Origin of the sequence: Calothrix sp. NIES-2098 (assembly GCF_963875125.1) — a bacterium.
Taxonomy (GTDB): Bacteria; Cyanobacteriota; Cyanobacteriia; order Cyanobacteriales; family Nostocaceae; genus Aulosira.
The window spans coordinates 492672-608014 of record NZ_CAWNKJ010000001.1 but is presented as its reverse complement, the minus strand read 5'-3'; the positions used below and the strand labels follow the sequence as shown (position 1 = coordinate 608014).

General features: G+C 41.2%; 118 protein-coding genes, 1 tRNA gene and 2 pseudogenes (2 of these 121 cut by a window edge). 52 read left to right on the top strand and 69 right to left on the bottom strand.

Annotation, left to right across the window (positions count from 1 at the left end; translation table 11 throughout):
• The 5 genes from AACU33_RS02490 to AACU33_RS02470 form a co-directional block, all read right to left on the bottom strand.
• Positions 1-2091, bottom strand: the 5' portion of a protein-coding gene (locus tag AACU33_RS02490) for an ATP-binding cassette domain-containing protein (RefSeq protein ID WP_096586888.1). The gene continues 162 nt to the left of window position 1, outside the view; only the first 2091 of its 2253 coding nucleotides appear in the window; it begins with the start codon at positions 2089-2091; the stop codon falls past the left edge of the window.
• 168 nt (positions 2092-2259) lie between these two features.
• Entirely contained in the window at positions 2260-3423 is a 1164-nt protein-coding gene (locus AACU33_RS02485) for a glycosyltransferase family 4 protein (RefSeq protein WP_339375711.1), read from the bottom strand.
• Between the two features lie 15 nt (positions 3424-3438).
• Entirely contained in the window at positions 3439-4281 is an 843-nt protein-coding gene (locus AACU33_RS02480) for a hypothetical protein (RefSeq protein ID WP_096586886.1), read from the bottom strand.
• 27 nt (positions 4282-4308) lie between these two features.
• Positions 4309-5232: an alpha-1,2-fucosyltransferase gene (locus AACU33_RS02475; protein WP_096586885.1), complete on the bottom strand. Its 924-nt coding sequence runs from the start codon at positions 5230-5232 to the stop codon at positions 4309-4311.
• 141 nt (positions 5233-5373) lie between these two features.
• Positions 5374-5601, bottom strand: a complete 228-nt coding sequence (locus AACU33_RS02470) for a hypothetical protein (protein WP_096586884.1) — start codon at positions 5599-5601, stop codon at positions 5374-5376.
• Between the two features lie 408 nt (positions 5602-6009).
• Between AACU33_RS02470 and gloB the strand changes: the two genes are divergently transcribed.
• The 4 genes from gloB (at position 6010) to AACU33_RS02450 (ending at position 11529) form a co-directional block, all read left to right on the top strand.
• A complete protein-coding gene (gloB, locus tag AACU33_RS02465) occupies positions 6010-6783 on the top strand; it encodes a hydroxyacylglutathione hydrolase (RefSeq protein WP_096586883.1) in 774 nt (257 codons plus the stop codon).
• A 103-nt stretch (positions 6784-6886) separates the two neighbouring features.
• The gene (locus AACU33_RS02460; RefSeq protein WP_339375710.1) at positions 6887-8098 is read left to right on the top strand and encodes a M14 family metallopeptidase; all 1212 of its coding nucleotides are present in this window, start codon (positions 6887-6889) and stop codon (positions 8096-8098) included.
• A gap of 166 nt (positions 8099-8264) precedes the next feature.
• Positions 8265-8723, top strand: coding sequence for a 50S ribosomal protein L9 (gene rplI / locus AACU33_RS02455; protein ID WP_096586881.1), 459 nt, complete (start codon positions 8265-8267; stop codon positions 8721-8723).
• A 139-nt stretch (positions 8724-8862) separates the two neighbouring features.
• Positions 8863-11529: a replicative DNA helicase gene (locus AACU33_RS02450; protein WP_096586880.1), complete on the top strand. Its 2667-nt coding sequence runs from the start codon at positions 8863-8865 to the stop codon at positions 11527-11529.
• A gap of 741 nt (positions 11530-12270) precedes the next feature.
• On the opposite strand, the gene AACU33_RS02445 is transcribed toward AACU33_RS02450, so the two are convergent.
• Positions 12271-12669 carry a hypothetical protein gene (locus AACU33_RS02445; protein ID WP_096586878.1) on the bottom strand — a complete coding sequence of 133 codons (399 nt, stop codon included), beginning with the start codon at positions 12667-12669 and terminating at the stop codon, positions 12271-12273.
• Between the two features lie 106 nt (positions 12670-12775).
• Positions 12776-13642, bottom strand: coding sequence for a M48 family metalloprotease (locus AACU33_RS02440; protein ID WP_096595095.1), 867 nt, complete (start codon positions 13640-13642; stop codon positions 12776-12778).
• 285 nt (positions 13643-13927) lie between these two features.
• Between AACU33_RS02440 and crcB the strand changes: the two genes are divergently transcribed.
• The 5 genes from crcB (at position 13928) to AACU33_RS02415 (ending at position 16830) form a co-directional block, all read left to right on the top strand.
• The gene (gene crcB, locus AACU33_RS02435; RefSeq protein ID WP_096586877.1) at positions 13928-14326 is read left to right on the top strand and encodes a fluoride efflux transporter CrcB; all 399 of its coding nucleotides are present in this window, start codon (positions 13928-13930) and stop codon (positions 14324-14326) included.
• A 494-nt stretch (positions 14327-14820) separates the two neighbouring features.
• Positions 14821-15147, top strand: coding sequence for a hypothetical protein (locus tag AACU33_RS02430; protein ID WP_096586876.1), 327 nt, complete (start codon positions 14821-14823; stop codon positions 15145-15147).
• Positions 15148-15218: 71 nt separating this feature from the next.
• A complete protein-coding gene (locus AACU33_RS02425) occupies positions 15219-16121 on the top strand; it encodes an SDR family oxidoreductase (RefSeq protein WP_096586875.1) in 903 nt (300 codons plus the stop codon).
• Positions 16122-16170: 49 nt separating this feature from the next.
• Positions 16171-16626 (top strand): transcriptional regulator, encoded by a 456-nt coding sequence (locus AACU33_RS02420; RefSeq protein ID WP_096586874.1) that lies wholly within the window; start codon positions 16171-16173, stop codon positions 16624-16626.
• A 15-nt stretch (positions 16627-16641) separates the two neighbouring features.
• The gene (locus AACU33_RS02415) at positions 16642-16830 is read left to right on the top strand and encodes a hypothetical protein (RefSeq protein WP_096586873.1); all 189 of its coding nucleotides are present in this window, start codon (positions 16642-16644) and stop codon (positions 16828-16830) included.
• Between the two features lie 122 nt (positions 16831-16952).
• Here AACU33_RS02415 and AACU33_RS02410 read toward each other — a convergent pair whose 3' ends face one another.
• Positions 16953-17348 carry a hypothetical protein gene (locus AACU33_RS02410; RefSeq protein ID WP_096586872.1) on the bottom strand — a complete coding sequence of 132 codons (396 nt, stop codon included), beginning with the start codon at positions 17346-17348 and terminating at the stop codon, positions 16953-16955.
• A gap of 582 nt (positions 17349-17930) precedes the next feature.
• On the opposite strand from AACU33_RS02410, the gene AACU33_RS02405 reads away from it, so the two are divergent.
• The 4 genes from AACU33_RS02405 (at position 17931) to AACU33_RS02390 (ending at position 21339) form a co-directional block, all read left to right on the top strand.
• Entirely contained in the window at positions 17931-18899 is a 969-nt protein-coding gene (locus tag AACU33_RS02405; protein ID WP_339375709.1) for a metal ABC transporter solute-binding protein, Zn/Mn family, read from the top strand.
• 10 nt (positions 18900-18909) lie between these two features.
• Positions 18910-19695: a metal ABC transporter ATP-binding protein gene (locus AACU33_RS02400; RefSeq protein WP_096586870.1), complete on the top strand. Its 786-nt coding sequence runs from the start codon at positions 18910-18912 to the stop codon at positions 19693-19695.
• Positions 19692-20579, top strand: coding sequence for a metal ABC transporter permease (locus AACU33_RS02395; protein WP_096586869.1), 888 nt, complete (start codon positions 19692-19694; stop codon positions 20577-20579). Before AACU33_RS02400 ends, AACU33_RS02395 begins: the two co-directional genes overlap by 4 nt.
• Positions 20580-20787: 208 nt before the next feature.
• Positions 20788-21339: a glutathione S-transferase family protein gene (locus AACU33_RS02390; protein ID WP_096586868.1), complete on the top strand. Its 552-nt coding sequence runs from the start codon at positions 20788-20790 to the stop codon at positions 21337-21339.
• A gap of 102 nt (positions 21340-21441) precedes the next feature.
• On the opposite strand, the gene AACU33_RS02385 is transcribed toward AACU33_RS02390, so the two are convergent.
• The 6 genes from AACU33_RS02385 to AACU33_RS02360 form a co-directional block, all read right to left on the bottom strand.
• A complete protein-coding gene (locus AACU33_RS02385) occupies positions 21442-22830 on the bottom strand; it encodes an efflux RND transporter periplasmic adaptor subunit (protein WP_096586867.1) in 1389 nt (462 codons plus the stop codon).
• Positions 22831-22885: 55 nt separating this feature from the next.
• Entirely contained in the window at positions 22886-23356 is a 471-nt protein-coding gene (locus AACU33_RS02380; protein ID WP_096586866.1) for a GNAT family N-acetyltransferase, read from the bottom strand.
• Positions 23357-23417: 61 nt separating this feature from the next.
• Entirely contained in the window at positions 23418-23975 is a 558-nt protein-coding gene (locus tag AACU33_RS02375; RefSeq protein ID WP_096586865.1) for a hypothetical protein, read from the bottom strand.
• Positions 23976-24049: 74 nt separating this feature from the next.
• A complete protein-coding gene (locus tag AACU33_RS02370) occupies positions 24050-26416 on the bottom strand; it encodes an ABC transporter permease (RefSeq protein ID WP_096586864.1) in 2367 nt (788 codons plus the stop codon).
• Between the two features lie 277 nt (positions 26417-26693).
• On the bottom strand, positions 26694-27449 hold the full coding sequence (locus AACU33_RS02365) for an ABC transporter ATP-binding protein (protein ID WP_096586863.1): 756 nt from the start codon (positions 27447-27449) through the stop codon (positions 26694-26696).
• A gap of 18 nt (positions 27450-27467) precedes the next feature.
• Complete coding sequence (locus tag AACU33_RS02360) at positions 27468-28154, bottom strand: dienelactone hydrolase family protein (RefSeq protein ID WP_096586862.1); 687 nt, start codon at positions 28152-28154, stop codon at positions 27468-27470.
• Between the two features lie 437 nt (positions 28155-28591).
• Here AACU33_RS02360 and AACU33_RS02355 point away from each other — a divergent pair, with 437 nt between their 5' ends.
• Positions 28592-28828 (top strand): hypothetical protein, encoded by a 237-nt coding sequence (locus AACU33_RS02355; RefSeq protein WP_096586861.1) that lies wholly within the window; start codon positions 28592-28594, stop codon positions 28826-28828.
• Positions 28829-28953: 125 nt separating this feature from the next.
• Here the strand turns inward: AACU33_RS02355 and AACU33_RS02350 are convergent, their stop codons facing one another.
• Complete coding sequence (locus tag AACU33_RS02350) at positions 28954-30189, bottom strand: LL-diaminopimelate aminotransferase (RefSeq protein ID WP_096586860.1); 1236 nt, start codon at positions 30187-30189, stop codon at positions 28954-28956.
• Positions 30190-31196: 1007 nt separating this feature from the next.
• On the opposite strand from AACU33_RS02350, the gene AACU33_RS02345 reads away from it, so the two are divergent.
• Complete coding sequence (locus tag AACU33_RS02345; RefSeq protein ID WP_096586859.1) at positions 31197-35228, top strand: malectin domain-containing carbohydrate-binding protein; 4032 nt, start codon at positions 31197-31199, stop codon at positions 35226-35228.
• 166 nt (positions 35229-35394) lie between these two features.
• Here the strand turns inward: AACU33_RS02345 and AACU33_RS02340 are convergent, their stop codons facing one another.
• Entirely contained in the window at positions 35395-35715 is a 321-nt protein-coding gene (locus tag AACU33_RS02340; RefSeq protein ID WP_096586858.1) for a TIGR03792 family protein, read from the bottom strand.
• Between the two features lie 136 nt (positions 35716-35851).
• Here AACU33_RS02340 and AACU33_RS02335 point away from each other — a divergent pair, with 136 nt between their 5' ends.
• Both AACU33_RS02335 and AACU33_RS02330 read left to right on the top strand, forming a co-directional pair.
• Complete coding sequence (locus AACU33_RS02335; RefSeq protein WP_096586857.1) at positions 35852-36175, top strand: phasin family protein; 324 nt, start codon at positions 35852-35854, stop codon at positions 36173-36175.
• A 78-nt stretch (positions 36176-36253) separates the two neighbouring features.
• Entirely contained in the window at positions 36254-36775 is a 522-nt protein-coding gene (locus AACU33_RS02330; RefSeq protein ID WP_096586856.1) for an FKBP-type peptidyl-prolyl cis-trans isomerase, read from the top strand.
• Positions 36776-37133: 358 nt separating this feature from the next.
• On the opposite strand, the gene AACU33_RS02325 is transcribed toward AACU33_RS02330, so the two are convergent.
• Positions 37134-38156: an anti-sigma factor antagonist gene (locus AACU33_RS02325; protein ID WP_339375708.1), complete on the bottom strand. Its 1023-nt coding sequence runs from the start codon at positions 38154-38156 to the stop codon at positions 37134-37136.
• Between the two features lie 223 nt (positions 38157-38379).
• On the opposite strand from AACU33_RS02325, the gene AACU33_RS02320 reads away from it, so the two are divergent.
• Positions 38380-39177, top strand: a complete 798-nt coding sequence (locus AACU33_RS02320) for a 7-carboxy-7-deazaguanine synthase QueE (RefSeq protein WP_096586855.1) — start codon at positions 38380-38382, stop codon at positions 39175-39177.
• Between the two features lie 59 nt (positions 39178-39236).
• On the opposite strand, the gene AACU33_RS02315 is transcribed toward AACU33_RS02320, so the two are convergent.
• Together AACU33_RS02315 and AACU33_RS02310 are read right to left on the bottom strand one after the other, a co-directional pair.
• Positions 39237-39881 (bottom strand): DUF3318 domain-containing protein, encoded by a 645-nt coding sequence (locus AACU33_RS02315; protein WP_096586854.1) that lies wholly within the window; start codon positions 39879-39881, stop codon positions 39237-39239.
• 77 nt (positions 39882-39958) lie between these two features.
• Positions 39959-40516: a hypothetical protein gene (locus tag AACU33_RS02310; protein ID WP_096586853.1), complete on the bottom strand. Its 558-nt coding sequence runs from the start codon at positions 40514-40516 to the stop codon at positions 39959-39961.
• A gap of 690 nt (positions 40517-41206) precedes the next feature.
• Between AACU33_RS02310 and AACU33_RS02305 the strand changes: the two genes are divergently transcribed.
• The 16 genes from AACU33_RS02305 to AACU33_RS02230 all read left to right on the top strand — a co-directional run bounded on the left by AACU33_RS02305 (position 41207) and on the right by AACU33_RS02230 (position 59089).
• The gene (locus AACU33_RS02305) at positions 41207-42274 is read left to right on the top strand and encodes an amino acid ABC transporter substrate-binding protein (protein WP_096586852.1); all 1068 of its coding nucleotides are present in this window, start codon (positions 41207-41209) and stop codon (positions 42272-42274) included.
• 74 nt (positions 42275-42348) lie between these two features.
• Positions 42349-43272 carry an amino acid ABC transporter permease gene (locus tag AACU33_RS02300; RefSeq protein ID WP_096586851.1) on the top strand — a complete coding sequence of 308 codons (924 nt, stop codon included), beginning with the start codon at positions 42349-42351 and terminating at the stop codon, positions 43270-43272.
• An 83-nt stretch (positions 43273-43355) separates the two neighbouring features.
• Positions 43356-44507: an amino acid ABC transporter permease gene (locus AACU33_RS02295; RefSeq protein ID WP_096586850.1), complete on the top strand. Its 1152-nt coding sequence runs from the start codon at positions 43356-43358 to the stop codon at positions 44505-44507.
• Between the two features lie 34 nt (positions 44508-44541).
• Entirely contained in the window at positions 44542-45282 is a 741-nt protein-coding gene (locus AACU33_RS02290; protein WP_096586849.1) for an amino acid ABC transporter ATP-binding protein, read from the top strand.
• 159 nt (positions 45283-45441) lie between these two features.
• Positions 45442-46350, top strand: a complete 909-nt coding sequence (locus AACU33_RS02285) for a LysR family transcriptional regulator (RefSeq protein WP_096586848.1) — start codon at positions 45442-45444, stop codon at positions 46348-46350.
• Positions 46351-47077: 727 nt separating this feature from the next.
• Positions 47078-48349: a glycosyltransferase family 4 protein gene (locus tag AACU33_RS02280; RefSeq protein WP_096586847.1), complete on the top strand. Its 1272-nt coding sequence runs from the start codon at positions 47078-47080 to the stop codon at positions 48347-48349.
• 610 nt (positions 48350-48959) lie between these two features.
• Complete coding sequence (gene rsfS, locus AACU33_RS02275; RefSeq protein WP_096586846.1) at positions 48960-49421, top strand: ribosome silencing factor; 462 nt, start codon at positions 48960-48962, stop codon at positions 49419-49421.
• Positions 49418-49918, top strand: a complete 501-nt coding sequence (locus AACU33_RS02270; protein ID WP_096586845.1) for a CGLD27 family protein — start codon at positions 49418-49420, stop codon at positions 49916-49918. The genes rsfS and AACU33_RS02270 overlap by 4 nt, the downstream gene beginning before the upstream one ends.
• Before the next feature lie 86 nt (positions 49919-50004).
• A complete protein-coding gene (locus AACU33_RS02265) occupies positions 50005-50958 on the top strand; it encodes an asparaginase (protein ID WP_096586844.1) in 954 nt (317 codons plus the stop codon).
• Between the two features lie 50 nt (positions 50959-51008).
• Positions 51009-51085, top strand: a tRNA-Met gene (locus AACU33_RS02260).
• Positions 51086-51298: 213 nt separating this feature from the next.
• Positions 51299-52738 (top strand): YcjF family protein, encoded by a 1440-nt coding sequence (locus AACU33_RS02255; RefSeq protein WP_445291745.1) that lies wholly within the window; start codon positions 51299-51301, stop codon positions 52736-52738.
• 184 nt (positions 52739-52922) lie between these two features.
• The gene (locus AACU33_RS02250) at positions 52923-54053 is read left to right on the top strand and encodes a DNA cytosine methyltransferase (protein ID WP_096586843.1); all 1131 of its coding nucleotides are present in this window, start codon (positions 52923-52925) and stop codon (positions 54051-54053) included.
• Between the two features lie 205 nt (positions 54054-54258).
• Positions 54259-54939, top strand: a complete 681-nt coding sequence (gene deoC, locus AACU33_RS02245) for a deoxyribose-phosphate aldolase (protein ID WP_096586842.1) — start codon at positions 54259-54261, stop codon at positions 54937-54939.
• Between the two features lie 133 nt (positions 54940-55072).
• On the top strand, positions 55073-55987 hold the full coding sequence (gene recO, locus AACU33_RS02240) for a DNA repair protein RecO (RefSeq protein ID WP_096586841.1): 915 nt from the start codon (positions 55073-55075) through the stop codon (positions 55985-55987).
• Positions 55974-57599 (top strand): MFS transporter, encoded by a 1626-nt coding sequence (locus tag AACU33_RS02235; protein WP_096586840.1) that lies wholly within the window; start codon positions 55974-55976, stop codon positions 57597-57599. Before recO ends, AACU33_RS02235 begins: the two co-directional genes overlap by 14 nt.
• 341 nt (positions 57600-57940) lie before the next feature.
• The gene (locus AACU33_RS02230) at positions 57941-59089 is read left to right on the top strand and encodes a glycosyltransferase family 4 protein (protein ID WP_096586839.1); all 1149 of its coding nucleotides are present in this window, start codon (positions 57941-57943) and stop codon (positions 59087-59089) included.
• 88 nt (positions 59090-59177) lie between these two features.
• Here AACU33_RS02230 and AACU33_RS02225 read toward each other — a convergent pair whose 3' ends face one another.
• Both AACU33_RS02225 and AACU33_RS02220 read right to left on the bottom strand, forming a co-directional pair.
• Complete coding sequence (locus AACU33_RS02225; protein WP_096586838.1) at positions 59178-59621, bottom strand: PIN domain-containing protein; 444 nt, start codon at positions 59619-59621, stop codon at positions 59178-59180.
• Positions 59622-59623: 2 nt separating this feature from the next.
• Entirely contained in the window at positions 59624-59896 is a 273-nt protein-coding gene (locus AACU33_RS02220) for a DUF2281 domain-containing protein (RefSeq protein ID WP_096586837.1), read from the bottom strand.
• A gap of 68 nt (positions 59897-59964) precedes the next feature.
• Here AACU33_RS02220 and AACU33_RS02215 point away from each other — a divergent pair.
• Positions 59965-60177 (top strand): annotated as a pseudogene (locus AACU33_RS02215) (glycosyltransferase); the annotation flags it as partial.
• A 62-nt stretch (positions 60178-60239) separates the two neighbouring features.
• On the opposite strand, the gene AACU33_RS02210 reads toward AACU33_RS02215, so the two are convergent.
• Positions 60240-60677: a hypothetical protein gene (locus AACU33_RS02210; RefSeq protein ID WP_339375707.1), complete on the bottom strand. Its 438-nt coding sequence runs from the start codon at positions 60675-60677 to the stop codon at positions 60240-60242.
• Positions 60678-62271: 1594 nt separating this feature from the next.
• Between AACU33_RS02210 and AACU33_RS02205 the strand changes: the two genes are divergently transcribed.
• Positions 62272-63795 (top strand): NACHT domain-containing protein, encoded by a 1524-nt coding sequence (locus AACU33_RS02205; RefSeq protein WP_096586833.1) that lies wholly within the window; start codon positions 62272-62274, stop codon positions 63793-63795.
• Positions 63796-63816: 21 nt separating this feature from the next.
• On the opposite strand, the gene AACU33_RS02200 is transcribed toward AACU33_RS02205, so the two are convergent.
• The 38 genes and pseudogenes from AACU33_RS02200 to AACU33_RS02015 form a co-directional block, all read right to left on the bottom strand.
• The gene (locus AACU33_RS02200) at positions 63817-64623 is read right to left on the bottom strand and encodes a peptidase (protein ID WP_096586832.1); all 807 of its coding nucleotides are present in this window, start codon (positions 64621-64623) and stop codon (positions 63817-63819) included.
• Positions 64624-64640: 17 nt separating this feature from the next.
• The gene (gene secG / locus AACU33_RS02195; protein ID WP_086762869.1) at positions 64641-64874 is read right to left on the bottom strand and encodes a preprotein translocase subunit SecG; all 234 of its coding nucleotides are present in this window, start codon (positions 64872-64874) and stop codon (positions 64641-64643) included.
• 74 nt (positions 64875-64948) lie between these two features.
• Entirely contained in the window at positions 64949-66547 is a 1599-nt protein-coding gene (gpmI, locus tag AACU33_RS02190) for a 2,3-bisphosphoglycerate-independent phosphoglycerate mutase (RefSeq protein ID WP_096595092.1), read from the bottom strand.
• Positions 66548-66938: 391 nt separating this feature from the next.
• On the bottom strand, positions 66939-68633 hold the full coding sequence (abc-f, locus tag AACU33_RS02185) for a ribosomal protection-like ABC-F family protein (RefSeq protein ID WP_096586831.1): 1695 nt from the start codon (positions 68631-68633) through the stop codon (positions 66939-66941).
• Between the two features lie 213 nt (positions 68634-68846).
• A pseudogene (locus AACU33_RS02180) lies at positions 68847-69405 on the bottom strand (Rpn family recombination-promoting nuclease/putative transposase).
• Between the two features lie 15 nt (positions 69406-69420).
• Positions 69421-69906: a hypothetical protein gene (locus AACU33_RS02175; protein ID WP_096586830.1), complete on the bottom strand. Its 486-nt coding sequence runs from the start codon at positions 69904-69906 to the stop codon at positions 69421-69423.
• A gap of 366 nt (positions 69907-70272) precedes the next feature.
• Positions 70273-71373, bottom strand: coding sequence for a peptide chain release factor 1 (gene prfA / locus AACU33_RS02170; protein ID WP_096586829.1), 1101 nt, complete (start codon positions 71371-71373; stop codon positions 70273-70275).
• A gap of 101 nt (positions 71374-71474) precedes the next feature.
• The gene (gene rpmE, locus AACU33_RS02165; RefSeq protein ID WP_096586828.1) at positions 71475-71714 is read right to left on the bottom strand and encodes a 50S ribosomal protein L31; all 240 of its coding nucleotides are present in this window, start codon (positions 71712-71714) and stop codon (positions 71475-71477) included.
• Positions 71715-71834: 120 nt separating this feature from the next.
• Complete coding sequence (gene rpsI / locus AACU33_RS02160) at positions 71835-72254, bottom strand: 30S ribosomal protein S9 (RefSeq protein ID WP_096586827.1); 420 nt, start codon at positions 72252-72254, stop codon at positions 71835-71837.
• Positions 72254-72709 (bottom strand): 50S ribosomal protein L13, encoded by a 456-nt coding sequence (gene rplM, locus AACU33_RS02155; protein WP_096586826.1) that lies wholly within the window; start codon positions 72707-72709, stop codon positions 72254-72256. The genes rpsI and rplM overlap by 1 nt, the downstream gene beginning before the upstream one ends.
• A 145-nt stretch (positions 72710-72854) precedes the next feature.
• Entirely contained in the window at positions 72855-73715 is an 861-nt protein-coding gene (gene truA / locus AACU33_RS02150; RefSeq protein ID WP_096586825.1) for a tRNA pseudouridine(38-40) synthase TruA, read from the bottom strand.
• A gap of 67 nt (positions 73716-73782) precedes the next feature.
• Complete coding sequence (rplQ, locus tag AACU33_RS02145; RefSeq protein WP_096586824.1) at positions 73783-74133, bottom strand: 50S ribosomal protein L17; 351 nt, start codon at positions 74131-74133, stop codon at positions 73783-73785.
• 33 nt (positions 74134-74166) lie between these two features.
• Positions 74167-75114, bottom strand: coding sequence for a DNA-directed RNA polymerase subunit alpha (locus tag AACU33_RS02140; RefSeq protein WP_096586823.1), 948 nt, complete (start codon positions 75112-75114; stop codon positions 74167-74169).
• Between the two features lie 349 nt (positions 75115-75463).
• The gene (gene rpsK, locus AACU33_RS02135) at positions 75464-75859 is read right to left on the bottom strand and encodes a 30S ribosomal protein S11 (RefSeq protein WP_010998331.1); all 396 of its coding nucleotides are present in this window, start codon (positions 75857-75859) and stop codon (positions 75464-75466) included.
• Positions 75860-75913: 54 nt separating this feature from the next.
• Positions 75914-76294, bottom strand: coding sequence for a 30S ribosomal protein S13 (gene rpsM, locus AACU33_RS02130; protein WP_086688748.1), 381 nt, complete (start codon positions 76292-76294; stop codon positions 75914-75916).
• A gap of 113 nt (positions 76295-76407) precedes the next feature.
• Entirely contained in the window at positions 76408-76521 is a 114-nt protein-coding gene (rpmJ, locus tag AACU33_RS02125) for a 50S ribosomal protein L36 (RefSeq protein WP_015129703.1), read from the bottom strand.
• Between the two features lie 115 nt (positions 76522-76636).
• Positions 76637-76861 (bottom strand): translation initiation factor IF-1, encoded by a 225-nt coding sequence (gene infA / locus AACU33_RS02120; RefSeq protein ID WP_006276978.1) that lies wholly within the window; start codon positions 76859-76861, stop codon positions 76637-76639.
• Positions 76862-77086: 225 nt separating this feature from the next.
• Complete coding sequence (locus AACU33_RS02115; RefSeq protein ID WP_096586822.1) at positions 77087-77641, bottom strand: adenylate kinase; 555 nt, start codon at positions 77639-77641, stop codon at positions 77087-77089.
• Positions 77641-78954, bottom strand: coding sequence for a preprotein translocase subunit SecY (secY, locus tag AACU33_RS02110; RefSeq protein ID WP_096586821.1), 1314 nt, complete (start codon positions 78952-78954; stop codon positions 77641-77643). The genes AACU33_RS02115 and secY overlap by 1 nt, the downstream gene beginning before the upstream one ends.
• 70 nt (positions 78955-79024) lie before the next feature.
• Complete coding sequence (rplO, locus tag AACU33_RS02105; protein WP_096586820.1) at positions 79025-79471, bottom strand: 50S ribosomal protein L15; 447 nt, start codon at positions 79469-79471, stop codon at positions 79025-79027.
• Positions 79472-79520: 49 nt separating this feature from the next.
• Positions 79521-80048 (bottom strand): 30S ribosomal protein S5, encoded by a 528-nt coding sequence (rpsE, locus tag AACU33_RS02100; protein ID WP_096586819.1) that lies wholly within the window; start codon positions 80046-80048, stop codon positions 79521-79523.
• A 94-nt stretch (positions 80049-80142) separates the two neighbouring features.
• On the bottom strand, positions 80143-80505 hold the full coding sequence (rplR, locus tag AACU33_RS02095; protein ID WP_096586818.1) for a 50S ribosomal protein L18: 363 nt from the start codon (positions 80503-80505) through the stop codon (positions 80143-80145).
• A gap of 2 nt (positions 80506-80507) precedes the next feature.
• Entirely contained in the window at positions 80508-81056 is a 549-nt protein-coding gene (rplF, locus tag AACU33_RS02090) for a 50S ribosomal protein L6 (protein ID WP_096586817.1), read from the bottom strand.
• Positions 81057-81122: 66 nt separating this feature from the next.
• Entirely contained in the window at positions 81123-81524 is a 402-nt protein-coding gene (rpsH, locus tag AACU33_RS02085; protein ID WP_045870362.1) for a 30S ribosomal protein S8, read from the bottom strand.
• Positions 81525-81544: 20 nt separating this feature from the next.
• Entirely contained in the window at positions 81545-82093 is a 549-nt protein-coding gene (rplE, locus tag AACU33_RS02080; RefSeq protein WP_096586816.1) for a 50S ribosomal protein L5, read from the bottom strand.
• Positions 82094-82194: 101 nt separating this feature from the next.
• Positions 82195-82545 (bottom strand): 50S ribosomal protein L24, encoded by a 351-nt coding sequence (gene rplX, locus AACU33_RS02075; protein ID WP_096586815.1) that lies wholly within the window; start codon positions 82543-82545, stop codon positions 82195-82197.
• A complete protein-coding gene (gene rplN, locus AACU33_RS02070; protein ID WP_015129713.1) occupies positions 82545-82913 on the bottom strand; it encodes a 50S ribosomal protein L14 in 369 nt (122 codons plus the stop codon). Before rplN ends, rplX begins: the two co-directional genes overlap by 1 nt.
• A 41-nt stretch (positions 82914-82954) precedes the next feature.
• The gene (gene rpsQ / locus AACU33_RS02065) at positions 82955-83206 is read right to left on the bottom strand and encodes a 30S ribosomal protein S17 (RefSeq protein WP_045870365.1); all 252 of its coding nucleotides are present in this window, start codon (positions 83204-83206) and stop codon (positions 82955-82957) included.
• Between the two features lie 6 nt (positions 83207-83212).
• Positions 83213-83440 (bottom strand): 50S ribosomal protein L29, encoded by a 228-nt coding sequence (gene rpmC / locus AACU33_RS02060; RefSeq protein WP_096586814.1) that lies wholly within the window; start codon positions 83438-83440, stop codon positions 83213-83215.
• Positions 83441-83443: 3 nt separating this feature from the next.
• The gene (gene rplP / locus AACU33_RS02055; RefSeq protein ID WP_096586813.1) at positions 83444-83878 is read right to left on the bottom strand and encodes a 50S ribosomal protein L16; all 435 of its coding nucleotides are present in this window, start codon (positions 83876-83878) and stop codon (positions 83444-83446) included.
• Between the two features lie 167 nt (positions 83879-84045).
• Complete coding sequence (gene rpsC / locus AACU33_RS02050) at positions 84046-84810, bottom strand: 30S ribosomal protein S3 (protein ID WP_096586812.1); 765 nt, start codon at positions 84808-84810, stop codon at positions 84046-84048.
• 52 nt (positions 84811-84862) lie between these two features.
• A complete protein-coding gene (rplV, locus tag AACU33_RS02045) occupies positions 84863-85222 on the bottom strand; it encodes a 50S ribosomal protein L22 (protein ID WP_096586811.1) in 360 nt (119 codons plus the stop codon).
• Between the two features lie 80 nt (positions 85223-85302).
• Positions 85303-85581, bottom strand: a complete 279-nt coding sequence (gene rpsS / locus AACU33_RS02040) for a 30S ribosomal protein S19 (protein WP_096586810.1) — start codon at positions 85579-85581, stop codon at positions 85303-85305.
• Between the two features lie 128 nt (positions 85582-85709).
• Complete coding sequence (rplB, locus tag AACU33_RS02035) at positions 85710-86573, bottom strand: 50S ribosomal protein L2 (RefSeq protein ID WP_096586809.1); 864 nt, start codon at positions 86571-86573, stop codon at positions 85710-85712.
• A 5-nt stretch (positions 86574-86578) separates the two neighbouring features.
• Positions 86579-86893: a 50S ribosomal protein L23 gene (locus AACU33_RS02030; RefSeq protein WP_096586808.1), complete on the bottom strand. Its 315-nt coding sequence runs from the start codon at positions 86891-86893 to the stop codon at positions 86579-86581.
• Complete coding sequence (gene rplD / locus AACU33_RS02025; RefSeq protein WP_096586807.1) at positions 86886-87518, bottom strand: 50S ribosomal protein L4; 633 nt, start codon at positions 87516-87518, stop codon at positions 86886-86888. Before rplD ends, AACU33_RS02030 begins: the two co-directional genes overlap by 8 nt.
• 103 nt (positions 87519-87621) lie before the next feature.
• Positions 87622-88257, bottom strand: a complete 636-nt coding sequence (gene rplC, locus AACU33_RS02020; RefSeq protein ID WP_096586806.1) for a 50S ribosomal protein L3 — start codon at positions 88255-88257, stop codon at positions 87622-87624.
• A 163-nt stretch (positions 88258-88420) separates the two neighbouring features.
• Positions 88421-88669: a hypothetical protein gene (locus tag AACU33_RS02015; RefSeq protein WP_339375706.1), complete on the bottom strand. Its 249-nt coding sequence runs from the start codon at positions 88667-88669 to the stop codon at positions 88421-88423.
• A gap of 612 nt (positions 88670-89281) precedes the next feature.
• Between AACU33_RS02015 and AACU33_RS02010 the strand changes: the two genes are divergently transcribed.
• The gene (locus AACU33_RS02010) at positions 89282-89758 is read left to right on the top strand and encodes an NAD(P)H-quinone oxidoreductase subunit N (protein WP_096586804.1); all 477 of its coding nucleotides are present in this window, start codon (positions 89282-89284) and stop codon (positions 89756-89758) included.
• Between the two features lie 100 nt (positions 89759-89858).
• Here AACU33_RS02010 and AACU33_RS02005 read toward each other — a convergent pair whose 3' ends face one another.
• Positions 89859-90329, bottom strand: coding sequence for a GNAT family N-acetyltransferase (locus AACU33_RS02005; RefSeq protein ID WP_096586803.1), 471 nt, complete (start codon positions 90327-90329; stop codon positions 89859-89861).
• Position 90330: 1 nt separating this feature from the next.
• Positions 90331-91008 carry a tetratricopeptide repeat protein gene (locus tag AACU33_RS02000; protein WP_096586802.1) on the bottom strand — a complete coding sequence of 226 codons (678 nt, stop codon included), beginning with the start codon at positions 91006-91008 and terminating at the stop codon, positions 90331-90333.
• Positions 91009-91204: 196 nt separating this feature from the next.
• On the opposite strand from AACU33_RS02000, the gene AACU33_RS01995 reads away from it, so the two are divergent.
• From AACU33_RS01995 to AACU33_RS01985, 3 genes are all read left to right on the top strand, one after another.
• The gene (locus AACU33_RS01995) at positions 91205-92059 is read left to right on the top strand and encodes an RnfABCDGE type electron transport complex subunit D (protein ID WP_096586801.1); all 855 of its coding nucleotides are present in this window, start codon (positions 91205-91207) and stop codon (positions 92057-92059) included.
• A gap of 34 nt (positions 92060-92093) precedes the next feature.
• Positions 92094-93470: a DUF2330 domain-containing protein gene (locus tag AACU33_RS01990; protein WP_096586800.1), complete on the top strand. Its 1377-nt coding sequence runs from the start codon at positions 92094-92096 to the stop codon at positions 93468-93470.
• A gap of 225 nt (positions 93471-93695) precedes the next feature.
• Positions 93696-94346 carry a hypothetical protein gene (locus tag AACU33_RS01985; RefSeq protein ID WP_096586799.1) on the top strand — a complete coding sequence of 217 codons (651 nt, stop codon included), beginning with the start codon at positions 93696-93698 and terminating at the stop codon, positions 94344-94346.
• A gap of 208 nt (positions 94347-94554) precedes the next feature.
• Here AACU33_RS01985 and AACU33_RS01980 read toward each other — a convergent pair whose 3' ends face one another.
• On the bottom strand, positions 94555-95568 hold the full coding sequence (locus tag AACU33_RS01980; protein WP_096586464.1) for an IS701 family transposase: 1014 nt from the start codon (positions 95566-95568) through the stop codon (positions 94555-94557).
• A gap of 352 nt (positions 95569-95920) precedes the next feature.
• Entirely contained in the window at positions 95921-96412 is a 492-nt protein-coding gene (locus AACU33_RS01975; protein WP_096586798.1) for an orange carotenoid protein N-terminal domain-containing protein, read from the bottom strand.
• Between the two features lie 443 nt (positions 96413-96855).
• Between AACU33_RS01975 and AACU33_RS01970 the strand changes: the two genes are divergently transcribed.
• The 3 genes from AACU33_RS01970 (at position 96856) to AACU33_RS01960 (ending at position 100052) form a co-directional block, all read left to right on the top strand.
• Positions 96856-98400: an FAD-dependent oxidoreductase gene (locus AACU33_RS01970; RefSeq protein WP_096586797.1), complete on the top strand. Its 1545-nt coding sequence runs from the start codon at positions 96856-96858 to the stop codon at positions 98398-98400.
• Positions 98401-98522: 122 nt separating this feature from the next.
• Positions 98523-99227 (top strand): actin-binding WH2 domain-containing protein, encoded by a 705-nt coding sequence (locus AACU33_RS01965; protein ID WP_096586796.1) that lies wholly within the window; start codon positions 98523-98525, stop codon positions 99225-99227.
• 117 nt (positions 99228-99344) lie between these two features.
• Positions 99345-100052, top strand: coding sequence for an actin-binding WH2 domain-containing protein (locus AACU33_RS01960; RefSeq protein ID WP_096586795.1), 708 nt, complete (start codon positions 99345-99347; stop codon positions 100050-100052).
• A gap of 322 nt (positions 100053-100374) precedes the next feature.
• Here AACU33_RS01960 and AACU33_RS01955 read toward each other — a convergent pair whose 3' ends face one another.
• Positions 100375-101310, bottom strand: a complete 936-nt coding sequence (locus tag AACU33_RS01955) for a putative 2-dehydropantoate 2-reductase (RefSeq protein WP_096586794.1) — start codon at positions 101308-101310, stop codon at positions 100375-100377.
• 146 nt (positions 101311-101456) lie between these two features.
• Here AACU33_RS01955 and AACU33_RS01950 point away from each other — a divergent pair, with 146 nt between their 5' ends.
• From AACU33_RS01950 to AACU33_RS01935, 4 genes are all read left to right on the top strand, one after another.
• Positions 101457-101858: a fasciclin domain-containing protein gene (locus tag AACU33_RS01950; RefSeq protein WP_096586793.1), complete on the top strand. Its 402-nt coding sequence runs from the start codon at positions 101457-101459 to the stop codon at positions 101856-101858.
• 176 nt (positions 101859-102034) lie between these two features.
• Entirely contained in the window at positions 102035-102370 is a 336-nt protein-coding gene (locus AACU33_RS01945) for a hypothetical protein (protein WP_096586792.1), read from the top strand.
• Between the two features lie 132 nt (positions 102371-102502).
• Entirely contained in the window at positions 102503-103756 is a 1254-nt protein-coding gene (gene sbcD / locus AACU33_RS01940; RefSeq protein ID WP_096586791.1) for an exonuclease subunit SbcD, read from the top strand.
• Between the two features lie 239 nt (positions 103757-103995).
• On the top strand, positions 103996-105834 hold the full coding sequence (locus AACU33_RS01935; RefSeq protein WP_096595091.1) for an amino acid permease: 1839 nt from the start codon (positions 103996-103998) through the stop codon (positions 105832-105834).
• 220 nt (positions 105835-106054) lie between these two features.
• Here the strand turns inward: AACU33_RS01935 and AACU33_RS01930 are convergent, their stop codons facing one another.
• Positions 106055-109585 (bottom strand): GAF domain-containing sensor histidine kinase, encoded by a 3531-nt coding sequence (locus AACU33_RS01930; protein ID WP_096586790.1) that lies wholly within the window; start codon positions 109583-109585, stop codon positions 106055-106057.
• A gap of 328 nt (positions 109586-109913) precedes the next feature.
• Here AACU33_RS01930 and AACU33_RS01925 point away from each other — a divergent pair, with 328 nt between their 5' ends.
• Both AACU33_RS01925 and AACU33_RS01920 read left to right on the top strand, forming a co-directional pair.
• Positions 109914-110339 (top strand): hypothetical protein, encoded by a 426-nt coding sequence (locus AACU33_RS01925; protein ID WP_096586789.1) that lies wholly within the window; start codon positions 109914-109916, stop codon positions 110337-110339.
• Between the two features lie 86 nt (positions 110340-110425).
• Positions 110426-112567, top strand: coding sequence for a single-stranded-DNA-specific exonuclease RecJ (locus tag AACU33_RS01920; RefSeq protein WP_096586788.1), 2142 nt, complete (start codon positions 110426-110428; stop codon positions 112565-112567).
• Positions 112568-112688: 121 nt separating this feature from the next.
• On the opposite strand, the gene psb30 is transcribed toward AACU33_RS01920, so the two are convergent.
• Complete coding sequence (gene psb30 / locus AACU33_RS01915) at positions 112689-112811, bottom strand: photosystem II reaction center protein Ycf12/Psb30 (protein WP_096586787.1); 123 nt, start codon at positions 112809-112811, stop codon at positions 112689-112691.
• A 245-nt stretch (positions 112812-113056) separates the two neighbouring features.
• On the opposite strand from psb30, the gene AACU33_RS01910 reads away from it, so the two are divergent.
• The 3 genes from AACU33_RS01910 to AACU33_RS01900 all read left to right on the top strand — a co-directional run bounded on the left by AACU33_RS01910 (position 113057) and on the right by AACU33_RS01900 (position 114283).
• Positions 113057-113407, top strand: coding sequence for a YkgJ family cysteine cluster protein (locus tag AACU33_RS01910; protein WP_096586786.1), 351 nt, complete (start codon positions 113057-113059; stop codon positions 113405-113407).
• Positions 113408-113516: 109 nt separating this feature from the next.
• A complete protein-coding gene (locus AACU33_RS01905) occupies positions 113517-113948 on the top strand; it encodes a TMEM165/GDT1 family protein (protein WP_096586785.1) in 432 nt (143 codons plus the stop codon).
• A 47-nt stretch (positions 113949-113995) separates the two neighbouring features.
• Positions 113996-114283 carry a TMEM165/GDT1 family protein gene (locus tag AACU33_RS01900; RefSeq protein ID WP_096586784.1) on the top strand — a complete coding sequence of 96 codons (288 nt, stop codon included), beginning with the start codon at positions 113996-113998 and terminating at the stop codon, positions 114281-114283.
• 76 nt (positions 114284-114359) lie between these two features.
• On the opposite strand, the gene AACU33_RS01895 is transcribed toward AACU33_RS01900, so the two are convergent.
• Positions 114360-114851, bottom strand: coding sequence for a DUF4149 domain-containing protein (locus AACU33_RS01895; RefSeq protein ID WP_096586783.1), 492 nt, complete (start codon positions 114849-114851; stop codon positions 114360-114362).
• A gap of 257 nt (positions 114852-115108) precedes the next feature.
• Positions 115109-115343, bottom strand: partial view of a WcaF family extracellular polysaccharide biosynthesis acetyltransferase gene (locus AACU33_RS01890; RefSeq protein ID WP_096586782.1) — the final stretch only. Its footprint extends 392 nt past the window's final position; 235 of the gene's 627 nt are visible here — the last part of the coding sequence; its start codon lies beyond the right edge, outside the window; the stop codon is at positions 115109-115111.

Genomic DNA, 115343 nt, shown 5'->3' with positions numbered 1-115343 from the left:
CTCAACTGAGATATGATTTAACTTTGGAGCCTGAGTTTGGGTTGCTATATTACTATGGTTTGGTTCGGGAATAGAGATAAATTTTTCTTTGATTTGTAGGTTAACAATATCATCAAAAATATCCACAGTAGTGAGAAGTCTTCTGGCTGATTTGTAAGACTCTGCAATTAATTCTTGTCGCTCTTGAGAATTGTCTACTAAATCGTCAATTAATAAACGTAATAAGCCAATTGTTGAGTTTAGTTGGGTGCGAATTTCGTGAGAGATACGGAGCAAGCTTTGATTACTTTTAGTTGTAGTTTCAGGGCGATCTGTAAATTGCATGGAGTAGAGATGTGAGTAATAACCACCCTTTTGTAAAAGTTGTTCGTGGGTTCCCACTTCTACCACTCGTCCTTTATCCAAAACAGCAATTTGATCGGCTTTTTGGACTGTGGAGAGGCGGTGAGCAATTACTAAGGTTGTGCGATCGCGGCTGAGGTCATCCAGTGCGGTTTGCACTAAGCGTTCGGAAACCGTATCTAGGGCGCTGGTGGCTTCGTCCAAAATTAAAATTTCTGGGTTTTGTACGAGTGCGCGGGCGATCGCTAATCTTTGCCTTTGTCCGCCAGATAACATCACGCCGCGATCGCCAATTAAGGTATCAAATCCCTGCGGTAATTTACTAATAAACTCATAGGCGTTTGCTTGCTTGGCTGCGGTGATAATTTCGTCTTCGCTAGCTTCTGGCTTACCATAGGCGATGTTATATCGCACTGATTCATTAAACAAAAAAGTATCTTGGCTGACAATTCCCATGCGCTTTCGCCAGGATATAACATCAAATTCGCGCAAGTCTTTGCCATCAATCGTAATAGAGCCAGCTATAGGGTCATAAAATCTTGGTAACAAATCGGCTAATGTTGATTTACCAGCACCAGAACTACCTACCAATGCAAGAGTCTGACCGCGAGGTAAATCTAAGGTGACATCTTGGAGTACTAATTTTTCATGACCTGGATAAGCAAAAGTAAGTGAATTAAAACTTATTCCCTCTTGTAATTTTGTGTAGGTAAGCTGACCGTTACCCATGAATGGCCGATTTAGACTTAAAAAGTCATTCACCACATCCACGCTGGTAGCTGTACTCGCAAATCCACTGCGAATAGCATTTAATTGAGAAATTAAAGGTAGCACCCGCAATAACACCAATAAATATGTCAGGATGACGGTGGATAGGGAGACAATCTGATCGGCAAAAAAGGTTTTACTTAATAGCACAATCAGCATTAAAGCTATCACTCCCATTACCTCACTCAGAGGTGCGATCGCTTCTGAGTTGACCTGAGATTGAAAATCAGCTTTCTCTCGAGTGCGAATTAATTTGCTAATCTTGTGGAATTCTCTAGCTTCATTTCCTGTTGATTTAACTAACCGCATCCCATTTAAAGCTTCTAATACAGCAATTGAATATGCTTTAGACATATCACTTAGCTGCTTACCAAATATTTTGGAACGGGCAATAGCAGACTGATTGATTAAAGTTACTAAAGATAGCAAAACTGTTGCAGCAATTGTTAACTGCCAAGATATTGACAACAATAAACCGACAAAAACTAAAATCGTAATACCTAAGATAATTAACTTAACGGTACTTCCTACAGCACTAGCAGCGCGGCCAGTTTCCCCGCCGAGCCTGTTAATTAAATCCCCAACTCTTGTCTTGGCATAATAGTCTAGATCGATTTCTAATAATATTTTTAATCCGGCTTCTCGCATATCGGTTGTTAGCTTTCGTGTTAGAGAACTCGATGCTAAACTACTGCTATAAGTAGCAAGATTTTTTAAAAAAATTGTTAATATAATTGCTCCAGCCATGACCCCGATACGGTAATTTTCTGGAACTTTATCAAAGGGGGACATGATAGCAGTAAGAATTGGTGGGGCATTAGTTAAATTAACTTCTTGCCCAACAATTTTTAAAATAACTGGCACAATTAAAGTTACGCTGACACCATTAAATAATGCACCTGAAAATCCTAAAATTATAGTTAAAATAATCAAGCCTGGATAAGGCTTGGCAAATCTTAGTAGGAGTTTTTGAGTGGACATCAGTTACGCATATTATAATTTATTTATTATTAACACGAATTTTCTAATTGTTGCTATATTGCCTAGTTTTTCAATTAATTTAAATCTGTTAAGTGTAAATACAGATATTAGTTAAATAAAGATTATTGAAAAATTAGTTAATTAATTACAATTACCCATAAACAGTATTTACAACCGAGAAATTACTGATTTTAAACTAGCAGCCATCGCTTCTATACTATATTTTTCAACACATCTTGTTCTGGCATTTTTGCCACGCTCATTTGCTAAATCTAAATCTTGAAATATCAATTGAATTTGCTCGGTAATTTGTTCGGGGCTAGCAGGATCGACTAAATAACCTGTTTCACCTAAAATTTCTGGAATATCTCCAACCCGCGTTGATAATACAGGTTTAGCCATTGACATTCCATCTGTAAGTTTTAAGGGGAATTGCGCGCGAGTTTCCGGTGTATCTCTCTGGGGAACAACAACAATGTGAGCAGCAGCTACTACATCAGGCATTATTTCAGCTGGATAATTTGGCAATTTGATAATCCAGCGTCCCCACTTTTGTTGAAGTTGCTCATCATAATTATCATAAGGACTTCCACCTACGATCGCTAGTTTTAAGTCAGGCTGATTAATTTTATCTAACGCTATAAGAACATCTTCTACACCTTTATAAGGTCTTGGTGCGCCAGGAAACATTAAAATCTTATATTTAGATAAACCATAGCGAATTCTGCTTGCTTCAGAATTATATCTAGCAGGATCGAATAAAGTTATATCTTTGCCATTAGGAATATATGTACCTCCAAAACGTTTCTGTAAAAAGTCAGTATGCACGGTTACAGCATCAGCCCAGCTTACCAGCTTTTCCATCCATTTCACATATAAAGGATGATGAGGACTTCTAAGGGCACCATTTGATTTTAATAATTCTCTAGCTAGCTGTTTGGGTGTAGGATGATAGTTCCAGTCATCACCGCCATACCAGCTAAGTTCCCAGTCATCTATATCTAAAATTAGTGGCTTTTTGCTATATATTTTCTTTAGTAGAGCTACTCCAAAACTTGCGACTTGAGGCTTGATGGCATAAATTATTTCTCCCTGAATTTTGGGTAACATCTTGATGATTTCTTGCCCAAATTTAGGAAATTGACTACCAGGCAAATCATATACTGGAAATTGTGATGGTAAATGGCTATATAGATTTTCTCCAAATAAAAAGCCGACTATTTCAACTTCAATCTCTAAAATTTTAATTGCTTTAGCTAGCAAATAAGCACGCATGATAGCAGCGCTGGATAAGTCAGCAACTAGTAGCGATATTTTGGAAATTTTTCTCACTATATTTGTTAGTTATTATTTAGTACGCCAAGGATTTGTAATTTGATTGGGTAAAAATACTTGAGCTAATCTATCGAATATTCTTGTGTATAGGGAACGAGTGATATTTTTAGCGTATTGAGGTCTATAAGGATAAGTGCAGTGAAGTACTTTAATTTCTCCATCAATTTTGTAAGCTTCTTGCCATTTGCTGAGATAGTTATAGTTGGGTGGAAGTATTTTAATCTTGGGTTTTACAGATGCGATCGCAGCAGCAAAAGCACCTTGATCCTTTAAGAGCAATTTATCTTGGTTATTTTTAACAATTTCAAAAAAACGTCTAAATTCACCAAAAAATTTCTCAGTTGTTTCAGTCTTACGAAAAGCGATAAATCCCCCATTATACTGAATACTATCTTCCTGAAGTGGTAAACCTATAGATTGTAAAGTTGGTAAAACTTCTGAAATTATTTCTTCTTGCTTACCCCTCAATAAATTGGTGGCTTTTACAATCTTGGGTTGTACATCTTCAGTGAGTAAAAAATCATCTTCATCTAGATAATCGAACACATCATTGAGGTTTGTTAGCAAACAAATATCTGAATCTAAGTAAATTGTTTTATCAAATTCAGAAGATGCATATAAAGATAACTTCGCTTCGCGTGAAGCTAAAACAGTATTTTCATTTGGGGGTGCTGGTTTCAAAATTACATTTTTATAAACTTTGAGTAAGGGATAAAGGAACTTAGGAATACGGTCAATTAAGATAATTATTGGTTCCTGATGAAACTTTCTAACTGCTGCTAAAAAATGAATACAATCTTGGAATGAATAAATTCCTGTCAGAATAGTGATAAATCCTTTAGTTGCGGCTGCCATAAATTTAGTTAATGCTATGTTGTAAGGTTAATGTGTCCATTCCCAATAACTCTTGCTCCAATCTTCGCAAGCATGATAAATTCCGCGCCACTGATAAAAATGAACAAAATCTTGGATTGTTATTTTTTTATTAATATCTCTAATCATATATAGAGGTTTTTCTCCATAAAATGAAGCCCACATAGTATAACTACTAGGCGGGCCAATAATATAATCGCATTGAGCTAAAGAATACATATCTTCAATTAGATGATTATTACCATATATATAAGAAAATTCTTGAAAATAACTTTTATTTTGCTTTTCATTAGAACAAATTAAAAAAGTTATTTTTCTATCTATAAATAGCTCTTTGACTGCTTGCATCACTTTGATGTAATCTTCAACAGAGTAGAAATATAAACCATGTTGATGTTGTTGATAGTCTCCATGACGAATATGGACGCCAATAATAATCTCAGCTTCACTGCGAATATTAGATATGAGTTTGTCTACATTTAGCTGGTATTTACTTAAAGGTTGGAAGTAAGTACAAATTTCTTCTCTGTGTTTACGTAAAATTGGCAAATCATCGACAAACCATCCATCTCGGAATAGCCATCCTTGAAAAAAGTTTAGCGACCCAGTTTTTAAGTTATTGATGATATTAGAATTACTCCAACTAAATGTTTGATCTCGCTTAATTGTTAGCGTATTAAATTTACCAGTTTCAGCTAGATAACGATTAAAGATATAATAGTATTTGCGCAAAAATTTGTTACTACCTATGGATAAATGATTATTAGGGTAACGGCAGAGTAAATCCTTACTTGTTGTATTAAAAAATTCAGCATATTCTTCAAATGCTGGATTTAATACTGTGAAGTTATTTTCAATAGCAAAAGCTATAAAATTAGCAAATAGTAATAATCTGTTTCCTAATTGCCCAGATTTAGCAGATATTATCAACATATATATAATTTAAAAGATTAAACGTTATTTGATAGATAATGCTTGTTTTTATACAAGCATTATCTACTGGATGCTAAAACTAGTACTTATTTATTTGCAGTAACCTTTCTTGATTAAAAGAAGATAGTGTCACCCTTTCGATTACCAATCCATTAATTTAAGTTGTCCTGTCTGGACGCAATCAAAGATGCGGTTAATTTGGCGGCGGTTTTCATCATTAATATCGCCATTAGCCAAAACTGTGGTGGTAAGTAAAGTATGATCTTGACGACTCATCTTACCTGATGAGAGAATTCGATCTACAATAGGCTTCACTCCCAATTCTGCTTGGCTATTGACGGTTTTGTACATCAATGTTTGATAATTCATAAATCTCCTATAGATGCAATCAGACATGACAATATTTGCTCGCCTTTTAATAGCTAAAAAGGAGACATATAAAAATTTAAAGTTTATTAAATTTTTAATGAATAGAGCAAAGATTGCAGATTCCTGATGACGAAATTTCTTTATGTTTTGCCAACAAAAAGAATAAAATCAATCTAACTTTGTATTTACGCTTCTTTCCAGAGAAATTGTACTGATTAATCAAGTTGGCTCTTAGTACTTTTTAGGAGCATTTCAGGGGAAATACGGTTGCGTAATTTATAATTATATGTGTTTTGCAGCTATAATAAACAACATATAAATACTTCATCTAGCTGGTACATATAGCCCTGTTGTTTGCGGTAGTTAATGATGTTAATTAATACCAACCATCATCGCTAAAAGAAAATTATGCAGGTCATTCGTCTGAACGCACTTTCGGATAACTATATATTCTTGCTGTACGATCGCACGCAGAATACTGCGGCGGTTATCGATCCAGCAGAGGCAGAACCAGTATTAAAGCAATTGGCACAACTGAAAGCTGAGTTGGTAGCAATTTTTAACACGCACCATCATCACGACCATGTGGGTGGTAATCAGCAGCTAATACAACAATTTCCTGAAGTGACTGTGTATGGCGGAGCAGAGGATCGAGGAAGAATTCCCGGACAGCAGGTATTTCTAGAAGATGGCTCCCGCGTGCAGTTTGGCGGTCGAGTAGGGGAAGTTATTTTTGTTCCCGGACATACTCGCGCTCACATTGCTTACTACTTTCCCTCAGAAATAGCCGAAGAACCAGGCGAATTATTCTGTGGCGATACCCTATTTGCTGGAGGCTGCGGTCGTTTATTTGAAGGGACACCTACGCAAATGGTGAACTCTTTAACTAAGCTCCGTTCTTTACCCGATAATACACGCGTCTGGTGCGCTCATGAATATACCTTAAAAAATTTGCAATTTGCTCTCACCGTTGATGGTGAAAATGGCGATTTACAAAAACGCTTTGATGAAGTCAAGGCTTACCGTAGCCGAAATGAAGCTACCGTTCCTTCACTGCTGGGGGTGGAGAAACTTACCAATCCTTTTTTACGCTGGGAGCAGCCATCACTGCAATCTGCGGCTAAGAGTAACGATCCGGTGCAGACTTTTGCCAGAATTAGAGGAATGAAGGATAGATTTTAGTCATTGGGCATTGGGCATGGGGCATTGGTTATTTCTCCCCTTCGGGTGACGCTCCTTCGTCGCTAACGCTGCGCTAACGCCAGTCGCCTGCGGAGGAGGACAGTTGCGTGGGCGGGTTTCCCGACTTGAGCAAACTGTCCGTAGGAAACCCTCCCGCAGCGCTGGTCTCACCTTGTCCCCCTTCTCTCCCCACACTTCCCACACTCCCCACACTCCCTCATCCCCAGCCTCTGATATGTCCTATATCACTGCCTTTTCTCCCGACTATGCTACAGCCAGAAATCGCTTCAGTACCTCGGCTTTGGCTTTGGGATGTCGGTTAGAAGCACACTCCATTGAGCAAACTGGGCCAAATGGGGAAGATTTAACTATTGATGTGGCTATTTTGGGAAATCCAAACTCCCAAAAAATTGTGGTTGTCTCCAGTGGATTGCATGGCGTGGAGGGATTCTTTGGTTCTGCTGTGCAGTGTGCTTTGCTAGAGGAGCGTCTTGTGAGTTGGAACCCAAGTCAAGATACTGCTTTAGTACTATTACATGCTTTGAATCCTTACGGTTTTGCTTGGTGTAGGCGGTGGAATGAGGAAAATATCGATCTCAACCGTAATTTCCTGCTACCTGGTGAAGAATACAAGGGTAGTCCGGCAAAGTATGGCGATTTTAATGCTTTCTTCAACCCAACTTCACCGCCATCGCGGTTTGAGCCGTTTCTGTTGAAAGCGATCGCTTCTATTCTCCGCTATGGTATTAGTTCTTTTACAAGTACCCTACCTGTAGGACAATACGATTTTCCCCAAGGCTTATTTTTTGGCGGACATCGCCCTTCAAAAACTTATCAAATTCTCGACCAAAATCTTCCGCGGTGGATTGGGAATGCTAGCGATGTCATACATATTGACTTCCATACCGGACTGGGTAAAAAGGCTACTTACAAACTTTTCATTGACGATCCCCCAGACTCGCAATCAACCGAGTGGTTAAAGGAGAAGTTTGGAGCCGATGTTGTGGAAGCATATAAAGCCAGGAAGGTGACTTACATATTTCGTGGCGGGTTAGGAAGTTGGTGTAAAACCAAATTTTCCCAATGTAACTACAACTTCCTCACCGCAGAATTTGGCACTTATCCTGTAATTCAAGTAGTTGCAGCATTAAGAGCAGAGAATCGCACTCACTTTTTTTCGCCAGCAAATCACCCATCTAGAGATTGGACGCGCCAGCGATTGATGGAGATTTTTGCACCTGCGGATGAGAGTTGGCGGAATGCAGTAGTCTCTCAAGGACTGGATTTGGTAGAACGAGCGATCGCCGTATTATAAGCCAACAGAATTTTTTTGCAAAATAATAGTTGCGATCGCCCCCTGCGATTCGCTAGGATCTTTAAGCTTTGGGGTATAAGCCAAGCCGCTTGGGATACAGCTACACATCTGTGAGCTATCCGGCTGCAACCCAAGTTAATGAGATTCTACAGGAAAACGAAAAACAATGGTGAAACGCGTACAGTTAGTTTTAACTCAGGATGTTAGCAAGCTGGGAAAATTAGGCGACTTAGTGGATGTAGCTCCTGGCTATGCTCGTAACTATTTGATTCCGCAAAAATTGGCAACTCATGCTACTCCTGGTATTCTCAAGCAAGTAGAACGCCGTCGCGAACAAGAACGTCAACGGCAATTAGAGCTGAGACAACAAGCTTTAGAACAAAAAGCAGCTCTCGAAAAAGTTAGCAGCTTGCAAATTGCTAAACAGGTTGGGGAAAACGAAGCAATTTTCGGTACTGTCACCGCCCAAGACGTTGCAGATGCAATTAAAGCAGCTACAGGTCAAGAAGTCGATCGTCGCGGTATTACCTTACCCGATATTAACCACCTTGGCACTTACAAAGCTGACATTAAGCTCCATTCAGACGTAACTGCACAACTGAATATTGAAGTAGTTGCTAGCTAACGATTGCTTGATTTTGTACCACAGATACCCACAGATTCTTCATCAGTGTTAATCTGTGGTTCTCAATCTTTTTTTTAATTATCAGCGTATAAACTATAAGGGTAATAGCTAAACTTCGATCGCCAATTTTAAATCGCTTATGGCTGAAGAACTAAGTTTTAAAGGCGATGGTAGCGATGCCTACGGCAACCCCTCCGGGCAACGCCTCCCACCCCAAAATATTGAAGCGGAAGAAGCGATTTTGGGGGGAATTTTGCTAGATCCAGAAGCGATTGGTAGAGTGAGCGATCGCTTAGTTGCTGAGGCTTTTTATATTAGTGCCCATAAAGATATTTATCAAGCAGCGCTACGACTTCACGCGCAGAGTAAACCCACAGACTTGCTCTCAGTTACTAGTTGGCTAGCTGATAACGATCTGCTAAACCGCATTGGCGGGAGAAATAAATTAGCCACCCTTGTAGACCGCACAGTGTCAGCAGTTAATATCGACTCCTTAGCCGATTTGGTAATGGATAAATTCCTGCGGCGACAGTTAATTAAAGCTGGCAATGAAATTGTGCATCTTGGGTATGAAACTGAGAAAGAATTACCAATTGTTTTAGACCAAGCAGAACAAAAAGTTTTTGGTATAACGCAAGAACGTCCCCAAACAGGACTAGTTCATATTGCAGATACATTAATTAGTAATTTTCAGGATATTGAAGAGCGAAATCAAGGTATTGCTTTACCTGGAATTACGTGCAGTTTCTACGATTTAGATGCCATGACCAGTGGCTTTCAGCGTTCCGATCTAATTATTGTCGCTGCTAGGCCGGCAATGGGGAAGACAGCATTTTGCTTGAACCTTGCTTATAATATTGCAGCTTCTCATAGATTTCCCGTTGCTGTTTTCAGTTTAGAAATGTCTAAAGAACAGCTGGTGCAGCGTCTATTAGCTAGCGAAGCCGGAATTGAAAGCGGTTATCTACGGAGTGGCAGGCTAAGTCAAGCACAGTGGGAACCTTTAAGCCGTGCGATTGGTATGCTTTCTGAGATGCCAATTTTTATTGATGACACGCCGAATATTACCGTTACGCAAATGCGCAGTCAGGCGCGGCGATTGCAAGCAGAACAAGGCATGGAATTGGGATTAATTGTGATAGATTATTTGCAATTAATGGAAGGAGCAGGTGATAACCGCGTACAAGAATTATCTAAAATTACACGTTCTTTGAAAGGTTTGGCACGGGAATTATCGGTTCCAATTATTGCTTTATCGCAGTTAAGTCGAGGTGTAGAAGCACGTACTAATAAGCGTCCGATGTTATCAGATTTACGCGAATCTGGTTGCTTAACTGGTGATAGTTTAGTGACATTAGCAGATAGCGGTCGGCAAGTTCCTATTCGAGAATTAGTAGGTAAATCTGGTTTTGCGGTTTGGGCTTTAAATGAAACCACAATGCAGTTAGAGAAGGCAATTGTTAGCCATGCCTTTTCTACAGGTATCAAGCCTGTATTTACTCTAAAAACTCGATTGGGGCGAAAAATCCGAGCCACTGCTAATCATAAGTTTTTAACTATTAATGGTTGGTGCAGACTAGATGAATTAAGTCCTCAACAATATTTGTGTTTACCTAGATATTTACCCAACCCTGGTAAACAAACTATGACTTATGCGGAGGTGGCATTATTAGGACATTTAATCGGTGACGGTTGTACATTGCCACGTCATGCTATACAGTACACTACCAAAGAGATTGATTTAGCTGAAAATGTCGTTTTCCTAGCAAAAGAAGTTTTTGGAGACGCAATCATTCCTAGAATTTCACCTGAACGTGGCTGGTATCAAGTTTACTTGTCAGCAGCAGAAAGACTAACTCATAGTGTGAGAAACCCTATCGCCAAATGGCTAGATTTTCTTGGGGTTTTTGCCTTAAGGTCTCATGAAAAATTTGTACCTCAAGAATTGTTCTCACAACCACAAGAGTTAATAGCTTGCTTTCTCAGACATCTGTGGAGTACAGATGGTTCTGTGAAGTTGCTTGGAGGTAAAAAACCAAGACCTATTGCGTATTATGCAAGCAGTAGCGAAAGACTAGCTGCTGATGTACAGACGCTTTTATTAAGACTTGGTATTAATGCTACTCTCAGGTCAATTCCTCAAGTTGGTAAAGGTAGAGATCAGCATCATGTAACAATTACTGGTAAGCCTGACCTTGAATTATTTATTCAAAAGGTTGGAGGCATAGGAAAATACAAGCTAGCTTCTTTACAACAAATTTCTCAACATCTAGAAAACTGTATTCATAACACTAATAGAGATATAGTTCCCAAAGACGTTTGGAAAAAATACGTTGTACCTGCAATGCAAGCTGCGAGAATAACAACACGATTATTACATTTTGAACTCGGAATGTCCTATAGTGGTTCTACACTTTACAAGGCAAATTTGAGTCGTGAAAGATCTCTAAAAGTTGCCAAAATTGTTCAATCTAGTGAATTACTGACTCTTAGTAAGAGCGATGTTTATTGGGATGAAATAGTTTCAATTGAATGTAGTTATGAGGAAGAAGTATTTGACCTAACTGTTCCTGGGTTACACAATTTTGTTGCAAATAATATTATTGTTCATAATTCTATCGAACAAGATGCGGATTTAGTAATTATGTTGTACCGCGATGATTACTACAATAATGACAGTCCCGATCGCGGTATTGCCGAAGTAATTGTAGCTAAACACCGCAACGGGCCGACAGGTACAGTTAAGCTTTTATTCGATCCTCAATTTACGAAGTTTAAGAATTTAGCTCGACCCAATAATTATTAATTTTTCAGGAAACAGTTGAGGGAAACACTCATAGATAATTTAGCAGGGCTTTCCATTAAAGTTATAAAGTTTCAGCCTTCTTATATCATGTCCGTTTAAATACCCGTCATTGCGTTCGCCCTTGGCGTTCCCGTTCGCCGTCAGGGGTTCTCGTAGAGTAGGGTACGAAGTGAAGCAATCGCAGAGACCTTATGATTGCTACCCTACGGGAAGCCGCCTTCCAGGCGTCTACGTTGCGTTCGCAATGACATATTAAGGGTAATTTGCCGGACATCATATTACGAGGAAATATTTGGTGGAAACTAATACCAATTCAAATAATGTTTGTGACAGATAAATTCTTGGTAGGGAACGTCAGTAAGATAATTTGATATACCATAAAGATTGTGGGTGCGGTGCCCCTACTTATCTGTCTTTTTTCTCAGATTTTACTGTTGATTGATAATTTTTGCTTAAGCTTATTCGCGAAAAGATAAGCTGTCGTAACGACAGTAACCTCGGAAGTAACGTCAGTAACTTCGGAAGTAACGACAGTAACCTCGGAAGTAACGTCAGCAACCTCGGAAGTAACGACAACAACCTCGGAAGTAACGTCAGCAACCTCGGAAGTAACGACAACAACCTCGGAAGTAACGTCTGCTTTTGTGTTGCTAATACCAAAGGACACAGCACTGCTGTGTCCCTACGCTAAATCAGATTATAGATTTGGTGGAAAGCTAGGAGAACGGCTGCAACTAACTATTAACTTTCAGGACGGGGAGCATTGAAGGCTTCCCAGGCGGCTTTGGCAGCATTTTGTAAGCGATCGCCAAACTCGGAGATTTCCTTTAATAGCAGGTGCCAATTTTTCTCAGCTTCTTCCTGCACAACTGCGAAAGAACGTTCTAAGCGATCGCGTTCAATGAGTTTTTCGCCTTCTAAAGCTTCTCGTGCTTGGCGTACAGCATTCAAGTAGGTTTCGCGGGTGAGAGTACCTGCTGACTCAGCTTCAGCTTGGGCGCGTCTTTTGAGTGCTTCAATTAAAGCCTTAGTTTCGCGCTTAAGTTCATCAGTTTCGCCAGCCATTTCGCTTTCTACTAATTCCTCAGTTTGAGGGCTAATTTCGACTACTACTGTAGATTCAAATTGATTTTCCGTCATATTTAGAGACATCCTTTGGTTATGGAGGACAAGGAAAGGAGACAAGAACAATTCAAAATTCAAAATTATGTCCTGTTCTTTCTTTCCTATGACAAATAACTCTTGATTAATAACTGGTTGTCAGTTCTCGTTCTAATTTCAGCAATTGTTCTACACGCGCTTCTGTGGCGGGGTGGCTAGAGAACAAGTTACCTAAAAACTGTCCGGAAATTGGATTGATAATTAACAATGGTTCAAATGCTGGATTAGCATCCAAAGGTAACTGCTTGGCTGTAGCTTCTAAGCGTTGCAATGCTTTAGCTAAAGCGCGGGGATTACCTGTTAATCTCGCAGCACCAGCATCAGCGGAGAATTCTCTGGTGCGGGAAATTCCTAGCTGAATGATTGTGGCAGCCAAAGGCGCAAGTAATACTGTTAATAAAATACCCAAAGGATTACCGCCTCTGTCATCATCTCGCGAACCACCGCCAAACCATAAGCTGTAACTTACCATTTGTGCCAAGAATGAAATCGCACCAGCAATTGTGGCTGCAACTGCTTGAGTTAAGGTGTCACGATTAATAATGTGGGTAAGTTCGTGGGCGATTACACCTTCGAGTTCATCTTCTGGCAATATCTGCAAAATTCCTTCTGTAACAGCAACAGCTGCGTGTTCTGGATCGCGTCCTGTAGCAAAAGCATTGGCAGTTTGACCGGGAACAATATAAACTCCTGGCATAGGAATATTGGCGCGATCGCTCAATTTCTTCACCATGCGATACAATCCCGGTGCTTGTGCTTCACTCACAGGCTGGGCGCGATATACAGCCAGCGCAATTTTATCTGATTGATACCAAGAAAATAGATTTGTTACTGCTGCTAAACCAATACCTATAATTAACCCAGTACTGCCGCCAATTACCCAGTAACTGATTGCGATCAACAATCCACTGAGAGTAGCTAACAATACCAAAGTTTTGAATTGATTTCCCATATTTTGCTCTCCTGCTAATGCTGTAATTAATTTTTGAGACAACAGCATTACTTAAGTCGCACTTTGATTTTAGCCAGTTCAACTCAGATTTATTTTAGAGAAAACCTCCCATTTGAGTACGGTTTTCCCACTTAATTGGTTACAATGTCATCAAATTTAGATGAAATTATTTAGCTTTTTCAGAATTTCTGTGATAGAGAATGAAACTGCTAGTGTCACAGTAAACAGCATCTATCTATGGTATCTCTTTAACAAAGAGCAAATAAAAATCATCTCATCTGTGATATGTTACAAGACCCAAATATACGTAATCCGATCGCTATTAGTCTAGGAGCGATCGCAGGTGCTTTAAGTCGCTACTATCTCACATTATGGTTTGCCGATCGCTTTGGCACTAGTTTTCCCTACGGCACTTTTTTTATTAATCTTAGCGGTTGTTTAGCTATGGGATTTTTTACCACTTTAGCTATAGATAAAGTAGCGATTATTTCTCCAGAAGTGCGGTTATTGGTAGCAACAGGATTTTTAGGAGCATATACAACTTTCTCTACCTATGGCTTAGATACTATTAGTTTATTGCGGACTAATAATTTATTAACAGCAACTGTTTATTGGGGTGGTAGTGCCATATTAGGAATTATCTGCGTTCGGTTAGGTGTACTTCTCGCAAGATGGTATATGTAGAAGTTAGGATAGAAGTCTGAGTGAAGACTTTGAACGAACAAAACTATTTTTTAATAGATACTAATTATAGTAATCTAATTTGCTGAATATGGATGTTGGGTATTGCCTACCAAGACTTTGAAGCAGTGGGCATTGACTAGGCTGTTCACTTTGATTGAATTTTGGGATTTTTGGTTCATGCTATTTTTGTCTGGTGTCATTGCGAGCGAAGCGACGCAATCGCAAATATTCTGGGATTGCTTCGTCGTTCCTCCTCGCAATAACGGCACAGATTTTGCATAATTTTTTAACTGCTAAAAAGGTACAGAGTCAACACCCTAGGCAGTGCCCACCCTACCCTTATTGCCTAATAAATTAGTTGTCGTTATAAGAGTTATTAAAATAATAGTTCTATCAATTAAAGTTTTGATAATATAAAATCACAAGAAAGTTTGTTCGTGATATTCATCAACAAGCTAGATGAGCGCTAAGACATAACTTGGGAGGCTAAAGTTATGTTAAATAATATAACTAGAAATTCACGCCAAAAATTTAGCTCATCTGTAGAACCAATCATTCCCGATCCTTGGGAAACTCCAAGTTTGCCAGTTGAGACTAAATATGTTCCTGATTCTCGGCAAATACTAACAGAAACTCATGCTTTATTTCCTCCTCTAGGAATTACGGAAGCTAGAAGATTACCTCCAGCATCCAACCCTATCAAAGTATTGTTACAAGATGAATTAAGGCTAAAAGTTTTTGGCGGTAGGCTCAAAACCCAAATCGAGCAAGCCCTAGGTTTATTGTGCTGGATAGAAAGATTAACGACAGCAAATATCTAGCCTACGCTTAACCGAGAAAAACTGATAATGCGGGCATTCCTTCTACCTTTTTTTAATTAGGAGATGGAACGATGGATGAGCAACATCCAAAGGTAATGGTGGCTGGTGCTACTGGGTATATTGGTGGCGGTGTCTTACAAATTTTGCACCAAAAAGGCTTGTGGACTCGCGTTTTATGTCGCGACTCCAGCCGTCTTTTGAATCCAAATTGGTGCGATGACATTTTTGTAGGTTATGCAACTCAACCAGAGACTCTTAAAGGGTTATGTGATGGAATCGATGTCGTTTTTTCATCAATTGGAACTCGCTCTTTCAAAGCTACACCTAATTTGTGGGAAGTAGACTATCAAGCAAATTTGAATATTTTGGAAGCAGCTAAAAAGGCTGGAGTGAAGCACTTCATTTTTGTTTCGGTAGCTTGCGGTGCAGAAATGGCGCGTTTAAGCCCCATCGCCCTTGCTAGAGAAAAAGTTGCCCAGGCTGTGAAGGAATCGGGAATAGATTATACGATTTTTGCACCTACAGGCTTTTTCAATGATATGGCAGAGTTTTTTACAGCTGCCCAGCACAAAGGAGTGATTCGCCTGTTCGGTGATGGTTCTGGGAAAATTAATCCCCTAAGTGCATTAGATTTGGGAGAAGAGGTAGTCAAAGCAATTTTCGAGCCGGAATTGAAAAACGTAGTTAAGACTGTAGGCGGATGCGAGATATTTACGCACCGAGAAATTGCTGAATTAGCTTTTGAAAGTTTAGGGAAACAACCTCGGATCAAAAACATTTCTCCCTGGTTGGTTGGGTTAATCGCTGCTGTTTTTAAACCTTTCAATTACAACACTTATGCACTGCTGAAGTTCTTTGAATTTATTGGGCGATCGCCAGCAATAACCGGAGAAGCGATCGGTAGGCGACGCTTGCAAGATTTTTTCGCGCATCTTGCTCAAGGAATGTCTTTGGCTGAGGCGGAAAGGGCTTGATAATTTCATCCTTTCACTAGCGTTTTGTAGCACAAGGAGTCAAAGCATCATGAAGACAGAAGCAGCAAAACAGCTTCGCCAACGCTTTGAACGTTTTGCTGAACTTAGGGCGCAATACGGAACTGCCAAAGCTATAGAAATGATGAGGAGTGGACAAGCCGAAGTTCAGCAGAAATTAATGGGGCCGCTTATTAGTGGAGTTTCGCTGGCTGAGGGTTTTCGCCAATCAATTACCATCTTTGAGGAATTCGGGATGAATATGGAGGTAGTGGATATCTCTAATCAAGGTAAAGATGCAGTTTTGGAGATTCAAAGGGTTTGTCCGTATATGTCTTTAGCTCGCGAATTTGGACTGCAAACACCTTGTCAAATTACTTGCGATCTGGAAGTGGAAGCAGTTCAACAAGCATTTCCAAATATGAAAGGCAGGATTTTGAGCAAACAAGCTTGCGGTGACTGCGTGTGTGTATTTAAGTATGAGCGAGATCGCAATTCACAAAATTAGCTGATGAGTAAAAATATGGCATCAACAGTCAATGAAATCAAACAACTTGCTACACAATTATTAGCAGGTATGCTTGCTAATCCTCATATTTATCCAAAAATAAGTGATGAGGGAGCCAAAGGTCAGCAAGAGCAAGAATTAATTGTAATTGCTATTGAAATGGCGGAACAATTGATTGCTAAAGTTGATAAAAAACAAGATTGAAAAAGGTATGTGTTAGTGCTTTGGCAAGAGCGCTAACCGCGATGAAGAAAAGATTTATCTTTCCTACTTGGGAGTAAAACTTATTTATTGCCACCTACGTACCCCATTTTGACTATGAGGTGTTATTGCATCCATTGATATGCAAGGATATTCAGAAAAATACCGTTGATAAACACAATTACCATCAATGCGATTTGATACCACTCAATGGGTCTGACCGTTAAATCCATAGCAGCATGGATAAAATTCATCACTGTATACAATACCGTGATCCCAAAATGGATGACTCTGTATAGATAGAAATCGTAAAAAACTGTGGTGGTAATTGCAATCATGGGGATGACAAAAAATCCCAACATCAGCCAGGGATGAGATACTGGCATTTTACCTTTGTAGCTAGCCATAGTTACATCTTCGCCATATAAAATCGGCATGAAACCTAACTGGCTGTGAAAGACCATCCCAAAGAGAAACACTACCCAAAGGGCAATAATTTTAGTTTGAATACTTAAATCCATATATCTACCTCGTAAATTTCATTTGTAAGCAATTTCATCTCTGTTTACGAGTAGTGATGTGTTGAATTTTTCTTTGGCATTGCACACAAACACATCTTATATTTAATATTTTAGCAGAATTTCATCAGCCAATAGAATATCTGTGGACTTAAAAAACATCCATATATATAATAATTAGCCTAATCCTCTTTTTAGCTGCTTTTCTGTTCCCTGTTATCAGTTTCTATGAGTAAGGTCACAAATTAAATAAGAGGATTATAGTTAATCGGTGCGATTTAGCTCAATAATTCTTATTATTAAAAGAATTATACTTTTTGCTTGTCAGTAGAGTTAAGGTTTTTTATAAAAATACTTATTAGTATCTAATAATGAGTATCATTGTCTTACAGGCAATATTGGATTTTTGCTGCTTTCTCAACCTATACAATAGCTCCTTAATTTGGCGGACGAATATATATCAACTTCTGTCATGATATGTGTCTCGATCGCAGAACTGCTGTCTATTCGTTTACCGAGCTAACTGTATAACTTATTATGTTTGCCGCCTGTTAAACATCGCAATCAACAAGGAGGTGGCGGCGCTTGAACAATCGCTGGTATTTCGTCATTATGTTGCTTTTATTTGGGGTGATACCCGTGGTTGGGTGCAGCCAAAGTTCTACACCCACCTCTAACACCAATCAGAAGCTGCAAATTATGGTGAGCATCCCGCCACAGAAGTATTTTGTAGAACGAATCGGGAACGGGTATGTAACTGTAAACGTAATGGTTCCTCCGGGAGCCGAACCACACACGTTTGAACCAAAGCCAGAACAACTCAAATCTCTGAGCCGCGCTCAAGCATATATGCGTATCCGCATCGACTTTGAAGAAGCATGGATGAGCAAATTCAAAGGGATAAATCCTAAAATGCTGATTGTGGATACAACACAAGGTATTCAACGGCTACCAATGTCTTCAGGAGAAACAGCCCATACTGAGAAAAGTGAAAATCTCGATCCCCATATTTGGCTATCACCAAAGTTGGTGAAAATCCAAGCACAGACAATTTATCGTGCGTTAGTAAAATTGGATGCTCCACACCAGGCTATATATTTAACAAATTTAAATGGTTTTTTAGCAGATATTGATAGGCTGGATGCTGAGATTCGTAATTCTCTCCGAGCAGCAAAGTATCGCAAGTTGATTGTCTTCCATCCAGGGTGGGGATATTTTGCCCGCGATTATGGACTGGAGCAGATTCCGATAGAGATTGGCGGACAGGAACCTAGTGCAGCAGAACTTTCAGCATTAATTTCTAGGGCTAAACAAGAGAATATCAAAGTGGTGTTTGCTGAACCGCAATTTAACAAGCAAGCCGCAGAAACAATTGCTAAAGAGATTGGCGGACAAGTATTGTTAATCGACCCATTATCACCAGACTGGTTGAATAATTTGCGTCAAATCTCCAAGACCTTTGCGAAAGTTTTGGCTGTTGGGGAGAGGTTCTATATGTTGGCGATCGCAATTTTCACCAATCAACCCCAATCGATGATTGCCGATAGCCAGTAATGGAGGGAATATGCCGGACTTTGAAAAACAAGAGGTGATTTCAATTCAGGATCTCTGGGCTGGTTACGACCATCAGCCAGTGCTGGAGGATATCAATCTCTCTGTGAAGGAATTAGACTTCATCGGACTAATAGGCCCCAATGGTAGTGGGAAGACAACTCTCTTTAAAGTGTTGCTGGGACTACTTGTACCCATGCGCGGTGAGGTGCGAATCATGGGTATGAGCGTAAAAAAAGGGCGACGTTATCTTGGTTACGTACCTCAGGCAGTAGAATTCGATCGAGCTTTTCCTATTAGCGTCTGGGATGTGGTACTGCTGGGCAGGTTAGGAAAACGGCGATTGCTACAACGCTATACCGAGAAAGACAACGAATATGTAGCTAAAGCGCTCAGTAATGTAGAGATGTTGCACCTGCGCGATCGCGCTTTGGGCGAACTGTCTGGCGGGCAACGCAAGCGGGTTTATATCGCCCGTGCTTTAGCAGCAGAACCGCAAATTCTGCTCTTGGACGAACCGATGGCAGGGATTGACCCCCATGTCGAAACCCATATTTATGACCTCCTCAAACAACTAAATCAATACATGACAATTCTGATGATTTCTCATGATATTGGGGCGATCGCTTCTTGTGTTAAAACTGTGGGTTGTTTGAATCGAAGACTGTACTATCACGGTGAAAAACAGATTACATCAGAAATGCTACAGCTAGCGTATCAATGTCCTGTAGACTTGATTGCCCACGGCGTACCCCATCGGGTCTTCCCGCAGCATTTGATAGAGGAGATCGAGCGATGATTGAAGCGTTACAGTTCGACTTTATGCGTAACGCACTCATAGCCGGGGTGCTGGTTAGTGTTGCTTGTGGCATTATTGGGACATTTGTCGTCATCAACCGCATCGTTTTTATCAGTGGCGGTATTGCCCATGCTGCTTACGGCGGAATTGGACTAGGATATTTCTTTCGCTTCAACCCAGTCTTGGGGGCAGTAATTTTTAGCTTGATATCAGCTTTGGGAATGGGAATTGTGCAGCGCAAAACTCGACAACGCGCCGACACAATTATTGGTGTAATGTGGGCGATTGGTATGGCGATCGGGATTATGCTGATAGATTTAACCGAGGGCTACAAGGCAGATTTGATGAGCTATCTGTTTGGCAGTATTTTAGCCGTCTCTGCGAATGACTTAGTAATCATGTTGGTGCTGGACATCATCATTGTTGTGCTGGCAACATTATTCTACAAAGAGCTACTAGCAATTTCTTTTGACGAGACATTTGCCACCATCGCCAACGTGCCAGTGGATGCAATTTATTTGATCCTGATGTGCACGATCGCACTGACAATCGTCATGATGATGCGGGTAGTGGGACTGATTATGGTGATTGCTTTGCTAACTATTCCCGCAGCCATTAGCGGGCAATTCGCCAAAGAGATGAGAAAGATGATGGTTCTGGCAAGTATATTGGGGATGTTTTTCACTACTGTGGGACTGTGGCTGTCCTATGCTTTTAACCTCTCCTCTGGTGCAACAATTATTTTGGTTGCTGGTACAGTTTATCTGTTGAGTGGAGCAGTACGGTTTTTGATGCGACGTATTTATCCGCAAGAGATTAAGCCAAGCCAATCTGGGGAAATTGGGATGCTTGATGGGAAATTTTCCCGGCATAATAAACGGTAAATTCCTAGGTTTTTTCTAGATTACCTAAAATTATCATTAAGTAAAAATTATGTTCCCGGACGAGAGCAAATGCGATCGCCTAAAAGCTCTATTTCTACCCCCAGTTATAAAAACAATTAATTGAGAACTACAATAGTAGCTTGGTCAAGACGAAAGTTAACATTAAAAAGCATTCCCAAACTCACAAAGTTCTTGAATCTAAAGTATTATGCTGAAACTTTACGGTGGTACTCGTAGTCGTGCGTCAATCATCGAGTGGTATTTAGAAGAATTGGGAATTCCCTACGAATTTGTGCTCCTAGATATGCAATCAGGCGAACATCGTCAGCCTGAGTATTTGAAAATTAACCCAATGGGCAAAGTTCCAGCAATAGTAGATGGGGACTTCCAGATTTGGGAATCAGGGGCAATTTTGTTGTATCTTGCTGATAAATATGGCAAAACACCACTTTCACCAGAGGAGCGTGGTATTTTGTCGCAGTGGGTATTGTTTGCTAATGCTACTTTGGGCCCGGGAATTTTTGGGGAAGAGAATCGAGAACGGGAAATGCCTCGTTTGTTAACTCCCTTAAATAACATTTTCGAGCAGCAACCTTTTTTACTGGGTAATGAATTTAGTGTTGCTGATGTAGCTGTAGGATCTCTATTAAGTTATGCTTCGCTCCTGCTGAAGCTAGATTTTAGTTCTTATCCAGCCGTATCGGACTATATCAAACGCTTGTCTTTTCGTCCGGCATTTTCCCTTGGGAAACGAGCTTAACTAGATCTTCTCAATAATTTTACTGATCAACACTTTTGGGAGGTTGTGGCTTATGGCATTGCGATCGCTAGCCGATGCTTTTTGAAGTTTATCCTTGATTCTCTAATTAGCCTTAACGCGGCTACCTTCCTTAATTTGCTCGGAGGGATGGAGAATTACCACTTCATTTTGCTGAAGTCCTTGCTGGATTTCTCCTTCAAAGTCACTGCGATGACCGACTGTAACCAGATGACGAGATGCTTTGCCATCTTTGACTGTAAAGACACACCAAGATGTTTCACAGCGGAACAAAGCACTCAGTGGTACTTTTAAGATATTGTTACCTTCCCAGATAACGATTTTGACATCAACGCGGTAGGCATCACCGAAGGAATGGGGAGAGTCTACAAAATCAGCGATCGCATTGACTCGTTGTTCTTCTACCCCCAAAGCAGAAACTTTGGTAAAAGCTGAGGGTTCCAATAACCTAACTTTTGCTCGTAGTGGTTGAGTGTCGGTTCCGCGATCGATAAGGATGGGATTACCTGGCTTAATTTTGACTGCATCGCTGGAAAGCACATCAATTACTAGTTCCAAGCGAGAAACATCTCCCACCTCGATTAACGGAGTTCCAGATGTGACATACTGAGCGCTTTTTTGCAGTATCCGCAGAACTTGACCGCGATCGGGTGAGCGTATTACAGTACGCGCTGTTTCATCTTTGAGCTTGGATAGTTCCGCCTCAACATTAGCAATGCGCGCATCGTAGACTCGCAATAAATAATCTGGGTCGCTTTGTTGTGCTTGCAGTACAGCTAGGGCGGCTCGTGCTTGCTCAACCTCTGCGGCTGCGGCTTTTGCTGCTAATTCTGTTGCTTGAAATTCTTTTAACTGGGTGGTTGCGTTTAATTCTGCGGTTTCTCGTTCTTTGCGAGAGATGACGCCTGTAGATTGTAGTTGTTCGGCGCGCTGGCGATCGCGTTGTGCTTGGGTGAGTGCTGCTTGCGCTTGCGCTACCTTGGCGACGGCTTGCTCCTGTAATGCCTCAGCAGCCCGGATGCGCTTCTGTGCCTGTTCTAAGGTGGCTTGTTTGGGTCGCTGGGTGGCTACGCCAGCGCGCTGTGCTTGCCATTCAGCTAGTTGTGCTAAAGCTTGTTTGACTGAAGCATTCAGGGGTAGAGGGTCAATTCGAGCAACTATGGTTCCTGGTTTAACTGTATCGCCCTCATCTAATTCAATCCGCGCTAGACGACCATCAACAGGAGCCGAAACCACAAAGCGATCGCGTACTCTGGTTTTACCTTCTGCATTCACCGTTACCGCCAAATCTCCGCGACTTACACGCCCAGTATCTACCGCAATTGGAGCCGGACGGAAAGCCCAGATAATTAAGATGGTAGTTCCCAGTGCGATCGCTGAATAAATCAACAACTTTGGTGAGATTGTTGGGAGGTGTTTTCTTAACTCTTTAAGTTCTGGAGTTGGGTTGTCGCGTAGGGGTAATAGTTTCATAAGCCTGAAGACTTTTTTAACGCAGAGTCACGCGGAAGGTTTTTGAATGAATTTGTCATTTTGGAATTAAGAACTTTTCCATTAGATAATTAATAAAAGTTTCGCCTCTACGTTCTACCTGTTGTTCTTTGATGATGGAGAATCCCTTGCGCCAGAAAAATGGCTTGGCGGTAATACTTGCTTCAACGTATAAGCGATTAATTCCTAATTCATCAGCTTTAGCTTCAATAGCAGCATAAATCTGACTACCAATACCCATTCGTTGATAATTTTTATGACAGTAGAAGCAGTCTATGTGTCCGTTTGACTCTAATTCACCAAAACCTGCAATGACACCTCGATCGTCAGCAACGTAAGTAAATCTTTCCGAACAGATTTTTGCCCAGTTTCTAAAATATAGATTATCTGGTGCCCAGGCTGCGACTTGATTGCTTGAGTAGTCACGAATATTAACTTCACGTACTGTTTCGTGAAATAGTTGCGCTATTTGCTCTGCATCTTGTTGTTGAAACAATCGGATTTTCATAAAATTATCTACTAGCTCATTTCTAATTTAACTATGAGTATAAAAGAATAAAAATTTCTATTTAGAAACTGCGAATTTCGATTTTCATACAACTTAATTTCTCAAATACTTGTTGAGCGCGATGAATCGGCCACCAATCATAAAGAAATATTTCTAAAGGTCGCCACATTGCTACCCAACCAAGAATTAAAAGTCCTTCTGTCAGGATATTTGTAAACATCCCATCGCCTAACAACATAACTAGTTTGCTGACACTAATACAAACACCTAAAAATAACAGACCTATCATTAAAGAAAGCCGACCTTGGCGGAGAATCAGACGCAGTTCTCTGGCAGCATTATTTTTCTTATAATCAAAATAGTTATGAATAGCTTCTGGTAGAATTTGTATTGCTTCTTTGTGAAACTGTTTAGGTAGATAAAAAACTAGTTTCAGAGGAGTTTTAAGTTGGAATTCACTAACCGATTGGACAATATAAGATTCGGCATCTTCATCAAGGTCTTTTTCTAAAAATGGCGAAGGGTCGAATGAGTTAAATATTTGGCTAATATTACCTAGCCGAATTTCAATTAAATAGATATCATGTTCATTTTTGTAATAAAAATTTAAGTCTTTCACAGCAATTATTCCTAATAATTAATTAGCTGCGTTATTGCTTGGGAATCCCTCAAAAACCTTCTGCCTTCTGCAATTCATTCTCTAGTTTTCAAGACAGCAACTAAATTCAAATGAACAAGCTGACGACGGACAATTAACCCAGAAATTACAGCCGAAATCGCAACAAAAATAAACGCAAAGGCAAAGGTTGCTTTAGTGACATACAAAGGAAAACGATAAAGTTCTGAGTTATAAGCAAAAGACATCAAAGCACACAAGCCAAATCCGATCGCAAATCCTAAGGGAATAGCTGCAAGAGTCAATACAGCTTGTTCGTTGAGGAGGATAAATGCAATCTCAGCTTGCGTAAAACCAATTACCCGTAAAGTTGCTAATTCCCGACTGCGTTCTGATAAGGCAATGCGGGCAGCGTTGTAAATTACACCAAAAGCGATAATGCCAGCAAAAATTACCAATACAGTTGTAAAAATACTGAGACTACCAGCAATAGTTTCTTGAAAACGCGCGATCGCCATTTCTCGCACAGATACACCTGTAACTCCAGGCGTGCGTTTTAATAAAGAATACAAGCGATCGATTTGCAACGCATCGGCAGCGAGATAAGCGCCGGAGATAGTTCCGCCTTCACGCATCAACTGATTTAAAGCATGGATATCCATATATGCAGCCACACCAATCAGTTCATCTACTAAGCCAACTATGGCAACGGTGCGGGTTGGTCTTTCTCCTTCCAACACCTCTACCATCAGCATATCACCGGGTTTTACTTTGAGAATTTCTGCTAACTTCGTCGTTAATACCACGCCATTCGGGGGTAAATAGACAGTGTGTAATTGCCGATCTACCAAACGCCGCAATTCTCCCCCTGGTTCTAACCCAGTAATCGCTAGGCGATAGGTACGGTGTTCAAATCGCAATCGTGCAGCTACTACCCGAAAGACTTCAGCACGTAAAACACCAGGTAAATGAGCAACTTCATACCTCACACGCGATGGACGCGGCTGGTTGAAAACAATTGTCACATCTTCGCGCTGGACGTTGCGGAACTGCACATCAATCATGTGTTGCATCGCATCTGTAGAATAGCGACCAACAACTAAAATTGCCACAGCCAAGGCGATACCTACTGTAGATAAAATCGCCTGTACGGGTTTGCGTTCTAAATTGCGCAGTACGATCAAACCAGTAGGAGATAGGAGATACTTAAATCCCAGACGTTCGGCAATGGTGGGGCGAAAATGGGCGGGTGGTTCGGGACGCATGGCTTCTGCTGGAGGTAGAGAAACCGCCTTTTTTACTGCTATGAAAGCACCAATTACGGCTGCACCGCCACTAATGAGAATTGCCCCGATCGCAGCTGCCATTCCTACTTGATAGCGGAGAATGGGAAAGGAGAAAAAGCGGGCATAGTTATGAGTTAGCGCCGAACCAAACCACAGGCCGAAAGCAGTTCCGATGGTTGCACCTGTAAAGACAATTGCTAAGACAAACTTCAGGTAATGCCAACCAATGCTGAAATTGTTATAACCAAAAGCCTTGAGGACGGCGATTTGATCTCGTTGGGTAGCGATGAGGCGAGATAATAAAATGTGCAGTAGAAAGGCTGCGATCGCCAGAAAAATTGAAGGTACTATGGTTGCTGTGCCTTGCAGTTGGGTAATTTCTTCTGAAAGAAAACGATTAGAAAGCTGATCTTTGCGCGGGTAAGCACCAAATCCGCCATATCTTTCTAGCAATTTATCGAGGCGAAAAATTACATCTGCCTCAATTGCACCCCGCATCAGCGTTAAAGTGACATCATTAAACGCCCCATCCATATCAAAAGCCGTTCCCAGTGCTTTGCGTCCCATCCAAAAAACACCAAAACGCTGATTATCTGGGAAAATATCACCTGTACCTTGGATAGCGTAGACATACTCTGGTGAAAGTGCAATCCCGACAATCTGTAACTTTTGCCAGCGTCCGTTAATGACTGCGCCTAGCGTATCGCCTAAATCTAAATGATGGGCTTTCGCAAAGCTTTCACTAATTAATACTTCATTATCTCGCTCTGGCTGGATGTAACGCCCTCGCCGGATAAACAAGTCATTGAGTATTGGCGTTTGACGTTCAGGTATGGAAATTAACCTACCTACAGCTGGTTCGCTTCTTCCCGGAATATCCAGGCTAACATCTGCTATCACCCTAGTTTGTACCTGGGCGACTCCCGGAATTTCCTCAATTTTCGTTCTCAGGGATTCGGGGGCGCGTTTGAGTTGGGCGAAGACCTGCGCAAAACGGTATTCTTGGTAATAAGTAGTTTGGGACAGCTTCAGAGATTCGTAAGCACTCAGCATCGAGACAAAACCAGCAATTCCGCAAGCCACAACCAAAGCGATCGCAATCATTTGACCGCGAGAATGCCAGAGGTCGCGTAGCAGTTTGATATCAGTAGCTTTCATAAGAATTGCCAACCAATGCGTCTATGCACTAGCTAGTAGTAATTTCGCTAGGGAATTAACTTTTCAACTTCTTTTTTTCTTTCTCTTTCTTCGTGTACTTCGCGTACTTTGCGGTTCGTTCCTCAAATCCCTAATAATTAACGCGATGAACCATTAGTTATTTATTGAACCACAGAGACACAGAGGAGGGCAGTTGCGTGGGCGGGTTTCCCGACTTGAGCAAACTGCCTGTAAAACAGAGATAAGAGGTTTAAATTATCCTCTCCCTCTGCCTCTTCTACCACTCTAATTCCTCAGGAGCCAGCTTTTTCTGATTCTGCTGGATATGAGCAATTTGACCGCTACGCATTGTCACCACTCGATCTGCCATCGCTGCGATACCTGCATTGTGAGTAATTACTACAGTTGTTGTACCGAGTTCGTGATTAACTTGTTCTAGGGCTGCTAATACTAATTTACCTGTTTGAAAATCCAGCGCCCCTGTAGGTTCATCGCATAACAATACCTGCGGACGCTTGGCAATAGCGCGGGCGATCGCTACTCGTTGCTGTTCGCCGCCGGACATTTGCGCGGGAAAATGATCCAAGCGATCGCTTAATCCTACCAAAGCCAAAGCTTGCTCCGGACGCATCGGATGACGGGCAATATCAGTCACCAGCATGACATTTTCTCTAGCGGTGAGGCTGGGAATTAAATTGTAGAACTGAAAGACAAAACCCACACAGTCGCGCCGAAACCGGGTAAGTTCTGCCTCGCTAGCATTTGTCAGATCGCGATCGCGAAAGAAAACATGACCTTGAGATGGCACATCCAAACCACCCAAAATATTCAGCAGAGTTGACTTACCGCTACCTGAAGGCCCCAGTAGTACTACAAATTCTCCCTCATAAAGGTCAAGGTCAATCGACTGTAGCGCATGAACTTCCACCTCACCCATGCGGTAGATTTTAGCAACTCCCTGTACGTGAAAAACAACTCCTGGTGGTGCTGCTGGGTAAAGTTTGGCTGTGAGATCGCGCTGATTTCTGCCCATCTTAGACAATTTTGGATTTTAGTTTTGAGATGCGTCTTCTGCCAAGTAGCATTTAAACCATTCACTTGCTACTCGCGCCGCTTGTGCCAGCGTCCCTGGTTCGGGAAATAAATGGGTAGCATTGGGAATAATCTCCAGCTGTTTCGTTGTTTGCAACTGTTTGAGTGCATCTTCATGCATAGCGATCGCTGGCAAATCGTAGCCCCCTACAATCAGTAATGTTGGTGCTTGAACTTGAGGTAAGACTAAACCAGCTAAATCAAGGCGTCCGCTACGAGTCACAACAGCCTTAACTACCTCTGGACGTTCTGTAGCTGCAACTAGTGCCGCACCGCCTCCGGTACTAGCTCCAAAGTAACCTATCTTTAATTGGCTAGTATTTGAGTTTTGTAACAACCAATCTGTAGCACCAACTAACCGCGATGCTAACAACCGCATATCAAAACCCAAATGCCTTGTGCGTAGATCGAGTTCTTCCTCCTCCGGAGTTAGCAAATCAATCAGCAAAGTTGCTACTCCACATAATTCTAAAACTTCAGCAACATATCGATTGCGGGGACTATGACGACTGCTACCATTGCCATGAGCAAATAAAACGATGCTTGTAGCAGCATCTGGAACAACTAAATTGCCCTTTAACTTGACTTCACCTGCTGAGACTGAAACCACCTGTTGCTGGGTGTTTGGTGTTAACGTCCTAAGCATTGACTGAACCTCCACTTCCAAGTCATTTGCTATCAGCAATATCTCAAAATTCTCATTCTCTCTGTCTTGAAAAGTTCAGATCGCCGGAAGCCGGCGCTCCGACTTTTCGCTGCGTCTGGTGCGTGAGATAAATCATCCCGCCTTTATGCAACGCTTATTTTTTAACCTCATCTCCATCTTGAGGTTAGAAATAAATTGTGAGGAAAGCGTGAGGAAATCTCTATGAGTTTGGAGGCGATCGCACTCATGATGGTGGAATGTGGAATATTTTATTTACAGCGTTTTTAGGTAGGGGCACGGCACCAGTAAGATTATTATATGTACCGGAAGATTGTGGACGCCCTCAATACAACTTGGAAGTACCTTAACACGACTTGGAAGTACCTCAATACAACTTGGAAGTACCTTAACACGACTTTGCAGTACCTCAACACAACTTGGAAGTACCTCAATACAACTTGAAAGTACCTCAATACAACTTGAAAGTACCTCAACACAACTTGGAAGTACCTCAACACGACTTTGAGGTACCTCAACACGACTTGGAAGTACCTCAATACGACTTGGAAGTACCTCAATACAACTTGAAAGTACCTCAACACAGCTTGGAAGTACCTCAACACGACTTTGAGGTATCTGTTGCTTATACCAAATTCCTTGTGGTTATTATTTAACGCGATATTGAAAGCGATCGCTCGTACCAATTCACGAAAACCTTGATACAGATAAATTTTTCGTAGGGCACGGCATTGCCCATACCAACGTATTTGTATCATGATTAACGTGAAATGGTATTAGTCTATAAAGACAAGCGAGTTGTAATTCTCTGCATTGCCTCTTCTACATTCTCCCGGCTATTAAACGCGGAAATACGGAAGTAACCTTCACCCGCAGCACCGAAACCAGAACCAGGGGTTCCCACTACGTTGACAGTTTGCAGCAGCTTATCAAAGAATTCCCAACTCGATAACCCATTGGGAGTTTTCACCCAAACGTAAGGTGCGTTGACGCCACCATATACAGCTAACCCAGCAGCTGTTAGTTTTTCGCGAATAATTTTGGCGTTTTCTAAATAGAAACTCACCAATGCTTTAATTTGCGCTTGCCCTTCTGGAGAGTAAACTGCTTCTGCACCCCGTTGTACGATATAAGATACACCATTAAACTTGGTGGACTGACGACGATTCCACAACTTCCACAGTTCGACATCGGAACCATCTGCGGCTTTGGCTTTTAGTGTCTTGGGTACGACGGTTAAGGCACAGCGAGTTCCTGTAAAGCCTGCATTTTTGGAGAAAGAACGAAACTCGATCGCTACTTCTCTTGCACCTTCAATCTCATATATAGAATGAGGAATATCGGGATCGGTGATATAAGCTTCGTAAGCAGCGTCAAAGAAGATAATCGAGTTATTAGCTCTAGCATAGTCTACCCATGCTTTTAGATGTTCTTTGCTTGCAGTGGCACCAGTAGGGTTATTGGGGAAGCAAAGATAAATTAAATCGACTTTCTCTTGAGGAATCTCTGCGGTAAAGTAGTTTTCTGCGGTAATGGGTAAATAGACTAAGTCGGCAAACTCGCCTTTATCGTTAGCGTTGCCTGTGTTGCCTGCCATAACATTGGTGTCTACATAGACAGGATAAACCGGATCTGTCACCGCGATCGCATTATCGTGTCCAAAGATTTCCAGAATATTCCCGGTATCGCACTTGGAACCGTCGGAGATAAAGATTTCCGAAGCGTCGATATCAGCCCCCCTTGCTTGAAAATCTTGCGCTGCAATTTTCTCCCGTAACCAAGCATAACCTTGTTCTGGGCCATAGCCTTTGAAGGTAGCGCGATCGCCCATTTCTTCTACAGCTTTAATCATCGCTGTGCGGCAAGCTTCTGGTAAAGGTTCTGTAACATCGCCAATACCCAGGCGAATGATTTTAGCATCAGGATTGGCTTCAGCAAAGGCATTTACCCGCCGGGCAATCTCCGGAAACAGATAGCCTGCTTTTAGCTTGAGGTAGTTGTCGTTAATCGTTGCCATAGTAGATTGTGAAAAACGCCCTCAAACAGCTTACTGTAATTGACAGGCGCGATCGCATTCTGCACTCATACCATCTCGAAAAATTAGGGCTACACCCAGTATTATCGCCAAGCTAATCGCAGACATCGTTGTTGAAGGTTGTGTTAGCCTTCATTTCTGCTGACAACGATTTTTTGCGAAGTAAATCAGATTCTCTAGAATTTCTCCCCTGAGCATAGCAGCTCAATTGTATCCTCTCTGATGAGGAAACCGTTTGAGAATCAGGTATTGTCTTGAGATTTATTCAACTGAGAAATCAAATATTGTTGTTTGCTAGATGAATTCTGCTTAATTCTGGAAAAAATACCTATCTAACTTCTTTCCTTTTTTCCTTGTTCCTGTTCCTTGTCTTTATACAGAATTGCCGGAATCCAACAGGTTGCGATCGTTTTCCTTCAAAATTAACCAGAAAATCGCAACTTCATCATATACTTAAATATTTTTTATATAAAGTTCAAGCAATCCTAGCAAATTCCATATATTCCTTCATCAAAAATTTATTAATATTTAATTCATATAAAGTGAAAAATTCTTAATTTAATGTTTAAGGAAAAAATATCAAAAGTTTATAAAAACTCTTGTGTAAAGTTCATATTTTCAGTGAAATTGAGTAGGCTATTATTTGTACATATAAAAAAGCATGATTGCTAATAGCTCTTTTGTGATTAGCTCAGGGAGGATCGCCAAGACAAACAGCTATAATTCAGATTCTTTTAAAATTACTAATAATTCGGCTACAAGGCAGAAAATAACCAGGTTTATAATTGACAGCAATTTTAGTATGTTGAAAGACTTGGTTTGTCGAATCTCTGGAATAGTGGGGATGTTGTAGCGAAGAACTTTACAGTAAATAGTGAAGCTTTGCTTTCTACAAATTCCTTAAATCACAAGATATTGACTTTAATAGTCAATATTACTCGCATCATTAGCAGTACAAATAACAAGCACACAATCTTACTGTTACCTCTATGGCGGTGACAGTAATTCGCAATGAAACTACACCAACACTAACACCTATGGCAACACCAGGAATAATTCGCATTGATGCAGGTGCAGATAAGTCTTACACCGATGTTCTAGGTAATCTGTGGTTAGCAGATCAATATTTTATTGGTGGTAATCTCTACTCCACAACAGCCGCGATCGCCAACACCGACGATGACCCTCTTTATCAAACAGAACGATGGCTAAATAATCTTAAGTATGCGATCCCAGTCAGCAACGGCAACTACACAGTTAATCTGAAGTTTGCTGAAATCTATTGGGATGGCACAGGTCAGCGCCTATTTGATGTCAGCGCAGAAAATCAGCTACTGATCGATGACTTTGATATTTTTGCCCAAGCAGGCGGCAAAAACATCGCTTTGGACAAGTCCTTCAATGTCAAAGTCACTGATGGCACACTGAACTTAGATTTCTTAGCCAGCGCCGATAATGCCAAACTGGCGGCGATTGAAATCATTCCCGTCACCACAACTCCTACTGCACAAGTAAATGTGCAACAGACTGATGGTAATACAGCAGTCACAGAAGGCGGCAATACTGATACTTACTCGTTAGTTCTCAGTTCTGCACCTACAAGTAACGTCACCATTACCGTCTCTGCACCTGGTAATCAACTGAGTTTTGATAAAACCACCCTCACCTTCACCCCAACTAACTGGGATAAAGCCCAAACTGTAACTGTCACAGCCGTTGATGATACTGCTGTCGAAGACCTACAAACTGTCAATATTACTCACACTGTTAGCAGTAGCGATCCCAAATACGACAAACTCGCTGTTGCGGCTCTTCCAGTCACTATTACCGATAACGATGGTGGTTCTACTGCAAAAGCCATTCGGATTAATGTCGGTGGTGGCACTTATACTGATACCAAAGGTAATCTGTGGTTAGCAGATCAATATTTTTCAGGCGGTAATCTTTACTCTACAACAGCCGCGATCGCCAACACCAACGATGACCCTCTTTATCAAACAGAACGATGGCTAAATAATCTTAAGTATGCGATCCCAGTCAGCAACGGTGACTACACAGTTAATCTGAAGTTTGCCGAAATCTATTGGGATGCCGCAGGTCAGCGCCTGTTTGATTTGAGTGCAGAAAATCAGCTACTGATCGATGACTTTGATATTTTTGCCCAAGCAGGCGGCAAAAACATCGCTTTGGATAAGTCCTTCAATGTCAAAGTCACTGATGGCACACTGAACTTAGATTTCTTAGCCAGCGCCGATAATGCCAAACTGGCGGCAATTGAAATCATTCCCGGAACCACAACTCCTACTGCACAAGTAAATGTGCAACAGACTGATGGTAATACAGCAGTCACAGAAGGCGGCAATACTGATACTTACTCGTTAGTTCTCAGTTCTGCACCTACAAGTAACGTCACCATTACCGTCTCTGCACCTGGTAATCAACTGAGTTTTGATAAAACCACCCTTACCTTCACCCCAACTAACTGGAATACTGCCCAAACCGTAACTGTCACAGCCGTTGATGATACTGCTGTTGAAAGCACTCAAACCGTCAATATTACTCACACTGTTAGCAGTAGCGATCCCAAATACAATAACCTTGCTGTTGCGGCTCTTCCAGTCACTATTACTGATAACGATGGTGGTTCTACTACAAAAGCCATTCGCATCGATACAGGTGCAACTAAATCTTATACTGATACCAAAGGTCAGGTATGGAGCGCAGATAAGTATTTCGTAGGAACTAGCGATGTATATTCCACTACTGAACCGATTGGTAAAACCGACGACGACGCAGTATATCAAACTGAGCGTTATGGTAAAAACTTGTCTTACCAGATTCCGGTAGCGAACGGTAACTATGCTGTCAACCTACACTTTGCAGAAATTTACTGGACTAACTATAATCAAAGGCTTTTTGATGTCTCTTTAGAAGGTCAGAAAGTTTTTGATAATGTAGATATTTATGCCAAATCTAAAAATGCTTTCTACTCAGGCAATAATTCTGCCCTGATTCTATCTGCTCCTACCCAAATTGTGACGGATGGCATACTCAACATTGATTTAGTAGCCAGTGTTGATAACGCTTCAATTACAGGTATAGAAGTCATTCCAGTGACTGGGCCTCAAGTAATTTTGCAACAAACCCAGGGCAGAACTGAAGTCTTTGAAGGAGGCGCTGGTGATAGCTACTCGCTAGTTCTCAATACACAACCCACATCTGATGTGACAATTAATGTGGTGACAGGCAATCGGTTGAACGCAAATAAAACCAGCCTGACCTTTAATGCTAGTAACTGGAATGTTCCCCAAACAGTTACCATCAATGCGGTTGACGATAAAGTAGTACAGGGTGCTCAAACAGTTAATATTACTCACACCATCACGACTACAGATAACAACTACAAAAATCTCAGCGTTCCCAATCTCGCTGTTGACGTCGTTGATAATGATATCGTTGCCGTCAACTTCACCAAGAAAACAGTAGTAGACTCGATTAGTCAACCTACTGTAGGAGCTTGGGGACCAGATGGTAGGCTTTACGTGGGTACTTACAGTGGTGAAATCAAAGCATACACCTTCGATCAGAACTACAACGTTACTGACGTCCAAACGATCAACACGATCAAGAATTTAGAAAATAGCCAAATCCTAGGGATTGCTTTTAACCCTTATGATAAGTCTGGTTCACCAAGTATCTACGTTGCTCATAGTAAGCTATATGCTAATGGTGGACAAGGCTTTCCTAAAACTGAGCTTTCTCCTTATAGCGGTCAAGTTTCAATATTGGAAGGAACGAATTTTTCCACACTGAAACCTTTGGTAACAGGGCTACCAGTTTCTAACCACGATCATGGAATTAATGCTTTAACCTTTGATAACCAAGGCAAGCTATACATTAATGTTGGTGGTAATACTAATGCAGGTGTTACTAATGAAAATATAGGTGGTATTCCAGAGTCTCCTTTCTCAGCTGCTATCCTCGTTGCCGACATTACAAAACCCAACTTTAATGGCCAGATTAAATACGAGCTACCAAATCCTCTACCACCTGGTTATCAAATACCCAGTGGATTAACCTTTAATCCAGCAGACAGTCAGGCATTTGGAGATATTGCTAAGGTCAAGCCTGGTGTAGATGTATCTGTATACGCTAGTGGATTTCGTAATCCCTTTGATGCTGTCTTCACGACCAAAGGCTTATTTTATACAACAGACAATGGTGCTAACGCCAACTTTGGAGATATCTCTACCGGGCCTAACACTCAAAAACCCACACCGGAGTATTATTCTGCTCCCGATGAGCTAAATTTGGTGAAAGCAGGTGAATACTACGGTCATCCCAACCGCAATCGGGGAATTACTGACACTCGTCAAAATGTTTACTATGCACCAACTGACCCAAGTATTCCAGGGGTATATACTGCTCCGCTAACAACTTTCGAGTCTTCAACCAATGGGATTGATGAGTATCGTGCAACAACATTCCAAAACCAATTACGAGGTAATTTAATTACCCAAAAATGGGATGGTAAACTCTATAGCGTCACCTTATCGGCAGATGGCACAAAAGTACAAAAAACTACAGTCCTAAATGCTGATTTTCCCGTTGCAGATGGTTTGGATGTTCTCGCAGGCCCCGGAGGTGCGATAGTTGGTATCGATTTAACTAGCAACTCTATTACAGTCGCCATGCCTAACGATTCATCCGTCGGAACGAATCCTGCTGTGTGGGATATCTTCCCTTGGAGAGCGCCAGCAATCGGTGGTAATACATTTGTAATTGGTGGTAAGAACTTTGGGAATTTAGGAAATACTCAGGTCTCCATCGGCGGACAATTTGCATCGCTGACCTCAGTGACCAGCGAAAGAATCATTGGAACCTTACCTAACTTTGTCGACAAACCGCTAATTGACCCCAACGGTAACGGACTCTTAGATTTGGTTGTGAGCACTAGTGGTAAGGACTCAGTAATAGCAGATGCATTCTTACCATTATCTGGTTCTGCCATTTTCGTATAACCGTAGTGAGATTTCGATGAAGCAACACTTGTAATCTGTCAGTTTTTGCAATTATGCACAGTAGGGGTACAAGAATTTTGTACCCCTTTTTTTCATAACTTTGGCAGAATAGGATTTTGGTAAAGTTGCAGTCACCCTCTTCTTACTGGTTATGCGAATCTTAACCTCAAAGCTTGACAAAGGAGCTGAACTCAGTCTGTACTTGATACTCTGCTGACTCCACCAACTTATAAGTATCTCCCAAGGCTGCGGCAAAGTTTTGTTCAACAGCTTCTAATTCTGCAAAAGGTATGGCTTGCCAATGCTCTTTTGTTGCCCAACGAATCACAAAGATAATTTCTGTAGAGTCGTGAGGATTGAGCCAAACTTCTTTACCTAGAAACCCAGGATACTGAGCAAGGGCAGTTGTCCAAATTTCCGCATCCTTTTGTACATACGTTTTCTGCATTTCGGCAGAAATTTTAAATTTCAGCAATTCTATAACCACACCTTGCCATTCCTTGTATTTGCCAATTTGCCAAAATAGAGTTGTAGGCTAGAATAACTACGCTTTTAGCATAGCTTGATTGCATACACTCAAGAGCAAGGGTTGGCTGGTTTGAAATAAGTAAGAGGAAGGTAGTATGGATAATAACAATTGGATGCAGCAGTTATTGATGCTTGGTATTGGCACAACGTCTTTGGTAGCAGACAAACTACGCCAAGTCAGTGATGAATTGGTTAAGGATGGCAAGCTTAACCCTGAGCAAGCAAAAGCTGTGATGGATGATATTGTACAGCAGTTGCGATCGGAGCAGGGAACTTGGGAAGCTCAAATGCAACGGCAAATGCGCAATATGATGCAGGATTTAGGGGTAGCTCGTCAGTCAGAGGTAGACGAACTGCGGGGGAGAATTGACCGTTTAGAGCGTCAAGTGCGGGATTTAGAAAATAAGCTTTGGCGTTAGGGCATCCTTTGTGATTTAAACTAATTTGTGTCCTGTTGGTCATACTGTGCCAAACTACCTAAGTAGGGAGGATTAATTTTGAAAGCAATTTTACTCAGCGTTGGGTTAATGCTGGTATGTGTTGTGGTTTTGGTATTAGCGCAAGTTGGTAGTAAACAGGACTCTGCCATTGCTGCTAATTTCACTCAACCTACAGCAGTCCCCACTACTATTACTGAAAACAATACTTTGATTGCGAGCAATACTATGTCTGACGCCAATGCCGTAACTACCCCCTCTGGATTAAAATACGTTGAAATCAAAGAGGGGACTGGGGCGACTCCTCAAACCGGACAAAAGGTTGTGGTTCACTACACCGGTACTCTGGAAGATGGTACTAAGTTTGATAGTTCGCGCGATCGCAACCGTCCTTTTGACTTTACACTTGGCGTTGGACAAGTTATCAAAGGCTGGGACGAAGGACTTAGCACTATGAAAGTCGGCGGTCGTCGTCAGTTAATTATCCCACCTGAATTGGGTTATGGCGCTCGTGGTGCTGGTGGTGTAATTCCACCTAACGCTACCTTAATTTTTGATGTGGAATTGTTAGACGTTAAATAGAGTTTAGGGAAGGGGTTGAGGAGGAAAAGGGAGGGAAGACAAGAAAGACAAGAAAGACAAGGAAGAAATAATAACTCTTGCTTATTGCCTTCTTCACTGTGGACTTTTGAACGCCACTTGCTCCCCTTGGGGAGACCACGCCAGTTCCTACAACGGAGGGAACCTCCGCAACGGACTGGCTCCCCTGCGTCCCCGTCAGTGGCTCCTCTTGACTCTTGACCCTTAACCCCTAGTAATTTTCATAAGCTTTTTTCAGATTAAAAAAGATGTGCGCCCCAGAAAAATGTAACTGAGACGCACGCATTAATTAATTGTGGAATTTACAATTTAGTGACAAATTAAAAATGAAGTTAATCGGCTAAACTGCACCACTGTTCTTATGAAATAGAATGAGTATAGTTTTGAAAATTAGCTTGAAATCGTACAGTAAACTCCAATTTTTTTGATACTGCAAATCCAAACGAATTACATCTTCAAAACTTCTTACTTTTGACCTTCCATTTACTTGCCATTCGCCAGTCATCCCAGGTCTAACATCCAAACGCTGCCATTCTGGAACTTCATAGCGTTCTACTTCATCAGGCGTGGGTGGTCGAGTACCAACTAAACTCATATCCCCTTGGAGAACGTTCCAAAATTGTGGCAATTCGTCTAGACTAGTACGCCGTAAAAAGCGACCTACTCGCGTGACTCTGGGATCGCTCTCATTCTTGAAGAAAGCACCTTGGACTTGGTTTTGCACTTGAGATTTTTTAGCTTCTGCATCCACACACATAGAGCGAAATTTCCAAATCTCAAAACGTTTTCCCATCCAACCACAGCGGGTTTGGCTAAAGAAAATCGGGCCGGGATCGTCAATTTGAATCGCGATCGCAATCGGAATTAGTAAAATTCCTGTAATTACCAAACCCACCAATGCCCCAACAATATCGATCGAGCGTTTCATCCAAGACGCCACAGAAGGATGAGTAGTAGGTAGCGGCTCAACCTTACGCGCAAAAGATACTTGAGCAGCTGTGGGATCGTGTTGTTCTTTTTGCGGTAGAATTTCAGATGATTCAATCGGAAAAACGCGATCCAATCCAGTGAGGTTTAGGACTGCCATTACCGGAGGATTTACATTACGTAGGATAAATAATATTTGTTTTTCCTTGGCGGTTTTGAAATTACTGACCAGGGCACCTAAACCACTACTATCCATAAAGGTAGTTTGGTGAAAGTCAATAATTATTTGCTTAAGTTGTGCATTTGCCTGGATTAACCCTTGGCAAGTTTGCTTAAAGCTCACGGCCTCAAGCACGCTCAACCGAGCCGGAACCTCCACTATTGCTGTTTCATGTAAAGAAGTAACTGGAACGACCTCTTTTGGTTGGCTAGTCATGAAGCTCTGCACTTTAGTTGCCGTGTAAATGTAAGCTGCCAAACAACATTAATTTGTGATCATGTAATTACCTATCCTCATCTACAATTAGGAGGAATCAGGACTAATTGCTAGTGAATTGGGAGAGGTGGTAGATTGCCTGCGACGATTCACAATAGAACAAGAGCTAAAAAAACTTACTTGCTTTTGTGAAGACGCGGCGCGATCGCGTTGATATCATCCCATGACTGCTAAAACTACGGTTAAACCTACTGCACGCCTGATAGAGGTCTTTTCTGCCATTCAAGGGGAAGGACTGAATGTTGGGACACGTCAGATTTTTGTTCGCTTTGCTTTGTGTGACTTACGCTGCCACTTTTGCGATAGTGCCCATACTTGGAATGCACCCTCAACCTGTAAGATAGAGCGAACCCCTGGCTTACGAGATTTTGAAGTACACTCCAACCCTGTCCCACTGCCCATTTTATTAGAATGGGTGGAACGGCAAAATTTACCTTCCCTACACGATAGCATTAGCTTAACTGGTGGCGAACCCCTGCTTCACGCTCCATTTTTAGCACTATTTCTCCCGCAAGTGCGAGATATCACCAATTTACCCATATATCTAGAAACTGGAGGCCATCGCCCAGAACAGTTAGCAATAATTCTGCCTTACTTAGACTCTGTAGGTATGGATTTCAAGCTACCGAGCGTTAGCGGTGAAAGCTATTGGCAAGAACACGCCGAATGTTTGAAATTATGTCACGATTCACATTTAAATGTTTTTATCAAGATAATTGTTTCGCAAACAACAGACCCAACTGAGTTGGAACGTGCGGCTTTATTAGTAGCAGCCGTTAGTCCTGAGATTCCAGTGTTTTTACAACCTGTTACACCTTTGGCTGATTCCGAAAAATTGACGGCAAAATCTATACTTGCCCCTTCTCCAGACCAGGTTTTGAAGTGGCAAGCTTTGATGAAAAAGTTTGTGCCGCACGTCCGTGTTGTGCCTCAAACTCATAAAATGTTAAACCAGCTTTAAAAAGTAGCGAGTGCTGAGTGTAATTGACTCCGTACTCGTTACTTAAAACTCAGCAATGATTAAAATCCACCTTCATCTACAGTTTTAGATTTACCTTTTGCCTTATTAGCACTGCGTTTGAGAGCCGAGAGCCTAGCTTCATATCTAGAGCGCTGGCGCTTGCTAGGAGTGTTGTCGATTAAGGTTTTTAGGGCACTACCCAGACTCTTGTAGGCGTTAGGGAGACTATAACCAAAACGAGTAGCCAGAGCGATCGCTTTCTCGTCAGCATCTACTAATTCTTTGAGTTGCTTTTCGCCATTATTTTTTTGGTATAACCGCCAGCCGGAAACACCACAAAGTGCTAACGCTAAAACCAGTAACAATCCATCCTGTACCCACAACTCACCTACAGCACCACCTAAACCAATAGCCAGTGCTGCCATTTCCCAACCATCTTTGGGAATTGTGTCATTTTGAATGCGGGCGACTTCGTGCCAAAACAGCAGATTACGCTGATCCATTGCCAGAGTATCCCATTTCACCAAGTCAATTTGGATTTCTACCTGGTCTTTACCAATCTCTTCGCTACGGATCAGGGGTGGATTGACCTCAGTTGTGCCTTCAACCGTGACCCAGCTCTGCAATTCTGGCGGTAGTAAGCCTTTCAACCGCCGAAGTTCACTCATTTCCGCTTTGGCAGAGGAGGTTGCATAGGATGTCATAAAATCCAGCCCTAGAAAAATTCAGTATATAGTGAGGGTATCACTTTGGAGTATAGCTATTTAAGTGATAATCCGCCTCACTCGTTGGGAAAACTTCCTCGCTTCTTCCTCGCTTCCATTGCTTTTTCTAGAATTTCTAGCAATCCCGGAGCTTCTTCTTGAATACTCAGTAACAGTCTTTCCCCTAGTTCTATATTCCCTGGATCGTGACCTGTTTCCATTACCTCTTTGAGGCGTGGCATCGCTATGCTGTCTACAATCTGAATTAACCCGCTTAAACAACGGTTAAATTGTTTTTCCGTAAGAATCGAGTCTTCTAAGGGAAACTCAATAATGGCACGGATTTCACCATCAGATGGATCGTACTCCCATTGCAGCATCTTGGTTTCCCAAGAAATAGCCAGCATTGTCTGTAGGATAGCTCCCTTATGAGGATGCTCTTGAACTCCTGCCAGAACTTGAGGAGCAAACACGCGAAAAAATTTTCCCTCCTCATCCAATTGCACCACTATCAGGAAGTCTTCTAGGTGATCGGCTTCCACACCTGTAACTATCCGATCTTCTTCGTCATCAAAACGATATTCCCAACCAAGGTTGTCTAAGTACTTAGCAATTTGTTTCAGATTAGCTCCCATAAAAGCCTCATAAGGAACGGTGGAGCAGCTGTTACCAAAACTAGTTTAACCTGCTAGTGGCAGATGCTTAGGTTAATGCCGTACTTCTGTTTTCATAGAAGTATGTAATTCAGCTCTTGTTTATTAGCCAACCTAGTAAAGTTGTGTGGAATTCAAAATTCCCTACAGTGAGGGAAACTTGGTTGGGGTATCTATAAACAACCTATAGTATCAGCTTTTGATATCGTTTTAGCTCGTAGGTTAGGTTCCTTAGCTCTGGATAAATTGATTTTAGATTTAACTTGATTCCCTGATTTTAATTAAAAATTCGCAATATTTAAACTAGAAGTTTCGAGAAAACCCAATTTTTTAATGATGTATATGGTAAGAAATACTAATGCTTTAATTAAGTTGTTTATTGACAAATATAAATAGCGTTTTTGTATAAATTAGTATAAAAAATAGATTAAAAAAATAAAGCAATTAGACAGTAATAAATAATATTTCTTTGGCAGCTACGGGTTTTAGAAATACATCTTTAATAGATCTGAAGCAGTTTGAAAAACAAGTAAAACCTTTACATTTGATGTTTAGGCAAAGAACTTTAACACAGAGTCACAAAAAGTTTTATATTACAAACATCTACCTAATTTCACAGAGAAATTGTAGTAGTAAACACATTTTTGCCTGGTGAATGCCCATTTAATAATTATGCGTAAATCAGCGTTAATTTTAGCGATCGCACCCCTAATATTTGCCATTACTGCTTGTAGTGGCGAGTCAGGAAATACTGCTAATACATCTAGCACCTCAGCACCACAAGGAATTAAAAATCGCTGGGATACAGTAAAAAACCGTGGTCAGTTAATTTGTGGTGTGAGTGGCGAAGTACCAGGGTTTAGCTTTGTCGGAACTGACGGTAAATACAGCGGTATCGATGTAGATGTTTGTCGCGCTGTAGCAGCTGCTCTGTTTGACAATCCAGATGCAGTAGAATTTCGCAATCTCAACTCCAAAGAACGGTTTACAGCTTTGCAAACTGGGGAAGTAGATATTCTCAGCCGCAACACTACATGGACACTTAGCCGCACAACATCAGTCGGCTTGGAATTTGCACCTGTTGTTTTTTATGATGGTCAAGCCATCATGGTTCGTAAAAATAGTAACGTCAAAACTCTAGCAGATCTCAAAGACAAAGCCATTTGTGTTCAAACGGGTACTACTACCGAGCAAAACTTAGCAGACCAAATGCGCAAACGGGGTATTACTTACAAACCAGTTGTTTTTGAAGACGTAAACATTACCTTTGCTACTTATGCTGAAGGACGTTGCGATGGAATTACAGCTGACCGTTCAGCGTTAGTTTCTCGGCGTTCGATTTTACCCAAAGCTGAAGATAACGTGATTCTTGATGAAGTTATTTCTTCGGAACCACTAGCACCAGCAGTCGCCAAAGGAGATACTAAGTGGGCTGATACTGTAAATTGGGTAGTTTACTCTCTGGTAAAAGCTGAAGAATTAGGCATTAATTCCCAGAATTTGGCACAATTTGCCACCAGTAACGACCCAGACATTAAGCGATTTTTAGGAACAGAGGGCAACCTCGGTGAAGGACTCGGCTTAACAAACGACTTTGCAGCCAGAATAATTAAGCATGTTGGTAACTATAGTGAAGTTTACGATCGCAATCTTGGCCCAAAGACAAAACTCAATCTAGCACGCGGCCAAAATCAACTCTGGTCAAAAGGTGGATTGCTCTATTCTCCACCGTTTCGTTGATTAGGGATGATGGGGGAAGCAGGGAACAAGGAAGTGTGGAGAGTGTGGGAGAAATAACTAATGACCAATGACCAATGACAAATCTAAAATTGTTATGGCGCGATCGCCGATTTTGGCGTATTTCAGGACAATTTCTCGCTGTATTTTTAGCAGTAGTTGTAGTCATAATCCTCTGGAGCAACCTAAACCGCAATTTGCAGCAACTAGGTATTAAGTTTGGGTTTGATTTTCTTAAGCAACAAGCATCTTTTGATATTGGTGAAACGCCAATTAGCTACAAACCAACTGATACTTATAGCCGCGCCTTGTGGGTAGGATTAATTAACTCATTGCGAATAGCGATCGCTGGAATTTTCCTGACAACAATTGTTGGAGTTAGTGCAGGAATTGCTAGGCTCTCTGATAATTGGCTAGTGAGGAATATTGCTTTAGTTTATGTGGAAATTTTTCGGAATACTCCCTTACTGCTGCAATTGCTGTTTTGGTACTTTGCGGTTTTCCTTGGATTTCCCAAAACAGAAAATAAAATTTCCCTCTGGGGGTTGATCTACCTGAGTCAAAATGGTGCAGAATTTCCTTGGTTTACATTATCTCCAGAGTTTTCAGCATTATTATTAGGCTTGACTTTTTATACAGGTGCATTTATTGCCGAAATTGTCCGAGGAGGAATTCAATCAGTACCCAAGGGACAATGGGAAGCAGCGCGATCGCTTGGCTTAAAACCAGGTTTAGTGATGCGGTTAGTGGTGTTTCCTCAAGCTTTGCGGGTAATTATTCCTCCACTGACAAGCCAATATCTCAATTTAACAAAAAATTCTAGTTTAGCGATCGCTATTGGCTATCCCGATATTTATTTTGTTTCCTCTACAACTTTTAACCAAACAGGGAGAGCCGTAGAGGTTATGTTACTCATTATGCTCACCTATCTTACACTCAGTTTGACAATTTCTGTAGTAATGAATTTGTTCAACCGTATGGTGCAGATTCAAGAGAGATAAATATAAAAACAAGAGTGACAAAGCGCAAAGTCGGAGCGCCGGCTTCCGGCGATCAGAACTTTGTAAGAGAGGACAAATGACCAATGACAAATTCTCAATTATTATGGCTGCGTAAAAATCTGTTCAGTACTTGGTACAACAGCTTGCTGACTGTTGTTTGCTTAGTTTTCCTTTTATGGATAGCTAGAGGAATATTAATTTGGGCTACAACCCAAGCACAATGGGCAGTAATTCAAGTTAATTTGCGTTTATTTTTAGTAGGAAGATTTCCGCAATCCTTATATTGGCGAGTTTGGATTGTGCTGGCGATCGCTTCTACTTTAGCTGCTGTAACTTGGGGTGTATTTTCAAGCAAACAACGTTTAACAAAGCTTGGCTTAACTCTTTATATTTTAATTTTTGCTACTCTATTAGTTATTTTACCCCTAGATTTTACATCCTGTCTTTGGTTGCTATTAGTTGGTGTTTTGTTAGCTATCGGATTTTGGATTGGGAGAAGATTTACTAAAGTAATTTATCCCTGGATTTCCCTAGTATGGTTATTATCTTTCCCGATAATTCTCTGGTTAATTGGTGGGGGATTGGGGTTGCAATCTGTATCTACAAATTTGTGGAACGGTTTGCTCCTTACTTTATTAATGGCAGCAGTTAGTATTGTGCTTTCCTTTCCAATTGGAGTTTTACTAGCTTTAGGGCGGACTAGCAATTTACCCCTAATACGTTGGTTTTGCATCCTGTACATAGAAATCATCAGAGGGCTACCCTTGATTGGAATCTTATTTCTTGCACAAGTAATGCTGCCATTATTTTTACCAGTTGATATCCGTTTAGATCGGGTAGTGCGAGCAATTATAGGACTTGTTTTATTTAGCGCTGCTTACATGGCAGAAAATGTACGTGGCGGACTCCAGGCTATCTCACGCGGACAAATTGAAGCTGCTAAAGCACTAGGATTTAATTCTCTGTTTGTTGTTATATTAATTGTCCTACCACAAGCTTTACGTGCTGTAATCCCCGCAATTGTTGGTCAATTTATTGGCTTATTTAAAGATACCTCACTTTTATCTTTGGTAGGATTAGTAGAACTTACAGGAATTGCCCGTTCGATTTTGGCACAACCGCAATTTATTGGACGCTATGCAGAAGTTTATTTATTTATTGGATTAATTTACTGGGTATTTTGTTATTCAATGTCCCTGGCTTCTCGGCGATTAGAAAGGCAGTTAAGTAGATAAAGGGAGAGAATAAAAATTGAAGAGGTGAAATTTTATGTCAGAACCAACCCCGATAATTGTAGCTGAGGATGTTCACAAATGGTATGGACAATTCCACGTTCTTCAAGGTGTGAGCTTAACAGTAAATCGTGGTGAAGTAGTAGTCTTGATGGGGCCATCTGGTTCGGGTAAATCGACATTCATCCGCACATTTAATGCTTTAGAAGAATATCAAAAGGGTAAAATTGTTATAGATGGGATTATCTTGAGCCATGATTTACGAAATATTGATGCAATTCGCAAAGAAGTAGGCATGGTATTTCAACAGTTTAATTTATTTCCCCATCTGACAGTGCTACAAAATATCACTTTGGCACCAATTTGGGTGCGTCGCTGGAAGCAGGACAAAGCTAAAGAATCGGCAATGCAATTGTTAGAAAGAGTAGGAATTTTAGAACAAGCAAACAAATATCCTGGTCAGTTATCTGGAGGACAGCAGCAACGGGTGGCGATCGCTCGTGCCCTAGCGATGCAACCTAAAATTATGCTATTCGATGAACCCACCTCAGCTTTAGATCCGGAGATGGTTAGAGAAGTTTTAGATGTGATGCGAGGTCTTGCTCGCGATGGGATGACAATGGTAGTAGTTACCCATGAAGTGGGATTTGCCCGTGAAGTTGCTGACAGAGTAATTCTCATGGATAGCGGTTCCCTCGTTGAGTCAGGGACTCCAGACTCCTTTTTCAATCAACCCCAAGAAGAACGAACCCGCAAGTTTTTATCGCAAATTCTCTAACTATTTTTGCCGCACTACTTCACACTAAGCTTGAGCAAATAATCTATCTGGATGTCGGCTCAATTCCTGCAAAGCACTACTCATAAATTTATAAGTCAGCAGTTTCCAGATGACCAATATATATTTATAAGGAATTAAGACTTATGAAATATCAAATTTATGGAATTGCGACACCTGCGCTACTTTATTGCTGTGGCTGAAGAATTGCACTTTAGTAGAGCCGCAGAACGACTACACATCGCTCAACCCCCCTTAAGCCAGCAAATTCAGCAGTTAGAAGCAGAACTTGGGATAGAACTATTCCAGCGAAAAACCAAGCGACAAGTGCAATTAACAGAGGCCGGACAGGTATTTTTGCAAGAAGCTTACCAAATCTTGGCTCAATTGGATCGAGCAATTGATTTAACTCAACGTACAGGAAGAGGTGAAAAGGGACAACTGCGGATAGGGTTTACCAGTTTAGCGACTTACGGCTTGCTTCCTTTAATTTTGCGACGATTTCACGAACAGTTTCCTGAGGTAGAGTTGGTGTTGCAGGAGTTGACGACAACTCAGCAAGAGCAGGCTTTAAAAGATGACCGTATTCATGTGGGTTTTGCTCATCCACCTTTAGAAGACAAATCTCTCTCTCAAGAGTGCATTCAGCAAGAAGCCTTAATTGTTGCTTTACTGGAAAGTCATCCCTTTGCTCAACAACAATCTATCGCAGTGCGATCGCTTGCTGATGAGTTTTTTATCATGTTCCCGCGGCATTTAGGGTCAGGACTTTACGACCAAATTATCAGTCTTTGCCAACAAGCAAATTTCAGCCCTAATATCACTCAAGAAGCCAACCAGATGCAAACAATTATTGGGTTGGTTTCAGCGGGAATGGGAATTGCGATCGTACCGTCTTCTTTACAAAATCTTCAAAGGGGTGGCGTTGTTTATCGTGCGTTAGACGAATCAACACCATTAGTAGAAACTTCTGTAGTGTGGCAGCAAGAGAAGATCGTGCCAGTCCTGAAGAAGTTTCTCCAAGTTGTCAATACAATATGCAGTCAATCGATTAAAGAATTAATCAAATAAAATCTGTGTCTATATTGAGGCTTACCAAGTAATTAAATCATTAATGATTCTCTATAAAAAATTTATACTTATTCACTTTCAAGAAGTTATATTGATCATCTAGACAATTTGACCATAGTCAATTCATGAATACTGTGCTATGGAATTTTATAGAATTAAACTAATATTTTAAAGCTCTAAAAATATTGGTGATAAGTTTTGTCTTTAAGCAAGAGAAGTACTCTGTTCTTACTGATATAAAGTTTGCATTTAAAAAAGAATTAATAATGTATCTAATTTCCTCAGAGTTATCTCTTAACATCTACAGTATCTACTATGTAGCATTTATGTGCTTGTTAGACGTGTAATTGCTGTACATTGAGGTTTGATTCACAAATATAAATCTTGAGACTTGTAGAGCCAGAAATTATTATCCTATATAGTTCTAAGAACTTTCGATAAAGTTAATTTGATGCTTCCTTAAAGTATTTTTAACCTAGAATAATAGGGATTATACTTAGGTAACATTACTCTAGAAAAGATTCAAAAAATGACTTTATTAGTAACAAAAAAATCAAGTATTCACTACGTATGTTATGTCAAAGTTTACTCAATCTTCAACGAAAAGTCACTGACAGAAAAAGAGTCTACATGGAGAATTAAATAGGGGTGCTTCAGAACGTCAAAAAATCTTGGGAAGAAATATTGTTTTTCAATAAAAAACCAGATAATTCTGACTAAATTTGTTATGCGGATTTTGATTTACTCCTACAACTACTATCCAGAGCCAATTGGTATTGCCCCGCTGATGACGGAATTAGCAGAGGGACTGGTTAAGCGGGGACATCAGGTGCGTGTAGTTACGGCTATGCCCAACTACCCCGAACGTCAAATCTACCAAAACTATCGGGGCAAGCTGTATCTTACCGAATCCAAAAATGGAGTTCACATTCAACGCAGTTATGTTTGGATTCGTCCACAACCAAACTTGCTCGATCGGATATTGTTAGATGCTAGTTTTGTTGTCACCAGTTTTTTCCCTGCACTAATAGGTTGGCGACCAGATGTAATTATTTCAACATCACCATCTCTACCTGTTTGCGTTCCAGCTGCTCTTTTAGGATGGTTGCGTAACTGTCCTGTGATTTTAAATCTTCAAGATATTTTACCGGAAGCAGCTATTCATGTAGGGTTACTAAAAAACAAATTCCTCATCAAGATATTTACGCAATTAGAAAAGTTTGCTTATCAAAGTGCTACTAAAATTAGTGTCATTGCTGATGGATTTGTAGAGAATTTGCTAAATAAAGGTGTGCCTTCTGAGAAAATTGTGCAAATTCCTAACTGGGTCGATATAAATTTTATTCGTCCTTTGCCTAAAGAAAATAATCAATTTCGGGAAACACACAATCTCAAGGATAAATTTGTAGTTTTATACTCTGGGAATATTGCTCTGACACAAGGTTTAGAGACAGTTATTCAGGCTGCTGCTATGTTACGCCATATTCCAGAGATTGTTTTTGCGATCGCTGGTGAGGCTAAAGGTTTGCAGAGATTGCAACAAGACTGTCTCAATTACGGTGCAGATAACGTTTTGTTGCTACCATTTCAACCGCGAGAACATTTGCCGCAAATGTTAGCAGCTGCGGATGTGGGTTTAGTTGTACAAAAGAAAAATGTTGTATCCTTCAATATGCCCTCAAAAATCCAAGTACTGCTTGCTAGTGGCAGGGCATTGATTGCATCTGTACCTGACAATGGTACGGCAGCAAGAGCTATTAGACAAAGTGGTGGCGGGTTTGTTGTTCCTCCTGAAGATCCCCAAGCTTTAGCAAATGCGATTCTCGACTTGTATCAAAATCCGGAGCAAGTTAAAACTCTAGGTTATCAAAGTCGCCAATATGCTGTTGAACAATATGCATTTGAACAAGCTTTAAATCAGTATGAGAACTTATGTTACTCGCTCACAGCAGATGCTCAAGTAATTAAATCCCCAGCTATCTCGAAACAAGAAGTTTAATCTAACGACTCAAAATCCCTGCCTGAGCATAAGCAGGCAGGGATTTTTTTCATCTAAATCTGTGATTGTAACAATTATTGCAAGTAAGTATTAGCTATATCTAAGATAAACTAACGTAAGCTTCCTGTGCTCTGTATTTATTTAGAGATTCTATCTGAATAGAAAATCTAATGAGAAATATCATACATTTGGATGATAAATCATATAGCTTTAGGGGCATGGTTAAAACATTTTTTTATTTATATTGTAAATATGCGATCGCATCCACCTTTGTGGACTAAAAAGTATTACTTAATTAATTGACACACGAGATCTACGGATAATTATTTTTAGCTTGCCTCTGCAAGCTGAATTAGCAAAGCATCATCTCTAGTCGAGCTAGGGTTAAAGCAAGGTATCTAGCCTCTGTAGTCGTTACCCTGCTTGGCTTTTGTCCAAGCTACTTACTCATTAGCTAATTTAGAAGGGCCTGCTTGATTGCTGTTTTCCAAATCCAAACAGACGTTTTTTTTGTTAGTATGCAAAAAAACAGTTTAAACAGCTACAACTTAAAATAGTTGTGAAAAATTGTAAAAAAGTGTAACGAAAGGCATAAAGCACCTGAGGTTTAATGTCTGATTATTTCCAAGGAGACTTCCCAATAAAAGCTGTATCGTTGACAAAGAGTGCGGCCACAAGCCCACAACTCCAAAATGAAGAAGCAAGCAGAAAATTAGCGTTAACTGTTGCCGAAGCAGCATCAGACCGCAAAGCCGGAGAGATTTTATTGCTCAGAGTGGCAGATGTATCTTACCTGGCAGATTATTTTGTGATGATGACTGGCTATTCTAGGGTACAAGTAAGGGCGATCGCGGAAGCTATTGAAGAAAAAGTAGGACAAGATCTGCAACGACATCCTTTGCGGACAGCAGGGAAAGCAGAAGGTAGTTGGGTGTTGCAAGACTACGGCGAAGTGATTGTCCACATCATGATGCCTAAGGAAAGGGAGTTTTATAATTTAGAAGCGTTCTGGTCTCATGCAGAACGTCTAGAACTTCCAACATCTGATGACGGTGGGGGTAAGCCAAAATGATCGATTCCTCGGTTTCCAATTGTCCGGTTCCCACAGAACAGCAACCACTCAACGAGTACGAAGAATTAAAAAGTTCTTGGCTATTTCGTGATTGCGCTTTAAATTGGCGCGAGCATATCACGAAAATGCTTTGGATTTGGGCTTTATCTTGGGTGGTGGCGGGCCCAGTAGCAGCAGCTAGTTTTCCACCACATAAGTATATTGCCCAATTTATTCTGTGTGGTGCAGCAGGCGCGAGTATCGGAGTAGTACTGTTAGTAGTACGATTGTACTTAGGCTGGTTCTATGTAAGCGATCGCCTGTTCAGTCCAACAGTATTTTATGAAGAGTCTGGGTGGTATGACGGTCAAACTTGGATCAAACCAGAGGAAGTACTAAATCGCGATCGCTTAATTGCCACCTACGAAATCAAACCGATTCTCCGGCGCTTGCAACTGACCTTTGCTGGCTTGGCAGGAATGTTTCTTATTGGTAGTATAGTTTGGCATTTGTTGTAAATATTCATTGGTCATTAGTTTTAGACAAATGACAAATGACAAACAAAATAATAAACAAATAACAAAAAAGTGATAGATTTTAACCCATGACAATGGGAAAACGAACTCAAGCCGCAGCCTTAGAAGTCAGGTTGCTCAGGGAAGGCATTATTGAATCGAGGCATATAGTCCAAGCTGTTGTATGCGACGAACGGGGGCGGGTTTTGTCCGTTGCCGGCAATGCGGAAACGGCTGCGTTTGTCCGTTCAGCACTCAAACCATTTCAAGCCCTCGCAGTCACATCCACTGGTACGCTGGAACGATACGACCTTAGCGATCGCGACTTAGCGATCGTTACTAGTTCCCACAAAGGTAGCATAGAACAGGTAAGACAGGTATTTAATATCCTGTGGCGGGCCGATCTTGACCCTAGCACGCTCCAATGCCCAATTCCTGAAGGTAAGCGGAGTCCTCTAGAATACAATTGCTCTGGTAAACACGCGGGAATGTTAGCTGTTTGTCAGCAGCGTCACTGGCCTTTGACTAACTATTTAGAACGCAAACACCCAGTGCAACAGTTAATTCTCAGCAAGGTAGCAGAGTTATTGCGAATGCCATCAGAGGAATTCATCAGCGTTCATGATGACTGTGGCGCACCGACTTACCTAATGCAACTTGGGCAGATGGGTTCTTTATACGCCATGCTAGCCTCTGGTAAGACTTTGGATATGGAGCGCATTGTCCGTGCAATGACTCACCATCCCACAATGGTAGCCGGAGATGGTGAATTTGACACGGAACTTATGCGCTTAACCCCAGGGGAATTGGTAAGTAAAGCTGGTGCTGAAGGAGTACAGTGCATCGGCAGGCTTGGGGAAGGTATGGGATTGGCAATTAAAGTTATGGATGGGGCAAAACGAGCCAAATATGCCGTTGCGATTCATTTGCTTCAGCAGATGGGCTGGATTACCCCCAGCGTGGCGGAAAGCCTAGCTGAAAAGTTTATGATTTTGGGAAAATACAAGCGTTTAGAAGTGATTGGAGAATTATCACTTTTGTAGTTGCCAAAATTTAGACTTTGCGGTTATACTGTATAAAGTACAGAAAACGACGCGGGATAGAGCAGCCTGGTAGCTCGTCGGGCTCATAACCCGAAGGTCAGTGGTTCAAATCCACTTCCCGCCACCAACTAGAAGTTAAAACAAATCCCTGCAATCAATAAAGGTTGTAGGGATTTGTTTTATTCTGGAGTAGAAGCTCGTCAATTAATTTTAAATTTTGGATTTTTGGATCTGTTCGGCACAAAGGAACTGGAGCATAAACCGGAATAAATTTTAATCTAAAATCTAAAATCTAAAATCTAAAATTGGCATAGTCAAAAAAGCGCGGAGAGTCAGAGTTGTGAAGTTACAACGACCAATTTTAGTAGGAGGATTGGGACTGTCCTTTTCTCTGTGGATGTTAGACAGTTGGCACGATTCTATAGTGCAAGTCAGTGAGTTTGGGTTATTGAGTGTCTTGGCAGTGGGTAGTGGATTGTGGTTATTCCAACAAAATCGCCCGAAAGCTAGTGTAGAGCAGCTAGATAGTATGCTGGTAGAAAGGGCAGATGTAGAAAATGCGATCGCTAAAGCTGAAGCTGTAATTAACCAACTAGCACAAGAAGCAGACAACCATCCAGCCATCGGAAAGTTACGAGAACAAGTTAACCAATTACTCTTAGATTTAGATAGGCAAGAAATTAAACTAGCTGTTACTGGTGGTAAATCGGTGGGTAAAACCACTTTGATTGAAGTTTTAAAGTCTAGCTGGCAAGCAGAAATCAAGCAAAAAGTTAGCTTCCAAGAGACAGCGCCTCTATTTATCAAAGCTAGCGATAAGTCAGATACAGATGTTTTGGCAGAAGTACAAACATCTGATTTCGTTCTGTTCCTCAGCAACGGCGATTTGACAGATTCAGAATTTCAGACTTTACAGCAACTCAAAGCTGTAAGTCAGCCGTTTATGCTGGTTTTCAACAAACAAGACCAGTATTTACCTGATGAACGCGCTAGCATCTTGCTGTCATTAAAACAAAGAGTACAAGGAAATTTAGTCGCCACAGCAGCATCTCCCATTCCTATTAAAGTCAGGAAACATGAAGCTGACGGTACTGTACAAGAGTGGTTGGAACAACCAGCACCAGATATTCAGCCTTTAACGCAGCATCTAAATGAAATGTTAACCCAGCAAGCACAAAAGTTAGTTTGGGCAACAACCTTGAGAAAAGCTAAGTTGTTAAAAGCTGAGGCGAAAAACTCGCTAAATGATATCAGACGCGATCGCGCTACCCCAGCTATAGAACAATATCAGTGGATAGCTGCGGCTGCTGCTTTTGCTAACCCAGTCCCAGCACTTGATGTTTTAGCAACTGCGGCGATTAATGCCCAGATGGTAATGGATTTAGGTAATATATATCAGCAAAAATTCTCTTTGGAGCAGGCGCAAACTGTAGCTGGAACAATGGGAAGTTTAATGCTGAAACTGGGTTTAGTAGAACTTTCTACAAAAGCTGTTAGTACTGTTCTCAAAAGTAACGCCGTTACCTTTGTAGCTGGTGGTGTGGTACAGGGTGTCAGTGCAGCTTATCTCACCAGAGTTGCTGGATTAAGTCTAATCGAGTATTTCCAACAACAGGAAATAGCCCTAGATTCCGGCAATAACTTGAATTTAGAGAAGTTGCGGCAAACCTTACAAAATGTCTTCCAGCAAAATCAGCACATGGCTTTTCTACAAGGCTTTGTTAAGCAAGGTGTAAAGCGTTTGTTACCAGAAGCTGCTGTTGAGAAGGCTGTGGGATAGTTTCGCGCAAAGGCGCAAAGTTATTCTTAGCGTCTTTGCTTGCCAATAACTTACTAATAATATTAATAAATAGCTAATTCACTATAATATAAATTATAAAAGGATTTATCGAATACTGATTTTTCATCATTAATATTAATTATTTATTATTTATCAGTATTTTAATTCAATATGTATTGATAAAATGAGTCTTCGCCCTGCTATATTTTCCTTTTTCGCAGGTTCAGGTTTCCTCGACTTAGGTTTTGAAAATAGCGGTTTTAATATTGTTTATGTCAATGAAATATTTCCCCCATTCATTGCAGCATACCGCTATTCACGGGAAATTATGAACCTACCGTTGCCTGAATATGGATATCATCAAGGCGAAGTAGCAGACGTAACTAAACTTCTAGAAGAATTACCAGCTAAACATCTGGGGAAATTAGTCCAAAATTGCCGCAAATCTCATAATATTGTTGGCTTTATTGGCGGGCCTCCTTGCCCAGATTTTTCAATTGGAGGCAAAAATAAAGGACATTTGGGAGACAATGGCAAACTTTCCGCGTCTTATGTAGAGTTAATTTGCCGTAATCTACCAGATTTCTTTTTATTTGAGAATGTGAAAGGTTTATGGCGCACGAAAAAACATCGTTTATTTTTTGAATCTTTAAAGCGACAATTACAAAATGCAGGCTATATATTAACAGAACGCTTAATTAATGCTATTGAATACGGTGTACCACAGGATAGAGAAAGAATTATTCTCATTGGCTTCCAAAATAGCTTAATTAAGGAAATGGGTAGCGATAATTTAGTACCTACAAATTTCTTTCCTTGGGATAATTACATTTTATATCCGCAAGAAAAAGTCTTTGCTTACCCTTGGCGTAAATGCGAACCATTTCAACAAGATTCTATACTTTCTTGCCCTGAAGATATTCTTCCAGAACTCACAGTTGAATACTGGTTTAGAAAAAATAACGTATTGCAACATCCTAATGCTCAACATTACTTTCAACCCAGAGCAGGTATAACAAAATTTGCTTCAGTTGATGAGGGAGATGATTCTAAAAAGTCTTTCAAACGCCTGCACAGATGGCGGTACTCTCCAACCGCTTGTTATGGCAATAATGAAGTGCATTTACATCCCTACAAAGTAAGAAGAATTTCTGTAGCAGAAGCTTTGGCAATTCAATCTTTACCTGCAAATTTCGCACTTCCAGAAAATATGTCACTCACCAATATGTTTAAAACTATTGGCAATGGTGTGCCATATTTGGCATCAAAAGCATTAGCTCAAACTATTCTTCACTTCTTAAGCACTTGTATATAAAATTCTGTTGAGCGTACTCAAGTAAAAAGTGTGTAATGTTAACTTAACTACGTAAGTGATGGGAGCTACTTGGAAAGCCGACATCTAAGACCTATTCAGCAGTATGGTTTTCAGGATAAACTCGTAATAAATGTGGTTTAATATATATATAAGAAATGTTTTAATTTTTTATAAAGTTTAATAATCAATAACTGGCAAAGGCACGATGGCAGCAGACTATCCGGACATTGATATTGCGCCATTTATCGATCACGCCCTGTTAACGCCAACGGCTACTCCAGAGCAGGTTGAGCAATGGTGTGAAGAAGCAGACAGATTTCATTTTGCGACGGTTTGCCTAAATCCCGCTTATGTAAGGCAAGCAGCGGAACTCCTCCACGGTAAAAATCCAAAAGTCTGTGCAGTGATTGGCTTTCCTGTAGGGGCGACGACTTCGGCAGTAAAACTTTATGAAGCTCAAGAAGCAGTGGAAAATGGTGCCACTGAACTCGATGTAGTAATCAACTTGGGTTGGTTAAAATCTGGCAAAACGGAAGAAGTCCACCAGGAAATTGCTGAAATTTGTGAAGAAACTGGGCAACCTGTCAAGGTAATTTTAGAAACTAACCTGTTGACGGATGCAGAAAAGAAATTAGCAGCAGAAATTTCTATGGAAGCAGGTGCAGCATTCTTAAAAACCAGTACGGGTTGGAATGGGGGTGCTACGGTAGCAGATGTGCGACTTTTAAAGGAGATAGCACGAGAAAGAGTAGGAATTAAGGCCTCAGGTGGTATTCGTACTGTTCAGCAAGCACTAGACTTAATATTGGCGGGTGCTACCAGATTAGGTACTTCTCGTGGTGTTGATTTAATCCGCCAGCGCGATAACCTGGAAAAGGTCGAATAGTCGTTTTTTATTGGTTCGCACTCGATGACTAATAACTGATGACCGATGACTAAATGTATGGGTGGGTTTAACGAAATATCGCATCTGCCCTCAAGATTTGCGGGTTTAACCCGCCCTTACGGACTCATGACTAATGACTAGAACTTATCAAGTAACGGGAATTAACCTAAAAACCCAGGCGCTAGGAGAATCGGATAAAATAGTAACAATTTTGACACGAGAGTTCGGTTTGATCCGAGTAGCAGCTCCTGGGGCACGCAAGCACAATTCTAGTCTGGGTGGTAGAAGCGGAATGTTTGTCGTCAATGAACTACTGATTACCAAAGGGCGATCGCTTGATAAAATTACACAAGCACAAACAATCAAAACCTATCCAGGTCTAACTAAAGATCTAGGTAAATTAGCCGCTAGCCAATATCTAGCAGAGATAGTTCTATGTCAAGCTTTAACCGAACAACCCCAAGAAGAACTGTATGAGTTGCTAAACGAACATCTCAATCGCTTGGAAGCATTATCTAATAGTGAAGCGGATATTTTAGCTCATCTGTCTCATGGAGTTTTTCACCTTTTAGCTTTGGCGGGACTCACACCTCAGGTACAAGTTTGTTGCCTAACACAACGTCCCCTGATACCAAATTTTACAGACCCCTACTGGCAGGTAGGATTTAGCATCTCGGCTGGCGGGACAGTTTGCTTGGAAACTTGGGAAGAATTGCGAAGAGAAAGAGAAAAGGAGAGAAAAATCAATTCTTCTGTTGGGCGATCGCCTCGTTCTCCCACAACCCCAGCTTCTACAACCGACTACCAAACAGTTGTGCATCGGCAAGAAATACCTGTGATTTCTCAGCGTTTAAATGCTACAGAACTTGATATACTCCAACAGCTGTCGCAACCAGAGATAATGCATATTAATGCAGCCAAAGATAATGGCTGGTTATCTGTTGAGCAAATTCTGCGCCAGTATGCTCAGTATCATTTGGGTCGTCAAATTCGTTCCGCCACTTTAATCGATTCTTATTTTGCTGCTAACCATGATGCAACCGTCTGATTTGGATACAAAAATCTTGCCTTTATCACCTAGCTACGCCAAAAAACAGAATAGAGCATCAGATTCTACAACACCCAGTCACTTGAGTGCTGTTCCTAAGTCTCGACCCAGTCAAATTAATAACCACGAAATGTTTTCCAAAGACATTTCTCAAAATCATCAAAATTGGACAGCGGAAAAATCAAACTCGCAAGCTACCGAAACACCTGATACACATTCAGCAGACAAGTCAACCAAGACTGAGGCTAATGGCCAAGCAGCTATTACCTCAGAAAACGAGCTGCTAGGTGTCAATGGGTCTGATTCAGGAAAAGACGATCGATCGAGTGATGTTCCCCAAAAGGGGTTTTTACCTGTATTAAAAAACCCAAATTTTCTAGCGCTTTGGGGTGGTCAAGTTTTTTGCCAACTAGCAGATAAAGTTTATCTGGTGCTGATGATTGCTTTGATTAACACTCAGTTTCAAGCCAGTCATCAAAGCATTAGTGGTTGGGTATCAGCTTTAATGATGGCTTTTACTATTCCCGCCGTGCTATTTGGTTCTGTAGCTGGCGTGTTTGTGGATCGCTGGTCAAAAAAGACGGTGTTAGTAGCTACGAATGTTTGGCGGGGAATTTTGGTTTTGGCTATTCCTTTACTTTTATGGTTGACCCATGATTGGAAACCAATAGGAATGTTGCCAGTAGGTTTTTTGATCATTTTGGGCGTAACTTTTTTAGTCTCCACCCTCACACAGTTTTTTGCGCCAGCAGAACAAACAGCCATTCCCTTGGTGGTGGAAGAGCAGCATTTACTCTCGGCTAACTCCTTATATACAACCACAATGATGGCATCAGTCATTGTGGGTTTTGCTGTCGGGGAACCACTGTTAGCGATCGCCGATCGACTTTGGTTGCAACTAGGTGCAAGTGGCGGATTGGGTAAAGAAATTGTCGTAGGTGGTAGTTATGCGATCGCTGGGCTAATTTTAGGTTTTCTTGTCACTAACGAAAAACCCCACGATTCAGCAACAGAATTTCCTCATGTTTTCTCCGATCTGCGTGATGGACTGCGCTATCTCAAAGATAATCATCGTGTCCGTAGTGCTTTAGTGCAACTAATCATTTTGTTTTCCATCTTTGCCGCATTAACTGTTTTAGCTGTACGGATGGCAGAAATAATTCCTAACTTGAAAGCATCTCAATTTGGCTTTTTATTAGCAGCTGGTGGTGTTGGTATTGCGGCTGGGGCAACAATTTTGGGTCAATTTGGTCAACGCTTCTCTTACACTGGGTTAAGTCTGTGTGGTTGTATAGGTATGGCAGCTTCGCTAATTGGTTTATCCATATTCACAACACAGCTATGGATTGTCCTTTTGTTAGTAGCACTTTTGGGTGTGTTTGGCGCATTAGTAGGAATCCCTATGCAAACTGCAATTCAAACAGAAACCCCGGCAGAAATGCGGGGTAAAGTCTTTGGTCTGCAAAACAATGTGATTAATATCGCCCTTTCATTACCCTTGGCATTGGCTGGCGTTGCAGAAACCTTTATTGGATTACAGGCAGTCTTTTTAGCATTAGCTGTAATTGTCTTTTTTGGCGGTATTTTCACCTGGTATACATCTCATAGATAGTCATCCAATCAAAGCAGCAATTCATCATTACCTTGACATAATTGATGATTTACTGAAAGCTGGATTTTTCGTGATAGACTGATTTCAGCAATCATTCACCATAAGCTTTGCTAGGGATCTTTAGTATTCCTGGCTAAATCAGTTGTTATTAACTCCTGTTTATTCAAAGCTGATTAAGTAGAATAACTAATTCAATTAAGCATAGAACTGGCTCTTTTTTGGAAATTAAGATATAGAGTTTTATGATAAGTAAAAAGCCAGTAACGATCGCAGGGTAAAGGCAATACCAAAAGGAAATAAAATTAAATATCAAACCCGCTGTTCTTATAACTGAATAAAGAATGCGTATAGCCTGGATTGGAAAAAAATCACCATTTTGTGGCAATGTCACTTACAGTCGAGAAATTACAAATGCCTTGCTAGATCGAGGGCATGAAGTTAGCTTTCTCCACTTTGCCCAAGAAGAATCTGAACCTGATAACTGGCCAAAATTCCAAGAAGTTCCCTTACCCTTCATTTATAAGTCCCAGGTTTACACAATTCCCACTTTTAAAGCAACGAAAGTATTAACTGATTCGTTGCGGCAAATTAAACCAGATATCGTCCACGCTTCTTTGACTTTATCTCCTCTGGACTTTATTCTTCCAGAAATTTGCGAGCAACTGAATTTGCCCTTAATTGCTACATTCCACACACCATTTGCAGGTAAGGGGGCAAAACTCATCTCCGGAACGCAGCTTTTGGCCTATCAGCTGTACGCACCTTTTTTAGTTAACTACGATCGCGTCATTGTCTTTTCCCAAATTCAGCGAGAGTTATTAGCGCGGATGGGTGTGCGGGAAGAAAATGTGGCTGTGATTCCCAACGGAGTCGATATTACTAAATATTCTCCTGGCCCTTCTCAAATCAAAGCAGAATTTCAAGCCGAACGCTTATTTGTCTATCAAGGTCGGATAGCACCGGAAAAGAATGTCGAATCTCTGCTACGTGCTTGGAAGCAGTCAGACATGGAACCCGATAGCAAGTTGTTGATTGTTGGCGATGGGCCTTTGAAGCCTTCTTTACAGCCGTTTTATGGTACAGAGGAAGGCATTATCTGGCTAGGATTTATTGCCGATGAAGACAGACGCGTCGAGATTTTACGGGGAGCAGATGTATTTATTTTACCTTCGTTGGTAGAGGGGCTATCTTTATCTCTCTTAGAAGCAATGTCATCTGGACTGGCTTGTTTAGCTACAGACGTGGGTGCAGATGGGGAAGTATTGGAGAAAGGTGCAGGGGTAGTTTTAAATACCAAGACAGTGCGATCGCAATTAAAAACCCTCTTACCACTATTCCAAGACCATCCTGAGTTAACAACTGTATTAGGGCAGAAAGCGAGAAATCGTGTCCTAGAACGCTATACCCTCACTGATAATATTACTCAGTTGGAACAGTTGTATCGCGAAGTTTTACTCCAGCGACCTTTACCAGTAAGTCATAGATTATAAGCAAGAGTTCTGATGTAAATTTTGGTTAGCTGCACTGCATCTGAAATTATGAAAAAGTGCAGCTATACTAATTTTTATATTACTTAATTTAAACCCAACTTTGCAAAGAAAACTCTCTTACTTGTCGCATTCGTTCAAAGTCACTATCACAAGAAACAATAATTAGTGAATGGCGTATAGCGGTTGCAGCTATCCAAAGGTCATTTTCACTAATGCCAATAGTATGTAGTTTAGTTGTTTTACGTTTATTTTTGTCTTTGCCAGCAAATTGCTTAATAATTTCCGATTTAAAATCACCGTATATTTCTGTTGTTTCTTTGTCGATTCCATATAGGTTAATTCGGCGCAGAAATAAATTTATTTTGATTAAATTAGCAGCTTTTTCTTGGGAATTTTGCGCCATAAAGCGCAACTCCCCAGCCACAATAACACTCGTTGCCAATTGTACTTGCCCAAGGGAACGCAAGTGATTTACAACGCTAGGCACACCTTCCATTAGGAAGGAACAGTGATTAGTGTCAAGTAGATACACAATTAAAATTCCAGTGGCATACGACTTTCATGAACTAGTTGCAGACATTCTCTAATGTCTGAACCTTCCCAACTTCCTGCAAATTCTAATAAATCTTGGGCAGTAGAACCTGTTAAATTATGTTCCGGTGTAGGTGTTTGAGCAGGTTGTTTATCTGAAGATATGCCAACTTCTTGGCGTTTTGCTTGCAAAAATTGAATAAAGTCTAAAATTTCTTGCAATAAAGGTTCAGATAATTTATCTAATTCTTGGGTAATCTGTTCTTTAATGGTCATTGTTTATATTGGCGTTAAATTATTTATTATTTTATCGTTAGGATATGGTGAGATGGTCGCTGTAGACCGGGGTAGTTTTAAATACTAAGATAGTGCGATCACAATTAAAAACTCTCTTACCACTATTCCAAGACCATCCTGAGTTAACAACTGTATTAGGACAGAAAGCCAGAAATCGTGTCCTAGAACGCTATACCCTCACTGATAATATTACTCACTTGGAACAGTTATACCGCGAAGTTTTACTCCAGCGACCTTTACCAGTAAGTCATAGATTATAAGCAATAGTTCTGATATAAATTTTTGTTAGCTACACTGAACTAAAGAGTATATGAGAGTGCAGCTATACTGTTGAAACCAGATCCTTACTTTTAATTTGCTCAAGGGCTTGATCAAACGCATTAAGCTTTGCCGATGAAGCTGCGCCATATAGTAGCATACCATTAGAATTTATAACAAACAAGAATTTTTTGCGTTCTTTAAAGAATAAACAATGAGAATATTCTGTGACAAAATACGCCAGAATATTTCCATCAGAAATTTTGAATATTTGTTGCTCACCTGAAAAATTAAAATACTTTTGGGGCCTTATATCTTGATCATTAATATTAGGTAGATGTCTAATTACCTTTTGCGTAGGAGTCAAACTTAATTCGTATAAATACATAATTACAAAAAAAATTCCTATTAATATTACAAAGCATCCAATTATATTGCCAATTTCATAAGTAGCTTCAACAATATTTGCTACTGTAATTGAAACACCCGATACTATTCCCATATGTAGCGATGGTAGCAGGAGTAGAGCTAATATAATCAATAGTGTAGTCAGAAGGAAATTCATAATTAAAACAGGGCTAGATTAAAGCCTATAATAATGTTGTGTTGATTTAAAGTTTTATGTCACAAGTGCTAAGTATTTCTGTTAAATACTAAAAAAATCTAATTCTCATATTATTAGGCAATTCAGTTGGATGAAAGGAAACCGAAGAACAATAGAATAATACACAAAAGTACTGTTGTCGCTCCTGCATTAATACTGAAAATTACAAAATTCTTATATAGTTTGTACCATGAGCTACTTGAATTCTCAGCTTGTGATATTGTCATCAATCCGTCAGTCTTTTTTGAAGAAGGAGTCTGAATTGTAATATAGCATTGAGAAAATGGACTACATTTTGTATTATAAACTTCCCCGTGATTATCACTATTGAAAGTGTCATTGTCATTGAAGGTTTTATGAGTTTCCAACTTTGGACTAAAATCTAACTTTGGATTAAAGATAAAACCTTGAGCCAGAGCCTGTTGAGGCGAAAAATATTCTAGGTGCATGAAAATAATAGTGAACAGCACGATTGTAAGAAGTTGTTTCTTCATCATTACTTTTATTTTGTCTTTACTAACAGTAGAAATCAAAGAAGAGGAGTCCGTATGATTCCTCTTTATTGAGTTAAATATCGGACTCCCAATTAGGTAGCTACCTACTTAGAACCATGTACCGTTACTTTGACATGTCAATTCTCTACCGTCCACGGTGATCTTTGATCCTGGAGAATATTGATGCCCGTGATAAAAGCAATTTTCGTAGACTACTGTATCTAAAGGATTAGCCAAAGCTACAGGTGACATTAAGATCATGCCTAATATGCACAATAAACTAGTTGCTAAAGTAAGAATTGAGACTTTTTTTTGAACCTTGGAAAGCATCGTAATTTCTTCTTATTTGTTGTCGTTATACCTTTTCTCTCAAATCCAGCAAATTATCTGTCGCCTCGTTTTAGAGAATTGGTTGTAGCTAATTTACCAAAGCCTCTTTCCCCGAAGCTACATCGCTGTTGCCCCTCTTTTATCAATTTAGGGAGAGAATAATCTGGAACGCTTACAGCATAAGACTTTTAGCAAAAAACCATGATTTCAGCCATTGTGTTAGAAAATAAACGCTCAAATGCCCGTTCTATCTACAGTTCAAAATTTGGCTTTGATTTTTTTTCCCCAGAGTGACAAAACAGGGTTACGCTGTACTAGCCAGTTAGGTAAAGGCTCAAAAGACTTAGAAATAAGGATTTTTGGTATTAGAAGCGTTCATTTCCCCGAACTCCTCAAAAAATATTTTTTATTCACTATTGGAAAACCATCTACGTAAAAATGATGGAATGCGTGAACCTTGTATTTGGATGGTTATCCAGAAATATGAGAATTTTGAGCCAAAAATTGTTGCTTTTGCTAGGCATTAGATTTTTTATATGTTAAAATTTATACATATTACTTCAGAAATCTGTGTAGGATTCTAAAGTTTAGCAATTTTAGGCACTTTAGAAAAGTCAAGATAAATTCATAATTATGTTATCGAAACAACTGATACAGGAGATATATTAATGCCAAGCAATGGAGCGAGTCATGGTAAAGACACGCAAATAAAAGCTTATTTTTTGTTTTATTGTTTACTTAATTACGTATATTCGCTAGATAAAGGTAACAAAATAGAATCTCTAGAGGTCGAGCGAAAGAATAAAAATAAAGATTTACTGGTATGTCTCACATTAAAAAGTCTTGCTAAACTTTTACTTCAAAGTAAGGATACAGAACAATTCATGAGAGCATTTCCAGATAACAATGAGAAAATAATAAAGGAGCAAATTGACCATGTACTAGAGTCACTAATTAAATGGGAATGGATTGAAAAAATTTTTATTAACACAACTGGTTTTAGAGCTTATATATTTAAAAATTTCTTTGAAATCTCTGAAGAAAATAAATTTAATACACTATGGAATAATTATAAAAAAGGACAAATATTGCAAATGAATAAAGACCTACCTGAAGCTTTTCAGGATCTCATTAAATCTCATACAGAAAAATATACAGGTGGACACCATATCTTAGAAAGAATAAACGATTTTATTAAAAATAATGATGATGGATATTTTATTCTCGAAGGAGAGCCTGGTTCTGGTAAAACAGCCTTTGTTGCTAAGTACATTAATGAATATTATCAAGAAACACAAAGAGCAATTGACAAAAATATTAAGTATCTCTGCTATTTTCATTACCGAGCAAGAACGCAAGTTAATCCTCTAGAAAATTTTCTACATTATATTTGTAACCAACTAATAGAACAATATAATGGAAAAATAAAAAGACTTGGATACCCATCTTGGCTAGCACCTGACGATACTATGAATGTGAATGTATTAACTGATATATTAAATAAAATTAGTATTATCCTTAGTCAAGAAAAATCTAAACTTATTATTGCGGTTGATGCTTTAGACGATGAAAATTTTAATATATTAAGTCTGTATATTGCTTTGCCTACAAATATTTATTTTATTTTGACCCAAAGACCAATTAAAATACCAGAAGATTTTCTGACATCTGGTATAAATTCAAGTCATATTCGGCTAATTGATATTGAAAGCGAAATTAAAAAGGATATAGAAAGCTATATCAGAAGAGTTATAAAAGACCAACAACATATAACTCAAATAATAGAAAAAAGTGAAGGTAATTTTTTATATGTAAAATCATTAATTAATCAGATAGATAAAGGAGAAAAAATACATAGTGAGGATGATAATCTTTCAAAGAAATTAATGAAAGAACTCAAATATTTCTATAGAAACCATTTAATTAAAATGGATATTAATAATCCCTCTAATCATCAATTAAATGAGTTAAAAAGTAAACTTCTTTACATTCTAGTTTATGAACAACCTACAATATCTCTTTCAAAGCTTGAAATAAAATTTGAACATCAAAAATTGTTGTTATGGGAAGTAATTGAACAGTGGAAACCTTTTTTAGATGAGAAACAAAAGGAAAATGATATTGATTATAGTTTGTATCATTCTCACTTCCGTGAGTTTATAAAGGAGGAAATTATGGCTGAAAAAGCATAATTGAATAGTAACTGTATTTAGTTATTTCTCTACCAAAGACCATCCCAAACTGCTTGGCTGTTCATAAACCCGCTTCAAAGTATTCACATCTCTAGCAGAAATCGCTGGTGGTTGGCGAACTTGAGAAAAGTATAAAGCATCGGTTTGTAATGGACTATGCCCCCAAATTCCCAAAGCATGGCCGAGTTCATGACGCGCTGCGGCTATGACATAATTACCAGTCTGGCTAGGACTCAACAATATAGTGAAGCGGTGTAATAAAACTTTGTTGTTGGTATATAACTCGTAGGTAGTTAAAGCAGAACGCGCACGGGGAATTTTATCGACAGGAGAAACTTGCAGAGGTGGCGCTTTTCGGAAAATTTTAATATCTGCAACCTCTGGTTTTTCCACTATCAATAAAGGTAAATAAGCATTCCACTCTTGCACAGCTTGTAAGACACTGTTAACCCAAGCTTGAGCTTGCTGGCTGTTAATTGCTGTTGGCGTTTCTACGTAAACTTTAATAGGAAACTGTGACCAAACCAGATAACCAACTTGGGTGGCTGTTATTTGAGGAAAGTAATCGCCACTGTTGGTATTATCTTGCCATTTGGCTAGCGTTGGCGGTAGAGGATGAGATTTTGGAGTAGGAAATGAAGAGATAGGGAGAGAAGCGAGTAAATCCCTAGAATATGGCGTTACTTGGGCAAAATTAGCATTTACAGGAAGATACGTAAAAATAACTAGCAGCCCTGTACCTATCACTAAGGTAAGAATTGCTAGTAACTGTGAGGTAAATAAATTTTTTAGGGGGTTGGGTGTTGGGTATTGGATTTTTTGCCCCATGTCCCTATTCCCTATGGTTACTTAGGTAGCCAACCAGCACTTAAAACTACGGTTAAACCTAGAAAAATTACTGTTAATGCCCAAGTAATTCGGTTTAAGGTGTTTTCTGCGCTTTTGGTGCTGCTAAACAGTTGAGCTTGTCCACCAATGGCTCCAATACCATCTCCTTTAGGACTATGCAGCAGTACTAAGACGATTAAACCAACGGCGGAAAGCGCCCAAATGCCTTGAACAATATTAGAAACTGTCATGGTAGCAATCTAAATAGATAGTCAATTTCAAAACAGAAGTGTCAGGGTTTAAGTAACAGCTAACTGTTATTTTTTTACAAACCTACTGGTTCGGGAGTACGACTGCGTTGCACATCATATCCAGCCGGTACAACTAGCGATCGCCCTGTCATTTCTGATGGCTGAGGTAGTTGTAAAATCTCTAGAATTGTCGGTGCAATGTCGGCTAGCTTGCCATCGCTTCGCAGTTCGACATTTGTACCATGTCCAGGGATTTTAGCTTTTTCTCCTTCCACCAAAATTAAGGGGACGGGGTTAGTGGTGTGGGCTGTCCAAGGATTACCCGCATCATCTAGCATATACTCAGCATTACCGTGGTCGGCAGTAATAATTGTTGTCCCCCCAACATTAGTAATGCTAGCAAGTAGGCGACCCAAACAGAGATCAACTTTTTCAATTGCTTCTATCGTAGCTTCTATCTGACCTGTATGCCCTACCATATCTGGGTTAGCATAGTTAATCACAACTAACGAGTAGATACATTTCTCAATTGCTGCGATCGCAACTTCTGTAACGGCTGCTGCGGACATCGCCGGGGCTTTATCGTAAGTTGCTACCATAGGACTACTTACAAGTTCGCGGTCTTCACCCTCGAAAGGATCTTCTAGACCGCCATTAAAGAAGTAGGTAACGTGGGCGTATTTTTCGGTTTCAGCGGTGCGGAATTGCTTTAATCCGTGATTGGCGACGACCTCTCCCAAAATATTGGTGAGATTCTGTGGCTCAAAGGCAACAGCTACTTTTAAATCTGGATCGTACTGAGTAAAAGTAGCAAAAGAAAGTGGTTGAATTAACTGCCTTTCAAAGCCCTTAAATTCTGGGCTAACAAAAGCTTGAGTGAGTTGTCTAGCGCGATCGGGGCGGAAGTTGAAGAATATCACTCCATCCCCGGCTGCAATTGCGCCAGGAGCAATACGTGTGGGGTTGATGAATTCGTCTGTGACTCCGGTGGCGTAGGATGCTGCTAAAACTTCTACGGCTTGGCGATTATCGGTTACTTCATCTTGGGTCATTACGTCATAGGCACGTTTAACCCGATCCCAGCGATGATCGCGATCCATCGCGTAGTAGCGACCGCTGAGGGTGACTATCTGCCCTACACCTACGCGGTCTATATATTCTTGCAGCTGCCCTATTGCTTTGACACCCTCGGTCGGTGTGGTGTCACGACCATCGGTAATCGCATGGATACAAACTTGGGAAATTTGCTGATCCTTTGCTAAGTCCAGTAGTCCGAATAAATGGGTGAGATGGGAATGTACTCCACCCTCTGAACACAGACCTACTATGTGAAGCTTGCCATTGCGATCGCGCACTTCCTGGCAAATTTTGACAAGTGCTGGATTGAGCTTAATAGAACCGTCTTCCACCGCATCGGAGATGCGTACTAATTCTTGCGGTACTACTCGCCCAGCGCCAATGTTCAAATGACCAACTTCCGAGTTGCCCATTTGACCATCTGGCAACCCTACGGCTTTTCCTGATGTGCGAATGAGGGTGTGTGGATAAGCTGTCCATAAGCTATCCATGACTGGAGTTTTCGCATTAACTATAGCGTTTCCACGCTTCTCCTCGCAGTAGCCCCATCCGTCTAAAATGACTAGCACCACAGGAGCAACAGGTGCTTTGGTCATAGTAAAATTGCCCTTTACTTTTTGTAATACCCGAATGATACCACTGCTAATCACCGCTGCAAGTGAATTTCTGCTTATTAACTTCTTTTATGAATGATTTCAGTATTTTTTAGATTTTTTTTACTTTTAGTAACTTTTGCGTATTTTTTGTGATAATTGTGTGGGACTACTCATCAGTAAAAACTGGATTATTAACAATAATTTTCAGTAATTCCTGGTTAAGGATACTGATAATTTTCCTGACAAAAAATTATAGATTTATTAACTTATCGTTCTGTACTTAACTGGGTAAAGGCGGCAGTGTAAGATGTTTTGATAAATAAAGGTGCGTTAAGGCTTTGCCTCACACACCCTACAAAATCAAAGTTTTTGGACTTTATTTAATCCACCATTATTTGCGTTTTGCTGATGCTTTAGCAGCTTTGGCAGCTTTTTTAGCAGCTTTTTCCGCAGCGATCGCAGCTAATCTTGCTTGTTCTTTTTCTTCAGCAATTTTATCTAGGTAGTAATGATAATCGCCTAAATAAACGCGGAATTCTCCATCACGAATTTCTACAATTTTATTAGCTACCTGCGAGATAAAATAACGGTCGTGAGAAACAACAATCGCCGTGCCCTCATAGTGTTGCAGTGCTTCTTCCAACATTTCTTTGGCTGGAATATCTAAATGGTTTGTCGGCTCATCTAAAATTAGTAAATTCGCTGGACGCAAGAGCATTTTAGCTAAAGCTAGACGCGCTTTTTCTCCTCCACTTAACGCGCCAACTTGCTTAAATACTGTATCTCCACTGAATAAAAAGCGTCCCAAAAGTGTACGAACTTCTTCATTTTTCCAGTCAGGAACTTCATCATGAATAGTTTCCATGACTGTCTTTTTCAAATCCAAAGCTTCTGCCTGATTTTGCTCAAAGTAACCGGGAATAACGTTGTGATCGCCTAATTTAACTTGACCTTCTGTGGCTGGTTCCATACCCATAATTACCCGCAATAGGGTAGATTTTCCAGCACCGTTAGGACCGAGAAAAGCAATGCGATCGCCTCTTTCAATTAAAAGATTTGCTCCCAAAAATAATATTTTATCATCATAGATATGGGTTAAATCTTTAATGCTGACGACCTCTCTGCCACTACGAGGTGCATCAGGAAAGCGGAAATGCAAAGTTCTGACTCCAGCCGTAGGTGCTTCAATGCGTTCAATTTTTTCTAATTGTTTTTCGCGGCTTTTTGCTTGGGTACTGCGGGTAGCACTGGCGCGGAATCTATCAACAAATGCTTGCTGCTTTTCTAATTCTTTTTGCTGGCGTTCGTAAGCACTCAACTGTGCTGATTCATTTTCTGCTTTTTGTTGCAGGTATGCGGAATAATTACCCAGGTAAGTAGTAGAAACACCACGTTCTGTTTCTACAATTTGAGTGCAGAGGCGGTCAAGAAACTCCCGGTCATGGGAGACTATCACCATTGGAGTGACTAGACTTTTTAAGTAATTTTCCAACCACTCAATAGTTTCTAAGTCTAAATGGTTAGTCGGTTCGTCCAGCAGCAATAAATCAGGTTTTTGCAACAGGATTTTACCCAAACTCATCCGCATCTGCCAACCACCAGAGAAGGCGCTAACGAGGCGATCGCCATCTTCTGGTTCAAAACCCATCTCTGGTAAAATTTTCCCAATGCGTGCTTCTAAGCCGTAGCCATCCAAAGCTTCAAATTGCCGTTGTAAACGATCCAATTTGTGGATCAATCGATCTAGTTCCTCTGGAGTTGCAGTTTCCATGTCTCTTGTCACTTGGGCGATGAAAAGCTGCACTTGATTAGCTTCTTTAAAGACAGTCCAAAATTCCTCTCTCACAGTGCGAGTGGGATCTACTTCAAACTCTTGGTTGAGGTAGGCTATGTGTAAACTTGCAGGACGAATAATCTCTCCAGATGTGGGTTCAATTTCCCCAGAGATGATTTTCAGTTGAGTAGATTTACCTGCACCGTTGACACCGACTAAGCCAATGCGATCGCCTGGTTTTACTTCCCAGTTGATGTCTTTGAGAACTTCGCCTGTGGGGTAAATTTTACTGATATGTTCTAGTCGCAGCATCAAGTTTCTCTCAGGTAGGGAATGGGTAGTTGGGGGATGAAGTGCTAACGCCGTGTCAATCTTAACAAAATTTAATTAATATTTCGTCAAATAAAATTTTTGAATCATAAAAAAAGAGTTTGAGATTGCCACGTTGAAAGCTGATTAAGTTATATATACCTAGTCACAGCTACCCATTTCGACATTGGCTTAACCTAGCATTTAATTGTGCTGCTATTTTTCGCTGGATCTGCCTGAATCAGAAGACTGCTGTTGTACTGCTTGCCTGACTTCCTCTACACTCAATTCCAAAGCCTCGGCTATTTGCTCTACAGTCAACCCTGCTGTCAACATTGGTAGTACTGCTTTTAACTTTCCACTGCGCTCACCTTGTTCTTTGCCTTCCTGAAAAGCTTCCTGATAAAATCTTGTTTGCTTTAACTCGCTTAAGCTAAACATTGCTTCGATTTCCTCCCGACTCATGTTAGGAAATTTGTAAACCAAAATAGTCTCTATTAATTGTAATAATTGCTGCTGTAACTGTGAGTTTATCTCTTGTTTAGTTCTCTCTATCAACTCCCTTGCTTGGGTGATAGCCGTATCTGCTTCTTCAACTACTAATTTAACGGTCGCTATCCCAATTGGGAGCGTTGCAGTCTCACCTAATTCATTGAGATAAATCCGTTGATGAAAATCTATAATTGTTTGCCTCTTCAGGAGAATTGCCAATCAGTTCAAAGAAGATACTGGGTAATTCTTGAAAAAGACGATAAAATAAAATGTCAGTTTTCACGCAATTATATGTGAGTTATTCTTCAATACCATCTCTTACTTCTAGTAATTGCTCTTTTGATAGTCCTAATATTCGTGCAAGGGGAGCTAACAAACTATCATCTATTGGTTCTCCAGCATAAATATTATCTAGTTCTAAGGGAGAAACTTTAAATGTATCGCAGAATTTAGTAAACTCCTGACTACTCAAATCTAGTTCTTTTTGTCTTTCTTTTAACAAAAGCGCGATCGCTCTAGTTCCGTACTTTGGACGTTCGCTAATTTTGATATATTTTTTCATTAAATTCTTGACTTGGTTAGCATCGCCACCAGTTTTTTTAATTAAATCAGTGCAGGCTAATCTAAGTGCTTTATTTAAAACTTCTTGCTCATTTAAAAACTTGATGATTTCATCAACATAGTCTTGTTGAAAAAACCCAGTTAAATTACCTTTATAATAAACTGGCACAAAAGAATTGCTCGATTCTGCTTGCCATTCTGAAGGTTCGTTGTTTATTGCCATAATCTGCACCTCTAAAAAATTTAATTTAATAAAAATTTACATTTTTTTAGATTATTTAAGTGTTACTTCCAGCATTTTTGATGGAAGTTATTACTAGTATTTTCGCTATATTATATTGTTATAAATTAATCAATTCATTTCCAGTTATACCATATTGAAAAAAGAATGCTACAGATGAGTAGAAGCATGGCTCCAACAGTATTTTGGGATATCCAAATTATTTTACTGATGCCTTGCCTCTACAAAGAATTTAGCTGTCGCAAACATTATTTGAATTGATATTAGCTTTTTGCTCAGTAGGTATTACAATAAAAAACCGCCTGTGTGTTAGAACAAGCGGTACCCACATTTTATAAAATAACCCGATTAGCTGGTGGCACCAGAGGCCGCTAACTCTGCTAAACGTTCCTGCTGGTCTTGAGAAATACAAGATTGAATAACTGACTCCAGATCGCCTTCTAACACTGGGTTAAGGGAATAGTTTTGACCCAGACGGTGGTCGGTAACGCGGTTGTCTTTATAATTGTAGGTGCGAATTTTTTCCGATCGCGATCCTGTACCAACTTGCGATCGGCGCATAGAAGTTACAGCTTCTTGTTGTTCGCGTAACTTCATTTCGTACAGTTTCGCCCGGAGAATTTGCATTGCCCGTTCTTTGTTTTGCAACTGGCTGCGTTCTTCCGTACAGAAAATCCGAATTCCAGTTGGTTTGTGCATCAAGTCAACAGCTGTTTCCACCTTGTTAACGTTCTGTCCACCTGCGCCACCAGAACGAGCTGTAGTCATTTCAATATCCTTCGGGTCAATATGGATTTCCACATCATCGACTTCTGGCATGATAGCTACTGTTGCTGTGGAAGTGTGAACCCTTCCCCCTGCTTCAGTTGCAGGTACACGCTGTACGCGATGTACTCCCGCTTCAAACTTCAGCTTGCTGTAAACGCTATCACCCTGAATTTCCAGGATTACTTCTTTAAAACCGCCCATTTCACCTAGTGACTCGCTCACTAGTTTCACTCTCCAACCCTGGCTATCAGCGTAGCGAGAGTACATCCGCAGTAAATCGCCTGCCCAAATACTCGCTTCATCGCCGCCAGTACCAGCGCGAATTTCCAACATAATATTCTTATCATCGTTGGGATCGCGAGGTAGTAATAATATTTTTAAGCGGTTCTCTAAATATTCCAGCTTTTGCTCTAGTTCATCTACTTCCAGCGCTGCCATTTCTTGCAACTCTGGATCGCCGTTTGCTTCTTTGAGTACTTGACGCGCCCCTACTAATTCTTCTTGTGCAGTTTTCCAATTTTCATAGGTATTAACTACCTCTTCAAAAGAAGAACGAGCCTTGGCAATTTTTTGATACTCATCAGGATTTTTTGCAGTATCAGGGTCAGCAAGGCGACGTGTCAATTCATTAAAGGTTTGTTCAACGGATTTTAATTTCTCCAGCAGGTATGATTCAGCCATGATGAGTGCGATCGCTCCTTAAAATAACAAATTGGCTCGGCAAAAAATGACAATCGACCCAGCTCAATTGCAGGGTCGTCGTTAACAGCAGAGCCAACCCGCTACTTTTTGTTTTTGTCGCCAGCGCTTTGAGTGCTGCTCATACCGTACTTGCGAAGGAAACGCTCTACTCGACCCTCAGTATCAATAATTTTCTGGGTGCCGGTGTAAAATGGATGGTTTCCAGACCAAACATCTACGTGCAGTTCTGGCTTAGTAGAGCCAACTGTCATCACAACTTGACCGTTGCAGTAAACTTTCGCATCTGGATACCACTTGGGATGAATATCAGGTTTAGCCATTGTTCCTTTTGTGGTGAATCTATATCAATTATAACTTTCAGATGAGTTCAGAAGATTAGGGAATAGGGATCGGGAAAACCCAGAGATAGACTCAATGCCTCATGCCCCATCACCAATTCCCTACCGTTTAGAGTACTGAGGTGCTTTCCGAGCTTTGTGCAAACCGTATTTCTTCCGTTCTTTGGCTCGTGGGTCACGAGTTAGGTAGCCTTCGATTTTTAACGGGGAACGGTTATCTGGATCTAGTTGGCATAGGGCGCGGGCAACTCCTAGGCGAATAGAATCAGCCTGTCCGGTCAAGCCACCACCTTCAGCTTTCACCAAAATGTCATATTCGTTCTCTAGTCCCAGAGTTTCTAGAGGTCCTTTGATCACACCAAGATAGTTGGCGTTGAATTGGAAATACAAGTTTCCATCTTTACCATTCACGATCAGTTGACCGCTACCGGGAACCAAGCGAACTCTTGCTACTGAGGACTTACGACGACCAGTACCCCAGTAGACGGCGCGACCACTAGTGGTTTCTGCTACTGCTACCATTAACTTTCTGCTCCAGGAATTGTATTAACTTTTAGTTCTTTGGGTTTTTGCGCTGCGTGGGGATGAGTTGGCCCAGCATAGACTTTCAGCTTGGTAAACAACTGCTTACCCAGGCTATTTTTTGGTAACATTCCTTTGACAGCGTGTTCTACAATTCTTTCTGGTAGACGCTGTTGCAGCTTGGCAAAGGTTTCTGTCTTCATCCCGCCAGGACGGCCTGAATGGCGACGGTAAAGCTTTTGAGTACGTTTTTTACCTGTGACGGCTATTTTCTCAGCATTGATCACAATCACGAAATCACCTGTGTCAAGGTGAGGCGTATACTCGGCTTTCTTTTTGCCTCTCAAAACCATAGCGATTTCACTAGCGAGGCGACCGAGGCGTTGGTCTGTGGCATCTACTATGTACCACTCACGCTCAAGCGCTTCTTGAGGAGGAAGGTATGTTTTAGTCATTTATCATTTGTCCTTTATCATTTTTGTTTGTCATTTGTCACTTGTCATTTGTCATTTAGCCTACTAACTCTTGACTCTTGACCATTGAACGCCAGTCGCACGCCACTTGCTTCAACGCGGGGGACCCGCGCAACGCAGTGGCTCCTCAAGTCGGGAAACCCGCCCACGGCGCTGGCTCCTCTTGACTAAAAACGAATTTTGGCAGATTTTCATACCAAACATCTGAGGAAAAAGGGAAATCTGGATAGCCGACTCGTAACAAGCATAAGCCTTGAGCAGGTGCGGCATATTTCACTTCTTCTCGTCGTTCAGCTTTCCACAATTCAGTAAAGTTAGCTAGGGTGCGCTGTCCAGTACCTACTTGTACTAGCATCCCTACCAACAACCGAACCATGCCATACAAAAATCCATCTGCCTGGATTTCAATATGAATTAATGGCCCGCTGCAATGACATTCTGCTGCTTGTACTTCTACCCAAGAATGCGATCGCTTTGAGCCTGCACGGTGAAAAGCAGCCAGATGATGCTTTCCCAGCAGGGGTTTTAGGGCAGCTTTAATTAAGGATTCATCTAGGGGTGCATAATAATAATGCCAACTGAAGGGTCTGACGAACAAGTTCGGCTGATCTTCTGTGTATATGGTGTAGCGATACCGCCGATAGGCTGCACTAAAGCGAGCGTGCCAACGATTACCTACACCTGCTGACGCCCTGATTAAAATATCATTGGGCAAATAGCTATTAAGGATGGCTGCCCATTTATGAGGTGGAATCAAACCTGTCGCTTCAAAATGGGCTACTTGGGCGGCGGCATGAACTCCAGCATCGGTTCTACCCGCACCATGTAGTGTCACATGATACCCAAGAATTTTAGCGATCGCAGTTTCTATCTCTTCTTGAACTGTACGCTGCTGCTTTTGCCTTTGCCAGCCATGAAAATGAGTGCCCAGGTATTGAATTACCAGGGCGACTCTATGAGTTCCTGTTGGCTGGTGGCTTTCTAACATACAGATTTTGTTCTTTGTCATTTGTCTTTTGTCTTTTGCAAATGACTAATGACCAATGACTAACGACTTAAACTAGTTCAATAATGGCCATCTCAGCATTATCGCCCCGACGAGGCACTGTATGAAGGATGCGCGTATAACCCCCTTGACGATTAGCATACCGAGTGGGAGCTTGTTCAAAAAGGGCATGGACTAGTTGTTTATCGTAGATATAGCCTAGAGCTTGCCGACGTGCTGCTAAAGAGCCATCCTTAGCTAAGGTAATCATTTTATCTACTTCAGAGCGCAGTACTTTAGCTCGGACTAAAGTAGTGGTAATTCGTCCATGACGCACCAGTTCGGTAGTCAGCGCCCGCAACAAAGCACGACGCTGGTCTGCTGGTTTACCAAGTTTTTTGACCCGACAACGGTGACGCATAATAATGCACTATCTATTACTAACGGTTTTGACTTAGCTGTGTTTAGAGCTTCTTTCTTGGGGCAGGGTAATGCCTAAGCGTCGCTGTAAAGCTTCAACTACTTCTTCCGCTGACTTCTGACCAAAGTTTTTAATTTCTAACAGGTCTTCTTGGGTATAATCCAACAAGTCGGCTACAGAGTTAACTTGCGCTCGCTTGAGACAGTTGTATGCCCGTACAGAAAGCTGCAACTCTTCAATCGGAATTTGGGCAGTGGGATCGTCTGGAATATCTGAACCTGTATCGGTAGGTTCTAGTGAAATATCTTTCAATGGGTTAAATAAATCTACCAGAATCCCCGCAGCAGATGATAGTGCCTCTTGGGGAGATACACTACCATTTGTCCAAACTTCCAATAGCAATCGGTCTTTAGTGATCGAGCCATCCCCACGGGCTTCCTCGACGCTATAGTTGACCTTTCGCACTGGCATAAATACCGAGTCGATTTGCAGAAAGTCCAGCGATGTGGCTTCTTCTCTTCCTCGTTCTACGGTGCGATAACCTTTACCTTTCTCGATCCGAAATTCCATTTCTAGCTTCCCGCCTTCAGCTAAGGTGGCTACATATTGGGTCGGATCGATAACTTCTACTTCACTTGGCAAATCAAAATGCGCCGCAGTGACTATTGTGGGGCCATTCACAAGTAGCCGCCCAATTTGAGGTTGAGACGAGTAGCTTTTGAGAATAACTTCCTTCATTCTCATCAGAATTTCCAGTACGTCTTCGCGCACGCCTGGAACGGTGGCAAACTCGTGTGAAACACCTGCAATCCGCACTGCTGTAACTGCTGTTCCCTCTAGATTGGACAGTAAAACACGCCTTAAGGCGTTACCAACTGTTGTTCCTTGACCGCGTTCTAGAGGTTCCAAGACAAACTTACTGTAATGGCTTCGACTTTCCTCAGTTGTAGACTCTACACATTCAATTTGAAACTGCGCCACGGAGTTTCCTCCCTCTTTTTAAGGTGCTGCTAGTAGGCAAATAGATTGCCTCCCGAATTTTAGTTCTTGCCCTGAAGCTTACTGTCGGTGTATCAATTAGCCAACTGCAAATTTTGCTATTTGATTTTCTACTTCGGCTTGCGGGCGCTAATATTTAATTTTGGGTTTTCCGAAGTTAGGTAAACCTACTTCAGTAAGCATTTGATAGTCTTCCGGTTCCCCAAGCCGTCTGAAGTTCTAAAGCCACAATCTTGCCACAGCAGTTTACAAGCTAAAAATTCAAGCAGGTATGACAAGTGACTTTTCCATTGCTCGAACTTTTTGCTTCCACCGCCCCGAAGGATTGGATTTAAACTCGACGGCGCTTAGGTGGACGGCAACCATTATGAGGAATTGGAGTAATATCGCGAATTAGTGTAATTTCCAGCCCGGCTCCTTGGAGTGCCCGAATGGCAGTTTCTCTACCTGCACCCGGCCCGCTCACCATGACCTCAATTTGACGCATTCCTTGGTCGATAGCTCGACGCGCGGCACTTTCAGCGGCGGTTTGTGCAGCAAAGGGAGTTCCCTTTTTGGCACCCTTAAAACCACTAGAACCAGCACTTGCCCAAGAAATTACATCTCCGTTTTGATCGGTAATGGTGACAATGCTATTGTTGAAAGTAGACTGAATGTAAGCCATACCGTTGGGTACGTTCCGTTTCTGCTTCTTGCTTCCAGATTTTTTGGTTGGTTGTCGCGCCATAGTTGTGTAGTGAATTTAAGGTAAACCTTGCTCGGATGAGCAAGCGTGAAAATATTATTTGCCTGGTGCTTTCTTCTTCCCAGCCACTGTCTGCCTTCTACCACGACGGGTTCTGGCATTGGTACGAGTTCTTTGTCCTCTAACTGGTAAGCCCATACGATGACGACGTCCTCTGTATGTACCAATATCAATGAGGCGCTTGATGTTCATCGCTTCCCAGCGGCGCAAGTCCCCTTCAACTTGATAGTTACTTTCTATTTCTCCTCGCAGAGCAGCAACATCAGCATCACTGAGTTCTTTGACGCGGGTGTCTGGGTTAACACCTGTAGTCGCTAAAATTTCTTGCGACCTAGATAAACCAATTCCGTAGATATAGGTTAGACCAATTTCGACACGCTTATCGCGTGGAAGGTCTACTCCGGCAATACGTGCCACAATGAATTTCTCCCTGTTGTTCTCGCAATTGCTGTTAGAAAAATGCGATTAATCGCATGTTGGGCTTTGTCTGGCGTTTTTGTGTCGCATTCACTCTGGTTACAATCAGAGCGCTAGCCTTGACGTTGCTTATGCTTGGGGTTAACACAAATCACCATGACGCGACCACGGCGTTTGATCACGTTACACTTTTCGCAAATCTTCTTGACTGAGGCTCGGACTTTCATGCCTTTTGTAATTAACTCCAAATAGTGAATTATAGCATTTTTAAGGAAATTAGTCAGTTAAATGACTAGATAACACCCAAGAAAGGGATTATATGGTAATATTCTCTACATAACATTACTTCTTGCGCAGTCGATAGGTGATTCTGCCCTTTGTCAAGTCGTAGGGAGTTAGCTCCACTTTGACGCGATCGCCAGGTAAAATCTTGATGTAATTCCGGCGGATTTTGCCCGAAATGTGTGCCAGGACATTAAAGCCATTATCCAAGTCAACGCGAAACATGGCGTTGGGTAATGACTCAGTAACCGTGCCTTCCATTTCAATCAAATCTTGCTTAGACAATTTGTTTTTTCCTCAACTCAACAATCTCCTGTTCTTTTGCCGTTCTTCACCTGCAAGAGAACATACTTCACGAAATATATCAACAGTTTCTTAATATATCTTAGCTAAAATTGCCATCTGCCCTACCGAGAGAGACAGCAGTGAATTTTATCTGTGGGTTGAAATTGGGGTTATGGGAGAAATATGAAACTGGGATTTCTCCCTACTAACCCTTGTATATCTTGCTTAAGACGCTATTACCTTTTGCAGTTCTGTGGTGACTTCTTCTTGGGATTGATTGCCATTGACCGTGAGCAGCTTTTGGCGATCGCCATAATAATCAATCAAGGGTGCAGTTTCCGAGCGATATACTTCTAGACGACGCCGAATAACTTCTTCGCTGTCATCTTTTCTACCCCGTGCCAGTAACCTTGCTACTACCACATCATCTGGCACATCCAGGTTAACTACCTTTTCTCCACCCTGATGTATGTTTTCCAGCAACTCTTCTAAAAAAGCTGCTTGTGTTACTTTACGGGGAAAGCCATCTAGAATCCAACCTGAATTGGCATCGGGTTGTCCTAGGCGCTCCTGTACCAATTCCTGTACAAGCTGGTCGGGAACTAACTCACCGCTATCAACATAACTTTGAGCTTTCACTCCCAAAGGTGTTTGGTCTTTCATTGCTTGCCGTAAAATATCACCCGTAGAAATATGGGGTATCTGCAAGTGTTCAGCCAATTTTTGAGATTGAGTTCCTTTACCAGCTCCAGGTGGCCCCAAGAAGATTAATCGCGTCACTATTGTTTCACCATTCCTTCATAGCGCTGAGATATAACATAGGTTTGGACTTGTTTTGCTGTGTCAATTGCTACACCAACTAGAATTAGCAAAGATGTAGCCCCTAGTCCCTTAAAGGTTGGTACTCCTAAAGCACTTTCTACAGCTGTGGGGATAATTGCAACAAAGCCCAAAAATATTGCACCCAAGAAAGTCAGTCTATTAATTACACGCTCAATGTATTCGCTAGTCGCCTTACCAGGACGAATTCCGGGAATACTCGAACCCATCTTCTTCAAGTTCTGCGCTACATCTACTGGGTTAACAATCAACGAAGAATAGAAATAGCTGAAGAAAATAATAGAAATTAAGTAGACCAAGGCATAAGCCCAAGCCTGAGAACCACCAGGACTAAGATATGTGTTAACGATATTTGCTAAGTCCGGGTTTTTGGTGAAATTCGCAATTAAAAGAGGCAAACTCAGAATGGCTGCGGCAAAAATGATGGGCATTACGCCACCAGAGTTGAGGCGCAAAGGTAGGTAGCTACGTTGTTCAGCCAAAACTCGCCGCCCCACTTGCCGACGTGCGGAAATAATGGGAATACGACGAATGCCTTCCTGCACAAATACAATACCAACAATTGTCGCTAGGAAGACCAAAACCAGCACAATCACCCGACCCACAATTTCCCGACCGCCAACTTGTACCAAATCGATGGTATCGCCCAAAGATTTTGGCAGGGATGCCACAATGTTGACAAAAATCAATAATGATGCTCCATTACCAATACCGCGTTCGGTAATTAGTTCAGATGCCCACATCACGAACATCGAACCAGCAGTGAGGGCGATCGCAGTTTCCGCTACAAAAAAGGGTCCTGGCTGTAAGGCAAACTGTTGGAGGAAGAGTGCCGAAAAAGCCGTACTTTGAATAATTGCCCAACCTAAAGACACATAGCGTGTAATTTGCGAAATTTTCCGCCGCCCAGCTTCCCCTTCGTCTTTCTGTAACTTTTCTAAAGATGGGATAGCAGCTGTGAGCAATTGGATAATAATGGACGCATTAATGAAGGGCAAAATACCTAAGGCAAAGACTCCCAAAGTCGAAAGTCCCCGCCCAGAAAATATATCCAATAAGCCGAAGATAGAATTATTTCCCGATATAGCCTCGTGAAACCTAGTTCTATCAATACCTGGTACAGGCAGAAAGATACCCAGGCGAACCAAAATTAAAATACCGACAGTTACAAGCAGCCTACCTCTCAGTCCAGCTGCTTGAGCCATCTGCATAAAAGTTTCTTGAGCCGTTGGGGCTTTGTCTCGACTGATCATAGAGTGCTACCTTTATCGTGAACCAGGCGCTGGAAGCGAGTTAGCTAGCATTTAAGTGCGCTATTCTGGCTCACTCTGGTACTTCGCAACTTCCTCCAGCTGCCTCAATTTTGCTACGAGCTTGACCTGTAAAAGCTGCCGCTTTTACTTTGAGTGGAACGCTCAATTCTCCGTTACCCAAAATTTTCAATGGACCTTTGATGGCAGTCAGGATACCCGCTGCTTTTAAAGATTCCAAAGTTACTTCTGTATTGGCTGGCAGAGAAGCTAGCTTATCTACATTAATCGTAGTGTAAATTTTCTGATTAACTATCGGAAAACCCTTTAACTTAGGTAGGCGGCGGTACAATGGCTGTTGACCACCTTCAAAACCTGGGCGGGTACCACTACCAGAACGGGATTTTTGACCCCGCATCCCTAAACCAGCGCTAGCACCTTGTCCGGCAGAAATACCTCTACCTACACGGCGACGGCGTTTTTTTGAGCCTTTTTGAGGCTTAACATCGTTGAGTCTCATGATGTAAATAGTAATTTTTTACACAAAGAAGGAGGAAAAATTGACTCTACTAAACGGTGTAGAGATTTTCAATAGGAACACCCCTATCTTCAGCAACTTCAGTCAATGTACGCAATGTAGATAAAGCGTTGACTGCGGCTCTAGCATTGTTAAGTGGATTGTTGGAGCCTAGTTGCTTGGCTAAGACGTTACGAACTCCTGCTAATTCCAGTACAGTCCGCACAGCCCCACCAGCAATTACGCCAGTACCGGGTGCTGCTGGGCGCATAATCACTTTAGCTCCGCCACCAACACCATCAATGGGATGGGGTATGGAATTAGATTTAGTAATTGGAATATCAATCAGATGTTTTTTACCGTCGGCTACGCCTTTTTTCACCGCACCAATTACATCAGAGGCTTTGCCTACGCCAACACCCACTTGACCGCGTTCGTTACCGACAACCACGATCGCGCGGAAGCTGAGTTTTTTACCACCTTTGACGACCTTGCTCACCCGGCGGATTTGAATTACCCGTTCTTGCCAGTTGGTTTCTTCTTTTTTTGCGCGGTTCGCTTTACGACGACCAGTTGCCATAATTAAATGCTCTCTATTAGTCAAGGGTCAAGAGTCAACAGTCAACAGTCGATAGTCATTACTTTTGACTATGGACTTTGGACTTTTGACTAATTTAGAAATCTAAACCAGCTTCACGTGCTGCATCAGCTAGTGCTTGGATACGACCGTGGTATAGGTTGCCACCGCGATCGAAGACAACTTTGGTGATGCCTTTTTCTAGCGATCGCGCTGCTATTAATTTGCCAACTTGCGCTGATGCGTCGCGGTTAGCACCTGATGCTAAACTCGATTTCAACTCTGGCTCTACGGTTGAGGCTGACACCAAAGTATGATGTTGAGTATCATCAATTACTTGAGCGTAAATATGCTCATTAGAGCGAAATACAGCTAGCCGTGGACGTTCTAGAGAGCCTTGAACTTTACCACGAATACGTCTATGGCGACGTGTTTTTGATTCTCTACGAGTAAGTTTCATGTTTACTTCTTACCACTCTTACCAGTCTTACCAGCTTTACGTCTGACCACTTCACCGGCGTAGCGAATACCCTTGCCTTTATAAGGTTCTGGTTTACGAACGGCACGAATTTTCGCTGCTGTGTTGCCTACTATCTCTTTGTCATAGCCACTAACAATGACGTTAGTGTTATTTTCTACGGCAAACTGAATGCCATCGGGTGGCTCAATTTGTACCTGATGGCTGTAACCCATATTTAAAACGAGGTTACGGCCTTGGACTTGTGCCCGATAACCAACACCTTGAATTTCTAAACGGCGCTGAAAACCTTGGGATACCCCCTCGACCATGTTGGCAACTAAAGTACGGCTCAAACCGTGCATTTGCCTGGAGGTGCGAGAATCATCCCGACGGTTTACCAGTAATGTTTCACCTTCTTGGGAGACTGTCACTTGAGTAGGCAACTCGCGAGCAAGCTCTCCCTTGGGCCCTTTGACGACAACTTTTGTGCCATCAATCGCCACTTGCACTTTGGCGGGAATAGTAATTGGACGTTTACCAATACGAGACATAACTTTTTGTCCTTTGTTATTTGTCCTTGGTCATTGGTCTTGAACTAATGACTAAATGACTAATGACTACCAGACATAGCACAGTACTTCGCCACCCAAGTTTTGACGCCGTGCTTCACGGTCGGTCATAATCCCACTGGATGTAGAAATAATGGCAATGCCGATACCGCCCAGTACTCTGGGTAAATCTTTACGATTAGAGTAAACACGCAAACCTGGTTTACTTACGCGCTTGAGGGCGGTAATTAGTGGTTGACGATTTTTACCCTTATACTTCAGGGCAATCACCAGGTTACGTTTTACTCCTTCTCCTGATTCTTCAAATTCAGCAATAAAGCCCTCATCGCGTAGTACTTTTGCAATACTACGAGTGAGTTTTGTTGCAGGCACTAGTGTAGTTTGATGCCTTGCCAAATTGGCATTGCGGATGCGCGTCAGCATATCTGCAATTGTGTCGTTAGCCGCCATCGTTCCCTCTTTAGATGAACTTATTGATCGCGAAAAGGCATACCCAATTCTTTCAGTAGGGCGCGACCTTCTTCGTCGTTTTTCGCTGTGGTAATGATGGAAATATCTAGACCACGGATTTGATCGATGCTGTCGTACTCGACTTCTGGAAAAATTAGTTGCTCTCTCACACCTAGGGTGTAGTTACCGCGGCCATCAAAGCTTTTGGGACTAACGCCGCGAAAATCTCTAATTCTAGGTAGCGCTAGACTAACAAGTCGGTCGAGGAAGGCATACATCCGTTCGCCTCTCAGCGTGACCATGATGCCAACTGGCATACCTTGACGAATTTTGAAGCCAGCGATCGCCTTTTTCGCTCTGGTTACAACTGGTTTTTGACCAGTAATCACGGAAATTTCGTTAAGAGACGCTTCCAATGCTTTAGCATTTTGAGCTGCTTCCCCTAAACCTCGGTTCACAGTAATCTTGACCAACTTCGGTACTTGATGAACGTTGGTGTATTGAAACTGATTGGTCAGTTTGGGGACGATGGTCTCTTGGTATAAGGTTTTGAGTCTTGTTGTCGCCATAGTTTTTTGTCTTGTTTATCCCTGGTCTTGGTCAGGGAACCTTAAATTTTAGATTTTGGATTTAATTAAAATCTCATCTAAAATCGTCCCTTGGCGGAGGATTATTTATCCAAAATCTCGCCTGTTTTCTTGAGCTTACGCACTTTCTTGCCTTCAGCCGTGAAGGTGTAGCATACACGACTGGCGACGTTTTGCTTAGTGGAGTAAAGCATCACGTTGGAGCTATGAATCGGGAATTCTTGGGTAACAATTCTTCCTGATTCCCCTTCTTGCTGAGGCTTGACGTGCTTAGTTTTAATATTGACGCCTTTGACAATAACTTTACTGAGTTGTGGTAGTGCTTTAATCACTTCACCAACTTTTCCTTTGTCCTTACCAGCAATCACTTGTACCGTGTCGCCAGTTCTGACGTGCATTTTATGAAAGACCTTGGGTTGTGGCTGTTTTGCCATTACAGCACCTCCGGAGCCAAAGAAACAATTTTGGTGAAGTTCTTATCGCGCAGTTCCCGTGCGACTGGGCCAAAGACCCGCGTGCCTCTGGGATTACCATCTTTGTTGATGATCACTGCGGCGTTATCGTCAAAACGAATGCTCATACCGCTATCGCGATTTATACTTTTGCGAGTACGCACAATTACTGCCTCTACCACATCTGACTTTTTAACAGCCATGTTGGGTTGGGCATCTTTGACAACGGCAATAATTTTATCACCTACGCCACCGTAACGGCGGTTGCCAGCGCCTAATACGCGGATGCACATTAGCTTTCGGGCACCGCTATTATCTGCGACATTCAGGTAAGTCTGGGGTTGAATCACAATTTGTCTCCCTTGTTAAGTTGTTAGTTCGATAACAACTATTAAGTTGTAGCTTTAGCGTTGAGAATTTCTGTGACTTGCCAGCGCTTGGTTTTACTCAGGGGTCTAGTTTCCTGAATGCGAACGCGATCGCCCACTTTGCACTGATTGTCTTCATCATGAGCTTTATAGCGCCGGGTTTGAACTACAATCTTGCCGTACTTGGGATGGGGAGCGCGGTTTTCCACGGCTACTACCACCGTTTTCTGCATTTTGTCGCTCACTACCAAGCCAACTCGTTCCTTGACTGCCATAATCTCCTACTTTTCTTCGTTAGTCGGTTGACTTGCTGCCCGTTTGCGTTCTCCTTCTACCGTTAGAAGTTGCGCTAGGCGATGTCGGGCGTGTTTAAACTGATGGGGCTTATCTAATTGTCTGGTCGCTTTTTGCAAGCGCAACTGAAATAGTTGTCTTTTAACAGCAACAATTTCCTCAGCCAGTTTCTCGTCAGTTAATTCTCTAGCTTCTGAAATTTTGGGAAGAGGCATAACCTACTCCTGCTCCTGTATTTCCTGTATTTGAGGGCGCACAATAAATTTGGTTTTGATTGGCAACTTGTATGCAGCCAAGCGCATAGCTTCGCGGGCAATTTCTTCAGAAACACCAGCGATTTCAAACAAAATTCGCCCTGGTTTGACTACAGCTACCCAAAACTCTGGCGAACCTTTACCAGAACCCATCCGAGTTTCAGCAGGACGCATAGTTACAGGCTTATCAGGGAAAATCCGAATCCAAATTTTTCCACCCCGGCGAATGTAACGGGTCATGGCTCGACGCGAAGCCTCGATTTGCCGAGAGGTAATCCAAGCAGGTTCTTGAGCTTGGAGTGCAAAATCGCCAAAGTTTAGGGTACTCCCACGGTGGGCTAGACCCTCCATCCGTCCGCGCTGTTGTTTGCGGAATTTAGTTCTTCTAGGACTTAACATGGTTTGTCACTTGTCATTTGTGAGGCAGTGCGTTGGGCGGGTTTCCCGACTTGAAGCAACTGCTGTTCCCCGAAGGGGTTCTCGAAGAGTACCCGTAAGGGTCATTTGTCAAAAGTCATTTGTCATCTGCCATTTACTATGACTAATGAGCCATGACTAATAACGGTTTACCCTTCATTCGATCTATCTTCAAATTGTTGGCGACGGCGTTGTTGTTGACGGCGACGAGGTTCGCGTTCGCGTTCGCGGGTTGCAGCAGGTGCGGATGCAGCTTCTTCTTGTCCGGGGATGATTTCTCCCTTGAACACCCACACTTTAATGCCCAAAATCCCATAAACAGTTTTGGCTGTGCAGTAAGAGTAATCAATGTCAGCCCTTAAGGTGTGCAAGGGTACTCTACCTTCACGAGTCCATTCTGTCCGAGCGATTTCTGCACCATTTAGTCGACCGCTAACTTGGACTTTAATACCTTGGACACCAGCGCGTTGGGCACGTTGAATTGCTTGGCGTACCACGCGACGGAAAGATACGCGGCGTTCTAGTTGTTGAGCGATATATTCAGCAATCAAGTAGGCATCAGCATCAACTCGTTGCACTTCAACTACGTTAATGCGAATTTGGCGATTGCTGCCCAACAATTCTTGCAGTCCGGTACGTAAAGATTCGATACCTTGACCGCCACGACCTACTACTACACCAGGTCTTGCTGTGCGTACTTCTAAGTCGATTTGATCGGCTTTGCGCTCAATCCGTACTTCTGAGATCCCGGCGTTATTTTGAGCCAGTCTGCCCAGCTTTTGTTCTATATATTTACGGAGTTTGTGGTCTTCTTGCAGCAGTTCTGGATATTTGTCAGGAACGGCAAACCACCGAGATTGATGTTCTTGTGTAATACCCAGCCGAAAACCAACTGGATGAATTTTTTGTCCCACAAATGCTTCCTCTAAAATTTCTTACTTTACGCAATTTTTTCGTGTCTAATATTTATTCAGCAGCATCGCCAGCAGCTACAGCTACGGTAATATGACACGTTGGCTTGCGAATTTGGTAAGCTCGACCTTGCGCTCTAGGTTGAAATCGTTTGAGTACTGGGCCTTGATCGGCGTATGCCTGGGTTATCACTAGTTGCGCACGGTCTAAACCAGCATTATGCTCGGCATTAGCAGCAGCACTTCTGAGAACCTTCAAAACTGGTTCGCAGGCGCGATAGGGCATAAATTCTAAGATTATCAGCGCTTCTCGGTACGATCTGCCTCGAATTTGATCGAGTACGCGACGTACTTTATAGGGAGAGATGCGGATAAAACGAGCGATCGCTTTGACTTCAGTAGTATCAGTAGCCATAATTTTCTCCGTTTTGGTCATTTGTCATTGGTCACTGGTCATTTGTCTTTAGCTAATGACTAATGACTTTTAACTCATGACTACCTACCTGATTTTTTGTCACTTTTCCCATGACCTCTGTAGGTACGTGTTGGGGCAAATTCTCCCAACTTATGTCCTACCATCTGATCGCTGATAAAAACGGGAACATGTTGTCTTCCGTTGTGAACAGCTATAGTATGACCGACCATCAGGGGTAAAATTGTCGATGCTCTCGACCAAGTTTTGATCACTTGCTTTTCGTTTTTATCGTTCAGCTTTTCAATTTTGCTGAGTAAGTGATCGGCAACGAAAGGACCTTTTTTTAGAGAACGACCCATAGTAAAGGATGAAGGTTAAAGGGTAAAAGTTAAAAATGAAGAATAAAGAGCTAAGGACGAAGGCTAAGAGGTAAATATTACTGAATTACTTCATACTTCATCCTTCATACTTCATACTTCATACTTTCTTAGGACTCACGACCACCGCGACCGCGTTTAGAAGATTTACGACGACGGCGCACAATGAATTTACTGCTAGCTTTCTTGGGTTTGCGTGTCTTTGCACCCAAAGTTGGTTTACCCCAAGGAGTAACAGGCCCAGATCTCCCAATTGGCGCTCTACCTTCACCACCACCGTGGGGATGATCCACAGGGTTCATGACGCTACCTCTAACTTTGGGACGGCGTCCTTTCCAGCGATTTCGTCCTGCTTTACCTGCACTTAAGTTTCTGGCGTCGGTGTTGCCTACTTGTCCAATCGTGGCGTAACATTCGCGACGAATTAAACGAACTTCACCTGAAGGTAGCTTCAGAGTAACGTAATTACCTTCTTTGGCAACAACTTGCGCGGTAGCACCAGCAGAACGCACGATTTGACCACCTTTACCAGGAGTCATTTCTACATTATGAACGCTAGTACCTAAAGGAATATTTGCTAGAGGTAAGGCATTACCATCTTCGATAGGAGCTTCTGGCCCCGCAATGATTTTGGTGCCAACTTTTAACCCATTGGGATGGAGAATGTAGCGTTTCTCGCCATCTTCATACAACACCAGAGCAATCCGCGCATTCCGATTGGGATCGTACTCAATGGCTGTGATTGTAGCTGGAATGTTCCGCTTGTCTCTTTTAAAGTCGATGATGCGGTAAAGCTGCTTATGTCCGCCACCCCGGCGACGGCTGGTAATCCGGCCTTGATTGTTCCGTCCTTTAGCACGATGTACGTACTTGGTTAAGGATTTTTCTGGCTCAGTTTTAGTGATTTCCGCAAAGTCAGAGATTGTAACTTGGCGAGTACTAGGGGTATAGGGGCGATAAGAACGAGTACCCATGTTTTTTACACCTCTGGGAATAGAACTTGTCTAACCTTCTCTACATCCCCAGGTGCGATAGTAACAATCGCTTTTTTATATTGGGGCTTGTAACCAATAAATTTGCCCACGCGCCGTTTTTTCCGGGGTGGTATTGAAGTATTGACTTTAACGACCTTTACCTGAAATAAGTCTTCGATCGCAGCTTTAATTTCGGGTTTGGTAGCCTTAGGAGTGACTTCAAAAGTGTATTTGTTTAACTCCATCAGGATGGTCGCCTTTTCAGTCACAATTGGGCGACGTATTAAGTCAGCTAGGTTACGGGGGTCGAAGTTAGGCACTGTAGACCTCCTGAATTTTTGCTATGGCTGATGCTGTAACTACGATCTTGTCAGCGTGCAGCAAATCGAAAACATTTAATTGATTTGCGGCAATTACTTTTAAATTTTCTACATTGCGGGCTGACAAATGAACGTTCTCCGCAATCTCAGACAAAATTAACAGTGTTTTATCTTCTGGTGCAGCTCCCCAACGCGCTAATGCTGCTACTAATTCTTTAGTTTTAGGGCGGGATAACTGCTCGCTAAATTCTTCTACTACAACCAAATCGTCAATACGGCTGACCAAAGCTGTTCGCAATGCCAAGCGTCGCTCTTTGCGGTTCATCTTGAGATCGTAATCTCTGGGTTTTGGCCCAAAGATTACACCACCACCACGCCACAGGGGCGAACGAATTGACCCTGCACGAGCACGACCTGTACCTTTTTGCCGCCAGGGTTTGCGGCCGCCGCCTCTGACTTCGGAGCGAGTTTTTGTACTAGCAGTTCCTTGGCGAGCATTGGTCTGTTGTCTAACCAACGCTCTATGCACAATATGACCTGCTGTTTCTTCTTTGGCAACTCGCAACTCAAACGAAGTCTCTCCGACTTGTTCTCCTTGCCAATTTTTAACTATACTCTGAACCATCTTTGTCACTTGTCCTCTGTCATTTGTCCTTTGTCATTTGTCCTTTGTCACTTGTCCTTAGCCAATGACTAATGACTAATGACTAACAACTAATGACTCTTGACTACTTACCAACTTGCTTGGCGGGTACGATATTTACCAGCGCACCTGGTTTACCGGGAATAGCTCCCTTAATCAGTAGTAAATTGCGCTCTGCATCGACTCGTACTACAGTCAACTTGCGGATTGTGACGCGGCTACCACCTAAACGCCCTGCCATCCTTTTACCTGGATAAACACGACCTGGGGTTGTACCAGCACCTATGGAACCTGGTGCTCTATGGTTTTTGGAACCATGTGACATAGGCCCGCGACCAAAGTTGTTGCGCTTTTGGTTGCCTGCAAAGCCGCGACCGATACTTGTACCGATTACATCTACAATTTGACCTGCACTAAAAATATCTGCTTTAATTTCTTGACCTAAAGCATAATCGCTAGCAGTATCTGTGCGATACTCGTTCAGATGACGTAAAGCTGGAGCAGATGATTTGGCTAAGTGACCTAAGAGGGGTTTGTTTAGCGCCTTGGGTTTGACTTCGCCAAAACCAACTTGAATCGCAGCGTAACCGTCGGTCTGTTTCGTTTTAACTTGGGTAACAGTGCATGGGCCCGCTTGCACAACGGTGACAGGAATTGCTACTCCTGCATCGTCAAATATTTGGGTCATGCCCAGCTTGGTGCCGAGAATACCTACAGACACAGTAACTGGTTCTCCTTAATCTACTTGCTAACCTTGGCATCAGATTCTAAAAGACAAGCTTTTTGCACGTTGGGAAACTTGGAGTCAAGTTGGCACTCCAATTTACCTGAGACACAAAAAACTATGTCCTTACTGTTTGGTGAATCTGTTTACTTTCACTCGCTTATTCAGCAGAACAGCCATAAGCACCTTCCTTTGAGGAAGGGTTAACTTCTGGAATCAAGGCAAGGCTATTGAGCTTTGCGCTTTGTGCAGCAATGCTTTCATCCAAGCAATTGCTTAGGCACTTTCTGGAGGCAGCGCCCTGAGAGGCTTTCCCAACTTGAGCAGCCACTGCGTTGCGGAGGACACTGCGTTGGGCGGCTTTGCCGACTTGAAGCAAATGTCCGTCAGATTTCCCGCGTTGTAGCAAGTGGCGGGCGACAGCCGTGTTGTAGTGGGACTTAAGCAGCTTTTGCCACCCAGTATCCTTTAACTAAGACTGATGTAATGCTATCAAACCAACATTACTGCTCAGTTTCTACTCCGACTAAAATACCTTAAACTATTGTTCAAGGTTTTGCCTACTTTTTCAGGACTACAGGAGTGAATGTAGCCTGGAACTTAGGGTTGGCTTTGATGTTCCAGCCATAAGTTTTTGTCTGACCCGAAAGCTTTTTTAGTCTACCAGTCTCCGATCGCTCTGGGCTAGCTTTCTCCAAATTTTGGAATCAAGTCATTTACTCTTGATGCTCACACTAGCTCAGAATGCCAATAAGAGGGCAACCTAATTTGCGTATTTGGTCACAATCTAACAATATAAATGATTTATTTATATTTGTCTATAAATTTATTGGCTGAGATTTTTGCTATTGGTATTAGTTAATAGCTATTAGACAAACTCCGATGTATCAAACTTACATTGAAGCGGTATCGAGTGATTGACAGCAAGTAAACCTAATCTAGATCATAAATTAATTGTTGAACCGAATTTAGGGTTCGCAGTAAATAATAGAGATATCTAAGTGAGATAGAACGAATATCTATGGCACTACTTACCACTGGCAACGCTTTTATTCGCGAACTAGAAAAAGTTGGCTCTCTGGGTGTTTATATACCTCCAGAGGGTGGTTATGAAGGTCGGTATCAACGCCGACTACGTGCAACTGGCTACGAAACTCTCCACATTACTGCTAAGGGGTTAGGAGATTTGGCTGCCTATCTCACAGGAGTTCATGGAGTTAGACCGCCTCATTTGGGTAAAAAGAGTACTGGTAGTGGTGCGGCAGTAGGTTATGTATACTATTTGCCACCTCTAATTAGTTCTCACCTAGAACATTTACCGCCAAAGTCCAAAGGACTGGTGTTGTGGATTATTGAGGGGCATATTCTTTCCAATCAGGAACTGGATTTCTTGGCGGCTTTACCCCGCTTGGAACCAAAAGTAAAAGTAGTGATCGAGAGGGGTGGCGATCGCGCCTTCCGTTGGACTCCTCTAGAAAAAACACTTTTAGCTAGTTAGTGATTGGTCATTAGTCATTGGTCATTCTTACAAAGTTCTGATCGGAGGAAACCTCCGCTCAGACTTTGCGCTTTGTCATTTGACTCTTGACTTTTGACTATTAGTTCAATTCCATCAGCATTTCTATGGTGCTGATGCGAAAACCACAAGATGCAAACAACCGCCGCGCCGCTTCGTTAATAGCTGCGGTATCTAGCCTAATTTGCTTGACCCCGATTTTATCAAAGCGTTCAATAGCGTGCATCACCATTTGTTGTCCTATTCTTTTTTGGCGATATTCTGGCTCAACCCAAAGATCGTGAATAAAGGCAAATTCTTGTAACCGATAAATTGGAATTTCGCGTTCAACTGTCGCTATTAAAAACGCTACCAAGTTACCTCTATCTTCAGTTACCAAAAATACGCTCCGATCGTTATTGGCTAACCGCCTCAACCATTTTTCATAACGCTGTTCTGGATAGGAAAAAAAACCATATTTGGCAGCATCCCAAGATTCATGCAAAGCACAAATTTTAGCAACCATCGGTAAAACTTGAGGTACGTCAGATGGGGTAGCGGTGCGGATTAGCATATTAATGCTGAATTTGTTGAAGAAAAGCTTGTGTTTTTTGATACTCTATTGTGTTTCCTTGCTGTTGAAATAAAGTTGCAGCTTGCTGGAGGTCTGTGACTGCACTTTGGCGATCGCCTAAGGCATATAGTGCCAATCCTCTGTTACCGTAAGCATCAGCTAAGGTAGAGTCGATTTTAATCGCCTGAGTAAAGTTGGAGATTGCTTGTTGATGCTGGCCATTTTTAAAATGGGCAAGTCCTAAGTTGTAGTATCCATCTGGCGATCGCGGATCTATTTTTACTGACTGGTTAAAATCAGCAATAGCTTTAGGAAAGTTTCCCAATTCTACATAGGAGATACCGCGACCATTGTAGGCATCTGTATGCCGAGGATTAATTTGTAGCGCTTGGTTGTAGTCTGCGATCGCCGATTGAAAATCTTTCAAATGAGTTTTTGCTAAACCCCGTAAACAAAAACCTTCATAAAATTCTGGGTTTAAGCTTACTACTTCGTTAAAGTCTGCAATAGCTCCGTTGAAGTTACCCTGTGCTAGCTTTTCTACACCCTGGTTATAGTTCTGTTGAACATCTACCGATTTCTTAGTTTTTGATGAGGCTTCAGCATGAACGCTCGGAGACATCACACCGAGTAACATCGTTATTCCTAAGATAGTGAATGCTTGCTGTATAGGTTTCATATTTTTTCCTCCAGCAGTATCTTCCTCTATGGATCATTGTACAGAGGAAGCAACAACTCGATTTGAGTGTCTGATTTGTTACAAACCTTTTGCAATAGGATTCTATTTGTAACAAAAACTGTAACAACGAGGTATTTCAGCATTTATCCGTCTAAATTGATGTAAAAACTCCGAGTAATCCCTGAGTAGACGGGTAATGTTACTTAATGATATCCGAGATTATCAAATTCTCTTTCTTTCCTTGTTCCTATTTTTGGGAATTGGCACAAGGGACTGGACGCTGCGACCGGAGTTGATAGGGGTGACGATCGCCACCTGTTTATTAACGCAATGGATTTTGTCATCAGTAATTAGCCAAGAACAAAAGCTCAATATTCGTAGTGCCCTAATTACCTCATTGGGACTCAGCTTACTGTTGCGGGCCGATCATTGGACAACAATGGTTTTAGCAGCAGTAAGTGCGATCGCTAGCAAATTTCTCTTTCAAGTCGGTAATAAGCATTTCTTTAATCCAGCGAATTTTGGCATCATTACTGCCTTACTACTCACCTCTGATGCTTGGGTTTCACCAGGACAGTGGGGAGAGGATTGGTGGTATGGGCTATTGTTTGTCGGGACTGGTGGCACGATCGTGCAGCGAATTGGTCGCTGGGATACTACAGCTGCCTTCTTGGGTTCCTACGCACTGCTAGAGGCGATTCGTAATGTGTGGCTGGGATGGACTTGGGATGTTTATTGGCATCGTTTGATGAGTGGCTCTTTGTTGTTATTTGCCCTATTCATGGTGACAGATCCGCGGTCAATTCCCAATGCCAGAATTGGGCGGATAGTCTGGGCAGTCTGCATTGCCATATTCACTTTTATACTGCGGAATTATTTCTTTATTTCCAGCGCAGTTTTTTGGGCACTGTTTATCCTCGCACCGTTGACCATTCTATTCGATGCTTTTTGGTCAGCCCCAAAATATTCTTGGTTTAGTAAAGATGGGAACACTAGTGATACTGATAATTCCCCAGTATCCAGTTCCCCGCCGTTAATTCCTAGTCCCTAAATTTGGGAAATACTGAACACAATCGAGAAATAAAATGAAACCTTTAAGATTTTTCCTATCTGTAGCGATCGCATTAATAGCTGTGCTATGTTTTGCTCCTACAGCCTGGGCATTCTGTGGATTTTACGTTTCTAAAGCTGATAGCAAGCTGTATAACAAAGCTTCTCAGGTCATTATTGCGCGGGATGGCGATCGCACTGTCTTGACAATGGCTAACGATTTTCAAGGCGAAGTCAAAGATTTTGCGATCGTTGTACCCGTACCCACAGTACTGCAAAAAGAGCAAGTTCATGTTGCTGAACCTAAGATTATCGAGCGTCTTGATGCTTTTAGCGCACCGCGACTAGTAGAATATTTCGACTCCGATCCCTGCGCTCGGGTTTACGAAGGTAATATGCCAGCATCAGCAGCTAGAGGCGCAGCCAGAGATGAGTTGAACAGCCAAAAAGTTGGTAATCGTTTAGGTGTAACTGTCGAAGCGCGTTTCAATGTTGGCGAGTACGATATCGTAATTTTGAGTGCTAAAGAATCTGGCGGATTGGAAACCTGGCTGAATCGCAATGGCTACAAAATTCCTAAAGGAGCAAAAGATTTACTTCAGCCTTATATCCGTTCTTCGATGAAATTCTTTGTTGCTAAAGTCAACCTAGAAAAATTTGAGAACTCTGGCTATCAATTACTTCGTCCGTTACAAATTTCCTACAAATCGCCTAGGTTCATGTTGCCAATTCGCCTAGGCATGATCAACGCTGCCAGCGAGCAGGATGTGATTGTTTATATCCTATCGCCAAAAGGACAGGCAGAAACTACCAACTACCGGACGGTAAAAGTTCCTTCTGATGCCAATATTCCGCTGTTTGTCAAAGATGAATTTGGCGAATTCTATAAGTCTATGTTCCAAACTTCCTATAATAAGGAAGACCGGAAAGTTACTTTCTTAGAATATGCTTGGGATATGAGTAGTTGCGATCCTTGTTCTGCTGAACCCTTATCTCAAGAGGAACTCAAGCAAGCAGGTGTATTTTGGCTGGATAGTGATTCTACTAATGGTGTTCCAGCACCCAGTAATTTCCGTCGTCCTCCTGTATCTAATAGTAGTGTCTTCATTAGTCGTTTGCATATCCGTTATACCCGCAACAAATTTCCTGAAGATCCGATGTTCCAAGAGACTGCCAATCGCGAATCTTTTCAAGGTCGTTACATTTTGCAACATCCATTTTCTGGCGACCTTAATTGTTCTGCGGGGCGAGAATATAAGCAATCCTTGCCTAGACGTTTTGAACAAGAAGCACAAACTCTAGCCAAGCTCACCAACTGGAATATTCAAGATATTCGTCGCAAGATGAAGTTGACTGTTGGCGATATCACACCTTCTTGGTGGCAAAGTTTCTTTTCTTGGCTGGGATTATAGACAGATCGCACTCAGTTGATGTGCCTTGAGTTTGTATAATCCGTTGCTTCAGCAAGACGTGGGGATAGTTTATCTAACAAGCTCTCCGCGTCTTTTTTAGTACTTTAGCTAAAGTTATCCACATAGCTTATAAGGCGGAAGAATTAATATCACGACAAAGGGTAATTCTTTAGTACATTGTTATACGCAATACTATGATATCCCTGCTGCTTAACCCAGATTGCTATGGTTGAATTGGATGAACAGCTACGCCATTTAGTGGCACAAGCCTGTAAAAACCCACCCGGAAGTCCTCAGCGTCAGAAACTGCTGACGCAAATCATTCGTTTGACTGCAAGTAGACTCTGGAAGGAAACTACTTCTTATTATCAAGATGCGCTCCAACAAACTTGGTTATATTTTTGTCGCAATATTTGTGAAGCTAACACAGGTCAAGCCTACGATCCTAGTTATGGAAGCGTTATAACTTGGCTGAATGCCTATTTAAAACGGCGACTTCAAGATTTTTACCTCAACCAGCAGCGAGAACAAGTTATTAAAGTCCCTTTGAAGGTACACCAATCTGGTTCGGGCGATAATATTAACACTATTGACCCTGTAGAGAACCTAGCTGCTACTCCAGAAGCTCCACCAATTTTGGAAAACGTGAGAATGTGGGCAGAAGCTGATACTAACGGAGAACTACGGGATAATTACATTAAAGGGCGTCCAGATGTCAATTGTCAGGTGTTAATTTTGAGACGCTTACCTCCAGAAGCTAGTTGGAAGGAACTGTCTGAGGAATTTGGATTATCTATACCTACTTTAAGCAGTTTTTATCAGCGTCAGTGTTTAACACGCTTACGTAAATTTGCAGAAGTTGAGGGGTATTTATAAGGTTCAGCCGATTAATATTGATAATGCCATCTTCTACACCATGCTCTTGTCGGGTGACATCCGCAATAACAGCACAAGTGCGTAGCGTATGTAGGAATCTCAAGTTAGCTTTCTCTAATGCTTTTTGTTTGCTATGAATATCTATTAGGACTTACGCAATTGGCACAAATAGCAGGCAGGGCAAAGCCCTGACACGCGACAATATAAATCAAACCAAGCACATAAAAATACTTGGGCGCTTCAGTTGCTGAATTAAATAATTAGAAAGCAAGTTATGCTTGATTTGATAGATAGTTTTGCCAGTTCTATAGGCTAAATTCTTTAACCTAACCCAAACCAACATTGCACAAGCAATATGATTTCTTTGGAGTCTAGCTTTCCGACACTGGCAAGATTCAATGCCAGTTAGTTGTTTAATTTCCCTGTGAAACTCCTCTATTTTCCAACGAATTTTACACACCTGTTGTACAACATCCGTGGAACTTTGAGATAAATCGTTAGTGGCGACATAATCCGTTCTGTTGGTAGAAACAGTAACCCGGAATAGTTTCACTTTTTTATTAGCTGGGAATCCTTTAATTTTTATGATTTTACCACAGTCTAATTCTTCTTGGTTCCATTCTAATAATTCAATCCGTTTATATTTTTCTTGACCAAATGTATCATCAACTAAACGATTATTTTTTAAAGGGCAATAATAAATTTTGTCTAAGCTATCAATATATAGCATTAAACTGTGTACCGCATACCATGTATCCATCAAAACAGTATCAAATGGTAAAAGCTTATGATACACAAGGTTTTGGAGCATATCTTTCACATGGTCTATCTTGGTTTTCCCATCGACATCAGGATTAAAAATTCGATAATCTATGACCCAAAATCTTTGAAGTGTAGGGTTGACATACACGCAGCTAACTACACCAATGCCTTTCAGGACACCATGCTCATTACCACTATATTGTCTTCTGACTATTTCTATTTCTTCAGAATACTTTTTATCTAAAACGCTATCATCAAATATGATGTAACCATTTTCATCAGACTCAACGACCTCTTTCACGTTATCCCATAGTAAACGAGGTGTTAATTTTTCGGTTTTCAAATAATAGTTAATTGCGTCATGACTAATACTCTCTAAATGCTCTGCCAAATTGGTAATTGTATAATTAATTTGACTACTTAATAAATATTGGCAGTAATTAAGCTTAGTAAATCTCATTACCCTTAGCGAAATTTATCTAATATAACCTCTACCTATTTTCTCACGAATATTTCGATAGTACTTCCAAGACAGCGACTTCTATTACGAAGGCAAAGCTTTCAAAATCAGATTTAATTAATACCTATGTACTATGAACTAACGATCGCATTGTGCCAGTTGCGTAAGTCCTGTCTATGTGAAGATGCGATCGCCATTAATTTTTATATAATTCATGCTCAGAATTTGAAGCGAAATAGAATGTACTATTCTTTGTTGCTTGTAATAGATATAAATTAAGCTTCCTATAGTTCATCAACCATAGGAAGCCACCTTTTAGTTAAATACTAAAACAGACGCAAAAGTTCAGAATTTAAATTTCTGCACCTGGTTTTGGTTCAGCACCCATTGGTGCAACATAATCGCGGAAAAGAGTAATTTGCTGCTCAAAAGCTAATCCTCTAATTCTATTTAAGAGAGCTTGAGATTGTGAGGGTAGTTGATAATCAGGAGGTACGGGAATAATAGTACCGTTATCCATACCTTGAGATAAGCGATACCAAAATAGTAACTTAGTAGTCTCCCCTAAAGAACAATATTCACGGGAAATCTGAGTATCAACTTTGTTAATTAAATCGCGCTGAACTTGCAGTTGTTCTTCGTGAGATAATTCTTTAACTTGATTGAACAAGCCTTCAGCAATTTCTGGTGAAACAGTGCTAGCACCGGGAGCCGCTGGTGTAATTGAGCCGCCCATTTCTTTGTAGATGAACCAGAACAAAGCGAGTTGTTGATCCACATCCAATTGTTGCCAAGCTTGAACATGTTCGCGAATAGTTGGATCGCCAGTTTGGGTGTATGTCATTACAAACTCCGCTTATAAATCTTCAATTTCTCAAACAAAGCTAACAAAGTTATATTTGCGATTTAACCCTACTGAAGACATAAGTATCGAAATCAAAGATAGCAATATTGATAATTGTACAGAAATATAGAATTAATACGGATTACACTTGATTAACTCTAATTTTTAGGATTAAATTTGGCAACCAAAAGTATCAGAGAAAATTTAATTTTTAACTATACTGAAGGTAGATGTAGAGTAAGCCAGGAGACAAAATTAACTGGCAATTTTTGGGAAGCATTTACAAAAAATATCTCCGCCTAGCGCTCAGGATGAACGCTACCGAAGGCTAATTGGAGATTGCAAATATATCGCTGGATAGGTTAACTAGATTAGTGCATTTAGCCTCTATGCTGAGAGTGGTCTAGCCTATTCAGCACAAAAATTAGAGGAGATTATTGAATATGAGCATCACCGAAGATATTCTCTCCCAACTCCCAGGCGATGTGATGGAAAGCCTACGCCGTAGCGATCGCATTTTAACATCGCTGAGGTCAGATCGCGCACCGATCCCCACGGTAGTCAAAGAGAACGAGCAACTTTTAGACACTGTAGACTGGGATGTAATTGTTTGCGGTGGGACTTTAGGGATTTTAATTGGTTGCGCTTTAGCTGTACAGGGAGTCAAAGTAGGGTTGATTGAGCGAGGAATTCTCCAGGGAAGAGAGCAAGAGTGGAATATTTCTCGCAAAGAGTTAGAAGTGTTTCTGGAATTGAATTTACTGACGAATGAAGAATTAGAGCAAGCGATCGCTACAGAATATAATCCAGCTAGAGTCGGCTTTCATGGTGGTACAGAAGTTTGGGTAGAGGATGTTCTCAACATTGGCGTAAATCCTGTTTATCTTTTGGCTACATTGAAAACAAAATTTTTAGCTGCTGGGGGGAAGTTGTGGGAAAACACACCCTTAACGGAAGCTGTAGTACATCCTAATGGGGTAACGGTAAATAGCCAACTCAAAACTAGGTTATTAATCGATGCAATGGGACATCTTTCTCCGATTGCACAACAAGCGCGTCAAGGACAAAAACCTGATGCGTTGTGCTTAGTTGTGGGAAGTTGTGCGCAAGGTTTTCCGGAGAATCGATCTGGTGACTTGTTGTTATCATTTACATCCTTGCACAATCAATGCCAATACTTCTGGGAAGCTTTTCCAGCTAAAGATGGCAGAACTACCTACTTGTTTACCTACATGGATGCACACCCACAACGTTTAGGTTTAGAAGCTCTGTTTGAAGAATATCTGCGCCTTCTACCACAATATCAGGGTGTGGAATTGAGTCAGTTAAAGTTTCAACGGGCACTGTTTGGCTTCTTTCCTACTTATCGCCAAAGTCCCCTCAAAACCCCTTGGAATCGGATTTTGCCAGTGGGAGATAGTAGCGGTAGTCAATCACCTTTAAGTTTTGGTGGTTTTGGCGCTATGGTGCGTCACTTGAAGCGTTTAACTTTTGGTATTCAAGAAGCGCTGCAAACCGAACAATTATCTGCAAAAGCGCTAGCTTTGCTGCAACCTTATCAGCCAAGTTTGGCTGTTACTTGGTTGTTTCAAAAAGCGATGAGTGTTGGCGTGAATCAAAATATTCCTCCAGATCGAATTAACCAACTGCTTTCTATAGTTTTTCAAGAAATGCAAAAGCTGGGTACACCTGTACTCAAGCCGTTTTTGCAAGATGTAGTGCAGTTTTCAGCACTGACGCAAACACTACTGAAAACTGCTTTGGCAAATCCTGGATTAGTTGCCAAAATAATTCCCCAAGTAGGTTTATTGAATTTATTGGATTGGGTGCTACATTACAGTAATTTAGGTGTTTATACTGCCTTATTTTGGCTGAGTCCAATGCTAGAAACATTGATTAAATACCTGCCAATTCAACAACAATATTATTGGCATCGCTTGGTTGATGGCTGGAAGTTTGGTTCTGGTAGCGATTATGCAGATGGATAATTTATTCAGAAAAGTCAAAAGTCAATGGTTAATGGTCAAAAGCTTTTAGATTATGGACTTTTGATACCCCAAATTAAAGGGATTTAATTTCATTCCGATGAAAAAAGTGTGTGAGGATTAAAATGATTGAACGACAATCTTCTGGGATAAAATACTTTACAGTACTAATTGGCTTGCTGCGCGATCGCCAAATTTTTTTAGAAGAAATTACTCAAAGTGTACGACTACCAAGTAAAATCATTTCGCTTTTAGTTTGCAGTTCTCTATTTCTGGCTATCTATGGCGGTATTATTGGCGCATATCATAGCTGGATGCAAGCTGTATCTTCTGCAATTAAACTCCCAGCACTCTATCTAATTACGCTCATCATTTGCTTACCTACGTTGTACTTTTCTAATATTATTTTTGGTTCTAAACGTAGTTTTGGGCAGCATTTCGCACTAGTACTCACTGCGGTTTCGGTAACTAGCGTACTGTTATTTAGTTTTGCACCTATTACACTATTCTTTTTAATTACCACTAATAATTACCAATTTTTAATTTTGCTGAATGTTCTGATATTTTCTTTTACGGGATTTATTGGGATTTCTTCTTTATACCAAGCTACGAGCGTGGTATTAGAGCAAGATAATGAAGGTAGCAGTACGCGCCGCAAAATTATACTATCGTGGCTATTTCTTTATGCTTTCGTAGGTAGCCAGTTAGGATGGACTCTCAGACCTTTTTTTGGCACACCTGGTTCTGTGTTTCAGCTATTTAGAGATAGAGAAGGCAGTTTTTATTTAAGCATTCTGCAATCTATCGGTCATCTTTTAGGAATTCGTTAATCAGTTATTAATGATAGCTATACGATTTAGGAAATTTTCGTGAAGCTGTCATTTTTTATTAGGCATTAGTAGTTAATTTGCTTATACTGCATTTAATAATTTACATATCACACCACTATGTTAGAAAAGCCATCTTACAAAAATAAACAATTTGGAATTTTAATTAGTTTGCTACGCGATCGCCAGGGTTTTTTAGAAGAAATTAGCCAAGGGATAAGATTACAAAGTAAAATTAGTGCTTTGTTTGTTTCAAGTTCTATTTGTTTTGCCATATATGGTGCAATTATTGGTGCATCTCATAGTTGGGCACAGGCATTAGCTGGGGCTATCAAACTCCCGGCATTTTATTTATTAACACTAATAATTTGTTTTCCGACTCTATTCTTTTTTAATGTTTTATTTGGTTCTCGCAGCAGCTTAAAACAGCATTTTGTGGTATTGCTCACAGCAGTATCAGTAATTAGCGTGCTTTTATTCAGCTTGGCACCAGTAACGCTATTTTTTATGATTACTGCTCCCAATTCTTACCAATTTTTTAAACTATTAAATGTATTGATCTTTGGAATCACAGGAATATTTGGAATTAAATTTCTGTATGAAGGAATGCAATTACTTTCTAAACAAGACGATGTAGGTAAGAAAACTCGCACTACTATTTTAAGATCCTGGTTATTTTTATATGCTTTTGTGGGCGTGCAATTAGGATGGTTTTTACGCCCGTTTTTTGGTGCTCCTAGTTCTAAATTTGAGTTGTTCCGAGCAGTGAGTGGCAATTTTTATCTTGATATTGTTGCAGCAATATCTGAAATTTTAGGATTCCGTTAATTAAATTATAGATTTTATTCGCTTGTGTTTAATTACAATAGCGATAATTCTTGAATCTTGGCATTAGAAAAAGTGCAGAGTGGATAAAAATTAAGGGCTTCCCCTATCCACTCTGCTTTTTATATGCAAACACTTTAACTGCTGGTATACATAGCTAATATGCAGTCAATTGACATATGCTGCTTGTGTTTTGGGTAAGGGATTGGCAAAATCCGAAATGGCAATTGGGTACTCCAAAATAGTAATTGAGTACTCCAAAATAGCAATTGATGACTCCCGGAAAGCAACTTTAAAGCGTTGGTGACTAATCCCTTAATGTTGTCTATCTGTTTCTTGTATCCAAAAACTTGATCTGCTGGTATATACAGCGAATCTGCGGTAAATTCACGCCTGCTGCTTGCGCTTTGCGTAACGGATTGCCAAAAATTGCTTCTACTTCTAAAGGACGCCGTTCATCATAGTCAATTTTCATGCTAGTACGGTAAGGCTTCATCTTCACGGTATAATCGAGCATCATCTGAATGAAGCTATCGGGAATAATGCGATCGCAACTTTTCGCCCCCGCTGCAACTTCATACATCAACTGTTCAGCTAAGTTGCGAGTATGTTCGTACGCCATTAATTCATCTGTTCTGGCGTTAAGAACTACAGATAAGCCATTATAGGGGATGTTCCATACGAGTTTTTTCCATCGCCCTAATAGTAAGTCTTCAGTTAATTCTATCGAAATCCCCGCATTCATAAAGTCATCGGCTATTTGCCGCATCTTCTCCGTAATCCCAGCAGGATTGTAGCCAGTGACATACTCTCCTAAGGTAATTTGTCCATAGTCGAGGTGGCGGATATGTCCTTGTCCGACTTTATTGGAACAGAGAAAACACAAACCACCAATAATGCTGACACGATCGACTATTTTGGCTACTTCTTCTTCCACCGCTAGTCCATTCTGCAAAACTAAGACTACGCCATCATCTTTGACGACGGGTGGTAACATCTGCGGTAATAAATGATTTTGTGTCGTCTTCAATGCCACCACTACCACATCGCATTGTGGCATTTTCTCTACATCATTGTAGGCATTGACTTGGGTCAAGGCGAAATCGCCGTCTTTTGACTCAATCACCAAACCAGATTTACTGACATATTCATAGTCACTCCTCAGCAAAAAGTGGACATCTAAACCAGCTTTTTGCAGTTTGGCACCATAAAACCCACCTAATGCACCAGTTCCTAGAATGGCGTAACGACGCTCGGACATTTTGCTAACACAGAGATTTTTCTATGACAATCATAAGGCGAGTATGTTGTATACATACAGCCCTGTTTCAAGCTAAATTTATGTAATAAAACTTAAAAAGGAGTTACTATCCTTTAAGTTATGATACACAATTTTAGGTGAAATATATGGCGGATATTGTTGATATTGCAGTTGGTGCTGACTCTTTTAAAACTTTAGTAACAGCTGTTCAAGCTGCTGGTTTAGTAGAGACATTAAAGAGTCCGGGGCCGTTTACTGTCTTTGCACCAAATGATGATGCTTTTGCCAAGTTACCACCAGGAACTATACAAACTCTGGTGCAAAATATTCCCCAACTAACGCGCATTTTAAAATACCATGTGGTTCCCGGAAAGCTTTTCCAGGCTGATTTAGCGAAACTTGGTACAGTTACTTCTGTGGAAGGTTCACCCATAAAAATTGATTGCTCTGATGGATTTGAAGTTAAAAATGCCACAGTTTTAGCAGCAGATATCGAAGCAGATAACGGTGTAATTCACGTGATCGATACAGTGATTTTAATGGGTTAATTTGGCTATGGTGGGTAATGCCCACCATGCTAATTATTGAAATTTTTAATTGTATAAATTTGTTTAAATTATGTTACATAGTTAAGTTTTGCACTTTAATAGGGTGCTAACTTAGTTCAATTATTTTTAAATATATTAAATTTGTTAGTATATGCGTACATTATCCCAACACATTGATGCTCGATTTCCACACATTAGCTGAGTTCTCCCGTGCCAACTGCGTGAGCATTTGTGCATTTCTTGTACCTGCCAATTTACTGAGCGCGCTACTAACAATTATCCTGACGGTATTACATCGCCCATCACATCAAGTATGGCAAGCTGCTGGATTTGCTAGTATTTTCGCTTTGGTCATGATAATGCACGTATATAGTTGGTTTGCCGTAGGCGTGGTGATGGCTCCAACTTATATCTTGCTATGGCTAGCAATTACTTGCTTGTTAATTAATCTGGGAGCAATTATTTGGCAAAGACGCTTCGCTCATACCCCCAGCCTCTCCAACAACGCATGATGTCATAACCTGCAAAGAAATCTTTCATTTCTAAAATAGCGATCGCCGATTATTTTATCTGTAATATTTAATCTGCGATCGCTAGTCATTAGTATTAAAACAAATGACTAATGACTAAGGACTAATAACTATATGATTAAAATCCTCCATCTTTCCGATATCCACATGGGTAGCGGTTTCTCCCACGGACGCATCAATCCAGCCACAGGATTAAACACGCGATTGGAGGATTTTGTCAATACATTATCTCTATGTATTGACCGCGCGATCGCAGATGAAGTGGATTTAGTGATATTTGGCGGTGATGCTTTTCCTGATGCGACACCACCGCCTTACGTACAAGAAGCTTTTGCTAGTCAATTTCGCCGTCTTGTAGATGGCAATATCCCTACAGTATTGTTAGTAGGCAATCACGACCAACATTCCCAAGGATTAGGGGGTGCGAGTTTATGTATTTACCGCACGTTAGGTGTGCGGGGGTTTGTTGTTGGGGATACAGTCACCACCCACCGCATCCAAACTCGTAACGGTAAAGTTCAAGTGGTTACTCTTCCTTGGCTAACCCGTTCTACGTTGATGACTCGCCAAGAAACGGAAAGTTTGTCACTAGCGGAAGTTAACCAACTATTAACAGAACGCCTGCAAGTTGTTTTAGAATCAGAAGTTCGCCGTCTCGATCCCGATGTTCCCACTGTACTTTTAGCTCACTTGATGGCTGACAATGCAGCTTTGGGAGCCGAACGCTTTTTAGCTGTAGGTAAAGGCTTTACTCTACCTCTATCTTTGCTGACACGTCCCTGTTTTGATTATGTTGCTTTGGGACACGTCCACCGCCACCAGAATTTAAATAAATCCAACGATCCGCCGGTGATTTATCCCGGAAGCATTGAGCGAGTAGATTTTAGCGAAGAAAAGGAAGACAAAGGTTATGTAATTATTGAACTGGAGAAGGGTAAAGCTAATTGGGAGTTTTGTCCTTTACCCGTGCGGACATTCCGAACAATTGAGGTAGATTTATCCAAAGTAGAAGATCCGCAAGCAGCATTAATGAAAGCGATCGCTAAATACAATATTCAAGATGCTGTAGTTCGGTTAATCTATAAACTGCGCTCCGAACAGTTAGATTTAATTGATAATTCCTCGCTGCATAGTGCTTTAAGTTCCGCACACACCTACACCATTCAACCAGAATTGCTGAGTCAGTTAGCTAGACCTCGCATTCCCGAACTGAGTGCGAGTAGTAGCATTGACCCTATGGAAGCCTTAAAAACTTACTTAAGTAATCGCGAAGATCTCAAAGATATCGCTGGCTCCATGCTAGAAGCTGCACAGAAACTACTTGCAGACGATGTAGAAGTCTGGCTGGAAGGCGCAACTCATGATTAGTAAAATTTAAGGTCAAAGTGTTAGGAATCTGCCAAAATTGCTATATTCCTTGCTCAGTATTTTAGTAGTCCTCTTGCAAAAGGTACTTTTGTCAAAAGTGGAGATAGGGTAAAGGTTAAAAAGAAAAGAAACTTCTTTTACTTTCACCCTTCCCGCTTCTTGTTGAACTAACTTCTGCAAAAAGTTACAGGATGTATTCAATTGAGCGGGAGTACAAACCTTTGTCAGGTGGACTTAGTATGTCCCTCTACCCACAAATCAAAAAATTTTTACTTGGTAAATCCTTACCAACCAGCGCTCATAGTGAAGAGCGATTGAGTAACGCTGCTGCTTTAGCAGTGCTTTCCTCAGATGCGCTTTCCTCTGTGGCTTATGCTACAGAAGAAATCCTGCTGGTTCTAGTCGCAGCGGGAAGTGGTGCTTTGGGTTTGTCTCTACCTATTGCTATAGCGATTATCATCCTACTGGGCATAGTTGTGCTTTCCTATCGGCAAACCATTCGTGCTTATCCTAAAGGCGGTGGTTCCTACATCGTTGCTAGAGAAAACCTGGGTATTTATCCAGGTCTAGTAGCAGGGGGTTCGCTGATGATTGACTATATTTTGACAGTCACAGTCAGTATATCTGCGGGTACAGCCGCCCTAACTTCAGCAATTCCCGCACTGCGACCTTTCACCGTTAGCCTGTGCTTAATTTTCATTTTCTTGTTGATGCTGGCAAATCTCAGAGGTGTGAAGGAATCAGGCAGAATATTTATGATTCCTACCTATGGATTTATTGCCAGTATTTTTGTGCTAATTGGTATTGGTTTATTCAAACATGCTATTGGGGAAGAAGTAGCAGCATATCCTCCAATTCCCGTGCATGAAGGACTGAGTTTGTTTTTCATATTGCGAGCCTTTTCTGCTGGCTGTACAGCACTGACTGGAGTAGAAGCAATATCTGATGGGGTCTTAGCCTTTAAAGAACCAGAGTGGAAAAATGCTCGGATCACATTGATTTATTTGGGCGTGATTCTGGGGCTGATGTTTATTGGCATCACTTATTTATCCAATATGTATCATCTGGTGCCAGAGGAGGGACAAACAGTAGTTTCTCTTTTAGGTAGAGAAATTTTGGGTAATGGCCCGTTCTACTATTTCGTTCAAATTGTTACTCTGTTGGTTTTGTTGTTAGCAGCAAATACCAGCTATGCCGATTTCCCCAGACTTTGCTACTTTTTGGCACGGGATGGCTTTTTACCCAGACAATTAGCGCTGTTAGGCGATCGCTTAGTCTACTCCAATGGTATTATTCTCCTCAGCATTTGTGCCGGAATTTTAGTCATTATCTTTAAAGGACAAGTGAACGCTGTGATTCCGTTATATGCGGTAGGTGTATTCACTTCCTTTACCCTGTCTCAAGCTGGGATGGTGCGCCACTGGTTTCAATCACGAGAATCAAATTGGCGTGCTAGCGCGCTCATGAATGGTTTAGGAGCCATTGCGACAGCTGTTGTACTAGGAGTAATTATTTCAACTAAGTTTCTCTTAGGAGCTTGGTTAGTAGTAGTAGCTATTCCTGTGGTAGTGGCATTATTCATCACCATTCGTCAACACTATGAACACGTAGCCGAACGTTTGAGCGTTCAGGATATGGCACCTCGAAGTTATATCCCTCGGCCTAAACCAACAGTAGTTACCCATCCTGCGGTAGTGGTAGTCGGACAACTAAACCGAGGAACAGTAGAGGCTTTGGACTATGCACGTACCATCGCCGATGAAATTGTGGCAGTTCATGTAGATATAAACGGTTCTACAGACAGAGAAAAACTGCAATCCAAATGGCGACAATTAGAGTCTGATATTCCTTTAGAAATTATCGACTCACCCTATCGCTCTGTGATTGAGCCGATTGTCGATTTTGTCGCTCAGTTTGAGGAGCGTCATCCAGATGTTTTTACCACTATCGTTATTCCTGCTTTTGTAACGCGCAACTGGTGGGAAGGTCTTTTGCACAACCAAACAACTCTGTTCTTAAAAACAGCTTTAAGGGCTAAAAAAAGTCGAGTTGTCTCAACTGTTAGATATTACTTGTAACAGAATTTTCTCATCTGTATTAATAAACCGAGTTTTTTCTGCTTTATAACAGTAAAAACTCGGTTTATTTCATATTTTGGTAAGATTTATACCAATTCAAATAATGTTGAAGTCAAATAACTATTCATCAGGAACATTGTCACCTACCTATCTGTCGAATTTTATTTTCAATCAATTTGATATTCTAGCTGTAGAAATTGCTGGTTATGAGCAATAGTTTTCAGTTTTTATACAAGGGTTTCATCGGAATCTCGATCGCAAACTCTGTTCCCTCTCCTTGTTTTGAGGAACAGCGAATTTGTCCGTGATGTTTTTCCACTATGATTTGATAGCTAATAGATAACCCTAACCCTGTACCTTTACCCAATTCTTTTGTAGTAAAGAAGGGTTCAAAAATATGCGATCGCACTTCTTCGGGAATGCCCAAACCATTATCGGATATTTTAATTAAAATTTGGTTATTAACCATCTGGGTATTAATCCAGATAGTCAAGGGAATTGTGGGGCTGGTTTTCGATGATTGCAAATATTTTTCTTGGAGAATTCTATATTTGTCATCTAATGCATCAACGCTGTTACTTAAGATATTCATGAGCACCTGATTGAGTTGCGCGGGATAGCATTCTACTAAAGGTAGATCGCCATATTCTTTGACAATTTCAATAGCTGGGCGCTCTCGATTATTTTTGAATCGATGACCTAAAATCAGTAAAGTGCTATCCAATCCTTCATGAATGTCTACTGCCTTTAGTTCAGCCTCATCTGTACGAGAGAAATTGCGCAGCGATAGTACAATCTGATGAATTCTCTCTGTTCCTACATTCATCGATTCAATAGTTTTGGGTAAATCTTTGATAATAAAATCTAACTCAGCTTTATTAATTTGTTTTTGAATATCTGGAAATAAAGCGTCATTTTCGCGATAAAGTTTCACTACCTTTAGTAATTCTTGCGTATATTCATTTAAATGAATGAGATTACCAAAGATAAAACTAACAGGATTATTAATTTCATGAGCGACTCCGGCGATTAGTTGTCCTAAACCAGCCATTTTTTCGCCTTGAATTAACCGCGACTGAGTTTGTTTTAATTCTTGTAGAGCTTGTGTAAGTTCTAAAGTTTGACGTTTTGTGCGTTCGAGTAATTCCCCTTGCTGAATAGCAATTCCTAATTGCACGCCAACTTGAGCCAGTAAATTGATTTCCTCATCTTTCCAATAGCGCGGTTGGGAATTTTGATAAGCAACTAATAACCCCCATAATTGTTCGCCTTGGCGGATGGGAACAAAAGTTTCGTTGCGCGGTAGCTCGTTATCGTCGTCTGTACCTTCAAAAGTTTCTAGTAGCATTGGTTGGGCTTGTGCTAAAGGTTTCCAACCATCTTTAAAGGAATCTGCTACAAATTTACCACTCCAATCTGGGTTGAAGCGGTAGATAGCAACTCGCTCAACTTCCAATAACTCTCTAACAGCTTGAGTAGTAGTTTTAAAAATAGTTTTAATGTCGAGTGATTGGCGAATTTTATCAATGGTTGCCGCTAGCAGCTTTTGCCGTTCCATTGCTTTTTCGCGCTCGGTAGCTTCTGCTAACTGAACAGCCTGCATTTGAAATTGCTTTAAATAAGAATCTTGTTTTAATGCAACTCCTAATTGCTCGGCTATTTGGCTCACAAATTCAATTTCTGATGGTTGCCAGTGACGGGGTGCATCGCATTGATGAATACAAAGTAATCCCCAAAGTTCGCCTTTTTTTAATAGAGGTGCGACCATATTGGCACGCACTTGAAATCTTTCTAGGATATGGATATAGCAGGCTTGAAACTTTCCTTGATAAATATCCGCGATCGCATTTACTCGACCTTGAGCGTAAAGGTATGCAAAGCTTTCACTAAAGCAGTGGTCATAAACTTTTTCTGCCATTGCAGAATTCCAGTCAGAATCTACATCTTCATAGACAAATTCTCCTTCCCAGTCTGTTTGCGGATCGAAACGGAAAACCCCCACTCGATTGGCTTTGAGTAGGTGTCTAACTTCAGTGACAGATGTTTGAAAAATTGTGTCTAAATCTAAAGACTCACGAATTCTAGCAATGACACTAGTTAATGTCTTTTGTTGCTCTGTCTGGTATCGTGCTTCAACTAAAAGTTCGTTATGTTGGAGAACCACTCCTAAATTCTCTGCTATTTGGCTGACAAATTCAATCTCAGTAGCTTGCCAATTTCGCGGACTATCGCATTGATGAACGCACAAAAAGCCCCATAAATTCCCGCGTTTCAGTAGAGGCACCACCAGATTTGCCCGCACTTGAAATTTTTCCCAAATCGCAGCATCAGAGATATCTGCAACTGCTTGCAACCTTCCTTTTTGGCTATCGGCTGTCAACTGTTCTTTGAAATCCCGATCGGAGATTTTTGCTGCTATTACTGAGTCCCAGCCAGACGCAACATCTTCAGAAATAAATTCTCCTTCCCAATCTTTTTGAAGGTCGAACTGAAAGACTGCTACTCGGTCAGCTTGTAGCATTTGCCGAACTTCTGTGACTGTAGTTTGAAAAATTTTATCTAAATCGAGAGACTCACGAATGCGAGTAATTACACCAGTTAATGTTTTTTGTTGCTCTGCTTGGTACTTAGCTTGTGCTAACAACTGATGGTGTCGTAATGCGACGCCAATTTGCGTGCCGATTTTTGTTAGCGATTCAATTTCGTAAGATTGCCACTGTCTAGGCGAGGAATTTTGATAGGCTGCAATAATTCCCCACAATTTGTTTCCCTGAAGAATAGGAGCCGTTGCAAAAGCTTTTGCCTGAAATTGCTCCAACAGGTTCACGTGACAGTCTGTTAATCCAGCTTGATAAATGTCATTGGCTGTAAATGTCTGGTTCTCGGCGTAACGTCCCCCTTGATTTTGCTGTAAATAAGTATCAGCAATCGCAGATTGAACGTTAACTAAAGGAGTCCAACCTTCAGCTAGTGATTCAGCGACAAAGTTACCAGTCCAATCGCCATTGAAGCGAAAGATTGCCACTCTGTCCGCTTGCAGTAGCTTACGTATTTCATCAGTCGTCGTGGCAAAGATGCTTTCAATATCCAGGGGTGAGCGAATTTTATCAACAATCTGAGCAATTACGCGATCGCGCTGGGCAGTTTGTGCTAATTGAGCAGCTTGTAATTGAGCTTCATGGAAAAGTTTTGCTTGTTGAATAGCTACTGTTAAATGGTCAGAAATTTGGCGAATAAATTCAATTTCTGATTCTTTCCAGTTACGAGCTTCACTACACTGATGAATGCAAAGCAATCCCCACAGTTCCTTCTCCCTTAATAAAGGAACAATCAGATTAGCGCGTACCTGCATCTTACTCAAAATTTCTACATAAAAATCGCTCAGTTCTGCCTCATAAATATTAGTCACAGCTTGCACTCGACCTTGTTGATACTCAGCAGCAAATTGTTCTTCAAAGTAGCGATCTTTAATTTTAAGTGCTATTACCGAGTCCCAACCATTTGCAACATCCTCACAAACAAATTCTCCTTCCCAGTTATTTTGACGATCGAACTGGAAGATTGCTACTCGGTCAGCATTTAGCAGTTGCAACACAGCTGTAACGGTAGTTTGAAAAATCGTTTCTAAGTCAAGAGACTCCCGAATTCGCAAAATTACGCTTGTCAGAGCTTTTTGTTGCTCTAGTTGTTCTTGCAGTTGATCGCTTGACAATAGAAGCTGATTTTCTGGAGAAGTTGAATTGAGTTCCATTGCTCTTAGTTATGGGAATTTTCTTAAAAAGAGGCTTTCTACCAACTGCTACAGATGAAACACTGCAAAATTTTTCCAGTGTTCAACTTCGAGAAGATAGTTACTTTTATATTTCCCGTTTATTGAGCTATCTTTACAATGGCCGATGTTTTACTTGTATAAGTTATACGCATTAGGGAATAGTTAAAAAAATGTTGCTTCTTCCCCGTTACCTTCTGGAAAATTAGCGATCGCATCATCAAAATTGCATTTTAATTACGGAAAATCTGCTGAGGCTTAATCGGACTTTGGTGGAGTAGTATTTAGCCAAGTACTTATACTGGGTGTTATGTCTAAACTACTGCCAGTCGTCTTAGCCGCCGTTACCGTTCTCATAACATCAACTAATCACCATAGCGCCACACTGGCAGGAACTTGTGCCTCTAAGTGTGGCCCGCGTCCAGTTCAATTTACTCCCGGTCAATCTATCCGATTAGAAGTAGTAAATAGAACATTAGGGATAGTAAAATTAGAGAAACTTCAAGGAACTGACCCGATTCCCCTGCGACCGGGACAAGAATTACAATTTGTCCAAGGCGATGAGACACAACCAAAAATTTCTCTGGTATTTTGGGATGAAATGGGATTGCCACTACAAGCAATTATTTCTAAACCCGACTTTGGTACTTTACGGGTAGAACTCCGTCCTGGTAGACGTAATCCGGGCGATCGCTCTCTCTATATGATGGCTGATGGCCATGTAAACGTTTATTAATAAGTAGAAAAAGTTATCAGTTTAAGCTATTAGTTATGAGTTAGGAAATAAGTTTAAATCAAAAATCCTAACTCATAACTTTTATTGTGCTAGATGTAGTTCGCTCAGAAACCACAAAACCTCGTAGGCGCTTACCAAATCAACGTTGGCAAATTTATCCGCAAAAAGCAGAATTTGCCCAAAAATTGGCTGTAGCGAGTAATATCTCCCCCATTATCAGCCAACTGCTCATTAACCGGGGTATTGAAACCCTAGAAGCAGCACAAGCATTTTTAGAACCAGAATCTTTAATCTTACCTGCGCCATTGGAAGAATTCCCAGATTTGGCAATTAGTGTAGAGTTACTGCAAAATGCGATCGCTTCTGAAGAAAAAATTGCTATTTGCGGTGACTACGATGCTGATGGGATGACTAGCACCGCTTTACTGTTGCGCAGTCTCCGCACTTTAGGGGCTAAAGTTGATTACGCTATCCCCAGCCGGATGCACGATGGTTATGGCATTAATAAACGGATTGTCGAAGAATTCCACAGCGAAGGCGTGGGGTTAATTCTCACTGTCGATAATGGTATCTCGGCAGTTGAACCAATAGCCAGAGCCAGAGAACTAGGTTTAAAGGTCATTGTTACCGACCACCACGACATTCCGCAAATATTGCCAGCAGCGAATGCTATTCTCAACCCCAAACTAATCGCCGAATCTTCTCCTTACCGGGGTGTCGCAGGTGTGGGTGTCGCTTATATTTTGGCGGTGTCTCTAGCACAACAGCTAGGAGAAACTAGAGGCTTAATTCAGCCGATGCTAGCATTATTTACTCTGGGAACGATCGCAGATTTAGCTCCCTTAACTGGCGTCAACCGCCGTTGGGTAAAACGTGGTTTACAACATCTACCCAAGTCCAAATTACCTGGGATACAGGCGTTAATTCAGATAGCTGGAGTACAGGCGAGTGAATCAATTCAAAATTCAAAATTCAAAATTCAAAATTCAGAATTAGAAATTCAAAATTTAGGACTTGACACTAATCCAAAATTCAAAATCCAAAATCCAAAATCTCTAAAGCCGGAGGATATTGGTTTTCGCCTAGGGCCAAGAATTAATGCAATTGGTCGGATTGGCGATCCGCAGATCGTAATCGATCTGTTAACTACAGATGATATGGGAATAGCGCTGGAAAGATCAATGCAATGCGAAAGCGTGAACCAGCAACGCCAGGAAATGTGCGAGCAAATTGAACAAGAAGCGATCGCTTTTGTGGAGACTGAATTTGTTACCTCACTCCAGCAAGACCGAGTATTAGTTGTAGTCCAACCAAACTGGCATCATGGTGTAATTGGAATTGTTGCTTCTCGCTTGGTAGAACGCTACGGTGTCCCAGTGTTTATTGGCACCTATGAAGATGAGACACACATTCGCGGTTCAGCAAGAGGAATTCCTGAATTTAATGTGTTTGAGGCTTTGCAAGCTTGTCACGATTTATTAGGTAAATATGGCGGACACAAAGCCGCAGGGGGATTTTCTTTCCCAGCGCAGAATTTACCAAAAGTGCGATCGCGCCTGATTGAATTTGCTAATCAATGTCTAGAACCCCAACACCTTAAGCCACTACTCAAAATTGATACCCAAGTAAATTTTAGTGAAATCGATCGCCAGCTTTATCAACAGCTAAATGCTTTACATCCTTGCGGTATCGACAACCCCGATCCAGTATTTTGGACGCCTAATGTCCAAGTAGTTGAGCAACAAATAGTTGGCAAAGGACATATCAAACTTACCCTTGCGCAAACTATCGATCGTCAACAGTACAAAATTAAAGCGATCGCTTGGCGTTGGCGCGACTATTTCCCTCTACCGTCGCGAGTCGATGTTGCTTATAAACTGCGAGAAAATACTTTCAACGGCAATACCAGCATTGAGATGGAATTAATAGGCGTGAGACTTCCAACACAGTCTCACCTATTTTTAACTTCTCCACAGCGTCCCTTAAGAACTACCTTTGAGTACAAGCAGCGCCAGTATTCTTGTGGTATCTTTCAACAGGGTTCGCTACCAGAATTAAGAATTAAAAATCCTGAAGGCAAAGTCTTAGTTATGCAACCAGGACATACGATTGGTTTACTGGGCAATAGTCGGGAAAATGCTCAAGAGGTTGATATTTGTCAACCACAATACGACGGCATTATTCAAGCTGCCCTTCAGGCTTTATCAGTGCTGAGTCATGAGTCCTGAGTTTGCAGTTAATAGTATTGAGTTGGGAATTTTACGACGTTCTACAAATCAGCATTATTCACTCAATGAGAAGTTCAGAGCGACAGCTAGCGACGCCCTGAACTTCAGATACTCAGTACTTTTACAGGTTGCCGTTGCGAAATGCCAGCACAAAAATTACAGCAGGGCCAGCAAGTACGATTAAAGCAACGAAGAGTAATTGAAAAATAACTTCCCAATTGATGTTGGCTATAGCTTCAAACATTGTTTCCTCCCAATTGTCTTAAAAAATTCAATAACTGACAGTTACAAAACCCGCAATCGATCATATCCGGCGATGGACTGCTAGATTTAATTTACTTAACAAAATTATAGAAAAAGAAATAAAAATGTAAGATGAGAGGACTGGGCGATGACGGAAATAAGGGAAATGAAGGAACAGAGGAAGAAATACTATTGCCGTCTTACCCAATGCCCCATGCCCAATAACCAATGAAAAACACCTAAATCATGGCAACTTGGCAATGTATTAAGCAATGTGGAGCCTGCTGTAATCTTGACCCAGCAGAGCGTCCAGATATAGAAGAGTATCTTACTCCCGCAGAACTGGAACTTTACCTCAGTATGGTAGGTGAAGGCGGATGGTGCGTGAATTTCGATCAGATTACGCGAGAATGTCGCATTTACCCTAATCGTCCTCGTTTCTGCCGCGTAGAAGCAGAGATATTTCAAGATATGTATGGAATTGAAAAAGAGGAGTTAAACGATTTTGCAATTGACTGCTGTCGCCAACAGATAGAAGGAGTATATGGCGATCGCAGCTTGGAAATGATCCGCTTCAACAAAGCTGTTGGTATTTGAGCCAAATAAAGGTTTTTGAATTAGACAGCAGCAACAGTTGCAATTTATTACAACAATCTGAGAAAATGAGAAGAATATGAAAATACCCTAGTAAGTAAGATTACTGCCTGTGAAACTTGACTCTGCACCCTTGAGCCTTTCTAGCATATCTGAGACTGAAAGCCAGCCAGAACTAGAAGACAGTACCGATATTAACTTAACAACTGCGATCGTTGAGCCGCTTCAGCCTGTAGTAGCCGATAGTCCAAAAAAGCCAGAATCAGTAGCAGTTATTTTTGGTACAACATTCATCACCATATTTCTAGCAGAAATTGGCGATAAAACTCAGCTATCTACCTTATTAATGAGCGCACAATCTCATGCACCGTGGATAGTTTTCATGGGATCTGGGGCTGCACTGATAACTACCAGCTTATTAGGCGTACTTTTAGGAGGTTGGATAGCCAACAGACTCAGCCCCAAAACTGTAGAGAAATCAGCAGGTGTTATGTTACTGCTAATTTCCCTGATGCTGTGTTGGGATGTAGTCATTGGTAATTAGTTATTTCTCCCTCTGCTTTCTTATCTCCCCTAATCTCCTTAAATAATATGGATTGGCATCTTTTAGGACTGAGCTTTATTACAGTATTTCTATCAGAATTAGGTGACAAGAGCCAGTTAGCTGCGATCGCACTTTCTGGCCGCAGTCAATCTCGGCGTGCTGTATTTTTTGGTACTGCGGTTGCTCTATTGTTAACTAGCTTATTGGGAGCATTAGCAGGGGGAGCCGTTGCAGAATTTTTACCCACTCGCTTATTAAAAGCGATCGCGGCTGTAGGATTTGCGATTCTCGCCGCACGCTTGCTATTCTTTAACAATTCTGAATCAACACAGTAAACAATATATAGATATATTCCACAAAAAAGACGCCAAGAAATTCTTAGCGTCTTTATTTTTGCCACAAGATTGGATTTTAAGCTTGCTGTTTCCAGCAACAGTTCAAAAGCGCACCACCTGCTACCAGCTTGATGACTTCTAGTACCCAATAACTACCATGAAGTACATTCATTGTTGCTGGAACAGTAGTCTCTACATCAAATGCATTCAGATGAACTCCGATCGCACTCATCTGTGGAGTTAGAAAATAGGTATCAAGTAAAGCTATAACTAGCAACAGCACAGATAAAACAATACCGTTGCGACGCCAGTTTACTTGGGTTTTACTTAAAGCAAGTACACCAGTTAATACTACAGCAGCAGACAATAATTCCAAACGATTGAAATTCCAAAATATCACATAGCCAACTGTAGAAAAACTCGCTTGAGTCATCATGCCAGAAATGTACATACTAGGCATAATTACCCAATCTAAAAGTAGGCTAGCACTGAGCCAAAAGCCTAGAGTCAATAAGACAGCAGGTCGCCAGAAGGGCTGCTTGAATTGAAGGTTAGAAATAGTATGCATAAGAATAATTGCTGTGTTGTATTCTTAGTTTCGATCTCTAAGCATGACTTTGACAACACTTATCAATTATCCTTTACAAAGCAATTGTGACTGTTGAGTGTAAATACAAAGATTGTGTAGTTTTATTACTAAATTAGTCGTTACAATAACTTGATTTAAAATTAGTTGTGCTGTGGAGCGATCGCTTCTACGTTAATAATCAAAAATGCAATCGGGCAATAGTTATTACCGTATTATATTTTCTTCTATTCGTAGTCCTAGTCCCTAGCCAAATCCTCATCCAAGATGCGACGCACATGAATAAATTCATCTGCTGCGGAGATCTGAAGCACATCTTCTACTTTTTCCCGAATTCTACTCTTGATAGGTTGAGCCGGATTTCCTGCATAAATTGTCATTGGCTCTAAGGAATGCCCAGTCACGCCTCCTAATGTCAGCACTGCTCCTTGTCCGACTGTAACTCCAGGGCCAATTACCGACTTGGCCGCAATC

What these genes read in the sequence shown, in the direction of transcription:
- rplE (WP_096586816.1), bottom strand. Translation starts at nt 82,093, where the DNA reads ATGGCGACAACAAGACTCAAAACCTTATACCAAGAGACCATCGTCCCC.
- AACU33_RS01935 (WP_096595091.1), top strand. Translation starts at nt 103,996, where the DNA reads ATGTCCCTCTACCCACAAATCAAAAAATTTTTACTTGGTAAATCCTTA.
- AACU33_RS02270 (WP_096586845.1), top strand. Translation starts at nt 49,418, where the DNA reads ATGATCGATTCCTCGGTTTCCAATTGTCCGGTTCCCACAGAACAGCAA.
- AACU33_RS02410 (WP_096586872.1), bottom strand. Translation starts at nt 17,348, where the DNA reads ATGGATTTAAGTATTCAAACTAAAATTATTGCCCTTTGGGTAGTGTTT.
- crcB (WP_096586877.1), top strand. Translation starts at nt 13,928, where the DNA reads ATGTTACAAGACCCAAATATACGTAATCCGATCGCTATTAGTCTAGGA.
- AACU33_RS02415 (WP_096586873.1), top strand. Translation starts at nt 16,642, where the DNA reads ATGGCATCAACAGTCAATGAAATCAAACAACTTGCTACACAATTATTA.
- AACU33_RS02295 (WP_096586850.1), top strand. Translation starts at nt 43,356, where the DNA reads ATGACAAATTCTCAATTATTATGGCTGCGTAAAAATCTGTTCAGTACT.
- AACU33_RS02005 (WP_096586803.1), bottom strand. Translation starts at nt 90,329, where the DNA reads ATGCTAATCCGCACCGCTACCCCATCTGACGTACCTCAAGTTTTACCG.
- AACU33_RS02365 (WP_096586863.1), bottom strand. Translation starts at nt 27,449, where the DNA reads ATGGGCAGAAATCAGCGCGATCTCACAGCCAAACTTTACCCAGCAGCA.
- AACU33_RS02385 (WP_096586867.1), bottom strand. Translation starts at nt 22,830, where the DNA reads ATGAAACTATTACCCCTACGCGACAACCCAACTCCAGAACTTAAAGAG.
- rplO (WP_096586820.1), bottom strand. Translation starts at nt 79,471, where the DNA reads ATGAGACTCAACGATGTTAAGCCTCAAAAAGGCTCAAAAAAACGCCGT.
- rpsQ (WP_045870365.1), bottom strand. Translation starts at nt 83,206, where the DNA reads ATGGCAGTCAAGGAACGAGTTGGCTTGGTAGTGAGCGACAAAATGCAG.
- rplR (WP_096586818.1), bottom strand. Translation starts at nt 80,505, where the DNA reads ATGAAACTTACTCGTAGAGAATCAAAAACACGTCGCCATAGACGTATT.
- AACU33_RS02320 (WP_096586855.1), top strand. Translation starts at nt 38,380, where the DNA reads ATGACTGCTAAAACTACGGTTAAACCTACTGCACGCCTGATAGAGGTC.
- AACU33_RS02445 (WP_096586878.1), bottom strand. Translation starts at nt 12,669, where the DNA reads ATGACGGAAAATCAATTTGAATCTACAGTAGTAGTCGAAATTAGCCCT.
- AACU33_RS01990 (WP_096586800.1), top strand. Translation starts at nt 92,094, where the DNA reads ATGAAACCTTTAAGATTTTTCCTATCTGTAGCGATCGCATTAATAGCT.
- rpsE (WP_096586819.1), bottom strand. Translation starts at nt 80,048, where the DNA reads ATGGCAACTGGTCGTCGTAAAGCGAACCGCGCAAAAAAAGAAGAAACC.
- AACU33_RS01930 (WP_096586790.1), bottom strand. Translation starts at nt 109,585, where the DNA reads ATGGAACTCAATTCAACTTCTCCAGAAAATCAGCTTCTATTGTCAAGC.
- AACU33_RS01910 (WP_096586786.1), top strand. Translation starts at nt 113,057, where the DNA reads ATGGCAACTTGGCAATGTATTAAGCAATGTGGAGCCTGCTGTAATCTT.
- rsfS (WP_096586846.1), top strand. Translation starts at nt 48,960, where the DNA reads ATGTCTGATTATTTCCAAGGAGACTTCCCAATAAAAGCTGTATCGTTG.
- AACU33_RS02390 (WP_096586868.1), top strand. Translation starts at nt 20,788, where the DNA reads ATGCTGAAACTTTACGGTGGTACTCGTAGTCGTGCGTCAATCATCGAG.
- AACU33_RS02010 (WP_096586804.1), top strand. Translation starts at nt 89,282, where the DNA reads ATGGCACTACTTACCACTGGCAACGCTTTTATTCGCGAACTAGAAAAA.
- AACU33_RS02335 (WP_096586857.1), top strand. Translation starts at nt 35,852, where the DNA reads ATGGATAATAACAATTGGATGCAGCAGTTATTGATGCTTGGTATTGGC.
- abc-f (WP_096586831.1), bottom strand. Translation starts at nt 68,633, where the DNA reads ATGCTGCGACTAGAACATATCAGTAAAATTTACCCCACAGGCGAAGTT.
- AACU33_RS02420 (WP_096586874.1), top strand. Translation starts at nt 16,171, where the DNA reads ATGAAGACAGAAGCAGCAAAACAGCTTCGCCAACGCTTTGAACGTTTT.
- rplM (WP_096586826.1), bottom strand. Translation starts at nt 72,709, where the DNA reads ATGACTAAAACATACCTTCCTCCTCAAGAAGCGCTTGAGCGTGAGTGG.
- AACU33_RS01970 (WP_096586797.1), top strand. Translation starts at nt 96,856, where the DNA reads ATGAGCATCACCGAAGATATTCTCTCCCAACTCCCAGGCGATGTGATG.
- AACU33_RS02285 (WP_096586848.1), top strand. Translation starts at nt 45,442, where the DNA reads ATGGAATTGCGACACCTGCGCTACTTTATTGCTGTGGCTGAAGAATTG.
- rpsI (WP_096586827.1), bottom strand. Translation starts at nt 72,254, where the DNA reads ATGGTAGCAGTAGCAGAAACCACTAGTGGTCGCGCCGTCTACTGGGGT.
- AACU33_RS01900 (WP_096586784.1), top strand. Translation starts at nt 113,996, where the DNA reads ATGGATTGGCATCTTTTAGGACTGAGCTTTATTACAGTATTTCTATCA.
- rplQ (WP_096586824.1), bottom strand. Translation starts at nt 74,133, where the DNA reads ATGCGTCACCGTTGTCGGGTCAAAAAACTTGGTAAACCAGCAGACCAG.
- rpsK (WP_010998331.1), bottom strand. Translation starts at nt 75,859, where the DNA reads ATGGCGCGACAACCAACCAAAAAATCTGGAAGCAAGAAGCAGAAACGG.
- AACU33_RS02475 (WP_096586885.1), bottom strand. Translation starts at nt 5,232, where the DNA reads ATGTTGATAATATCTGCTAAATCTGGGCAATTAGGAAACAGATTATTA.
- AACU33_RS02210 (WP_339375707.1), bottom strand. Translation starts at nt 60,677, where the DNA reads ATGGGAATAGTATCGGGTGTTTCAATTACAGTAGCAAATATTGTTGAA.
- AACU33_RS02235 (WP_096586840.1), top strand. Translation starts at nt 55,974, where the DNA reads ATGCAACCGTCTGATTTGGATACAAAAATCTTGCCTTTATCACCTAGC.
- AACU33_RS02000 (WP_096586802.1), bottom strand. Translation starts at nt 91,008, where the DNA reads ATGAAACCTATACAGCAAGCATTCACTATCTTAGGAATAACGATGTTA.
- AACU33_RS01985 (WP_096586799.1), top strand. Translation starts at nt 93,696, where the DNA reads ATGGTTGAATTGGATGAACAGCTACGCCATTTAGTGGCACAAGCCTGT.
- AACU33_RS02280 (WP_096586847.1), top strand. Translation starts at nt 47,078, where the DNA reads ATGCGGATTTTGATTTACTCCTACAACTACTATCCAGAGCCAATTGGT.
- AACU33_RS02325 (WP_339375708.1), bottom strand. Translation starts at nt 38,156, where the DNA reads ATGACTAGCCAACCAAAAGAGGTCGTTCCAGTTACTTCTTTACATGAA.
- AACU33_RS01950 (WP_096586793.1), top strand. Translation starts at nt 101,457, where the DNA reads ATGGCGGATATTGTTGATATTGCAGTTGGTGCTGACTCTTTTAAAACT.
- AACU33_RS02220 (WP_096586837.1), bottom strand. Translation starts at nt 59,896, where the DNA reads ATGACCATTAAAGAACAGATTACCCAAGAATTAGATAAATTATCTGAA.
- sbcD (WP_096586791.1), top strand. Translation starts at nt 102,503, where the DNA reads ATGATTAAAATCCTCCATCTTTCCGATATCCACATGGGTAGCGGTTTC.
- AACU33_RS02305 (WP_096586852.1), top strand. Translation starts at nt 41,207, where the DNA reads ATGCGTAAATCAGCGTTAATTTTAGCGATCGCACCCCTAATATTTGCC.
- AACU33_RS01975 (WP_096586798.1), bottom strand. Translation starts at nt 96,412, where the DNA reads ATGACATACACCCAAACTGGCGATCCAACTATTCGCGAACATGTTCAA.
- rpmJ (WP_015129703.1), bottom strand. Translation starts at nt 76,521, where the DNA reads ATGAAAGTCCGAGCCTCAGTCAAGAAGATTTGCGAAAAGTGTAACGTG.
- psb30 (WP_096586787.1), bottom strand. Translation starts at nt 112,811, where the DNA reads ATGTTTGAAGCTATAGCCAACATCAATTGGGAAGTTATTTTTCAATTA.
- AACU33_RS02440 (WP_096595095.1), bottom strand. Translation starts at nt 13,642, where the DNA reads ATGGGAAATCAATTCAAAACTTTGGTATTGTTAGCTACTCTCAGTGGA.
- AACU33_RS02205 (WP_096586833.1), top strand. Translation starts at nt 62,272, where the DNA reads ATGCCAAGCAATGGAGCGAGTCATGGTAAAGACACGCAAATAAAAGCT.
- AACU33_RS02470 (WP_096586884.1), bottom strand. Translation starts at nt 5,601, where the DNA reads ATGAATTATCAAACATTGATGTACAAAACCGTCAATAGCCAAGCAGAA.
- AACU33_RS02480 (WP_096586886.1), bottom strand. Translation starts at nt 4,281, where the DNA reads ATGGCAGCCGCAACTAAAGGATTTATCACTATTCTGACAGGAATTTAT.
- AACU33_RS02350 (WP_096586860.1), bottom strand. Translation starts at nt 30,189, where the DNA reads ATGGCAACGATTAACGACAACTACCTCAAGCTAAAAGCAGGCTATCTG.
- gpmI (WP_096595092.1), bottom strand. Translation starts at nt 66,547, where the DNA reads ATGACCAAAGCACCTGTTGCTCCTGTGGTGCTAGTCATTTTAGACGGA.
- AACU33_RS02310 (WP_096586853.1), bottom strand. Translation starts at nt 40,516, where the DNA reads ATGGGAGCTAATCTGAAACAAATTGCTAAGTACTTAGACAACCTTGGT.
- deoC (WP_096586842.1), top strand. Translation starts at nt 54,259, where the DNA reads ATGGCAGCAGACTATCCGGACATTGATATTGCGCCATTTATCGATCAC.
- secG (WP_086762869.1), bottom strand. Translation starts at nt 64,874, where the DNA reads ATGACAGTTTCTAATATTGTTCAAGGCATTTGGGCGCTTTCCGCCGTT.
- rplI (WP_096586881.1), top strand. Translation starts at nt 8,265, where the DNA reads ATGGTGAAACGCGTACAGTTAGTTTTAACTCAGGATGTTAGCAAGCTG.
- AACU33_RS01995 (WP_096586801.1), top strand. Translation starts at nt 91,205, where the DNA reads ATGTTACTTAATGATATCCGAGATTATCAAATTCTCTTTCTTTCCTTG.
- recO (WP_096586841.1), top strand. Translation starts at nt 55,073, where the DNA reads ATGACTAGAACTTATCAAGTAACGGGAATTAACCTAAAAACCCAGGCG.
- rpmC (WP_096586814.1), bottom strand. Translation starts at nt 83,440, where the DNA reads ATGCCTCTTCCCAAAATTTCAGAAGCTAGAGAATTAACTGACGAGAAA.
- AACU33_RS02400 (WP_096586870.1), top strand. Translation starts at nt 18,910, where the DNA reads ATGCCGGACTTTGAAAAACAAGAGGTGATTTCAATTCAGGATCTCTGG.
- AACU33_RS01955 (WP_096586794.1), bottom strand. Translation starts at nt 101,310, where the DNA reads ATGTCCGAGCGTCGTTACGCCATTCTAGGAACTGGTGCATTAGGTGGG.
- AACU33_RS02395 (WP_096586869.1), top strand. Translation starts at nt 19,692, where the DNA reads ATGATTGAAGCGTTACAGTTCGACTTTATGCGTAACGCACTCATAGCC.
- rplP (WP_096586813.1), bottom strand. Translation starts at nt 83,878, where the DNA reads ATGTTAAGTCCTAGAAGAACTAAATTCCGCAAACAACAGCGCGGACGG.
- rpsS (WP_096586810.1), bottom strand. Translation starts at nt 85,581, where the DNA reads ATGGGTCGTTCTCTAAAAAAAGGTCCTTTCGTTGCCGATCACTTACTC.
- secY (WP_096586821.1), bottom strand. Translation starts at nt 78,954, where the DNA reads ATGATCAGTCGAGACAAAGCCCCAACGGCTCAAGAAACTTTTATGCAG.
- rplF (WP_096586817.1), bottom strand. Translation starts at nt 81,056, where the DNA reads ATGTCTCGTATTGGTAAACGTCCAATTACTATTCCCGCCAAAGTGCAA.
- AACU33_RS02450 (WP_096586880.1), top strand. Translation starts at nt 8,863, where the DNA reads ATGGCTGAAGAACTAAGTTTTAAAGGCGATGGTAGCGATGCCTACGGC.
- AACU33_RS02345 (WP_096586859.1), top strand. Translation starts at nt 31,197, where the DNA reads ATGGCGGTGACAGTAATTCGCAATGAAACTACACCAACACTAACACCT.
- AACU33_RS01960 (WP_096586795.1), top strand. Translation starts at nt 99,345, where the DNA reads ATGTTAGAAAAGCCATCTTACAAAAATAAACAATTTGGAATTTTAATT.
- gloB (WP_096586883.1), top strand. Translation starts at nt 6,010, where the DNA reads ATGCAGGTCATTCGTCTGAACGCACTTTCGGATAACTATATATTCTTG.
- AACU33_RS02290 (WP_096586849.1), top strand. Translation starts at nt 44,542, where the DNA reads ATGTCAGAACCAACCCCGATAATTGTAGCTGAGGATGTTCACAAATGG.
- AACU33_RS01895 (WP_096586783.1), bottom strand. Translation starts at nt 114,851, where the DNA reads ATGCATACTATTTCTAACCTTCAATTCAAGCAGCCCTTCTGGCGACCT.
- AACU33_RS01980 (WP_096586464.1), bottom strand. Translation starts at nt 95,568, where the DNA reads ATGAGATTTACTAAGCTTAATTACTGCCAATATTTATTAAGTAGTCAA.
- AACU33_RS02380 (WP_096586866.1), bottom strand. Translation starts at nt 23,356, where the DNA reads ATGAAAATCCGATTGTTTCAACAACAAGATGCAGAGCAAATAGCGCAA.
- AACU33_RS02430 (WP_096586876.1), top strand. Translation starts at nt 14,821, where the DNA reads ATGTTAAATAATATAACTAGAAATTCACGCCAAAAATTTAGCTCATCT.
- AACU33_RS02265 (WP_096586844.1), top strand. Translation starts at nt 50,005, where the DNA reads ATGACAATGGGAAAACGAACTCAAGCCGCAGCCTTAGAAGTCAGGTTG.
- AACU33_RS02250 (WP_096586843.1), top strand. Translation starts at nt 52,923, where the DNA reads ATGAGTCTTCGCCCTGCTATATTTTCCTTTTTCGCAGGTTCAGGTTTC.
- AACU33_RS02425 (WP_096586875.1), top strand. Translation starts at nt 15,219, where the DNA reads ATGGATGAGCAACATCCAAAGGTAATGGTGGCTGGTGCTACTGGGTAT.
- AACU33_RS02230 (WP_096586839.1), top strand. Translation starts at nt 57,941, where the DNA reads ATGCGTATAGCCTGGATTGGAAAAAAATCACCATTTTGTGGCAATGTC.
- rpsH (WP_045870362.1), bottom strand. Translation starts at nt 81,524, where the DNA reads ATGGCGGCTAACGACACAATTGCAGATATGCTGACGCGCATCCGCAAT.
- prfA (WP_096586829.1), bottom strand. Translation starts at nt 71,373, where the DNA reads ATGGCTGAATCATACCTGCTGGAGAAATTAAAATCCGTTGAACAAACC.
- AACU33_RS01925 (WP_096586789.1), top strand. Translation starts at nt 109,914, where the DNA reads ATGTCTAAACTACTGCCAGTCGTCTTAGCCGCCGTTACCGTTCTCATA.
- AACU33_RS02315 (WP_096586854.1), bottom strand. Translation starts at nt 39,881, where the DNA reads ATGACATCCTATGCAACCTCCTCTGCCAAAGCGGAAATGAGTGAACTT.
- AACU33_RS02200 (WP_096586832.1), bottom strand. Translation starts at nt 64,623, where the DNA reads ATGGGGCAAAAAATCCAATACCCAACACCCAACCCCCTAAAAAATTTA.
- rplV (WP_096586811.1), bottom strand. Translation starts at nt 85,222, where the DNA reads ATGGCTACTGATACTACTGAAGTCAAAGCGATCGCTCGTTTTATCCGC.
- AACU33_RS02175 (WP_096586830.1), bottom strand. Translation starts at nt 69,906, where the DNA reads ATGGCAATAAACAACGAACCTTCAGAATGGCAAGCAGAATCGAGCAAT.
- AACU33_RS01965 (WP_096586796.1), top strand. Translation starts at nt 98,523, where the DNA reads ATGATTGAACGACAATCTTCTGGGATAAAATACTTTACAGTACTAATT.
- rplX (WP_096586815.1), bottom strand. Translation starts at nt 82,545, where the DNA reads ATGGCAAAACAGCCACAACCCAAGGTCTTTCATAAAATGCACGTCAGA.
- AACU33_RS02370 (WP_096586864.1), bottom strand. Translation starts at nt 26,416, where the DNA reads ATGAAAGCTACTGATATCAAACTGCTACGCGACCTCTGGCATTCTCGC.
- AACU33_RS02300 (WP_096586851.1), top strand. Translation starts at nt 42,349, where the DNA reads ATGACAAATCTAAAATTGTTATGGCGCGATCGCCGATTTTGGCGTATT.
- rplB (WP_096586809.1), bottom strand. Translation starts at nt 86,573, where the DNA reads ATGGGTACTCGTTCTTATCGCCCCTATACCCCTAGTACTCGCCAAGTT.
- rpmE (WP_096586828.1), bottom strand. Translation starts at nt 71,714, where the DNA reads ATGGCTAAACCTGATATTCATCCCAAGTGGTATCCAGATGCGAAAGTT.
- rplD (WP_096586807.1), bottom strand. Translation starts at nt 87,518, where the DNA reads ATGGTTCAGAGTATAGTTAAAAATTGGCAAGGAGAACAAGTCGGAGAG.
- AACU33_RS01945 (WP_096586792.1), top strand. Translation starts at nt 102,035, where the DNA reads ATGCTCGATTTCCACACATTAGCTGAGTTCTCCCGTGCCAACTGCGTG.
- AACU33_RS02360 (WP_096586862.1), bottom strand. Translation starts at nt 28,154, where the DNA reads ATGCTTAGGACGTTAACACCAAACACCCAGCAACAGGTGGTTTCAGTC.
- truA (WP_096586825.1), bottom strand. Translation starts at nt 73,715, where the DNA reads ATGTTAGAAAGCCACCAGCCAACAGGAACTCATAGAGTCGCCCTGGTA.